We start from the raw sequence: 115,343 nt of genomic DNA on the forward strand, positions 1-115,343 counted from the left end.
GGACGCGGCGTCCGATTGGTAAAAAGCTATAAATTCCTGATGCAATTTGACGTATGTAACCAGCGCGAACGAGGAACTGATGACTCTTGATTTCTGCATCTGCTGGATTTTCTTTTAAAGTTGGGATTAACATATGACTTTGTCTCATAACATGCACCTCAGTTCAAAATTAATAAAAGAAGCTAGAAGCCTAGGAAACCTATCACCTTAGGACTTCCAGCTATAGATTTCATAAGAATAACCGTTGAATATCGTTCCATGTGACCACAAGCATCAATAACATCAATAACGCAAAACCGATAAAATGAACAATTCCCTCTTTCTGGGGATCGATCGGCTTACCTCTGACGCCTTCAAGACCGACGAATAACAGCCGTCCGCCATCAAGTGCAGGAAGAGGTAATAAGTTGACGATTCCTAAATTGATACTCAGAATGGATGTCCACATGACAAAATTCGTAAAACCAGTTTGGACCACCTGATCTGTTGCATCATAGATTCCTACAGGCCCTGATAACATATCAAGAGAGAACTGGCCTGTCACCAGCTTGCCTAAATTCGTTAATATCATTGCAGACCACTCGTAGGTTTGCGTGAATCCGAAAGTCAGCTTTTTAGTGAATGATTCTTCAAAAGCCCTCGCTACACCCACTTGACCTATTGTTCGATCGCGATCCTCAATAGCAGCTGGAGTAATATCCAATTGCTGTGTTTGTCCGGAGCGGCTGATCGTCAAAGTCACCTCTTCATCTGGGTGGTCCCGGATCACTGTCGTGAATTCTTCCCATGTGCTTACAGATTCACCATCAACGGCGATCACTTCGTCCCCAGCCATCAGTCCAGCTTGTTCCGCAGGGGTGCTCTCTTGTATTTCTCCCAGCTTAGCTTCATTAGACGGTACGCCCTGGATAAAGCCTAAAACCGTGAACAGCAGGATAGCCAGGACAAAATTCATCAATGGACCTGCGAATAGCTGCATCGCCCGCTGGGGAACTGATTTCGAAGCGAATTGGCGGTTATAAGGAGCGATCTGTGTTTCTTTTTCATCCATTACGAACATCGCTTTAGGATCGACTTCAAAAAACAGCTTTTCATCTTCATCCACTTCATATCCTTCAATGACGAGTCTGTGATCAAGATCGGCTCTTTCCACCTCAATCACTCGTGCATGAGGATGCTTGGATTTATTGTTAACGACAATACGATTCACTTTGCCTTCATCATTGAATTCAAGAGCAATATGATGACCTGCTTTCAACTCAACGATTTCAGGATCTTCCCCTGCGACACGTACGTAACCGCCGATAGGTAACAAACGGATCGTGTACAGGGTCTCATTTCTTGTGAAAGCAAAAATCTTCGGTCCAAATCCTATTGCAAATTCACGCGCCAGCATTCCTGCACGTTTGGCAAAAATAAGATGCCCCCACTCGTGTACGAACACCAAAAGTCCGAACATGAGTATAAACGCAATAACTGTAGTCAAATGAAGCACCTTCCTTTTAATTTAAATGGAAACGGACGCTCTTTCTAGTTTCCTCATCAATAGAAATTATGGTAGACAAGTCCGGGTTATGAATCCTATCATGATTTTCCAGCGCTTGTTCAATGTATTTTTCAATATCCAGGAAAGAAATTTTCCCTTCCAGGAACAATTGCACGGCTTCTTCGTTAGCAGCATTCAATACTGTAGGCATAGACCCACCGGCTTTCCCAGCCTCAAAAGCCATCCGCAGACAAGGGAAGCGCTCCATATCCATTCTCTCAAAGTTCAGTGTGGCAATATCTTCTAGGTTGAGATGTTCTGTAATCGGAAGATCCAGACGTTCAGGGTATGTCAGTGCATATTGTATCGGCACCTTCATATCAGGTGTACCCAGCTGGGCAATGATATTCCGATCCACATACTCCACCATCGAATGTATGACACTTTCTCTATGAAGAATAACATGAATTTGTTCGTAAGGCACATCAAAAAGCCAGTGTGCCTCTATGACCTCAAGACCTTTATTCATCATTGAAGCTGAATCCACAGTGATCTTTGCTCCCATACTCCAGTTGGGATGATTTAAAGCATCCTGGACAGAGACGCCTGCCAATTCTTCACGGCTTTTATCACGGAAGCTTCCACCTGAAGCCGTTATGATCAACTTCTGGATATCACTTTTCTTTTCTCCATTTAATGACTGGTAAATGGCTGAGTGCTCGCTGTCAACCGGTAAAAGCTCAACTTGATGCTTGCGAGCCTCCTCCATGACAAGGTGGCCGGCTGTCACTAATGTTTCTTTGTTTGCGATAGCAATGATTTTCTTTGCTTGAATAGCTTTCAATGTGGCAGGTAACCCCACACTCCCCATCACTGCATTAACGACCACATCAACAGAATCGGCAATACTGGCTTCAATTAAACCTTCTCCGCCGCAAAATACTTGTTGATGGTCGATTTCTTTATTTAATTTCACTTTAGTCGCTTCATCCTGGACGACAATGATAGTTGGTTTGAACTCACGGATCAAAGGCAGAGCTTTTTCTATATTTCTCCCGAAGGCCATAGCATAAAGAGAAAATTGCTCAGGGTGTAACCGAATGACCTCAAGAGTTTGAATCCCGATAGATCCTGTAGCTCCCAATAATGATACTTGTTTCATCTTAGATTCCCCTCTCGTTTACGCAGCAATGAAGTTGATGAGGTGAAGGATCGGCAGTATGAAAATAAGACTATCAAACCGATCTAGCACTCCTCCATGACCTGGTAAAATCTTACCTGAATCTTTGACGGCATAATGCCGTTTGAAAGCAGATTCGACTAAGTCTCCGATTTGACCGGCAATAGATACCAGAATCGTCACAAGCAAGACGACGATGAGAGAGTGATCGAGTGGATAGAAATATTGAAATAAAACCGCCACTATACAGGCAAGGACAATGCCGCCTACTGAACCTTCGATTGTTTTTTTAGGACTGATCTGCGGCCAAAGCTTGTGCTTTCCGAGTGAGCGGCCGAACAGGTATGCGCCGGTATCAGTGGCCCAGACAATAAATAATGCAAAGAAGATATACTCCAAGCCGCTTGACCTTGTTTCCATCAAATAATTGAAGCCCATGCCGATGTATATCGCAGACAGAAGGAGGAATCCTGCATCATCAAATGTGAAACGGTTTTTCACCAAAACGGTATAACTCAGTAATATCAAGACAGCAAGCAATGTGATCTCTGATTTTGTAATGATGTTACCGATTTCCACAGATCCGTCGAGGACTTCATAAGGGAACATTAAAGCCCACATCAAGACAAGACCAAGGCCGGACGCTACGGAATACCTTGCGATTTTTTTCATGCGTACTAATTCCAATAAGGCAATGCTCGCTATTAAGTAAACAAATATTTTAAAAGGCCATCCTCCGAGCATGACAATCGGTATAAAAATTAGTGCTGCAACAACTGCTGTAATTGTTCTTTGTTTCATAAATTTTATTTCACACCTTATACTCCGCCGTATCGACGTTTGCGATTTTGGAAATCATAGAGAGCCTTTTCAAAGTGACTCTCATTGAAGTCAGGCCAATATACTTCGGTAAACCAAAACTCTGCATAAGCCAACTGCCACAGTAAAAAGTTACTCAGCCTTTGTTCACCACTTGTACGAATCAATAAATCCGGTTCGATCAATTCAGAAGTATAGAGCTCTGAAGAGAAAAGTTCTTCATCTATGTCTGAAGTTTCCAATTCTCCATCTTTGACTTTTGATGCTATTTGCTTGACTGCATGGACCATCTCGAAGCGGCTTCCATAATTCAGAGCAAAATTAAGAATAAGCCCATCATTATGCTTTGTTTTCTCCATCGCTTCTTGGACCGCCTTTTGAGTATGAGACGGTAAAACTCCGAAGTCACCGATCGTGCGGACTTGAACATTCCTCTCAATCAGTTCAGGCAAATATGTATTTAAAAAATCTACAGGTAACTTCATTAAGAAGTCTACCTCATTTTTAGGACGTTTCCAATTTTCTGTAGAGAAAGCGTAAAGTGTAAGGACCTTCACCCCGGCATCTGAAGCATAACGTACAATACGCTTCACGACACTCATGCCCTCTTTGTGACCAGCAATCCGAGGCATCCCTCTATTCTTCGCCCAGCGTCCGTTCCCATCCATAATGATGGCAACGTGTTGAGGCAAATGGTTATAATCAAGTCCTAGAGGCTGTGATTGTGGTTGTTTTTTACTTTTGGTAAATGGAAACTTGATTGGCATGTTTAATCCTCCAGTCCGTTTCTTCCATCTTACTATTATATACTAAAATCGTACAATATGCCGAGCCCTTATGAAAGGTACAAAATTAAAACCGCGCTGCCAAACATCTACAGCGCGGCTCATACACCTTATGGCATATTCAGAAAGAAGAAACTTAAACTTCCATGATTTCTTCTTCTTTAGTTTTAGATAGTTGATCGATCTTATCTACGTTCTGATCTGTGACTTTCTGAACATCATCTTGGAAAGAACGAAGATCGTCTTCTGTCAAGTCTCCGTCTTTCTCCATTTTCTTCAAACGGTCATTGGATTCACGGCGAATGTTACGGACCTGTACTTTCGCTTCTTCGGAGTACTTCCCGACTACTTTCGCAAGATCTTTACGGCGTTCTTCTGTCAGTGCTGGGATATTAATGCGAACAACATTACCATCACTGGAAGGAGACAATCCTAGATCAGCTTTTTGAATCGCTTTTTCGATTTCAGCAATCGCTGACTTATCATATGGTGTAATGACAAGTAAACGAGGCTCCGGTGCGGATACTTGTGCGAGTTGCTTCATTGGAGTCGCAGCACCATAGTAATCCACATAAACGTTATCGAGAATAGCAGGATTTGCACGACCTGCTCTTACTGTAGCAAGCTGACGAGAGAAAGCTTGTACTGCTTGTTCCATTTGTTGTTTCGTTTCATTAATCACGGCTTCAGACATGATTATTTCCCCCTTACAATGGTTCCAATATTTTCGCCCATTACGGCCTTCTTGATATTTCCGTCTTCTGTAATAGAGAATACCAATAAATCGATATCGTTGTCCATACATAACGATGATGCTGTAGAATCCATAACTCCTAAACCTTCGTTAAGAACATCCATGTAGGAAAGTTCATCGTATTTCACTGCATCTTCATTAATTTTCGGGTCGTCCGTATAGACTCCGTCCACATTGTTTTTTGCCATCAGGATGACATCAGCTTCTACTTCAGCTGCTCTGAGAGCTGCGGTTGTGTCTGTCGAGAAGTACGGGTTACCTGTACCTGCGGCGAAAATCACCACCCGTTTCTTCTCTAAATGACGGATCGCTTTTCTCCGAATATATGGTTCCGCTACTTGTCTCATTTCGATAGAAGTTTGGACACGGGTTGGGATACCTACGTTTTCCAGGCTGTCTTGAAGGGCCAGAGAATTCATGACAGTCGCGAGCATTCCCATATAGTCAGCATTGGCACGGTCCATACCCATTTCGGCTCCGACCTTCCCACGCCATATGTTCCCGCCGCCAACTACGACTGCGACCTCTACCCCAAGTTCAGCTACTTCTTTGACTTGACGAGAGACTGATTTGATAATGCTGGGTTCCAATCCGAATCCAGCTTCCCCACTCAAAGCCTCTCCACTTAGTTTCAATACAATCCGACGATAGCGAGCAGTTGTCATAGTAACCTCCCGTGTGTTTTGCTATTCTTATATTCGCTTTTTTTGCTCATAGGGTGCTATGCAACTATGTAGCATTTTTGAAAATAGGGAACACCGACAGTGTCCCCTATTCTTTACTATCATTATTTTTTAACTTGGCTCATCACTTCATCAGCAAAGTTTTCTTCGCGTTTTTCCATACCTTCGCCAACTTCGAAACGTTCGAAACCAGTGATTTTACCACCGGCAGAAGCTACGAATTGCTTAACTTTCTGGTCTGGATCTTTAACGAAGCTTTGGTCTAACAAGCAAATCTCTTCGAAGAATTTATTCAAACGACCTTCTACCATTTTCTCTACGATGTTTTCTGGCTTGCCTTCATTCATCGCTTGAGTCTTCAGCATTTCGCGCTCACTGTTCGCCTCTTCTTCAGGAATCTCATCGCGAGAAACATAACGAGGGTTCACAGCCGCTACGTGCATGGCAATGTCTTTCGCAGCTGTTTCGTCAGTGGAACCTTCAAGGACAGTAAGAACACCAATGTTCCCACCCATGTGAAGGTAAGCACCAAACGCGTCATTATCCGTTTTCTCTTTGATGACAAAACGACGAAGAGAAAGTTTCTCACCGATTTTTGCTACACGATCAGTAATGTAGCTGCTAAGTACTTCTCCATCACCATGAAGTTTTTGTTCAAGAGCTTCTTCGACTGTTGCAGGCTTTTGAGATACCAGGTGTTGGCCTAGATCTTTCAGAAGTTGTTTGAACGTGTCGTTTTTCGTTACGAAGTCTGTTTCACAGTTCACTTCGAAAAGGACAGCCGTGTTACCGGAAATTTCAATAGCAGCGGAACCTTCAGCAGCAATACGATCTGCTTTTTTCTGTGCTTTAGAGATACCTTTTTCGCGCAACCATTCGATTGCTTTGTCCATGTCACCATCGTTTTCAGTCAGTGCTTTTTTACAGTCCATCATTCCAGCACCTGTTTTTCCACGAAGTTCTTTTACCATTTTTGCATTTATAGCCATTGTAATGCCTCCTTATTAATATACAAGTGAGAATAGCGCGAGCCTCCTACCGAATTTGGTTACGGCAGAGCTGAATGATAAAGGAAATACCCTTTAAAAAAGGTGATAAAGGTATACCCCCTTATCACCTTTAGACCCTTCTTACTCTTGAGCAGCTTCTACTGCAGCTTCTGTTTCTTCAGTTGTTTCTGTTTCTTCCCCTTGTTTAGCTTCAAGTACAGCATCAGCCATTTTTGAAGTCAACAATTTAACAGCACGGATTGCGTCATCGTTCGCTGGGATGACATAATCGATTTCATCTGGATCACAGTTTGTATCAACGATACCTACAACTGGAATATTCAATTTATGAGCTTCAGCAATTGCGATACGCTCTTTACGAGGATCGATGATGAACATTGCGTCCGGAAGTTTCTTCATTTCTTTAATACCGCCAAGGAATTTCTCAAGACGATCTTTTTCTTTAAGCATATCAACTACTTCTTTTTTAGGAAGTACGTCGAAAGTACCGTCTTCATCCATACGTTCGATATCTTTCAAACGATTGATACGTTTGCGGATAGTTTCAAAGTTAGTAAGCGTTCCACCCAACCAACGTTGGTTGATATAATACATGCCGCAACGAGTTGCTTCGTCACGCACTGTATCCTGCGCTTGTTTTTTTGTTCCTACGAAAAGAATGTTACCACCGTCAGCAGCGACATCTTTCACATAGTTGAATGCTTCATCCACCTTTTTGACTGTCTTTTGCAGGTCGATGATATAAATACCGTTACGCTCTGTGAAGATGTACTTCTTCATCTTCGGGTTCCAGCGACGGGTTTGGTGTCCAAAATGAACACCAGCTTCTAATAGCTGTTTCATAGAAATTACAGACATGATAATTCCTCCTGTTTGGTTTTTTTAGTATCCTCCGCCTCATTCATTTCCTTCTGTGAACTCTTTAATAAAAGAGCAACCTCACTGAAGAATCCAAAGGCGTGTGTATTGACACCGTCAGTAAATATACCATAAGAGTCAGGTGTGTTCAAGTTTTTTTGTTACTTTTTTGATGAAATTTGTAAAGAAGCTCAACCTCAGTTTTACCTTTATTGAGTTGCTTGGCGATCTCTTCTATAGTATAACCTTCTTTTTTTAATTCAAAAACTTGAGAATGAATCGATGGTTGATATACTTCTCCGTCTTCAACGGGTTCCGGCGGTGTATAATCTTTACTCTCAGAGACTTCCATTGTTTCATCCGTTTCCTTAGAGTTTGATTCCATCACATGCGCTTCAGCTTCCTGCTTATCTTTTTTCTGGGTGACCCATTCCCCCATACGCCTGTTTTCTTCTTTGATTTCCATTAGATAAGAAGTGAATAGATCCTCTATTTCAGAAGCCACTTGTTTCTGTCTAAGTTCCAGTTCTTCTGCTTGCCTTACTTTTTTCATCATGGCAAACAACGCCATAACTAATACACCATCTATTATGAAACTGACTACCAATAAAAAAACAGTCATTCAATCACCCTCTCTCCTTCATTTTCATAATTTATGTAATTGTGTTCTCTTCAGGATTTCTTAACAATTTCACGGTCAGCTGAGGAGGGGGCACCGCTTTTAAAGAATCCTAAGTGGGAAATCAGTTAGGGAGGGGCTTGTGGTGAATCATTCAGAGCGGGGAGTCTCCGTCGGGATGTGACTTAGTTCCCTGCCAACAACCATCCTATTGTAAAAAAATGCCCGGATAAGATTCAGGCCGTCTACTTATCTATTTGCTTTAATTACGATTTCACCACTATCCAAGATCATATGAACATCTGTATGATCTACATCGACACGAAGAACATACTTTCCGAATCCTACATTAGTGAAAGCATGTATATTTTTTACTGCTTTTAAATAAGCATCATCCAAATCCCCAATGGAAGAATTCATAGACTTCATTTGCTCAGCAAGTTCATAGATTTCTTCTTCATTATTCTCCAGAGAACTTCTCTGTCTTAAAGAAGTAATGCGTTCTTTAGCTGAAAGTTCACCTTGCTTGAGGCGCTTTCGTTCCAGGGATTTTCCTATTTGTACGAGCTTTTCCTTTTGCTCCATCTTTGCTTTTAATGTTTGATTGAGCTTCATTTGCTTCTCTTCTACTTTTTTGTTCACTCCAATGTAAATGCCGGTCGGGGTATGCATACGGTTGCCTATGGATTGAGCTTCTACACGATTCCCTGCTGAGGTTGTGCCTCCTATGATATTCCCCTTTTGGCAGTATACACTGCGGTGGGCAACACACTGGCTATGTAAAGCGGAATTTTCAACAAATAAATCTTGTCCGGCTTCTACAACCGCTTGATTGATGTAGCCGATACGAACATCCTCACCAGCGGTAATCCTTGCCTTCCCTAACCCTGAAACCCCGTCAGAAATATGAACAGAACCTCCAGCTGAAAGTTCAGCAGCTTCTACCATTCCATAAACGGTTATATCACCTGCAGCTTTCACTTTATATCCTGTCGGGACGTTGCCTCTGATTGCAATGGAGCCGATAAAATCAAGGTTGCCTGTATGTAAATCCAAGTCCCCTCGAACTTCAAATAGCGGCTGCACTTGAATCGCCCGATCCTTATAACTCAACTGACCATCTATTTCAGCGTAAAAGCCTGCTTCTTTCTCATCGTAGGTCGTGTTTTTTCCAGCACGTAGGTTCGGTGTTTTTCCTGGCTTCTGTTGAACGGCCTCGCCGAAAACATTTTTTCCTGGCACACCTGAGGTATGAGGTTCGATACGAGCAATTCGATCTCCTTTTGAAACTGACGGAATAGCAATAATGTCTCGGAAGCTGGCCTTCTCTTCTTGATCGACTTCCATTGTCATAGGTTTGTCAAATATGATGCGCCCATTTTCTCCATCTACCGGCTCTATCCCTTTGGCGACAAGGACTTCCACCTCTGTGAGTGGTGGTTCTTCCACTAACATCCGAATGACCTCTTCTTTGATACCAAAAGTGATGCCCTCACCCTTAAGGAGATCCGACAGCACTTGTTCTGTAACGGAGTCCACGGAGGAAAAATGAATGACAGCTTCCATCTTATCTGGTGAAACAATAACCTTATATTCTTCCTGCTGCATCAATCTTCCTCCCTTTTATACATCCATCATACCTTTCAATGCATGCTTAAGTTTGAAGATAGCTTTTGCATGGATTTGTGAAATTCGAGATGTTGTCAATTCCATAACATGACCGATTTCTGTAAGTGTTAACTCCTCATGATAAAACAAACTGATGACGAGTTTTTCCTTTTCATTCAATTGATCGATTTCTACTGCTAATTCCTTATAATTCTCTTGCTTAACGATTGATTCAGAGGGTGTATGTGACTGATCATCCGGGATGGAGTATCCGATCCCTTCTTTATGATCTTCACTTCCGTCTTTCGGTTTTTCTTCCATTGAAAGAACATTGGAAAATAAAGAATCTTTTACGGTTTCTTCTATTTCCTGCTGGCTCAAATTGAGCTCATCAGCGATTTCTTTGGATGTAGCCGGCCGCTGCAGCTGCTGCTCCAGTTGCTCAGCCATCTGCTCGATTTTTTTTGAGCGATCTCTTACCGATCTTGGCAGCCAATCCTCTTTTCTTAATCCATCCATGATTGAACCTCTGATCCGGAATGAAGCATAGGTGTCGAATTTCAAATCCCTTGTGCGGTCGAACTTCTTCAATGCATCATACAGGCCTAACATTCCCAGGCTTCTAACATCATCTTTACTCACACTTTTCGGAAGGTGCGCAGAAATTCTCTGCACATGATAACTCACTAAATAATCATATAGTTGAACTAAATGATTCGCAGCTTCTCCATCCTGTTCCGTTGTCCATAAATCCCACCAATGTTGTTCCTGAGGAGATAAACAGCTGGCCATTGTAATCATCCCCGCTCCTTTATTCATTGAATATTTTTAACTATCCTTATTGCTGATCTTCCTTCATTAAGTCTCGAATCATTTTTGAAGTTCCTTCTGCGTCGAACCCATCTGAAGATTCAGACGGCTCAGAAGAAAGAGAGTCCTCTGGATTCTCATTTAGACTGTGATCTTCTTTCCTTTTATCAACCGCAATTGCCGCCCAAACAAACCGAAACAGAAATGCTATTAAGAAAAACGAGAAAAAACATATGGTGCCTCTTATGATCGCTGTTTCAAAGGAAGTACTTTGAAAACTAATAAAAAACACAAAGATAAAACCCAAAATCGCCGCAATGAGATTCCACAATGCAGAACCTATCATTAAATCACACTTTCTCCACGATTTACTGTTCTGATATTTAGCTGAGTCGTCTCAGGATCGAACTCAATCGTCCTCCCACTCTTCCCACCGACTTCTTCTGCTACGATTGGAATGTTCAGTTGAGCTAGCTTTTGTTTCACTGCTTCCACATTCCTCGGGCCGATTCTCATCATGTCACTGGAAGATGTGAATTGGAACATTTGTGCCCCGCCAGCTATCTTTGCCTGTACGCGGTAAGGGAGCGCCCCTGTGTTGGTGATCTGGTCATAAAGATCAGCTATACCCGTGTCTGCATATTTCGCCCTGTTCATCGTTATTTTCTTTGCCATGGAAGAATCAGGCAGCATAATATGCAGCATCCCCCCGATCTTTTTCACCTCATCAAAAAGGATAATTCCCACACATGAGCCCAGACCGGAAGTGCGGATTCGATCAGGTGCTTTCACAATGTCCATATCCCCGATTCCAACTCTCACTAATCTTGCTACTTTACTCATGACCAGGGACTCCAAGGGAATGGAATATTTCACCATATGAATCCGGGTCAGGGAACAAGAAGAAATGGCCTTCCATCACGTCCGTCTGTGTATCTCCATCTGATAAAGATGTTTCTATGACGATTGCGTGATCACTCACTTGCGATGCTTCTATCAAACCCGTACTTAAAATCGCCCCCACCATATCTCTGGATAATGAAGGAACAGAAGGATAAAGATACAGATCGGTAAAATCACTGAGTGCCGTTAAATAGGAGCCTGAAAGGATATTCCCTAGTTCTTGCAGTGCTGAGGAAGCCAATTCAGCATCCTCTTCATGGTTTTCCCCGAAATTCGTCACACCCGTAAGAAGCGCTACAAAGCGATTCGCCTGCTGAGGAGGAAGAATAAAGAACATACTCCCAGGTGCATCTCCTTCTATTCTTAAGAAAATACTGACCATTTCCCTTTCCGCTCCGCCTGCTAATTCCATGACCTCATCAAAATCCACCACCTGGACGTCTGGAACATGCATATCAACCTTGCGCCCTAATAGCTTGGATAATGAAGTAGCTGCATGACCAGCACCGACATTACCGACTTCCTTCAATACATCCAAATGAAAAGAAGTCAATCTTCCATCAAACCTTTTTGTATTAAACATGAACCTTATTCAAAAGGTGGACATCTTCTTTGGAGAGTACCTTTTCCAAGTTTAATAGAATGAGAAGACGTTGATCCAATTTAGCTACCCCCTGGATGTATTCTGCTTCAACAGTCCCGATAACTTCAGGGGGAGGTTCAATAGTAGACTCATCAAGGTCAAGGACATCATTGGCAGCATCCACGATCAATCCGACGTTGAGGCCTTGAATAGTCACTGTTATGATTCGCGTCTGTTCAGTATTATCAGTACTTTCAATCTCAAACCTTTCTCGAAGGTCAATAATCGGAGTGACCACCCCGCGCAAATTCAACACACCTTTAACGAAAGGTTTTGTGCCGGGAACACGGGTGATCGGCATAATCCTTTCAATGGAGCCGACTTGCTCAACGGGTATGGTGTATTCTTCGTCTTTGATTTGAAAGACGATTACTTTCAACATTTGCTTGTCTTGTTCAGACATCTTTCATCCCTCCTACTATTTAATCAATGCATTGCTGTCTAGAATTAATGCGACTTGGCCATCACCTAAGATCGTTGCTCCTGAGATCGCGAATACTCCAGAGAGGTAATCGCCAAGTGATTTCAGAACTACTTCCTGTTGTCCTATGAAGGAATTTACAACGAGGGCTGCCATTTTATCTCCCTTACGGACTATGACTACAGAGTAATAATCATCTTCTTCTAAAGTCTCAGGTACTTCTAAAATATCTTTCAAAAAGACTAGTGGTACCACTTTCCCACGGAAATCTATCACTTTCTTATTATGGGCATGCATAATCTCTTCTTTTTTAACAATTGCTGTTTCGATAATCGATGATAACGGCACGGCATATTTTTCCTTTTGCACTTCTACGAGCATGACCGATATAATCGATAGTGTCAGTGGAAGCTGTATGGAAAACACACTGCCTTCACCCGGCACAGAGTCAATGGATATGTTGCCTCCAAGCGACTCAATCGTATTCTTAACTACATCGAGTCCCACTCCTCTTCCTGAAACATCAGAAATGATATCTGCTGTGGAAAAGCCGCTTTCCATGATTAGTTCAAAAACTTGGGAATCAGTCATATTGTACGCTTGTTCTTCTGTTACGACATTGTTAGCGATTGCTTTCTGCTCTACTTTATCCCGATTTATGCCACCGCCATCGTCCGAAATCTCTATAAAAACGTGGTTTCCACTATGATAGGCTTTCAATTCCAATTTCCCGGTAGGTGATTTCCCTTTGGATTCGCGCACATCAGGACTTTCAATTCCATGATCAAGAGCATTTCTTAACAAGTGGACGAGAGGGTCACCGATTTCATCGATAACTGTCCGGTCAAGTTCTGTTTCTGCACCCACAACGCTTAAGTCAATCTTCTTGTTCAAATCCCTTGAAAGCTGACGCACCATTCTCGGAAATCTGTTGAATACTTGTTCGACAGGCACCATGCGCATGTTCAAAATGATACTTTGCAAATCACCTGAGATTCTCGTCATACGTTCTACCGTTTCCTGCAATTCGCTATGTTTTAATTCATTTGAAATTTGCTCCAGACGCCCTCGATCAATTACCAATTCTTCGAATAAATTCATAAGCACATCTAAGCGATCAATATTAATTCGGATAGTCTTATTCGCTACTTGTTTGGTTTCCTTTTCTCCACTGTTTTGCTTCTGCATATCTGCCTTTGTTTCTGTTTTAGTGATTGCCGTTTGTTCAGCAGATTCCGTTTCTGCCTCCCTCCCGGTTTCGAGGCGGGAAGGAGCTTCAAAAACACCCGCCTGAACATGATCGATTTCTGATACTTTATTTATTCTATTTTGGATTTCTTCAGCAGACTCTCCCGTAATTAATAAAACGGTAAAGCTCGTTTCGAATTCCTCATTTTCCAATTGTTCAACAGTCGGCTGCGAGTGGATGACTTCACCGCATTGTTCCAGAATTTCAAAAACCATGTACACACGGGCCGCTTTCAGTAAACAATCTTCCCTTAGAGCGACTTCCACCCGAAAATTGTTTTGGCCCTGTTCAGAGGATTGCTCCAATACAGCAGAGGTGAATTCATCAATTTGAAGTTCATTTGAAGCCATATTATGAGCATCGATCGGCTCTTCGTGTGGGATAGTACTCGTTGTAGGTAACTCTCCATTTTCAATCGATTGAAGGAGATGGACCACCTTCTCTACATTTCTTTCCCCAGTCCCCCCTTCTGCAATATCAATGACCATTGCTTCAAGGTCATCGACAGAATCAAAAACGACATCAAGGATATTTTCATCCACTGACACTTTTTCATTTCGGACAGCATCCAGCACATTTTCCATCTTATGCGTCAAATTGGATAAATCCTGATATCCCATCGTCGCGGACATACCTTTCAGTGTATGTGCAGAGCGGAATATTTCATTTACAATCGTAATGTCTTGTGGATTTTTCTCTAAAACTAACAGATGATCATTAATGGCTTGTAAATGTTCTTTGCTTTCATCGATAAAAACTTCTAAATATTGATTTATTTCCATTACTTCTACCCCCTTTTTATTTGAAGCGACTCTATGATACTTCGGCTGATATCCCTAAGTTCTCTAACTTCATCAGCCAGACCTGATTTAACGATCGCTTTGGGCATGCCGTAAACGACACAAGAGGTTTCAGCTTCAGCAATACTGTGTGTCCCCCCTGCTCGTTGTTTAAGTTCAAATAACCCTTCAGCTCCATCCGCTCCCATTCCCGTCATAACAACCGATGTAGTCGAGATGCCTTTCAATTGGGAAAGGGAGGAAAATAACCGGTTCACCGAAGGTCTGTGACCATGGACTGGATCAGATTCATCCAATTCAATGACTAATTCATTCTGTTTCTGACGAACGTGCATATGATACCCGCCCGGGGCAATATAAGCCGTTCCATTTATCAACTTCTCTAAGTGCTCTGCCTCTTTCACCTGAATGCTGCAAAGTTTATCAAGCCGGTCAGCCAGTGACTTTGTAAATCCTTTAGGCATATGCTGGACGACTGCAATCGGCGCGGGAAGGTCACCTGGCAGTGAAGTCAATACTTGTTGAAGTGCTCTCGGACCACCTGTGGAAGTTCCGATAGCTACAAGATTACCTTTAAGTTGATAATCATCAGGCAACGGGACTTTTTTATGGAGGAGCGGCTGTTCACATGTGACGACATTCGCGTCACTTGCAACCAGAACTTTTTTGATGATATGACTGTCCACAGTTTCCATATCCAGTGAAATCGATCCTGATGGTTTTTGGATGAAATCAACAGCACCAAGACTCATAGCCTTAACCGTACTTTCGGCACCCTCTTTAGTCAGACTTGATACCATGACGACAGGCTTCGGATTTTTTTTCATAATATGATCCAAAGCTTCCAAACCATCCATTATGGGCATTTCAACATCCAGTGTGATGACATCAGGTTTCAGCATCTCCATCTTCTGAAGGCAATCTTTCCCATTACGGGCTGTCCCGACAACTTCGATCCGATAATCTTTATTCAAAATATCTGTCAGAATACGTCGCATGAATGCAGAGTCATCAACAATCAGTACATTAACTTTCTTCATATCGTTACCTCTCAAATACTAATCTTTTTAACTTTGCCATAAACGAGTCAGCTTGCCTCATCTGTACCTGCCCATTCAAATATTTTCGGACAATCTGATCCAGCGACTTACTCGCTTTGCTGCCAGGCTGGTCTATTACGAAGGGTAACTGTTGATTGACAGCCTTTAAAACCACCCGGTCATCAGGAATCGTTCCAAGTGATTCAATATCCACATTGAGAAAACGTTTGACTACCATTTGTAAACGATTGAAAGTCTGTTGACCATTTTCGTTACTCAAAGAACGGTTTACTAGGACCTTGATTGGCAATTTCGGATCTTTTTTCACTAAGTGTTTAATCATTGCATAGCCATCCGTGATGGAAGTTGGTTCAGGGGTTGTTACGACAAAGGCTTCATGCGCGGCACTGATGAAATTCAAACTATCATTGGTTGCTCCAGCTCCCATATCAAATAGAATATAATCATAAATGCCGGTTAAATCTGCAAATTGTCTTTGAAAATATGAAAATTTTTCATCATCCAGTTGGAAAATTTGCGACAATCCTGAGCCTCCTGCTATGTAAGATAGGGAATTTGGCCCTGATTCAATAATTTCACTAAATTCCAACTCCTCTTTGAATAAATCCACAAAAGAATATTTAGGTGTCAGACCTAAAAGAATATCAACGTTCCCCATACCGATATCCAAGTCGAATAAAAGAACGCGTTTCTTTTGTTCGATCAATTTCAGGGCAAAATTTATAGAAAAATTGGATTTGCCAACTCCCCCTTTACCACTTGCAATCGCTATCGTTTTAGCGGGGGGTGTATGTTCATTTTGCTTCATACGAGTGCGGAGCAGCTCAGCTTGATCCTTCATTCACGAATCCCTCCATGACGCTTCTCGCCATGTTCATTGCAGAAGCTTCCCTTATATCATCGGGGACGTTTTGTCCGTTTGTCAGATAAGCTGCACCGACTCCATGAGTAATCATCATATTGATGGCACTTCCGATACTCGCTGTTTCATCAGCCTTCGTGAAAATCATCTGGTGAATGGGAATATCGTGAAATTGCTCGAATATCTCCTTCATATCGCTATATTTACTCGTTAAACCTAACACAAGGAAGTTGTCGGAATCCTCTTCAAAGTCAATCATTTCCTTCAACTCATGAACATAAGAAGCATCTCTGAAGTTTCGGCCAGCCGTATCGACTAAGACGAGGTCATAATCTTTCAACTTTTCTTTCGCTTCTCTGTAATCTTCTGAACTATAAGCAACCTCAAGCGGAATATCCAAAATCTTTGCATACGTTTTCAACTGATCAATAGCTGCGATTCTGTAAGTATCTGTGGTTATGAAACCCACACGTAGGTTATGATTCAAAGCAGCGTCTGCGGCAAGCTTTGCTAAAGTTGTTGTTTTCCCGACTCCAGTAGGTCCGACTAAATGGACGAAAGGTTTCCTGAATGTAGGTCTTCCAAAGGGGGAACTTTTCAGTTGCTCGTATAATTCTTTTACCAGGAGACGGCCTATGGCATTCCGATCCTCATTTTCCTGGTACTTCTCTCTGACATTTTCTATGACAAGACGAGAAATCGCATCCTCAACTTCTTGATCCCGCATGTGTTGATAAGCTTCTTGAAAAAGTGGAGGATAATCGGGTTTTTGGCTGTTTAACATCGATTTCAATTGTTGCAGTTCTCTCATGATTTCCCGGTTATCCTGCACCCCTGACTCTTTCTCCGGTACTAAATCTGGAAGCTCGTCTTCCTTTTTCTCTCTTTTCACCATTTTAGGTTCTGGAGGATCTATGGCTGCAATCACTTCCGTTTGATTTTTTTTGAACATCCCGAGAAATCCACCAGTCTTGATGACCTTCGAGTTCAATATAACGGCGTCTGCCCCTAAGTCGTCCCTTACTTTCTTCATCACTTCAGGCATTGTCCCCGCTTGGAATTTTTTCACCTTCATGCTACATTCACCACCCCTATACTCTGAACTTCCACAGTTGGTTCTAATTCGTTATAAGATAAGACGACCACTTGTGGTAAAAAGCGATCCAGTAATTGTTTCACATACATGCGGACAGCTGGTGAGCATAGAAGAATCGCTGTCTCTTCCTGCAGTGACATTTGCTCGACTTGCTCAGCCACCGCCGTAATGATCGCTTGTTGATTATCAGGATCCAGTGCTAAGTAGCTGCCATGTTCGGTCTGTTGGATGTTTTCCGCAATGACTTTCTCCACTTTTCCGGACACAGTGATCACTTTCACGCGATGGTCTTCTTTCTTATATTGATTTGTGATCTGAGCAGATAGGGACTGCCGTGCATATTCACCTAATAACTCAGTATCGTTCGTCATCTTGGCGAAATCGGCAAGCGTTTCAAAAATAACGGGTAAATTTTTCACAGATATATTTTCACGGAGCAGCTTGGCTAAAACCTTTTGGATATCCCCTACACTGAGAGGTTCCGGTGTTACTTCTTCCACTAAAATCGGATAGGATTCTTTAAGGTGATCGATCAGTTGCTGGGTTTCTTGACGGCCTAACAGAGCGTGAGCCTGCTGCTTGATGATCTCAGTGATATGTGTCGAAACGACAGAGGGCGGATCAACAACTGTATAGCCGGATAATTCCGCTTCATCCTTTTGCTCTTCTGTAATCCATTTAGCTGGAAGACCGAATGCAGGTTCTTGTGTATCAATGCCTTCGATTCCACCATCATCATCTCCAGGGCTCATTGCTAAGTAATGATCAAGGAGAAGCTCACCCTGGGCGACTTGATTACCTTTAACCTTCAAACGGTATTCATTCGGGTTCAACTGGATATTATCTCTGATACGAACGACCGGGATAACGATTCCAAGCTCGATCGCTAACTGTCTTCTGATCATGACGATCCGGTCTAACAAGTCTCCACCTTGATTCGTGTCGGCAATCGGAATCAGCGCATAGCCGAACTCAAATTCAATCGGATCCATACTGATTAAGTTAACGACATTCTCCGGTGATTTCATTTGATCACTTTCTGCTTCATCCAGCTCTTCTGGTTCGTCAAGTTCAGGTTCTGGGTCTTCTCTGGACAGCCAATAACCCCCAAACCCTAGCACACCAGCAATCAATGTGGTAAGTAAAATCGGAATCGGTGTTAAACCGAGCAGGAATATCGTTATAGCTGCAATGTAAAGCATTTTTGGGTAACGTAACAACTGGCTCGTCACATCTGAACTCAAATTACCCTGTGACGCTACTCGGGTAACGACTATTCCTGTGGCTGTCGAAATGAGCAAGGCAGGTATCTGACTGACAAGCCCATCTCCAACTGTTAAACGCATATATGTATCAATCGCTTCAGTAAAGGACATGCCCATTTGGACCATCCCTATTATCAAACCGAAAATAATGTTGATCAAAACGATGATGATACCGGCGATGGCATCTCCTTTGACGAATTTACTCGCCCCATCCATCGCACCGTAAAAGTCAGCTTCATTTTCAATTTTTTCACGCCGGTCTTTAGCCTGGTGTTCATTGATCATTCCTGCATTCAAATCAGCATCGATACTCATTTGTTTACCAGGCATCGCATCAAGGGTGAATCTTGCTGCAACTTCGGATACCCTTTCCGCACCTTTAGTGATGACTAAAAACTGTATGATGACAAGGATAACGAAAACGACAAACCCGACAAGCGGATTCCCGCCAATGACAAAGGTTCCGAATGTGGCAATGACCCCACCAGCCTCAGCTTCCGAGAGGATGGAACGAGTAGTAGAGACATTCAATCCTAAACGGAATAATGTCAGTAATAACAAAAGGGTCGGGAATACGGCAAACTGGAGGGCTTCATCCATGTTCATAGATACCAAAATAACGATAAGCGCTAAGGTGATATTCACAAGGATAAAGAAACTAAGGAGCCACCCGGGCAAAGGTATGACAAGCATGATGATAATTAAAATCACACCGATAATTACTGATAAATCTCTCGCTGACATGAGGGCTACTCCTTTCTGTTACATTTTTTTCTCCAGTTGATAAACATAAGCCAAAACTTCAGCTACAGCTTTATAAAACTGTTCATCAATCGGTTGGTCGATTTCGGAATGCTGATAAAGAGAACGTGCCAATGGACGGTTTTCGACCGTTATTACATCATTGGATCTGGCAACCTCTTTAATCTTCAAAGCGAGAAAATCCACCCCTTTGGCTACGACAAAAGGAGCTTCCGACTTTGATTCCTCATATTTGATAGCAATCGCATAGTGAGTCGGATTGGTAATGACTACGTCGGCATCCGGGACTTCACTCATCATCCGGGAAGCGGACATCTGTCTTTGCTTCTCTTTGATTTTCGCTTTGATTTGAGGGTCCCCTTCCATGTTCTTATGTTCATCTTTGATGTCTTTCTTTGACATCCTTATGTTTTTTTCATGGTCATACCTTTGATATGTATAATCAAGAACCGATAGAATAAGTAAAGCCAGTGCAGAGGCTAACCCCATAATCGTCGTAATGGTTCCGAAAAAGGCAAGCGCCACCTCTACCGACTTTTGAGACATCATAAGCATTTGATCTTTGTTGACCCAGATGATGGCAAATGTAATGACACCCACCATACTTATTTTCAATAAAGATTTCAGCAGCTCAACGAGGGCCCGTGCCGAGAAAATTCTTTTAGCACCTTTGATCGGATCCAGCTTTTTCAAATCCACTTTCAATGGTTCACCTGTAAACATGATTCCGACCTGCAAAAGATTCGAAGCAAGCCCGGCCACAATCGCTACCCCCATGATCGGTGCAATCACTTTTGTAATTTCGATCGTCATTTCTACGAACATCGAATGGGTTTGTTTCTGTGTCAGGTCACGATGGATGTATTCGCTGAAGGCAAGCTCATACATTCCTGTCATCGTTCCCTTCATATATCCACCGAGTAAAAATAAAGCTCCGAAGACTAAGAGCAGCAGAAACCCAGTATTTACATCCTGACTTTTGGGAACTTGTCCTTTTTTCCTTGTGTCCTGCCTTTTCTTTGGTGTGGCTTCTTCCGTTTTCTCATCGGCAGCAAAATACTGAAGATCCAAGTTCAAATAAAGCATTGTCATCCACCTCCGAACAATTGCATGAGTCCGCGCATCGTCTCTAACATCGTTTCAAATAAATTCTGAATCAGCATGACATAAAACGTCATCGCAATGACTAAAAGAGAAAGAGCGACGAAGATTTTCAATGGCAGACCTACCACAAAAACATTCAATTGAGGAACCGTCCGGGCGATGATGCCAAGTGCAATATCGACTAAAAATAAACAGCCTACAATAGGAGTGGCCATCAAAAAAGCAATGATGAACATTTTATTGAAGGAATGAATCACATATTCAATCCAACCTTCATCTCTGAATGGGATGAATTGATCGATACCAACTAATTCATAACTGTAAAAAACACCGTCGATCATCAAATGGTGACCATCCACTGCCAGGATGAAAAGCAGTGTAATAATATACAAATATTGCCCGATCAACGGGCTTTGGGCACCCGTTTGCGGATCTATGACATTTGCAATGGCAAAGCCCATTTGAAAATCAATGAAGCCTCCAGCGATTTGTATGGCAGACAGGATGATGTAGGCCAATAAACCAACGGCTATCCCAACAGCAGCTTCCTTGAATAATAAAAGAAAATATTCTGCATCGATCACCAACTCTGGCGTCGGGACTGTAAAGTACATAATGCTGGCTAAGAAAAAACTGAAAGCAACCTTATGCCGTGTAGGCACAGTCTGATAAGAAAACAAAGGCAAAGTGACAAAAAAAGAAGTCACTCTCACTAATATAAGAAGAAAAGCAGGTAAATTCGCTAAATTGATCGAGTCGAGCATACGTTACCCCACCAATATATTCAGATTACTGAATATATTTTCTGCAAAATCTACCATATTGGTGAGCATCCATGGACCGAAAACGATCAACCCGATCATTACGGCAACGATTTTGGGAATGAAAGCTAACGTCTGTTCCTGGATTTGAGTGGTGGCTTGAAAAATACTGACAATCAGACCGACCGCCAAAGCCAAAATCAATAAAGGGCCAGATATGAGTAAAACAGTGTAAATTCCTTCTTTTGCGAATGATATGACCAAATTGCTGTTCATCTTGTTACCCCCTATCTAAAACCCTTCTAATAATGACTTGGAAATCAAGTACCAACCATCTACCAGCACAAAAAGTAATATTTTGAACGGGAGTGAAATCATCACTGGCGGAAGCATCATCATCCCCATAGACATGAGAACACTGGCGACAGCCATATCGATGACTAGAAACGGGACAAAGATCATGAATCCCATCTGAAAAGCAGTCTTCAATTCACTAATAGCAAAAGCAGGTACGAGTGTTGTCAGCGGAACATCCTGAATCGTTTCCGGGGCATCCATATCGGAATAATTCATAAATAAAGCTAAATCTTTCTGCCTCGTATGTTTCCCCATGAAGTCTTTCATCGGGATGCTTGCTTCTTCATAAGCTTCATCAAGGGTGATTTCCTCATTGAACAAAGGGGTCAACGCCTCGTCGTTAACTTCCTGGAATGTCGGTGCCATAATGAAAAAAGTAAGAAACAAAGCAATTCCGATCAGAACCTGGTTCGGAGGCATTGACTGTGTAGCCAATGACGTTCGAACAAAGGAAAGTACGATCAAAATCCTGGTGAAGCTTGTCATCAAAATCAAAATTCCAGGAGCTAACGAGAGGACGGTCAATAACAGCAGTAACTTTACTGAGGTAGCGACACTTTCGGGATCTGAACTTGAAAAAATATCAATGAACTCATTCATGATCTTGATCCCTCCTATCCTCATCGACCGCTTGCTTTCTCTTCTTCTTCATATCATTCAGTTGGTTTTCGAATAGCTGTTGGAACTGGATCGAGGAATCACTTGATTTCGGCTGGTCATTCTTCTGCTTCCATTTACCGATCCATTTGTCCATCGCAAACGGTGTTGAACCTTGAGTTTGTTCATCTTGTTGCATCAACGTGTTCTTTGTAGACTCGTCCGTGATTTCAGCAATCATTTCCACGGATTCTCCTACACCGAGGATGAATACTTGACCGCCTATCCTTACTGCCTGGATCGAACGGTTCGGCCCAAGGTTCATTCCACCGAGATTTTCCATAGTTTTGTTGCGATTAAACAATTTATTTTTTTGATTAAAAAATTTCAACAGGCCATAAATGAGTGCGACGACAAATATTAATGCGAAAATAAGCTTTATGATATTCCAAACTAACGAAGAGCTTGATGCATCCTCTTGGCTTTCTATCTCCTCCTCTACAGGCGGCTGTTCTTGGTCACCTGTAGATTCAGAAGATGGGCACCCTTCCAATTGAGGGTTCTCAAGGCATTCATAGGCAGATGGCTGGGCCGCCGCCACCATAGGTACCGATGCTATGAAGACACCGACCAGTGCTAGAATGATTGTCAATCTAGTTGTCTTAAACATGTACATTCCTACTTTAACTCAATGCTTTTTGGATAGCCTCAATTACGCGATCTGCTTGAAAAGGCTTGACTATGAAATCTTTAGCCCCAGCTTGAATCGCGTCCACGACCATTGCTTGCTGCCCCATTGCTGAACACATAATGACCTTCGCATTCGGATTATGCGCTTTGATTTCTTTCAAAGCTGTAATTCCATCCATTTCGGGCATCGTAATATCCATTGTCACAAGATCCGGCTGGGTATCTTTATATATTTCTACAGCTTTCTGTCCGTCTTCTGCTTCACCTGCAATTTCATATCCATTCTTAGTCAGAATATCTTTCACCATCATCCGCATAAATGCTGCATCATCTACAATCAAAATTCTTTCTGCCATTTTTATTTCCTCCTCTTATCAACTTGTGTATTATCGTAATTTTGTCAGTCGTTCTTTCGGACTGAGAATATCTGTTACCCGCACACCAAAGTTTTCATCTATGACGACGACTTCGCCCTTGGCCATTAATTTATCATTCACATGGATATCGACAGGCTCTCCAGCAAGTTTATCCAACTCCAGGACGGAGCCGGAAGACAATTCCAGGATTTCCTTAACCGTACGCTTCGTACGACCGAGTTCTACTGTCACCTTCAAAGGGATGTCCATTAACATATCCAGGTTCTTCTGTTCAGACCCATTCAGTTGAACATTGTCAAAGTTCTGGAACTCAGCACTTTGTATATTCGCTTCCTCTACACCTTGTCCAGCAGGGCCTCCGACATATTGCGGGGAACTTTGCTGCTGATGGGCCGGAGCTTCCTGCTGCATCTGTTCCTGGTGGTGTCCAGTGGGCTTTTGCTCAGGTGCTTGAGGGGCTGGTTCGGGTTCGGGTTGGGGAGGTCCCTCTTGCCCTTTGCTTGATACGACCTCTTCCTCTTCTTGTGGAGGGTTCATCAATTCTTCCACGAGTTCTTTAGCGAAACCTACTGGTATCAATTGCATAATGTTAGAATCTATCAATTCGCCGACTTGCAACTGGAACGATACTTTCACTAATACTTCATCATTGGGAATCGTTTCGGTTCCTTTATCTTCTTCCAGATCCAAGACATCGATAGCTGGTGGGGAGATGTCCACTTTTTTATTAAAAATCGTAGACATGCTCGTAGCCGCAGAACCCATCATTTGGTTCATCGCTTCCTGGACGGCGCTTAACGCAATCTCATTCAAATGTTCATCAGGATTCTCACCGTCCCCGCCTAACATTAAATCTGCGATAATTGCTGCATCTTTCGTATTGATAACAAGTACGTTTTCACCAGAAAATCCATCTGTATAAGTGACTCCGATAGTCACATAAGGCTTCGGAAATTCATTCGGTAAGTCGGCACGACCAACGACTGAAATCTCCGGTGTCGTAATTTCCACTTTTTGATTTAATAATGAAGACAAAGCTGTCGCAGAGCTTCCAAAAGAAATGTTCCCGATCTCCCCGAGAGCATCTTCTTCTAATGTCGATAAATGTTCCTCTTGCTTGATAGAAGCGGAGGGATCCTCTGTCTTGGCATCATCCCCCCCGCCGTTCAATAGCGCATCAATTTCGTCCTGGGATAACATATCATCACTCATCTTGTCCGGCACCCCCTCTATACTCCTCTATAACTTGGACAGCCAATTTGTTTTTCGATTTTCCTGGCTGTATATAAAACTTCTCTTCATCATCCACTTTCAGCCTCATCGGCTGGTCGATCGCCTGGTCGAGTCGAATGACATCCTCTTCCTTCATCTCCAGAAATTGCTGAATCGACATGTCAGCTTCTCCCAAGATGGCACGCATATCCAGCTCTGCCCCTTTAAGTGTCCTGCTCAAAGCTTCGATTTCTTCCGGGTCACGGTCTTTCGGTTGTTCTTTCTGCATCCAATAGTGGACAGATAATTTAGGTATGATCGGTTCAAGAACGACATGAGGAATACATATATTGATCATGCCGCTTGTTTCTCCGATCGTGGTATTCAAAGAGACTACGACGACCGTCTCGTTCGGTGACACCATCTGCAGGAATTGCGGGTTGACTTCGAATTCCTCTAACATCGGGTCAATATCAACGATAGACCCCCATGCCTCTTGATAGTTTTCCAGTGAACGTTCAAAGAGATGGGACATGATCGTTGTTTCAATTTCGGTCAGATTATCAACTTTGTTGACACTGCTTCCTTTTCCTCCCAGCACGCGGTCCATCATGGCATAAGCGATATTAGGGTTGGTTTCCATTAAAATGCGCCCTTCAAGGGGAGGTACGCTGAATATATTCAGGATCGTCATCGTCGGAATCGATCGAATAAACTCTTCATAAGGCAATTGATCGACGGATGCGACTTCGATGTTCACATACGTCCTAAGCTGTGCTGAAAAATAAGTCGTCAATAGTCTCGAGAAGTTTTCATGGATCCTTGATAAACTTCTGATCTGGTCTTTGGAAAAACGGAGAGCCCTTTTAAAATCATAAACTCTCACTTTCTTTTCTTTTTCTTCATTTCTTAATTCTTCCGCATTCATTTCCCCTGTTGATAATGCGGACAATAACGAATCGATTTCATTCTGCGAGAGAACCTCTTCTGCCAAAACCTCACCCCCCTTTCATCATGCATTCAATTATTGAAGGACTTTGTTGACGGTATATACATCAGTGATTTTTCCTTCTGTCATGACCTCATTAAGCTTCAGCTTAATTTTCTCTTCCAAATTGGATAGACCGGATTTGAAAGCCTTTGCCTCCATCGTGGCCAGTTCCTTGATCAGCAAATTTTTCAGTTGAAAGTCTCTTTTTTCTAATTCTTCCAATGAATCTTTACTATCCGTGACGATCCGGAAGCTGATTCTGACGTAATCGCCGCTTTGGAGGTCTGTGGTAATTTCTTCTGTTACAAGTGAAGACTCACGGATATCATCGATTGACCGCTCTCCACTAGCTTCCGAATCGTTGAAATTAAAAACAATTATAAGAGCTACAACACCTAAAATGGTCAGCGCACTCAATGTGATCATCATCGTTTTGAATATGTTCATCGATCCTTTTCACCTACCTTATCTACAACACGCAGCAGACCAATTTGCTGGTAAAATTTTTTCACCTGTCTTACGACCTCTTCTTCTGATTCTTTAACAAGAAAAGTTCTCCCTGACGTTGTTGTAATCGTTGTATCAGGGTTGGATTGGATGTGTTCTATGTAGATTGCATTGAATGTGAACGGTTGTCCGTTCAATTTAGATAAAGAAATCATAGATTGATAGGGAGGGCCTGAAAAGAAGCCCTCCTACTCCCTTCTGTTATCGCTTCAAGTTAACAAGTTCCTGTAAGATTTCATCAGAAGTTGTTATGATTCTCGTATTGGCTTGGAACCCCCGCTGTGCCGTAATCATCTCAGTGAAAGATTCAGCAAGGTCGACGTTGGACATTTCAAGAGCTCCTGACACCATCTGGCCTGTACCGTCCTGACCGGCTACAAGCAGGTCATCCAGACCCTCTATTGCCGCACCAGCATTCTCTGTATATTGGAATGAATTACCGCCTATCTTTTCCAATCCGCTAGGGTTTGAGAAGTTTGCGAGACGAACTTGGCCAGCCATTTGTGGATCGCCATTTTCATCTACGTAGTTGACCGATCCATCAGTTTGGATACTGAAGCTTTGAGCTGTATCAGGGATCGTAATGATTCCTGCTGATTCTTCTCCTTCAGGTTGACCGACAAGATATTTACCTTCGTTATTGACAATTGCGCCATCTGAATCAAGGTAGAAGTTCCCCGCTCTCGTAAAACTTGTGTTCACATTCTGCAAATTAATCGTTTGTACTTCAGGATCGATTTCCTCAGTCCCGCCTTCTGCGAGAATGAACATCCCATCTCCTTCAAGAGATAAATCCAATGGACGGTTCGTTGTTTGTCGGTTTCCCTGGGTATGGATGGTATCAATGGAACCTACTTGAGATCCTAACCCGACTTGGGAAGGGTTGAGTCCGCCACGCACGTTATCTCCACCAGCGCCTACCGTCGGACCTTGGGCTCCTGACATGGTTTGGCTCATCATATCCTGGAAGGTGACCCGACCTTTTTTAAAGCCATAAGTATTGACATTGGCGATATTATTACCAATTGTGTCTAATTTGGTTTGAAAACCTTTCATTCCGGAAATACCTGAATACATTGAACGTAACATAATAAAAACATTCCTTTCGGTTATGTGGAGTCCATCCGCTTCTGTCAGTCAGCAGATGGTAACAGGCCTCCCATTCTGGGTCCAGCCTAATCATTAATGAAAATCGTTCCGTTGATGTTCGTGAATATTTGAGAGGCGGATTCTTCTCGAGCGAGAGCGGTCACGACTGTACGGTTCTTCGTACTGACTACTAAAGTTGCTTCGTTTGTAATTACCAGTGAATCTGTGACTCCTTTTTGCTTTGCTTCATTCATCTTTGATGAAATCTTTTCCCAGGCGGAATCACTGATAGCTATGTCCCGGTCTTCCAACCTTTGTTTTGCATGTTTACTGACTTTAATACCCTGCGCTTCTTCTAAAACATTTCTGAATGAATGATCTACTTTAGGTTGAGAATTTTTTTTACTCGGAATATTCAGTGGCCGGTGCAATGCCTGTACACGAGGGTCCATCATCAATCGCCTGCCTTCTCGTCTCCTGCGCTTTCTGTAAGGTCACTGACCTTTGATATGCTTTCGACAGGGACCGTCTCACCAGATTTCATTTCCAAATAGGTGCTGCCTTCTTTCTGGTTGACAGCTTGTACAACCTCTGTTTCCATCTGATCGAACAACCCGGATTCTTCATCATAGACAGGATACGTCACTTCTTTACCAATCAGACCGCTATACTGGATCAATGGGGGCATACTTTGGCTATCCATGAAGCCTTGCAGCGACTGTGACATATTCGTCATCTGTTCCAGGCTTGAGAACTCTGTCATTTGAGAAATGAACTCCTTGTCTTTCATCGGATCAAGCGGATTTTGATTCTTTATTTGGGCCATCAATATTTTCAGGAAATCATCTTTCCCGAGGCTATTGCTTCCTGTTCCCCTAGTTTGCTGGTTTTGCAAATAGAGAGATGGATCTATTTTTGTCATAAAATCACCTATGCTTTCTCATTCATTAACAGTTCGTGAAAAGTAAGCTCATCTTCATCAGGTTCTTCTTTATGCTCGGAAGATTGATCAGCTTGGCCTCCGCTTTGCTCGTCAAACGCTTGCTCTTCATCCCAGCCAAACTCTTGCTGCAGATGCTGTGCATTCAAGGCATCACTTTTTTCTACTACCACCTGTTGTGGTGAGAACATATGTCTCAATTGACTCATATTTCCTTCAAGCATCTCTTTAGCTGCCTGGCTGCTGACTAAGATTTTCACAGCCATTTCCCCATTTATTTGAGCGAACTTGACTGTCAAATCACCAAGGTTTGCTGGACGGAGTTTGATTTGCAATTCCATACTGCCAGGTTTATTCGACAACATCCGACTTGAATTGAGAATGCGCTCAAATTGCTGAAGCAACTGTTTTTGTGAAGATGAGGCATCCTGGTTTTGGTTGACATGGATGACATGCTGCTCCACTTTCGTCATTGGAATCACTGACTGATTTGTAGGGTTGGTGTTTTTTATATTTGACGCTTGTTCTGTAGAGTTATTATTTTCCACAGCTTGCTGCACCCATTTTGCTATGTCTTTTCCAGTTACCGGCATTTGGCGATGATAGCTCTGCGGCATATTCATTCTGTTTTGAAATGTCGTCATCAACTGTTGAAAGATTTTTTGCTCCTGGGCGCTTCCATCCTTTGTCACTTTCGCAAGCAACTGCCCCCAATCACCTTTCCCTTGGACATGCAGCGACTCTGCCAGCTTACTGAATTGTTGCAGCAGATCTTTGATGGCAGTTCCTGTTTTTGCATCAAGTTCAGTTGAAGCCTCTGCCTGTAACAGAGGACTCACAAGTTGCTGGAATTTCTGCCAAAGTTTATGCAGGTTCTCTATGCTGTCTGTATTCTTTGCGGCAACATGTTGTGATTGTCCATTCATAGAGGGATGAGCAATAAATATAATGGGGTCATTACCAGTGGAGCCCTGTTTATTATCTCCTGTCATACTTTGCAAAAGTTTGAGTTGGTCAAAAACCCCAATCATGAGATCAGTCATCTGCTTACTCTCTTCAGCAGCTGTGTCCAGATCAAGTTCCTTCCACTGAGCTTTCAGTTTCTCTAACTCAGCTTTAATAGCTCCGAGTTTCTCAGTGTCCAAGTTCGCCAGGGAGCTCTCTGTATCATTCAGCAGTTCTTCACTTAATTTGATTAAGTTACCCAACGGGCCGACCTCTTCTGTGAGATTCTCCATTTTTTCCATCAATTGCTCGAGCTTCTTTTTCAATGCAGCTAGCTCATCTGAAAATTCTTTCTGTGACAATCCTTCAGTCAGATTTGCTGAATCCAGCGTTTTCAACTCTGAAAAAAGTTTCTGGAAGGGAGAATCTTTTCCTTGTTCCTTTACAGAAGCTATCCCTTTATCCAGATTAAGTTTCGGTGAGCTGAAAAGATTCGATAAAATCGGATTCATCCTTATTCACCTCCTTTCAATAAAATCCATTATTCTTCTAATAGAATACTTGCAATCTCTGCAGCAGCTTCTGGATCCATCTGACCTAATATTTCTCCTCTTTCCTCACTAGACACTTCTCTCATCACTTGCACCGCTAAGGTCTGACTCATACTCCCAATAATCGGAGCCGCCTCTTCAGGATCCATTTCTTGAAAAGAGGCCGCCAAATCCTTTGCTTTTTGATTTGGATCTTCACCATCTTCCGGCAAGCTATCCTCAAGCTCCTTTTCGAGTTTAAGAATCTGTTGATCCATTTCTTCTATGGTTGCTTGCTTTTGATCAGCATCCTGCTGCAATTGTTCAATTTCTACATCTTTATTGGCAACCATCGCCTGCAAACGATCCATTTCTTCCGGGTCCGATGCTGGCTCGTCGGTAGAAGTGACTTCTGAAACCCCAGGGATTTTTTTCGCATATTTTTCAGCTTCCTCGAACACATTGATTCCTGACAATGTCAGGACAATCAACGTCAAGGTAAGGAGAAATATGAAAGGAATGACGATCGCAAAAAAGACTTTCTGAATTTTGTTTCCTTTTGGTTTGTCGTTATGTACACCCTTCGCCATCCGATCACCTATTCTGAAAATTTAAGTACTGTTGCATGGACAACTCGTCCATATGCTTATTTTCTTCACTCTTAACCCAGTTTTGGTATTTTAGATATTTATTTTCAATTAACGTTTCGTACTTCTTCACTTCTACGTGAGCTTCCGTCAATTTTGATTGGGATTGTTGCATTTTAACTCTTGCTTGCTGGACAGCAGGCTGAAGAGAATCTATTTTCTTTTCAAGGCGGGCGATATAGTTTTGATGCTGGATGAATGAGCCTGCTTGCACAGTTTTCTCTGAAAGCTTGCGGTTAAATTCGTGGACTGCGGTTTCTTTCTTCTTCAATGCGTCATATAACTGCTCAGCTTTCCTTTCAAAAATATCTACAGCTTCTTGATGGAACAGCTGTTTTTCACGCTTTTCCTTGTCTCTTATATCTTTGATCTTTTCAAATGTTTGTATATCCGCCAAGATTCAATTCCCTCCTAAACGAACAATTCTTTCAAGTCTTCTACAGAACGTTCAAAACTCGATGGTTCATGAATACCCTGCTTAAGAAAACTTATGATAGAAGAATGATAATGGATGGCTTGATCTATATCCCTGCTGGAGCCTTTCTTATATGCTCCTATTTGAATAAGTTCACTGTTTTCCTCATATGTGGCCAACAATGCACGCAGTCTTTCCGCCGATTCCAAGTGTTCTTCCGAAGCGATTTGCTTCATTACACGACTGATGGACCTTAAAATGTTGATGGCTGGGAATTGTCCCTGTTCCGCAAGTTTACGATCCAAAACAAAGTGACCGTCAAGAATCCCCCGGACAGTGTCAGAAACAGGTTCATTCAAATCATCTCCATCTACCAGCACCGTGTAAAACGCTGTAATCGTCCCTTCCTTACTGGAACCCGTACGCTCAAGAAGTTTTGGTAACAATGCAAAAACGGAGGGAGTGTACCCTTTCGTCGTCGGAGGCTCTCCGGTTGCCAGCCCAATTTCACGTTGTGCCATTGCAAAGCGCGTCACTGAATCCATCATCAAGTTCACGTTATAGCCAAGATCCCGAAAATACTCACTGATCGCGGTTGCCGTGTAAGCACCTTTCACCCGCATCAAGGCAGGTTGATCTGAAGTAGCTACAACTAAGATGGAATGTTTCAGCCCTTCTTCTCCGAGATCGTTTTCAATGAACTCCCGAACTTCACGCCCGCGCTCACCGACCAGTGCGATCACATTCAAATCTGCAGAACTATTTCTGGCGATCATCCCCATCAGTGTACTTTTTCCGACTCCACTCCCGGCAAATATACCGACCCTCTGCCCTTTGCCGACAGATAAAAGTGAATCGATCGCCCGCACGCCTACTTGGATCGGTTCTTTGATTGGAGGCCGTGATAACGGGTTTGGCGGGTTCTGTTCGGTCGGATACATTTTCAAACCACTTGGAAGATCGCTTCCATCAAGAGGGTGTCCTGTCGCATCTAGAATATTACCAATCAGACCGATTCCTACTTTGACTTTCAGCGGCTCACCGGTCGCTTCTACAAGGCTGCCAGGGCTTACGTCTCTCACTTCTTTATAGGGCATGAGAAGAATGTTCTCATTATTGAATCCGACAACTTCAGCAGCAATCGGTTCGGAGTTACCTGTAGGCGGGTGAATGTAGCAAAGGTCTCCAATGGAAGCTTCAGGCCCTTTCGATTCAACCATTAAACCTACAACCCGGTGTATTTTCCCAAAGCGCTTGAACGTGTCCGCTTGGTCGATGGCATTCAAATATGCCTGTTTATTCATGTCCTATCTCTCCATTAGCAAAATCCAATACTTTCTTTCGCAACTCAGTTAATTGGCTGTCAATACCAGCATCGACCCTTCCAAATGGTGATTCAATGAGACAAGAAAATGGGACTAGATCTTCGTCGGCGTATAAGGTCAATTGGGTTTTATGGCCGACCAGCCTTTTCAGTTCTTCCGTCTGGGAATGAACCGTTCCATATTGATCGGGATGGACATAAACCACGATTTCAGGCTGGTCTTGAACATCTTGGACGACTTTCTTTACAAGAGGCAAAAACATTTCAGGTGAATCTTCAAGCTGTTGGTGCAAAATTTTCCCTGAGCATTGAAGAGCAATTTCAGCTATTGTTTCTTCGCTGCTCTTTACGATGTTGTCGTGCCTTTCTTTGGCTTGCTCGATGATTCCATTCGCTACTTTCAATTTATCAATGTAGGAATCATACCCATCTTTTTCCCCTTGCTGTACACCCTGGTCAAAACCATTTTGGTAAGCTTCATTTTGTAAATCCTGTTTTTCTGCTTCCCATGCCTGCTTCAATTCTTCAATTTCATTTTCTGCATTCTTTAAAAGTTGATCTCTTTTCAATTGAGCTGCTTCCAATGCTGCTTCCGCTTCTTTTCGCTTCTCTTCCGTTTTCAGAAGATGGTGTTGTTCATTATTTTCGGCAGGAGATTCATCATTTGTGCGGATAGGTTTGATTTGAATCACCCTGCCGGATGTGTGATTAGACAATGATGTCATCTCCTCCACCCCTTGCAATGACAATTTCACCAACATCTTCAAGCCTGCGAATCGTTGATACGACTCTAGTTTGAGCCTCTTCTACATCACGGAGACGTACAGGGCCCATAAATTCCATTTCCTCTTTGAACGTATCTGCCATCCGCTGCGACATATTATTGAACACGATGTCTTTCACTTCTTCACTTGAGACTTTCAATGATAGGCGCAAGTCATCATTGTCGACATCACGGATGACACGTTGGATGGCCCGATCATCAAGGGCGACGATGTCTTCAAAGACAAACATCCGTTTCTTGATTTCTTCTGCGAGCTCAGGATCCTGGATTTCAAGAGAATCCAGAATGGTTCTTTCCGTACTTCGGTCGACCCCGTTCAAGACTTCGACGACTGCTTGGATTCCGCCGGTTTCTGTATAATCCTGGGTAACGGTGGTCGATAATTTCTTTTCCAGTATTTGTTCTACTTGACTGATCACTTCAGGCGAAGTCGAATCCATTGTTGCGATCCTCCTGGCGATGTCTGCTTGTAATTCCTGAGGCAGTTCAGAGAGTATCTGCCCAGACTGTTCAGCATCTAAGTAGGAAAGCACAAGCGCTATCGTTTGCGGGTGTTCATTTTGAATGAAGTTCAAAATTTGGTTCGGATCTGCTTTACGAGCGAAATCAAACGGCTTCACCTGGAGTGAGGAAGTCAATCGGCCAATGATGTTGGAAGCCTCATCAGACCCTAATGCTTTCTCAAGGATGGTTTTGGCATAGCCGATACCCCCTTGGGAAATATAGTCCTGGGCTAAGGCTATTTGGTGAAATTCATCCAGTATTTCATCTTTCTCTTGCGCATCGACTTTTTGTACAGAAGAGATTTCTAATGTTAACTGTTCGATCTCTTCTTCATCTAAATGTTTGTAAACTTGAGCTGCCACATCCGGCCCAAGAGAGATCAACAAAGCGGCTGCTTTCTGTTTGCCTGTCAACCCCGGTTTCTTCAAGGGCATAATAGGACCCCCTCTAATCTTCCGCAATCCATGATCGCAGTAATTTTGCAAAATCTTCCGGTTTTTCTTTCGCCATTTTTTCCAGCTGTTTTCGTTTGTGAGTCGATTCATCTTCTTTCTCTTCTATCTCAGGTACTTCACGCGGTTCAGGCGTTTCCTGGATGCGTTCCTCGTACATGACATAGTCGTCTTCCTCATTGCCTCTCCTGCGGAACAACATCCAAACGAGAACAGCAATGATGAAGGCTAACAATCCCCCTACTATATACATCCATAACGGAATGCCCGGATCAGAGTCTGGGAAGTCAGCTTTCCCATTGAATTCCTGAAAAACTATGGAAGCTTTCTCTTCTGGATTGACTTCTCCATAATCTCCATTAATAGAAGTAGTGATCATGGAATCGACAATCGATTGAATGCTTTCTTCAACCGTTTGTTGTTCTGCCGCTGTTAAATATTCGACCTCACCATCTTCAGTCGTTCCTTTCGTATTATCCACAGCTACTTGAATACCTAAATCCCTCACCTTATAAGGGCTTTCCTCTATGTTCTTCTTAATCCGGTTGAATTCATTATTAATTGTTTCACGGTTCATCTCATAGTCGCCGTCGGAGCCGTTCTCACCTGCAGGGTAATTGGCGATATCTTCATCCCCAGCCCCCGGGACACCACCTTCCGGAATTCCGCCTTCATACGTTTCTTCAATACGTTCGACGCTGACAGGCAAACCTTCCATTGTGTCTGGATCGACAGGCTCGACTAGCTCTTCTACACGTTGTTCTTTCGTAAAATCAATATCAGCTGTCACGGTTGCAATGACTTTCTGCTGGCCGATCATCATGCCTAACATGCGTTGTAAACGCTGCTTGATATCTCTCTCAATATCCTGCTTTACATTTTGCTGGTATGTATAAGCATTCTCCCCGCCAGTGCTCGGAGAATCATTTATGTCAAAATAGTTGAAATTCTGGTCCATGATGACGATATTATCTTTAGAAAGATTTGGAACAGACTTAGAAGCTAGATTATAAAGAGCTTCGACTTGTTTATTTTCAATCTGATGCCCCGGTTGGACATCCAATACAACCGACGCAGAGGCTTCTTGACCTGACTCAGAAGCGAAAATCTGTTCTTCAGGCATATTGATCATCACTTTTGCATCTTGAATGCCGCCAATCCCCTTCATTAGGTCGGCAAGTTCAGTCTGCATGGCATCGAGTTTAATGACATCAAATTCGTTATCCGTCATCCCCCACGAGGTATTGTCACTGAAGAAGCCGTAATCAATAGAGCCACTGTTCGGAAGTCCGGCTGCAGCTAAATCTACAAGCAGCCCTTCCGCTTGTGTTTCAGGAACAAGAATCGTCGTCCCACCCTGGTCCAACTCGTAAGTAATCCCCTTGGCATCAAGTTCGGTTTTGATTTGACCGATTTCCTGTAACGTCAAATCCCGATATAACGGCACCATTTTAGACCCTGAAGCAAAAATCCCTGTCAATGAAATAATGAGAATGATAGCAAGGGCCGTCCCTATGATCAGTCCTTTTTGCGACTTTTTTCGTTCTTTCCAAAAGGTAATTATTTTTTCTTTATATAATGATATTTTTTCTTTCATAGTTGCCCCCAAAAAAAGCACGACCTATGCGAATAGTTTAGTGCGGATTATCCTTAGTTCAGTCAGACTTGCATACGCATGACTTCTTTATAGGCTTCGACCACTTTGCCTTGCATTTCTACTGCTGTCTGCATCGTAATACTAGCCTTTTGCGAAGTAATCATCACATCATGTAAATCATTGATTTCTCCACGCGCAAGAGCTTTCGTTTTGTCATTCGATGCTACCTGCGCATCGTTCACACCTTCTATGGCCTCTTTCAATTGTTTAGAAAAGGTAGCCTGGGCTTCTCCAGGTGTGACTTTCTGTTTCCACTGGGAACCGGAGGGCTGTACTGTTGCGGATTGGGAACCTGATACTGCGTTCAAATCTGGCATAACCATACTCTCCTAACCTTTAATTATCTTCCGATTTCTAATGCTTTCATAAGCATGCTTTTCGAAGCATTCACTGAGGTCACATTCGCTTCATAAGAACGTGTGGCGCTCATCATATCCACCATTTCCTGCAATGGGTCAACATTCGGCACTTGGACATATCCATCTTCCCCTGCATCAGGATGGTTCGGGTTGAAGACCACTTTGAATGGCTCCTCGTCTTCTCTGATTTGTGTTGCTTCCACCCCTGAACCAGAAGAACCCTGTTGAGCAGCTTTATGTAAGAAGTTTTGAAAGTTATTTTCAACCGGTTGGAACACGACCATTTTGCGACGGTATGGTTCCCACTCACCATTTTCATTCAAGGTGGCCCTTGTGGAGTTGGCATTGGCTATATTCGAAGATGCGACATCCATTCTTAAACGCTGACTTGTCAAGGCACTTGCACTTGTATTCATGGAATGGAAAATACTCATCGTCTAGTTCCCTCCTTTAATGACTGATTCCAAGCTGCGGAATTTACCGCTCATTCGATCGACAAGAGCCTGGTATTGGATTTGGTTTTGAGCTAATTCATTCATTTCTTTATCAATATCGACGTTGTTCCCATTGTGATTGTATGTAGTGTTGGATTTTGTGAAAGTTCGGTATGATTCAGAAGTATCAGGACCGAATTGAAAGTGGCGCTCGTTTGTTCTTTTCGTTTGGAACGATGAACGTTCCTGTGCGAGCACATCTTTGAATGCCACATCTTTCGCCTTATACCCAGGCGTGTCAACATTGGCAATATTATTCGAAATAGCTCTGTTTTTTGCAGAAGAATAGTTTAAAGCATTCTCCAAGGTGGTAAATGTATCACTGAAGAGTTTCATCGCCTTCACCTCGATTCGACATTATTCCATACTCACAGAGACAATTGTAAAAAAATTTGTATACTTGTGTCTATGTTTTATGACAGGTTTTTACGAGAGTATTGCAAACAGATCTAAAGGACCAGGACCATTAGAGCTATTTATTTGGCTTTTGTTGGAAATTGTCGTATTTTCAATTATAATAAACATTATTACACACTTTCATGTCGAATAGTATTAATTTTTAGTCAAATAAAAAAACCCCTACTTTAGTAATTTAGAATAGGTTATTTTTTCCTGTGGGTGAATATTTGTGCTACATAAGAAGTAGGATTAGACATAATGGGAGTTTTCACTAGAGGGTCATGTCCCCGGACATTTGGCCCCCTTTTTTTATTTTAAACCCTGCAGTGATTTGTGCTTCTCATCGGTGCTTCACAATCACAACGATTGGATCTATACAGCATAGTATTAAAACTGTTAAGGGTTTTGCAGACTATTTCTATTATTGATGTGTCAGTGAAACTATCTCATTCTTTTTTAAGACCCCTCCTTCTCCATCGCAGACTATTACCAAGAGATTCTCAAAAAAAATTTCGAATAAAAAAAGTAGTCCAGTCAGAGGGTACAAGGAAAATTCTTGTCCTCTGAAACTGAACTACTTTTCTTATATACGGTGCAGACTTTTTAGTTGGTCCGAAGCTTTTGCAACTCTACCAGGAAGTTGTTGTTAAGAACTTTAATATAAGTCCCTTTCATTCCTAGAGAACGGGATTCAATAACTCCTGCGCTTTCCAGCTTACGCAGTGCATTGACGATCACAGACCTTGTAATGCCTACACGGTCAGCGATTTTACTTGCTACAAGCAACCCTTCATTTCCTTCTAATTCTTCAAAGATATGCTCGATGGCTTCCAATTCACTGTAGGATAGAGAGCTGATCGCCATTTGTACGACAGCTTTACTGCGGGCTTCCTGCTCAATTTCTTCTGTTTTTTCATGAAGTATTTCCATCCCAACTACTGTTGCACCATATTCAGCAAGAAGCAGATCATCTTCATTGAAGGCACCGTTTAAACGGCTGAGAATCAATGTCCCCAAACGCTGTCCCCCGCCGATAATAGGAACGATGGTTGTCAGTCCACTTTCAAACAGTTCACGATTTTCAACAGGGAACGCTGTATATTCGCTATTAATATCGATATCAGGGGTTGTTTCCTGGATGTTGAAAAGGTTTTGGGTGTACTCTTGTGGAAATTGACGCTCAGACAGCATCTCTTTCATGCGTTCATTTTCAATCTCCTGGTTGATCGCGAATCCAAGCAGCTTACCACGACGGCTTAATACGAATGTATTAGCCTCAATGACGTCTCTTAAAGTAGCGGACATGTCATTGAAGTCGACGGATTTCCCTGTAGTCTTTTGTAGCATGGCGTTGATTTTACGTGCACGATCTAATAAATTCATGTGTATTTCCTCCTTGTTGGTAAATAAATTATAATATAAATCGACTTAAATCTTTGTTCTTGACAATAGATGATAGTTTGCTGTCTACGTATTGTGGTGTGATTTCTATTTTTTCCATCATCACGTCCGGAGCTTCAAATGAGAGGTCTTCTAACAATTTTTCTAAAATTGTATGCAACCTCCGCGCTCCGATATTATCCGTTTCCTGGTTCACTTCATGAGCGATTTCTGCAAGTCTAGTAATAGCATCGTCAGAAAATTCAACCTTTATACCTTCAATTTCAAGTAATGCCTTATATTGTTTCAAAAGAGCGTTGGATGGCTCTGTCAAAATGTTCCTGAAATCTTCAACACTCAATTTATTCAGCTCGACCCGGATCGGGAAGCGTCCTTGTAATTCTGGAATCAAATCAGATGGTTTTGCCATATGGAACGCACCCGCAGCAACGAATAAAATATGATTGGTAGAAACAGGACCATATTTCGTTACGACCGTCGATCCTTCTACGATTGGAAGGATATCACGCTGTACACCTTCCCTGGAAACGTTAGCCTGGTTATCGCCTTTTGCAGCTACTTTGTCGATTTCATCGATGAAGATCATTCCTGACTGTTCTACTTTTGTAACAGCTTCCTGACCGACTTCGTCCATATCGACAAGTTTCCCTGCTTCTTCCTGTGTTAAAACTTTCCGTGCTTCTGAAACAGGCATTTTCCGCGTTTTCTTCTTTTTAGGCATGAATTGACTGAAAGCATCTTGCATATTCATCCCCATCTGTTCCATTCCGGAACCTTGCATCATATCAAACATAGAAGACTGGGATTCTTCCACTTCTATCGTCACGATACGGTCTTCTAACTCACCTAAGTCCAACTGCTGACGGATCCTGCTCCGGTTCTTCTCAATCTCTGTTTCTTCCTGCTCTTGATCCGCCTCGTTCTCCTCTTCATCACTTTGGTTGAAAAGCATCCCGAATGGATTCTTGAAATTATTGTTCTCTTTTTTCTTAGATGGGACGAGAAGCTTTACTAAACGCTTATTCGCTTGTTCCTCTGCACGCTCTTTGACCGTCTCCATTTTTTCTTCTTTCACCATTCGGACGGCCATTTCTACAAGATCACGTACCATCGATTCTACGTCCCTGCCGACATAACCGACTTCTGTGAATTTCGTCGCTTCCACTTTAACGAAAGGAGCACCGACCAATTTGGCTAATCTCCGGGCGATTTCTGTCTTTCCAACCCCGGTCGGCCCCATCATCAGAATGTTTTTCGGAACGATTTCATCTTTCAGATCATCTGTCAGCTGCATCCTTCGGTAACGGTTCCTCAAAGCGATCGCAACAGACCGTTTAGCGTTATTCTGCCCTATAATGTATTGATCGAGCTTTTCAACGATTTGTTTAGGCGTCAAATTCAATGACATTCATTTATGCCCCCTTATTCGAGAACTTCCAATATGATTTGATCGTTTGTGAACACACATATTTCGCCAGCAATCTCTAAGGCAGCTTGTGCAATCTGAGATGCTGACTGCTCTGGGGAATAGCGTTTGAGAGCTCTTCCCGCACTCAATGCGAAATTTCCACCTGAACCGATAGCAAGAATACCATCGTCCGGTTCTATTACTTCCCCAGTACCGGATACAAGAAACATATTTTCTTTATCCATCACGATCAGCATTGCTTCCAGCTTTCGCAAAACACGATCACTGCGCCACTCTTTGGCAAGTTCAACAGACGCCCTGGCCAAGTTGCCGTCATAGCTTTCAAGCTTTCCTTCGAACTTTTCAAACAGTGTGAAAGCATCTGCTACTGAACCAGCAAACCCTGCCAGGACCTGATCGTTGTAAATTCTGCGCACTTTTCTCGCTTTATGCTTCATAACGACTTGATTTCCCAATGTCACTTGACCGTCCCCACTCATAGCACACTTTCCCTGGTGTTGGACAGCGAAAATCGTCGTAGCATGAAATTGTTGATTCATTACCTTCACCTCTTATTCGCTCTGGGATGGCTGTTCATATATACATTCCTCAACCGGTCTTTAGTTACATGAGTGTAAATTTGTGTTGAAGAAAGGTGTTCATGGCCGAGCAATTCCTGCACGGAACGCAGATCCGCTCCTTCATTCAATAAATGTGTCGCAAAAGAATGTCTCAGTTTATGTGGATGGATATTGACGGTCAACGACGCATCCTTGACCATTTTTTTCAAAACCAGCCTCACGCCATCTTCAGTCAATGGTCCTCCTTTAGCATTGAGGAATAAACGTTTAGTGTCCTCCTGTTTTTTTGAAGCAAGCTCATTTCTTCCCTCTTCAATATAGGATTTCAGTGCTTTTCCAGCAAACTGCCCGAAAGGTACATACCTTTCTTTCCTTCCCTTTCCTTGAACAAGTGCAGTGTCGAGCGAAAAATCAAGATCTCCCACTTCCATCTTGACACACTCACTGACTCGAATTCCTGTACCATACATCAACTCGATCAGCGCTTGATTGCGTTGGCCTAAAGGAGTAGTCAAATCACTGATTGTAAAAAGCTGGTCCAGCTCTTCCTCATAAAAAAACTCAGGAATAGGTACATCCTCACGCGGCAGTGATACATTCAAAAATGGGTTATATTTAACGCTTTCTTCCCGTTCTAAGAAACGAAAGAAACTTCTAAGGCTTGATATCTTCCGCGAAACGGACCTTCTGGAAAAGCGGGCTTCATGTTGTCTGGACAAAAACACACGGATGTCAGGGTAATCGCAGTCAAGTAAGGTGATGCTTTCAGAATTCATAAACTCGATAAATTCATCAATGTCTCTCCCGTAATGCTGTATTGTCAATGGAGATGCATTTTTTTCAATTTGGAGATACTCCATGAACTCTTTTTTGTACATATGGGCAGATTTCATATTTCACCTCACGAAGGCGTTTAAATTTTATCACAATTAGGAACAGCACCACAATGGCTTTAATAAAAATGTAACAAAATTCTGAATTGTTTCCAACTAAATTCATGTAAGTAAGCAATTTTATTTTCTATCTTCCCAATTCAATTTCCAATGTCTGTCAAGTATATAGCCTTACCAAACCGTAATTATAGCTCCCTATATTAGGAGTGTCAATCAAAAAGAAAAGAAAGAAGAGTCTATAACCATAAGGATAGTCATAGACTCTTCAAAATATAACATGATCAGGATTGTGGTTCTTCTTTGTAATCACAACTCGTACACTGGATTTGGGTGCCTTTTTTGGATTTCTTTTCGACAAGTAAAGACTCACATTTAGGGCAAGGGCGACTGATCGGCTTATCCCATGAGATGAAGTCACATTCGGGATAATTTTCACACCCGAAGAATTTGCGGTTCTTTTTACTTTTCCTCTCGACAACTTCTCCGTCTTTACATTTCGGACAAGTAACACCGACTTTTTTCAATATCGGCTTCGTATTGCGGCATTCTGGGAAATTGGAGCAGGCAAGGAACTTTCCGTACCGGCCCATTTTATAAACCATTTCGTGTCCGCATTTCTCACAGTCGATTCCTGCAGGTTCATCTTTGATCTCGATTTCTTCCATCTCTTTTTCAGCTTTCTCCAAACGGGGGTGGAAGCCTTGATAGAATTGGTCGATAATGTTTGCCCACTCTTCTGTCCCTTCTTCAATTGCATCAAGGTCATCTTCCATACCTTTTGTAAAGGTGACATCGATGATCTCAGGAAAGTATTCTCTCAGTTGCTCCAAAACAATCTCCCCAAGTTCTGTCGGCACAAAACGTTTGTTGTCCAAAGCAACGTAGCCTCTCCGTTGAATCGTGTCCAACGTTGGAGCATAAGTGGATGGTCGTCCGATCCCCAGCTCTTCCAGCGTCTTAACAAGGCGGGCTTCCGTATAACGCGGAGGTGGTTGGGTGAAGTGTTGATTCGGCTTGATTTCTTCAGCCTTCACTGTCATCCCTTCTTGTAAATGAGGAAGAAGTTTATCTTTTTCTTTCTTGTTGTCATCATTACCTTCCACATAAACCTTCATGAATCCTTTGAATTTAACCTCTGAACCAGTTGCCCTGAATTCAACACCTTCATTGTATAGATGGACAGTCATCGTATCCAGCACAGCAGGGGCCATCTGACTTGATATGAAACGGTCCCAAATCAGTTTATATAAGCGGTATTGGTCTCTCGATAATATTTTCTTCATCGCTTTAGGGTCATGGTCAGCGCCTGTCGGACGAATCGCTTCGTGAGCATCTTGTGCACCTTCTTGCTTTTTGGCCGCTTTATTATTGCCCAGGTATTCCTTACCGAAGTTGCTTACAACATATTGTTTCGCATCTTCTTTAGCTGTATTGGAAAGTCTGGTTGAATCTGTACGCATATACGTAATCAAACCAGTCGTGCCTTGCTTTCCACCTAGATCAATTCCTTCATACAACTGTTGCGCGATCATCATCGTTTTCTTCGCACGGAAATTCAGCTTTCTGGCTGCTTCTTGTTGCAAAGAAGAGGTTGTGAATGGAAGGGAAGGATTCCGTTTGCGCTCTCTTTTATTTACTTTTTCAACCGAGAAGTCTTTGCCTTTCATACGTTCCTGAACCTTTTTTACATCGTCTTCTGTTTTCAAGTCTTGCTTCTTTCCGTCGACTCCGTAAAAAGACCCTTCGAATTTTTCCTTTTCCTTCAAGAAATCCGCTTCGATGGTCCAGTATTCTTCGGGTTCGAATTTTTTGATTTCATTTTCACGGTCAATGATAATTTTGACAGCCACCGATTGAACCCGGCCTGCACTCAAGCCTTTTTTAACTTTTTTCCAAAGGATCGGGCTGATGTTATAACCGACAAGCCTGTCTAATATCCTCCGCGCTTGTTGGGCATCCACAAGGTGGGAGTCGATAGTGCGTGGATGTTTGAACGAATCTTTGATCGCTTCTTTCGTGATCTCGTTAAAAACAACGCGGCATTCTGATTTGTCATCAATGTCAAGACTATGCGCCAAGTGCCAGGCAATGGCTTCCCCTTCACGGTCGGGGTCGGCTGCGAGATATACTTTCTTAGCTTTTTTCGCAGCAGTTTTCAAGTCTTTCAGTACGGGGCCTTTCCCGCGTATGGTAATGTATTTAGGTTCAAATTCATTTTCAACGTCTACACCCATCTGACTTTTAGGTAAATCACGGATGTGACCTAGTGAAGCTTTCACTTTGTATTTTTTTCCTAGGTATCGTTCAATAGTTTTAGCCTTTGCAGGTGACTCAACGATTACAAGATAATCTGCCATATAGGTTCCTCCCATAGAGGTGTTGTCTCTTTTAATATTTTCATAAAATAAATCTTCCCTATTATTAAATACAATGAAACCGTTTGTCAAACATACTTTTATAAAAAAAGTTTAAAAATGGTACAATACTCCTCATGACTGTAACACCTTTCCAGCGTATTATTCAAATTTTTCTAACCAATCTTCAAGAATGTCATGGTACGTATGAACGAGCTTTGCACCTTCATTGATCATCTTATGACACCCTTCACTTGTAGGGCTGCCTGCAGGTCCTGGAAGTGCATACACATCCCTGCCCTGCTCCAGTGCTTGATCTACGGTTATTAAAGTACCACTCTTCACCCTTGCCTCGATAACAAAAGTGGCAGGCGTCAAACCAGATATGATCCGGTTGCGTTCCGGAAAGTGATATTTTTTCGGAGGGCGGTCTGGCGGGTATTCACTGATCACTAAATGTTCTCGAACAAGACGATCGTACAAAGTAAGGTCATTTGTCGGATAAATGTGCTGAAAACCCGACCCGAGAACAGCAATAGTTCTTCCCTGATGTTCCGATGCAAGTGTATGGGCATACTGATCAATACCTTTGGCCATACCACTTACGATCGTGCATCGACTTCGGATAATGGGGAGCAGTACAGCTTTCATAGCTGTAAAGGCGTAAGGGGAGGGCTTTCTTGTCCCTATAACACTCAGGGAAAGTGGTGCATTTAAAAGGGTATGATCTCCTTTAAAATACAGAACCAGAGGAGGATCGGGAATGGACCTCAATAAACTAGGATACCCATGATCGAACCAGGTTAATAAGGAGATATTTTGCTGATATTTGTCGAGTTTCTTCATTATATTAGGGTCGTTTATGTGCTGAATGATGGAAGTGGATCGGGCAACGGGGATTTGAAGAATGTGGGCCAATTCTTTAGATGAACAGGAAAAGGGGAGGAGTAATTGATCATCGAGACGAAGAAGTCTTTTTAAGAGTGGTCTGGATACGTGGGGAGAATCATGCAAACAAATCAAACGTTCTCTTCTGGTTACCACCGCGCACCTCATTTCATAAGTCAGAGACCGTACCTGGATCGATACGGCCTCTGCTGCATGTTATTAACTTTAATGTGTTTTACATTTTTCAAAAAGGTTTTGGTCTTTTAATACCTGGATGAGGGTTTCACCCATAACAGAAGGGGTTTCAGCCACTTCGATGCCACATTCATTCATGACACGAATCTTCTCATCAGCTGTACCTTTACCACCAGAGATGATGGCGCCGGCGTGCCCCATACGCTTCCCTGGAGGAGCTGTACGACCACCGATAAAGCCGACAACAGGCTTACTCATATTTGCTTTCACCCATTCAGCGGCTTCTTCTTCAGCTGTACCACCGATTTCACCGATCATGATGACCGCTTCAGTATCAGCATCCTCATTGAAAGCTTTTAGAACATCGATGAAGTCCGTGCCATTGACAGGGTCTCCGCCGATTCCTACTGCTGTAGATTGACCGAGTCCAGACTCAGAAAGCTGGTGGACCGCTTCATATGTCAATGTACCAGAACGAGACACAACACCTACGTGACCTTTTTTATGAATGTATCCAGGCATGATACCGATTTTACATTCATCCGGTGTAATGACACCAGGGCAGTTAGGACCGACAAGGCGAGTCTTCTTACCTTCCATGTAACGCTTCACTTTGATCATATCAAGCACTGGAATGTGTTCTGTAATACAAATAGCAAGATCCATGTCTGCATCTGTAGCTTCCATGATCGCATCTGCTGCGAATGGAGCAGGAACGTAAATGACCGAAGCATTTGCTCCAGTTTTTTCGACTGCTTCAGAGACAGTGTTATAGACAGGGATACCTTCTACTTCTGTCCCGCCTTTGCCTGGTGTGACTCCACCGACGATTTGTGTACCGTATTCAACCATTTGTTTTGTATGGAATAATGCAGTCGAGCCGGTGATACCTTGAACAATGACTTTTGTATTCTTATCAATATATACACTCATCTGATTTCCCCGCCTTTCTACTTGACTAGTTCAACGATTTTTTGTGCGCCTTCTGCCATAGAGTCAGCAGACGTGATATTCAATCCGGATTCTTCAAGGATTTTCTTCCCTGCATCCACATTCGTTCCTTCTAGACGTACGACAAGTGGTAATGTTAGACCGATTTGTTTCGTGGCCTCTACGACACCTTCTGCGATTACATCACACTTCATGATGCCACCGAAGATATTGACGAAAATCCCTTTGACATTGTCATCAGAAAGGATGATTTTAAATGCTTCTGTGACTTTTTCCGTAGTAGCTCCGCCACCTACATCAAGGAAGTTGGCAGGATCACCGCTATAGTGTTTGATTGTATCCATTGTCGCCATTGCTAAGCCAGCTCCATTGACCATACATCCGATGTTTCCATCAAGAGCGATGTAACTCAAGTCATATTTCGAAGCTTCAACTTCTTTCGGATCTTCTTCATCAAGATCACGCAATTCAGCAATGTCTTTTTGACGGAATAATGCATTATCGTCAAAGTTCAATTTTGAATCAAGTGCTAATACATCTCCGTCCCCTGTTGTTACAAGTGGATTGATTTCCGCAACAGAGCAATCTTTCTTCAAGAAAACATCATAAAGGCCCAACATGAATTTGACTGCTTTGCCTAATGCTTCTTTAGGAATATTGATGTTGAAAGCAAGACGGCGTGCTTGGAATGGTGTCAAGCCTGTAACTGGATCGATTACTTCTTTGAAGATCTTCTCCGGTGTTTCAGCGGCTACTTCTTCAATCTCTGTACCGCCTTCTTCTGATGCCATCATAGTCACCTTGCTAGTAGCACGGTCCAGGACAAGGCCTACATAGTACTCGCTTTGGATGTCGCATCCCTCTTCGATGAGTAAGCGCTTCACTTCTTTACCTTCTGGTCCTGTCTGATGGGTTACAAGTGTTTTACCTAGTATCTCATCAGCGTATGTACGCACCTCATCAAGATTCTTGGCGATCTTGACTCCACCGGCTTTTCCACGTCCACCTGCATGGATTTGTGCTTTGACTACAGTCACGTCACTACCTAATTTCTTAGCTGCTTCAACAGCTTCATCTACGGTATATGCTACGTGGCCGTTTGGCACTGAAACGCCAAAATCACGCATGATTTGTTTTCCTTGATACTCGTGAATGTTCATGTTTCATCCTCCCATCAATTTTCACTGCATGTTCATTGTATAAAAAAACGCTATCAATTGTCCACACTAAGCTAGATATCTGTCGAAAAATAAAATAGATTAACATGTAAATCATTATGTAAACCGTAGATTGATAAGTTTCCATTTACCCTTGAGAAAGTTGCTGTAAAAGGATTTTCTTAAGAAAAATCAGCTTTTTTATCCCTTGTCCGCCTTATAAATGAAGGCGAACACCTCTGCTACTACATGATATAATTCTTCAGGAATTTGCTCGTTGATGTTCAACTCTGATAAAAGTTCAACTAAAGTTGCATCCTCTTGGACGGGAATTTGGTTTTCTTCCGCTTTTGCTAATATGTTTTCAGCTACGTAACCTTTCCCTTTAGCTGTTACTTGGGGAGCAGATTCTTGTTCGGATTGATAACTAAGAGCAATGGCTTCTTTTCTCTCATGCTTCATACCCTAATATCCACCCCTTCTTCCCGTTCTTCCTCTTTGTTAGTCTTACATGAGGTTTGTCTCTCATGCGTTTGCCGGGTGACTAGTGAAGAAAGTTCATAACCAACATCACTCAAACCTTCCCTCACCGAATCTTTATACTGGTGTGCCAGCCATTCCATTTTAGGACTATTGTTAAAAACAGTGATCGCTATCCGGCGATCCACAATATTCAAGTCAATGACAGTTTCTTTCAAATTAGCCAGATCCAAGTAAAATATGATGTGACAAAAGTCAGGATCAATGGTCCCTTCTTGTGTTTTCCTTCCCTCTAAATTCATGTGGATATCATGAAGAGAACCAAGTAAGTCCCCTGGGATTTGAAGCGCCATTTGAAGCGTGTGCTGCTGGTCGACATGAGAAGTCAGTTGGATCCCGTTCAATAAGTGAAGCATTTGTTTGGCTGTTTCCGGACGAGGCGTTGTTCCATCGTTCAACCCTTGAAGCAATAGTGTTTTCAACGTGCTTTCATGGGCTTGATTCGTTCCTTGCTGCAAAGAAGATGAAAGTCTGCGCTCATCGCTGAATCCGCTGAAATCCATCACTGTTTTCAACTTCAGCAGCATCATGTCTTTTTCTTTGAGTGAGAGGAATTCACTTGAACGTGACATCCAGTCAATGAGGGCTGATTTCTGTTCTGATGGCAGTTGACTTCCCTCTATCTGTCGCCCCATTTGTATAACCTTCTCCAGTTGTCCACTGGCGAATTCCGGCCCTTTACTGACCGGATCAGCCATTTGTTTTACAAAGTCATTCAATATCACTTTTTCTTGTGGGGATAAAAAAGGGGTTAACTTTTCAAACACACGCCGTCGGGAAAGTTCATTGTATTGACTTGTCCATTGATTGCGGAGATTTGATGACAGATCCGCTTGGAGCACCCGTTCGGATGTTTGTAACCATTGACTCAATGTCTTCAAATCTTTATCAGTCACAGGTAACTGTTGGTCAAAAAGCTTTTTCAATTGTGTCGATATTGTTTCAAGCGGTTGAGGGAAAGGCGGATTTTGCACTGACTTCCCTTTAGTGCCTGGAAGTGTTTGACTTACAGCACTCACGCCTTCTCCTTTTCCTGCCCACTGATTCCATGTCTGTTGAAATTCAGTGAAGCTCATCCCTTCTCTGACGATGCCTGCCTGTTTGAATAATTGAAAGGAAGTGTCTTTTCCTGCTGAAACTTCTGTCGTTATTCTCTGCACAGCCAAATCCGCAGAAGATAATGAGGAACCTGACCCTTTCATTTGCGAAAGCAGCACTCGTACTTTCTCATTGCTTACACTTATTTGCTCATCATTGAATTGATTTTGAAGCTGAGTTAAAACGCTGGAAAATTCTGTTGTCTGTTTGGTTGCCAGGGCTTGAAAGATGGATGATCGGATTGGAAAACGTTTTTGGAACATTTGAACTAAAATCTGCCGGGCTAGAGGTTTGTCGCCGGCTCCTTCTAATAAAGCAAGAGCTTTTTTGACTTCCGCTTGCTGAAAAGGAATGTTTTGCTGTAAAATTTCTTTTAAAAAAAGACTATTATGCTTGGTCAACGTTACTCCCAGTTGTTTTAAAAGCTGTTGAATATCATTTCTTCCAGAACTGACAGGGGTACCTTTAATCGCTTTTAATAGAAGGAGAGGATCTGTCTTCTCAACTTGAAACAAATAAGCATTCCCCTTAGTCAAAGAGGTTTCCAGCTGTGCATGTACTTTTTGTTTTCCGAGTTGGACGATAGCCCTGTTGTCAGGCATGAGTTCCACTACTTTTCCACTCATCATTTGACCTTGTACGGGAGTTGTCTGCACAGCTTTCGCCTGTATTGCTTGCCCGATCCCACTCAACAAATTTCTCACGTTTTCCCTCTCCTTTATCTCTAAATCACTTCCTTCACTGGTGCAAAACTCAACCGGTGATATGGGGATGCTCCATACATTTCCAAAGCTCTCAAGTGATCTTTTGTGCCATAGCCTTGGTTAGAGCGGAATTGGTACATTGGATAGCGCTCATCCAGATCAGCCATCATGCGATCACGTGTCACTTTAGCAATAACACTAGCTGCAGCAATCGAAACACTTCTCTGATCCCCCTTTACTAGACTTGTTTGGGTACATGGAGCATGGTTCATCTCCATCGCATCTATCAATAAATGCTCAGGACGCACCGGCAGATTATCCACAGCCCGCTGCATAGCCAGCTTTGTGGCCTGGTAAATATTCAATCGATCGATCTCTTCATTGCAGACAATGCCTACACTCCAAAACGCGTCTGCTTTAATATGATCAAAATAATTCTCTCTCTGGCTCAAAGACAATTTTTTAGAGTCATTCAATCCTTCTAAATAATAGTTTTCTGGTAAAATGACAGCCCCGGCCACGACCGGGCCAGCTAATGGCCCTCTCCCTGCCTCATCAATACCTGCAACAACTCTTTTCCCTTTACGGTACTGTTCATATTCAAAAACCAACATATCCTCATACTGCTGCTGCAATTGAGCTTCTTTCCGCTTCTCAGCATCATATCGTTCGATAAGCTTTTGAACCCCTTTGCGTTCATCATTTCGAAAACCTTGGAGTTCTTCCTCCGTCAATAGGGGGTCATTCAGCATTTCTTTCACATGCATCACCGTTAACCGAGCCATTATTCATACACTCCATTTCTTCTTTTATCGGACGAAATTAAGCTTTATGTAATCATTCTATCTAAGTTCATATCTAGTTTTTCTCTTATTGATTTCAGTTCAGCCCCATCACCCTTAACACTCAGTTTCAAAACTTTTGTAAGTGGTGATGGTGGCGGGGAAAACGAATCGCTTTTCTGCGAAGATGACGGAGAGCTTCCTGAGGCTGTTGCCTTACAGAGTCTCGCCGTTTACCAGCCACCATACGAATGGAAGACACTCGAAACCACCTTTGGTTTGCAGGGAGCTTTTGCGATTAGACTACTACCATTATGACTTTCAGGTGGGGTTTATCCCACTCCATAAAGGGCAGGTCCTCCCTCAGGCGATTTCGAGAAATTCCTATCGCAAAAGGCGGAGGGAAGCGGTGAGACTCCTGTGATATACGCGGGTTAGATGAGACCCCGGAAGGCGTAGCCTAAGGAGGCTCAGCGCACGCCCACGGAAAGCGAACCGTTTCCCGAAGCCCCTTATTCACACTGAAGCTTCGAAATCATTTTTTCCAGACAACTGCTAACAAAATAAAAATTATACTTATAGTCTAGCTAAAGTCATAGAAAAAGCGCAAGGTGTAGGTACCACGCTGCGCTTCCGTAACATCTATTCAGGACGCTCAAAACTGATGAGGCCTAACTTGCCATCTCTTAAATCTTGCAAAATGATATCAGATACCTTTTCAAAATTGACATGACCGCCACTCTCCAGGCATCCGCGCTTCCTGCCAATGTGTTCAAAAGCTTCCATCATATCATCGAAGTCCTCGAAACCGAACCGTTCTTCAAGAAAAGCAGGGTAATAGGCTTTCAAATAATCCAATACATATGCTGCAACATCTTCTTTCGGCAGGATCTGATCCTTAATGGTTCCAATAGAAGCAAGGCGATAACCGACTTCCTCTTCTTCGAACTTCGGCCAAAGAATCCCAGGAGTATCCAATAGCTCAAACTCTTTCTTCACTTTAATCCACTGCTGTTTTTTCGTAACTCCCGGCTTATCGCCAGTTGTTGCCATTTTTTTGTTTGCCAGCCGATTGATCAGGGTCGATTTTCCGACATTAGGGATCCCTATTATCATTGCTCTGGATGCTCTAGGTCTTATACCTTTAGCTCTGAGCTTATCCAACTTTTCTTTACCAAGATCTTTCGCTTTTTGGATGACTTTCTGGACATCCTGCTTTCGGTTAGCTTCAATAGCTACAGAAGTGACCCCTCTGTTTTTGAAATGCTGGATCCACTTTTCTGTTATCTCAGGGTCTGCTAAATCTTTTTTCATAAGAACAACCATTTTTGGTTTTTCTTGCAAAATACCATGAAGCATAGGGTTTTGAGAAGATAAAGGAGCCCGTGCGTCTACTAGTTCGATGACAAAATCGACCAGCTTCAGCTTTTCCGCTACTTCTCTTTTCGCTTTGGCCATATGACCAGGGAACCATTGAATGGTCATGCTATTCCTCCTAATTGACTAAGCTGATGCGGGACAACGGCCAATACGATAGCACCGCTTGTCCGACAACTTGATCATCACTAATCATTCCGAGCATTCGGCTGTCTGTTGAATTATTCCTATTATCCCCGAGGACAAGCAGATGTCCTTGCGGGACGACTTCATGACCACCTGGGAGCTCTTCGATTTTAAAGTCATCTGTCAACAATTGGTCCTCCGCGATTTGTTTCTTACGCTCGTTTAAAAACGGCTCTTCCATTGCTTCACCATTGACAAATAATTGGTCATCTTCATATGTGATCCGGTCGCCAGGAAGGCCGATTACCCGTTTTATGTAGTCTTTACGTTCCGTAGCATGAAATACCACGACATCGAATCGTTCAGGAGACCCTAGAGAATAGTTAAGCTTACTTACAATCAAATGATCCCCGCTGTGCAGCGTCGTGAGCATCGAGGGCCCTTCGACGACCACCGGTGCGAGAAGAAAGACACGTACTACTATTGCTAGTACAGCTGCAATGACAAAGGCTTTGATCCAATCCAACCACTGTTGTTTCATATTCCATCCCCACTTCCTAGCCATGTGAAATATTCGAGCGGCAAAGTCGAGACGATCCATCATCTGAAAATCCGAGCTTCTTTTTTTCACTCTGATTCAAGGAACGTGGGACTTGCTGCTACCTCTATATATACAAGTCTCAGGGCAAGTATCCGGCCCGACCCATACCCAGAGCATGAACTGAGGAATTTCCTCTCTCTGTACCTTCGGCCAATAACTTCAGGAGGTATGGACACCGGAGTGATGTAGCGTAAGCACATTCATCACAGCACCTTGTCATAAAACTAAAACTATATCCATCTTGAGTAGAAAAAAGGAGCTTGGCATATGCAAGCTCCTTTTTACTGAAATTAGATAATTTCTTTGATACGTGCTGCTTTACCGCGTAGGTTACGCAAGTAGTAAAGCTTAGCTTGACGTACTTTACCACGACGGGAACGCTCAATTTTTGCGATACGTGGTGAATGGACTGGGAATGTACGCTCAACACCTACGCCGTAAGTAATCTTACGAACTGTAAATGTTTCGCTGATTCCGCCATTTTGACGTTTAATGACAACACCTTCGTAGACCTGGATACGCTCGCGAGTACCCTCGACAACCTTCACGTGTACTTTGACAGTATCACCAGGACGAAAGTTAGGATGATCTGTACGAAGCTGTTCTTTTGTAATGTCATGAATCAATTGCTGCATGATTTTCACTCCTTTTTAACTAATGCTCATGTCTTCTAAGAGGCAGCGGAACATCGTTTTCCACTTAAACCGAACGTTTAAGCACAAATCTCAATATATCACATTGGTGGGTAAACATCAATAGATACTAGCTATTTTTCAATTCTTCAAGCCAAGATTCTTCTTTTGCTGACAACTTCCTGTCAACTAACAGATCCGGCCGTCGTTCAAATGTACGCTTCAGTGATTGATAGTGTCTCCACTCGTCGATTTTGGCGTGGTTCCCGGATAAAAGCACATCGGGTACTCTACTGCCTCTGAAGTCTGCCGGCCTGGTATAATGAGGATGCTCTAATAAGCCGTTTGAAAAAGAATCCATAGGAGCCGATTGTTCATTACCAAGCACTCCCGGAAGTAAACGGACCACCGAGTCGATCACGACCATAGCCCCAAGCTCTCCTCCTGTCAGGACATAGTCACCAATCGAGATTTCATCTGTAACTAGTTCCTGGCGAATACGCTCATCATAGCCTTCGTAATGTCCGCAAATGAATACAAGGTGATCTTCACTTGAGAGTTCTTCCGCCTTTTGTTGGGTATGCGGCTCTCCTTGAGGACAGAGGAGGACAACGCGTGGAGGCTTAGCTGCTTTTTCTTTCACCTCATGAATGCTATCGAAAATTGGTTGAGGGGAAAGGACAAGACCTGCGCCTCCTCCATATGGATAGTCATCGACTTTGTTATGCTTATTCGCCGTATAATCCCGAAAATTCACATATTGGTAAGAAAAAGCCTTCTGTTCCTGGGCTCGCTTCATAATTGAATGATTCAAAACTCCCTCAAACATTTCAGGAAACAGCGTCAAAATATCAATATGCATTAATCTAGCAGCCCCTCTATTGGATCGATGATAATGACTTGCCGAGCCGGATCTACTTCTTTGACAACAGGTTCAATATAAGGGATGAGTACATCTGAATCTTGTTTCCTTTCGACAACCCATACATCATTCGCACCGGGAGTCAGTATTTCTTTCACTTCCCCCAGCTCTTCCCCTGATTCCAGGTAAACCTTACATCCAATGATTTCCCGAAAGTAAAACTCATGATCCTCAAGCTCATCCTGTGCATCTTCTGCTACCATTAGGCTTCCATTTTTGTAGCCTTCCACATCATTGATGGAGTAATGATCTTCAAAGCTCACCAAATCAAAACCTTTATGCATCCGATGACTGCGGACGACCAGTGGCTTCGGATCATCTTGATCATTCACCCAATACAAAAGCTGCCCAGGTGCGAAACGTTCATCGAAGTCTGTAATGCGATGAATTTTCACTTCTCCTTTAATTCCATGCGTATTAATGATTTTTCCTACATTGTACATCTGTTTTTCCATGTATTCGATTACCTCGCTCTTATGACTTTTCCATCTTTAATGAGAATCTGTTGTTCCTGGGTGACTTCAGCCCAGTGATCGCCTTCTTCTACGGTAACCAATGCTTCAACTTCATCTGTTTCTAATTCACTACCATCTGGAAGGGTGTCCAGCTGTTGGCGTTGATATTCCAACCAGCGAAGCTGATCTTTTCTACGATTGATTTCCTTTGAAAAACGGCGTTCCACATCTTGTTTAGCTATTCCGGGCTTGCGTTCCAGCTTCTTTTGTTCAAATGAGAGTTGCCTGCACTCTTGATCAAGCTGTTGTGTCCGCTGATCAAATTTATCTTTCAGTTGGGTACGACTGGATGCTGTCAATATTTCTTTCACAGGGATCGTTCTGATCATTTGCATCAACCGACCGCCTCTCGTCCTTTTTAAATAGTAAAAAAGGGAAAGGTTCTCCCTCTCCCTTCTTACATGATATCTAAATAGATTCTTTTATCAGAATCAGAGCCTGCCGCGTAAACGACAGTTCGAATCGCTTTCGCAATCCGCCCGTTTTTCCCGATCACTTTTCCGACGTCATCCGGGTGGACAGAAAGATGGTAAACCATTTTGTGATTTTCTTCTTTCACATCCACTTTGATGTCGTCTGGATGATCGACAAGCGGAGTGACGATCGTTTCGATTAAGGCTTGCATGATATCACCACTACTTTATTTTTGGTTTTTCTTTTCGTGGAACTGCTTCATGATGCCTTCGTTAGAGAATAGGTTACGGACCGTGTCGCTCGGCTTCGCACCGTTGGACATCCAGTCGATCGCTTTGTCAGCGTCAAGTTTAACCTCTACAGGGTTAGTGACTGGGTTATATGTTCCGATTTGCTCGATGATACGTCCATCACGAGGAGAACGAGAATCTGCAACTACTACACGGTAAAATGGGTTACGTTTAGATCCCATACGTTTTAGGCGAATTTTTACTGCCATTTTTAACAACCTCCAAATTTCTTTAATGTTTCACACAGATTTAGATTCTAGCAGAACTTCAATAGTGTGTAAAGGGTTTTTCCATTACATGAAAGGAAATTTCATTCCTTTGCCTTTTTTCCCTTTTGTATTGCTCATTTGTTTCATCATTTTCTTCATTTCTTCAAACTGTTTTAATAAACGGTTCACTTCCGAAACTGAGGTCCCGGAGCCTTTGGCTATCCGTTTTTTACGGCTTGCATTCATGACAGATGGGTCCTGGCGCTCGTTTTTGGTCATAGATTGGATGATCGCTTCCACATGGACGATTTGTTTATCATCAAACGATGCATTCTGCAATCCTTTCATCTTGCTGGCACCAGGAATCATATTGATTATTTCATCGAGCGGCCCCATACTCTTCACTTGTTCCATTTGTTCCAGGAAATCCTCGAACGTGAATGAAGCATTCCGCATTTTCGATTCAAGCTCTTTAGCCTGCTTATCATCGACTTGCGTCTGAGCTTTCTCGATGAGTGTCAACATATCCCCCATGCCGAGAATTCTTGAAGCCATCCGTTCAGGGTGAAATGTTTCCAACTGGTCTAACTTCTCGCCCGTACCGGCGAATTTTATCGGTTTACCAGTAACGGCTTTGATAGAAAGTGCCGCACCACCACGGGTGTCACCATCCAATTTAGTCAGAAGAACGCCACTGATATCCAGTTGTTCGTCAAAGCTCTCTGCAACATTAACTGCATCTTGACCTGTCATCGAATCCACGACAAGGAAGATTTCATCAGGGTTTACAGCTTCTTTGATCTGCTGCAGTTCACCCATCAAATCTCCATCGACATGCAGGCGGCCGGCAGTATCGATCAACACATAGTCATGGTGTTCTTCTTTCGCTTTGTCAATTGCATTTTTTGCGATATCGACAGGGTCAGCCTCTGTGCCCTCTGCGTGTACAGGCATAGTCAATTGTTTCCCGAGCGTCTCCAATTGCTGGATAGCTGCCGGACGGTAGACATCTGCTGCCACTAACAACGGCTTGCGGTTATAACTCTTACGCAATAAATTGGCAAGCTTACCGGTTGTGGTGGTTTTACCTGCACCCTGGAGGCCGACCATCATGATGACCGTCGGCGGGCGTTTGGCGACAGCAATTTTACTTTCATCTCCACCCATCAATTCCGTCAGTTCTTCTTTCACGACTTTGATTACCTGTTGACCTGGGGTCAGGCTCTCCATAACCTCCTGACCGATGGCGCGTTCACGTACACGCTTGACGAAATCTTTCACGACTTTAAAGTTGACATCGGCCTCGAGGAGGGCGAGACGTACTTCACGGGTCATCTCTTTTACGTCTTGTTCGGTTACCTTCCCTTTGCCTTTGATTTTCTTGATGGTTTCCTGCAAACGGTCGGATAAACCTTCAAATGCCATCGATGGAACCCTCCTATTCTAATTCTAGTAGTTGATCTAGCCATACGCGGAATTGCTCTGGAAGTTTTGTGTTTTCAATTTCTGCTTCCATTTCTTTGAACACCTGCTGGCGCTTTTGGAACTTTTCATATAATTGAAGCTTTTTTTCATATTCTTCAAGCATTGTCTCTGTTCGGCGAATATTATCATAAACCGCTTGACGCGAGACATCAAAGGTTTCTGATATTTCACCTAAAGAGTAATCTTCCAGATAATATAACTCCATGTAATTGCTTTGTTTAGGAGTCAACAACGATTGATAGAAATCAAAAAGATAATTAATCCGTGTTGTTTTTTCAAGCACGCTTGAAGCACCCCTTGTTAAGTGAAATACCTTTACACATAAATATTAACGGAGCATGTCCTTGAATGTCAAGGCTTATGATGTTTTTTCTTCGTCTTCATAATCTTCAATCATATCTGCAAACAATCCATAAACGAAAGCGTGGGCATCAAACGTCTCGAGATCAGTGACCTTCTCTCCAAGACCTACAAGCTTCACCGGTATATCCAGTTCATTTCGGATCGCTAATACGATTCCACCCTTGGCTGTTCCATCCAGCTTAGACAGAACGATTCCGGAGACGTCTGTTGCTTCAGAAAACGTTTTGGCTTGACTCATGGCATTTTGTCCAGTCGTGGCATCCAATACAAGAAGAACTTCATGGGGCGCCCCTGGTGCTTCTCTTTCAATGACTCTCTTCACTTTAGACAGCTCGTTCATTAAATTCACTTTGTTCTGCAGGCGGCCAGCCGTGTCACAGATGAGCACATCGGCCTGACGAGACTTAGCAGACTGGATACCGTCATAAATGACAGCTGCGGGGTCACTGCCTTCGCTATGCTTCGTGACATTGACACCTACACGCTTACCCCATTCCTCAAGCTGTTCAATAGCACCTGCACGGAAGGTATCACCTGCTGCTAATGTTACGTTCTTTCCTTCTGATTTAAGACGATGGGCTAGCTTACCGATGGTCGTCGTTTTCCCGACTCCGTTGACACCGACAAACAAGTAGATCGTCAATCCATCAGGGTTTTCCACAAGGCCTTCAATATCCCCTGCATCGTCATCTCCATAGTAAATTTCTACAAGTTTCTCTGAGATGACTTCTTTTACTTTTTGAGGATCCTGGATGTTTCTCCGCTTCACTTCCATCTCTAGTTCTTCAATCATTTCCATAACCGTCGTAACACCGACGTCAGCTGAAATCAAAACTTCCTCAAGTTCTTCGAAAAAGTCCTCATCTACTGTACGATACCTTGCTACAAGATCATTGATTTTACTGGAAAAGGAGTTGCGGGTTTTGGAAAGCCCCTTTTTAAACTTTGAAGCAATCGTTTCTTCTTCCTCTTCATCTTCAGTTACCTCTACACTAGAGCTTTCTTCAAATACTTGCACCTGTTCTTCTTCGTCCTCTGCAGGTGCTTCTTCCACCGGGGAACCCTTTGATTCAGCTTCATCAGACTCTCCGTCATCTATGACTTCTGTTTCGCCGTCAAGTGGTGGGTTTCCATCAGCCTCTGCTTCAACTTCCGTTTCTTCTTCTTCCGTGTTCTCGTCCCTTTTCTCTTCCTCTTCTTCTGGGCCTTTCACGAATTTCTCTTTCAACTTCTTAAAAAAGCTCATCAACTCATCCTTTCTACGCTTCCAATAACTCCGGTGTCTCTTCAAGCCTTACAGAAACAAGCTTGGATACACCTGACTCCTGCATTGTCACCCCATAAAGAACATCAGATTCTTCCATCGTCCCTTTACGGTGAGTGATAACAATGAATTGTGTGTCAGCACTGAATTCTTTCAAAAACTTGGCAAAACGATCGACGTTCGCTTCGTCCAACGCTGCCTCCACCTCATCAAGGACACAGAATGGAACAGGCCGTACTCTTAATATAGAGAAAAGCAGTGCAATTGCAGTCAATGCCCGTTCACCGCCGGAAAGCAAACTTAAATTCTGCAATTTCTTGCCGGGAGGCTGTGCCACAATATCCACTCCGGTTTCTAACATGTCATCAGGATCCGTCAATTGTAAATCTGCGCGACCGCCGCCGAACAGAGTACGGAAAACTTCACCGAATTCCCCGCGTATCCTCGTGAAGGTGTCCTCGAATTTCCGCTTCATCTCGCCATCCATTTCATTGATGACGTTATGGAGCGTCTGTTTAGCTTCTGAAAGGTCATCCTGCTGACCTTTCAGGAACTCATACCTTTCCAGAATCCGGTCGTATTCATCGATGGCGCCCAAATTGACAGTGCCTAATTCTTCAATGGACCTTTTAATGAGTTTCACTCTTGTAGAGGCCGCTTCAACGTCCTCGACTCGAGAATAATCACGTTTTGCTTTTTCAAAAGTGATGACATATTCCTCTTGCAAATAGGTCAACATGTTTTCAAGCTCCACATCAAGACGGTTTGCTTTCACTTCTTTCTGCTGGATGTCTTGAACATAGTTTTGATGACTGCGCTTCAGCTCTTTCAACCACTGCTCAGCCTCCTGTATTTGCTGCCCATTCTCATCCCGCGTTTTACGCCGTTCCAGAATCAGCGAGGAAGTGCTTTCTTTCTTTTGCTTCATTTGCTCTATTTGGTCAGTTACTTCTTCTTCAGTTTGGTTTGAGTCAACTACTTCCATCAGCTGCTGATAGGAGGCTCGGTTCCCGCGCAGTTCTTGTTCAATCATCGCTTTCTCTTCCTCGTACCGGTTTGTCTTTTCTTGTTGATTAGAAACCGCGGATTCTTGTTCAGCTAACTGAATTTGTAATTCCTGGCGACGTTTTTGCAAATTGGCTTCGTCGACTTTCTGCCGCTCTTTCGTAACCGATAAATCATCAATTTCACTCTGGATATCTGACAATTGTGCGTCAAGATTTGATAGAGTGGTTTCTAAATTTTTCACTTGCTGGTCAGCATGATGGTGATCCTGATCATATTGAGCTTGATCTTGATCGAACAGCTTCAATTGATCATTCAAGTGGTTCAACTTCACTTGCAGCTCGCGCTTATCGGACTGTTTTTCATATTCTGCTTTCTTCAGTTGAGAAAGGCGCTCATTCATTTGAGAGCTCTCTTTCTCTTGAGTGGTCAGCTTCTCTTTCAGCTGCTGGACCTTCTGCTCGACATCTTTTGCTTTTGTATCAAACTCACTGATTTTACTTACAAGCTCCTGCAGTTCTTTTTCTCTTGTAAATAAAGACTGGTTCGACTGTTTCTTCGCTCCCCCGGACATCGACCCTCCAGGATTGACCACATCCCCTTCAAGGGTGACAATCCGATATTTACGCTTCAAGAAGTTGGCAAGCGAGTTGGCATGTTCCAGGTCCTCCGCTACCACGATATGACCGAGCAGGTGTTGAATAGCTTTGGAATGCTGCTCCTCGTACCCGACTAAATCCCCAGCTACTCCCACAAAACCAGCTTGCTGGGCAAGGGAAGATGCCCCATAGACGGATCGAGGCTGAATGGTTGTCAATGGCAGCAAGGTAGCTCGTCCTTTGTTGTTACTCTTCAACCAATGGATCGCTTGCCTGCCTGTGCGTTCATCTTCTACAACAATATGCTGTGCTTGTGCGCCAAGCGCTGTTTCAATCGCTGTAATCAAATGCGCTGGAATGTCAATAAGCTCTAAAACAGCTCCTCTTATGCCGTTCAACTGCCCTTTCTGTCTCGCTTTCAGAACTTCACGGACCCCTTGGAAATAACCAGAGAAATCTTCTTTCATTTCTTCGAGCATTTCTTTTTTAGAACGAAGCTTCTCTAAATACTGATAACCTTTGTACAGTTTCTCCTGCCATTCTTGATAAGTCTGTTTATTTTTCCCGATCTGTTCATTCAATTCCTGCAATTCTTTTTCAAGGTTCTCACGTTTTTGCGTTATTTCTTCTGTCTCACCTGAAATTTCATTCAGTTGTGAATCTAACTGCTGCCTTTCTTCTCTCAAGTCTTTGAATTTATCGACTTGCACCCCTTTTTTCGAATGAATTTGCGTTACTTGTTTTTCTAACAGCTGTTTTTCATTACGCTTAGCCGCTTGTTCATTCAAAAGCTCGATATATTCACTCTTCAAATCCTCAATCTGTTCTTCAATCAGGTGAATATCTTTATTCAAAGCTTGATCCGTTTGATTCAACTCATTTTTGGTCTCTTGCTTTTTCTTTTTCGTTTCTTGCAGTTTTGCTGATTCTTCTTCTGAGACAGATTTCAAGCTTACCAGTTTCCCCGATAATTCTTCATAAGCCTCTTCTAACTTTGATTTGTTTTCTTCAAAATGCTTATGACGTTCTTTCATCAGCTGTTTTTTTCCCTCAAGGTTTTCCAGTTCCCTAGTCAATTCAAGTAAAGTTTCCTGTAAATCTTCAATCGATTCATCCAGAGCTTTCATATCCCTGCGTTGCTTTTCGACAGAGGACTCTTTTGTATCGATTTTCGTTTTCAATTCACTTTCTTCTTCCTTCACTTTGTCTAAATCTTTCAGGAGGTGCTGCCAATCCCCGTGCAGGCGTTCGATTTGAGTGATCAATAATGAAATTTCAATGTTTTTCAATTCGTCTTTTTTCTCTAAGTAATCTTTAGCAACTGCTGCCTGCTCTTTCAATGGCTCCAACTGACCATCAATTTCATGTATGATATCTTCAACACGATTCAAGTTTTCCTGGGTTTCTGTCAATTTATATTCCGCTTTTTTCTTACGCTGTTTATATTTCAATACACCGGCTGCTTCTTCGAAAATTGAACGGCGCTCTTCAGCTTTCGAACTTAATATTTCTTCAACTTTCCCCTGGCTGATGATTGAAAAAGCTTCACGTCCGAGTCCAGAGTCCATAAATAAATCAATGATATCTTTCAATCGGCAAGTTTGGTTGTTGATATAAAACTCACTTTCGCCTGAACGATAAACACGCCTTGTCACACTTACCTCCTGGTAGTCCAGAGGCAGGGCTTGATCTGTATTGTCCAAAGTCAAGGTCACTTCTGCCATATTCAATGATGCTCGTGTCTCACTGCCTGCAAAAATGATATCTTCCATTTTTGCACCGCGCAACGAGCGGGCAGACTGTTCACCAAGCACCCAACGAATCGCATCTGTAATATTACTTTTTCCGCTGCCGTTCGGGCCGACTACAGATGTAACGCCAGAAACGAAATCAACCGTCACCCGTTCAGCAAAAGATTTAAATCCAACAGTATCTAATTGTTTGAGGAACATAGTCATCCTCCTGTATTTTCGCAATCTTTCTTTCATTCAACTAATATATTTTATCATAAACTTACGCTCTACGGTAGGAAGGTTCGAACCTCTTTTCCTTCCTTTTAGGGTTTCAAAAATCGAAAAACTCCTTTATCATATGTACTAGCCCGAACACCAGCTTAAGGAGGATACAAATTGAGTTTAGAAGAAGCGAACCAAGAGAATCTAGAGATCATCATCAATGACATGGCCGAGAAGCTGCAGGTCGTCAACCGCTCTCTCATGGACCCGGAAGATTACGATTTGAATAAATATGAAGAAATCAAATCGTTACATGATATCATCGAAATGAAAGGGCAACTGAGCGTGTCTGAGATACAAGCTTTCGTCCAGGAGCTTGGCCATTACCGTAAGTGAATTCAATAAGTGCAGGCCGTACGCGGCTCCTCGCCATACTGAATGAGCCCATTGGTGTGACATACTCTGTCACAGAAAAGGACTTACTTAAAGCTTTATTGACCATGCATGTACTGGTCGGTTTTGTGATTACCTGAGACACATAAGCAACTTTGTCCCTTGCTTAAAAAAAGAAAAGACCGCACCCGGGTATGTATTTAAACCCCGGGACGGTCTTTTTTTATTTTCCTCATGATAAAGCTCCGTGATTTTGTAACGCTTGCTGGGCAGCTCTTTGCTCTGCCTCTTTTTTCGTGCGGCCTACACCGATGCCGCCAATATCATCCTGAATACGGACATGGGCGATGAATTCACGGCTGTGCGCCGGTCCTCTTTCTTCCACGATCTCATATTCGATTCTGCTGTTTTTGTCCCTTTGAATAAATTCCTGAAGTTGGCTTTTAAAATCCATCGCATGAGAAAAAGCACCTTTTTTAACTTTCGGATATACATAGGTTTTCAAGAATTGTATGACCGTATCATAGCCTTGATCCAAATAAAGAGCACCAATGAAAGCCTCGAAGACGTCAGCTAATAATGCTGGTCTGTTACGGCCTCCTGTCAGCTCTTCTCCTTTACCAAGCAAAATGAGATCTTGAAATCTCAATTCGTTGGCAAATTCGACCAAGGAAACTTCACATACGATGGAAGCCCGGAACTTTGTCAGTTCGCCTTCCGCCATATTCGGGAATTCCCTATATAAGTATTGAGATACACCAAGTTCGAGAACGGCATCTCCTAAAAATTCAAGACGCTCATTATCTTCTCGATCGGTTTTCCGATGCTCATTCACATAAGATGAATGTGTGAAAGCTTGTTCCAGTAACGAGACATCTTTGAATTGAATATTTACTTTGTTCTGGAAACTGGAAAAATCATCCATAAATCACCTTGTCCTTTGCTAAGAATTTCTGTAATACAGGAAAGGCTGCCCGTACGGAACGAGCAGCAATCTTCCTTTTACGATACGCTGCTTATGTAATTCACAGCGTCGCCTACTGTATTGATTTTTTCAGCTTCTTCATCAGAAATTTCCATATCAAACTCATCTTCAAGCTCCATTACAAGCTCTACTACGTCAAGAGAGTCTGCTTCTAGATCTTCTTTGAAGGAAGCTTCCATAGTAACTTTAGACTCATCAACGTCAAGACGATCGACGATGATCTGTTTTACACGATCAAATGTTTCTGCCATTGGAACCTCACCTCCCTTCAGTCATTATAGTAAATTTCGCAGAGAAAAACCATAACATTTTTACATTACCATTCCGCCGTCGATATGCAGCGTTTGGCCTGTCATGTAGGCAGCGTCTTCAGAAGCCAGGAATCTGACTACACGTGCGACATCCTGCCCTTCCCCTAAACGGTTCAAGGGAATGAGTGAAAGCATTTGTTCACGCTGCTCATCTGTCAGGGAATCCGTCATATCTGTCGCAATGTAACCAGGCGCTACGGCATTGACCTGGATGTTTCTTGCAGCAAGCTCTTTAGCGTTCGATTTAGTCATACCGATCACCCCTGCTTTAGCTGCTACATAGTTCGCCTGACCAGGGTTACCGGATACACCTACAATCGATGCGACGTTGATGATACGACCATACTTTTGCTTCATCATTTGTCTGGTGACGCCTTTCGTACAAAGGAAGACACCTTTAAGGTTCGTATCGATAACAGAATCGAACTCTTCTTCTTTCATTCTCATCAACAAATTGTCTTTTGTAATCCCTGCATTGTTGACGAGGATATCCAACCGACCGAACTCATCGATGATCGTTTTCACCATGCGTTTTACATCTTCATCACTGGAGACATTGGCCTGGATTTTAATGGCCACGCCGCCCTGTTCTTCAATTTCCTGGACAACGGCTTCTGCTTTATCTTCGCTGCCAGCATAATTGACAGCGACTTTCGCTCCTTTAGAAGCAAGTTCCAGAGCGATCGCTCTTCCAATTCCACGCGAAGCCCCCGTGACGAGAGCTACCTGATCTTGTAACATCAAGATTCCTCCTTATACCAATCAATGAAAGATTGCAATGAATCTGGATCCTGGACACTGAATGTTTTCATTCTGCGTTTCACTTTTCTTACCAGTCCACTCAATACTTTCCCTTGCCCCACCTCGACAATGGCATCCACATTTTCTTCAGCGAATGCTTCGAGGATCTGCTGAAACCTTACCGGTGAGTATAGCTGTTCGATAAGCAATGTTTCTATTTTTTCCGCTTCTGTTACAGGTGACGCTGTAACATTGGCATACACAGGTATGTCCGCATCCTGAATGGTAGTTTTTGATAAATAATCAGCGAAATCATCACTTGCCGACTTCATCAGCCGGGAATGGAACGGTCCACTCACATTGAGGGGAAGGACTCGTTTCGCTCCCTTTTCAGAGAGTTGCTGAGATGCTTGTTCCACTCCCTCTTTTGTGCCGGAAATGACGATTTGGCCAGGGCAATTGATATTGGCTAAATCAACGGCTGTTTCTCCATCGAAATTGCGGAGGACTTCTTCAATTTCTTCTTGGGATAAACCGAGAACGGCAGCCATCGTCCCTTTACCTGTAGGGTATGCCTCTTCCATGAGTTTCCCTCTTACATGTACCAATTGCAGAGCATCCATCGGGCTTAAAGACCCGGAAGCTACAAGAGCACTATACTCGCCCAAACTATGACCCGCAGTCATACCAGGTTCGACACCTTCCTCCTGAAGCACTTCTTGAATAGCAATACTGTTCAAAAGTAAAGCAGGCTGAGCATTTTCTGTTTTCGTCAGTTCTTCCGAAGGTCCTTCAAACATAAGGGTTGTCAGTGAGTAACCCAAAGCTTCATCCGCTTGGTCGAATAATTTTTTTACAGATGGGTAGCTTTCATACATTGCCTGCCCCATGCCCACTTCCTGAGAACCTTGTCCAGGAAAAACATATGCGATGTTTTTCATGATTCATCCTCCTTTTGTTCCATCTCCTCCAATGTGGTCGAGATGGTCATTGTTACATCCTGCTCGACCATTTGGCATGCTTGTCGAATGGCATTCAGCACAGCTCTTTCATTCGAAGACCCGTGCGCCTTGATTACAGGAGCAGATAATCCGAATAAACCCGCCCCTCCATACTCTGAGTAATCTAATTGATCTTTCAATTTCTTTAGATCGTTTTTAGCCAGGCCAGCAGCAATCTTTGTCTTGAAGTTGGTCATAAAGGTTTGTTTGATCATAGAAAACATCGTCATCGCTGTTCCTTCGATCGTTTTCAATGTCACATTTCCTGTAAACCCGTCAGTCACTACAACATCTGCCACACCGCTCATTAAGTCACGCGCCTCTACGTTGCCTACAAAATTAATCGGCGCCTCCTGCATCAATCGGAAAGCTTTTTTCGTTAAGTCATTGCCTTTTCCTTCTTCTGTCCCGACATTAAGCAGACCAACACGCGGCTCGTCGATATTTCTTACATTTTCAGCATAAATCGACCCGATGACTGCATATTGAAGCAAATGATCGGGTTTCGCATCGACATTCGCACCTACATCCAGCATCAGGAACCCTTTCCCATCTTCAGTCGGCAGGGTCGGGCTCAACGCCGGTCGCTCAACACCTTTCATGCGCCCGACTAAGAAAAGCCCAGCACTCATTAATGCTCCTGTGTTTCCCGCAGAAATACAACCATCCGCTCGCCCTTCTTTCACTTCGTTGGCCATCAGTACCATGGAGGCATTCTTTTTCCTTCTTACAGCACGTACAGGTTCATCATCGGCTGTAATAACTTCTGTCGTATGTATGATGGATAGGTTGGATTGTCCTTTCAAAAAAGGTTTGATACGGGACTCATCACCTATCAAAGTAATCTCCAATCCTTCTATTGAATCAGCAGCTTCTACTGCACCTTTAACTATCGCTTCCGGGGCATGATCGCCGCCCATGGCGTCAATGGCTAGCTTCATTTTCAGATCCATCTCCTTCTATTGGTGGGAACGGTACATTTCAAATGTTCCTCCAAATACTTCTTCATTTTCTACAAAGCTGTGGACACTTACAATCGTCCGACCCTTTTCATCTTCCCCTTTGACGGACGCTTTGGCCACAACCCGTTCTCCTAACTTCACCGGTCTTGAAAAATGAATGGTCGAGCGAGCCGTCAGGGCAATGTCATCATCTATCAATGCGACTGCTAAAGAATTGGCTTGCGCGAAAAGGTGATGTCCTCTTGCAATATGATTCCTTGAGAAAACGTGCTCTGGACGAATATCTAAAATCGATAATGCTCGATCATCAAGTTCAAGGTCTACGACTTCCCCGATGACTTCTTCGATCGGCAGTGCTTTGACAGTCTCATTCCACTCGTGTGTCGCGACAGACTTGATCCTCTCTCTGAGTTCCGGTATCCCCAGTTCCATTCTGTCGAGGCGGATGGTCTGAATACTGACTCCAAATGACTTTGCCAATTCTTCATCTGTAATAAAGGGAGTTTGATCGATTTTATTTTTCAATTCTTCCTGGCGCATTTTTTTAGTCTTTTTCACACTGATTCCACCGTTCATTTAATCATAAGCGATCACTTTATGACTAGGTACTAATAGTAATATATAATACCAGTAAGATTTACGCAAGGATTGACCTTTCGTATAAGGAAAATCTTTAAATCAGGCGGAAACAAAAAGACTGTCAGCAAGCAAATTCAGGCCGACAGTCTTTTTTTATGATGAAAATGATAAAATTCGAGCCAATGCTTCATGAGCCATGTCCAGCCGGATGTGCTTACGCTTGTCGCGGCTGACCAAGGTCGCTTGCGTTTTCGATCTTTAATCCAGGACATCTCCAAGAATGTGCTGATCGCTATAGACGAGCTCCTTCAGAGGTTGGTAACGTTCGTCCTGTTCAAGGACATCATCCATTATCATTTCTGCAGCATCTTTTCTTGCCGTTTCGAGAGCCCTGTAATCATGGACCATATCCCCCACCCTGAACTCAGGCAGTCCACTTTGTTTCTTACCAAAGAAATCCCCCGGGCCGCGTAGTTTCAAATCTTGTTCGGACAGCTCGAATCCATCGTTCGTTTCTGTCATGATCCTCATCCGCTCTTTCCCGACTTCTCCTTTAGGATCACCCATAAGGATGCAATAGCTTTGATCGGCCCCACGGCCGACCCGGCCCCGGAGTTGATGGAGTTGTGATAAACCGAACCTTTCTGCATCATAGATGACCATGACCGTAGCATTCGGTACGTTCACTCCCACTTCGACCACCGTTGTCGATACGAGGATTTTCAAGGTATTGTCCGCGAATTGCTGCATAACACCTTCTTTTTCATCATTGTGCAAACGCCCGTGCATCAAACCGACAGAAACATCAGGTTCGTACACAGCACTCAACTGATTGTACAATTCAATGGCGTTCTGAATATCAAGCTGATCGGATTCTTCTATCAAGGGGCAGATGACATAGGCCTGATGCCCTCTGTCGATTTCCTTTTGAATGAAATTGAGGACCCTGTTGGTCATTTCACCTTTGACCCAGTAAGTATCCACCGGTTTCCGACCTGCAGGCATCTCATCGATGACACTTACATCCATATCACCGAAAGCAGTGATTGCAAGAGTCCTTGGGATCGGGGTCGCTGTCATAAACAGCACATCCGGGTAAAGTCCTTTATCCCTTAAAGCCCTGCGCTGTTGCACACCGAATCTATGCTGTTCATCTACTATGACAAATCCAAGCTGTTTGAAAGCGACTTCCTCTTGGATAAGAGCATGCGTTCCGATCAGTATATCAATTTCCTTCTGATCCACAGCCTCAAGAATCTCTTTTCTTCTCTTCCCTTTTACCGATCCAGTAATCAATGCGACCATCGCTCTTCCCTTGAACATCTCTTGTAATGAATGGTAGTGCTGTTCTGCCAAAATTTCTGTCGGCACCATCAAAGCCCCTTGGTGCCCCGCAGTAATTGAAGCGTATAAAGCGATCGCAGCAACCGCTGTTTTACCCGAGCCAACATCCCCCTGTAAAAGGCGGTTCATCCGATGAGGACTTTTCATATCATTCAAAATTTCAGCTAACGAACGCTTCTGGGCAGAGGTGAGCTCAAAAGGCAGCGACTGCACAAAAGAAGTCAAACGATCATTGTCATATGTCTGCACCTGTCCTGTCGTTGATTCCCGATGATGTTTCCTCAACAGCTGCATCTTCAACTGAAAAACCAGGAACTCTTCGTAAATAAACCGTCTCTTCGCGTGCTTCAACATGATACGGCTTTCAGGGTAGTGCATTTGATTAAGGGCTTGCACACGCTCCGGCAGTTTGTAGGCGAGAGTCAAGTCTTCCGGCAAAATTTCAGGGAGAGAACTCCCGTTCTGATCCAGCGCTGTTTTAATCACTTTTCTTAAAGTGTTCAAGTTGACACCTTCTTTGAGAGTATAAACAGGCTGAATGGGTTCCTGGCTCTTTGATTCGCCTTTTTTGAATTGACTGACAGTGATCTGCAACCGCTGTTGATCCCACTTCCCCGTAACGGTCACCGTATCTCCCTGTTGGAGTTGTTTTTTTGCAAAGGCACGATTGAACATTACGGCTTTGACTGCAAACTGCTCCACTTGAAGAGTGAAGGTAAGCCGTGATTTCTTTCTTCCATAGAAGCTTAAAGCTGGTTCTGAGACGATTTCACCTTCAATCGTCGCTTTTTCATTATTTGTCAATTCTGTCAAGGGCTTCACTTCGTAGGAATCGTATCGATGAGGAAAATAAAACAACAAATCCTCAACTGTAAACAACCCCAATTCATTCAAGTGGGTTTCTAATTTCTCCCCGACTCCTTTGACTTCACTAATCGGATGTTGTAACACATTCTTCACTCTTTCTTCAACGAGATTCCATACACTTTCGCTTCTAATTCTCTTCCAGTAGGTGTAGCTGCCAGTCCTCCCTGGGCCGTTTCCCGGAAAGCGGACGGCATACGTTGGCCGACTTTGTACATCGCATCTATGACTTCATCGCAAGGAATACGGCTAGTGACTCCAGCCAGTGCCATATCCGCAGCGACAATCGCATTCGATGCTCCCATAGCATTCCGTTTCACACAAGGAACTTCTACAAGACCTGCCACAGGGTCGCAAATCAAACCAAGCATATTTTTTAATGTTATCGCCATCGCTTCTGCTGATTGAGACGGCGTTCCACCAGCCATTTCGACGATAGCGGCTGATGCCATTCCTGCCGCGGATCCAACTTCTGCCTGGCAGCCTCCTGCCGCACCCGAGATCGAAGCATTGTTAGCTACGACAAAACCAAATGCGCCTGAGGTGAATAAGTAATCGACCATTTGTTCCCGTGTCGGGTTCAACTGGTTTTTCACTGCGAAAAGTGTTCCAGGCACACAACCGGCACTCCCTGCCGTCGGTGTCGCACAAATGGTGCCCATAGCTGCGTTCACCTCATTGGTCGCCACAGCTTTACTGACAGCATCCATTAAAAGATTACCAGATAACGGCTTGTGGTTTTTCATATAATCCTGGATTAAAACTGCATCGCCACCAGTCAATCCACTATGGGATTTGACCCCTTTCAATCCATCCTCTACTGCTTTTTCCATTACATCAAGGTTTCTTTCCATATTTTGAAACACTTCTTCTCTCGTCAGTTGTTTGACCTCCATCTCTTGACGGATCATCACTTCTGAGATTTGAATATTTTCACTTTCTGCAAGCTCTACGAGTTCTGCTACATTTCGAAACATGTGCTCGCCCCTTTCTGTATCGTCAGTCTGAAATTTTTGCTACCTGGGTGATATGATCGGCACGTTCTAATTCATCCAAAACTGAATCATCGATGTTTTGATCGACCTCAATAACCATCAACGCCTGCTCTCCTTGAGCTTTTCTGGACACTTCCATCCGGCCGATATTAATTTCGTTTTTTGCTAAGATCGTAGTAGCTGAAGCAATCGCCCCATAACGGTCATTATGAATCAGTAAAATGGCTGGATGGCTGCCTGACAAACGGAGTTCAAATCCATTCAACTCGGTGATTTCCGCTTTCCCGCCACCGATGGAAATACCGACAAGTTCCAGCTCGCCATCATCATCGCCGATTTTAACTTTAGCTGTGTTCGGATGATCCGTATGTGCATCTTCTTCATGGAAACGGATTTTCATACCGTTTTTCCTGGCCGTAACAAGTGAGTCGCTGATTCTCTGATCATAGGTTTCATAATCCAGTAACCCACCGATGATAGCCACGTCTGTTCCATGACCTTTATATGTTTTCGCAAAAGAACCATACAAGTGTATATGTGCATACTTGGGTTCTCTACCGAAAAGATGACGGGCAGCCCTGCCTATCCGGGCTGCTCCGGCTGTATGTGAACTTGAAGGTCCGATCATGACTGGACCGATGATATCGAATACTGAACGATATTTCATTTCTTCCACCATCCCTTTGCAAACTATCTCTATCAAACAAAAGAAAACGCTTTCCATCGTTGAATAATCCTATCTTATCTTATCATAAAATTGCTGGTCTTAATATTTATATGAAAAAATCGGAGCTTCCTGATCGTTCTTACCCTCCTCCCCTCAGGCTTCGCCTTCCGGGATCTCACAGACCATGTTCATCCCACTGGAGGGAGTCTCGAAATTAAAGTCCTTTGTAGAAAGGAAGAAAAATTTTAACTTTACCTTGCCAGAATGACAGATAAAGAGTAAAATGAATGTTTGTGGGTTACTCGGTAACCGGGCGGGAGAGGGATAATTTCATAGAGGAGATTGAAATGCTCAATCAGCAAAATAAACAGGTGAGCTGGAAGAAAGAAGGATTGGCCGGATTGATCGGTTATTTCACGACGGTATATATCGTCGCCGTCAACAGCCAAATCCTCGAAAGTGCCGGATTGCCGCTTGAGAGCGGTATGGTGGCTACTATTCTTGCCAGTGCACTAGGCTGTTTGATCATGGCCATATACGCAAATGCGCCTATGGTTCTCATTCCCGGAATGGGTGTCAATGCTCTGTTTGCTTTTTCAATCGTTGAAGGGAGTGGCATGGGTTTTCAAGAAGGACTTGCTGTAGTGCTCGTCGCTTCATTGCTATTCTTAGCCACTGCCTTTACTAGACTTGGAGATTGGTTGAAACATGCGATACCGTCATCTTTGAAACATGCCATCACGGTCGGTCTCGGATTGTTCCTGACTTTAATCGGTCTGGAAAAAGGCGGTCTTGTCGTAAGAGGAGAACATTCTTTGATTACACTTGGCAACCCTTCGTCAGCTATCGTCATTACTAGTATCCTGACGTTATTCATAGGTATTTTCTTATTTACCAGGAATGTGCCGGGAAACTTTTTAGTAACGATGGTTGCAGGGACGATTATTGCTCATTTCACCGGCCTTCTAGGTGAACGTGGCGAAATGATTGAACTTCAAGAGCAAACATGGGTATTCATGCCCGACTTCAGCAGTATTGGACAATTCGGCTTTTGGATGGCTGTTTTCCCACTTGCGATCGTGCTTATTTTTGAAAACATGGGCTTGATCCACGGACAGTTGAACATGCTTGATCAGGAAGAAAAATTCAAACGTTCATATCAAGCGTCCGCTTTTTCTGCATTGACTACAGGATTCCTCGGCACTTCTCCCACGGTTTCTTCAGCAGAAAGTGCAGCGGTCATCGCATCAGGCGGAAAGTCAGGCAGAGCCGCTTTGACTATGAGTGTTCTATTTTTGGTTACGTTACTGTTCATCCCCTGGATTTCTATGGTCCCATCTACAGCAATTGCCCCGATTTTGATCATCGTCGGAGCGTTGATGGTCCAGAACATCAAGGAGATCCCATTGGACCAACTGTCTGAAGCAATGCCAGCGTTTTTGATCATCGTGATGATTCCTTTCACGTATTCTATTGCGGACGGGATGGCTTTCGGCTTCATCGCCTATCCGATCGTCAAATTCGCTATCGGGAAACAAAGAGAACTATCAACGCCTGTCGTTCTTATCGCCATGGTCTTTCTCATTGAATTTATCATGCGCTCGCTTGGACATTAATATTTTTACGAGGGGCCGGCAGACCTGAGGCGCCTTAGCAGATCATTCCGGTGAAGCGTTTTTTCTTCACCGTAACTGGTCAGCTTATGACTCGAAGGTCTACCCCCTCGAATAAACACGAAAAACCCGGCGTCCTCAATTAAAGGAAGCCGGGTTTTTCGTGTTTTTCATCATCGCCAACGTAAAGACAAGGTTAATTTACAACAATTCAATTGATTGACAGAAGAAGTCATATGCAACCTCAAACCATCTGGAGTGTATTCCGCTTTGAATGAGGCACCTACGCCTGTACTCTGAATCAAGGAATCAACTTTGGATTGATCAGATTCTTGTGCAGCACCCATCATTTCATTCGCAAATTCTTCAGAGCTGTGAATCCGTTCTACTACTGTACGTGCTTCATCCATCAATTGATCCATCTCTGATGCTGATTGTATGAACATACCAGCGTCTACATCTGGATAAATCCGCTCAGACCGGTAAGTGCTTTGCGGAAGATAACCATGATATCCAGGGTGAAGCAGGACCGGATAATAGCAAGGGACCCAAATGACATACAATGCCAACCCTCCCTGTTCAGAGTTCCTCTAATATTCTATGTAGGAAGCAGCAAAAGAGAAGGCGTAAATGAACACCTTCCCCTTCGTTGTTGGTATCAGTTATCTACATCAATCACTTTGATGGAAGAGTTATTTTTGGCAAACATGACCTTCAGCACATCATTTTTGAAGGAAGCACTACTGGAAGTTTCAGAGACTGCGAAAGGCAATGTAATGATTCGTTCCTTTTGACTCCACGCTTGCTTTTTATTATAAAAGGAGGAATCTTCACTTGTGACCTCCTTAGAAGCATGGTTCTCGACACGAATTCTTACTTGATTTCCGAAACGGTCGATTCTGATTTGTTCTTTCTGGACTCCCGGCAAATAGGCTTCGATAGTGACATCAGTTCCAGTTTCAATCACCTCTACGGGGATGCTTGACTGTTGGAAAAATTGATTGACTTGCTTGATGGACTCGTCAAAGAAGGAATCTACCGCCTTTACCATTTCGTGGAGCCGTTGATCGAACAAATCGGGAAGCTGCTTACGTTTATCATCCATTATTATGCACCTCTTTGCATTTGGTCTCCCTTAATACCATATTCCTATGGGCGATGTTAGTGACAGTCCAACCAAAAAAAGGTACATAACCTGATAACACGTGCAATAGCCTTAACTGTGGAAATCTTGCCCGTCATGAACAGCTTCAATGTAGCCCGCTCGAATCACAAAGTCTCCGAATTTCTCTTGATCTTCCCGATCCTGAGCATAGTGGAACAACATCGGCTTCAATTCCTTTAAGATCTCTTCTTCTCCGATGTTTTCACGATATAATTTATTCAGTCGCTCCCCAGCAAAGCCTGCCCCCAAGTACATATTATATTTACCTGGCGCTTTTCCAATAAAGCCGATCTCACCTAATGCAGGCCGTGAGCAGCCATTCGGACACCCTGACATCCGGATAATGATCTCATCCTCTACCAGCCCTGCTTCATCAAGAATTTCCTCCAATTTGTCGATTAATGATGGAAGGTACCTTTCTGATTCTGCCATCGCTAATCCGCAAGTCGGCAATGCCACACAAGCCATAGAGTTCCTTCTTATTGCTGAATTGTGTTCACCATCCATGAGTTCATATTCGTCTATGATGCCTTCGATTTCTGCTTTCTTCTCTTCTGGTATCATAGAAAGAGTTACATTTTGATTCGGAGTCAAACGGAATTCCCCTGTATTCGTTTCCGCTATTTTACGTAACCCCTCTTTCAAGCGATAATTCTCTGAGTCCTTGATCCGGCCATTTTGAATGAAAAAGGTATGATGCCAATGACCATCTTCTCCTTTCATCCATCCATAACGATCCCCATTACTCTCAAAGTGGTAGTCTTTCGCATCTTCCAGGCTCCAGCCAAGTCGGTCGTTCAACTCTTCGCGAATCCACTCCATCCCAAAACGGTCAATCGTGTATTTGAAACGCGCATTTTTGCGGTTAGAGCGATTTCCATAATCGCGTTGGATGGTCAGGATTTTTTCTGCGACATCCACTGTCCGCTCTACTGGACAAAAACCGATGACTCGTGCGAGTTGAGGGTATGTGGCAGTATCTCCATGGGTCATCCCCATGCCGCCTCCAACAGCCACATTAAACCCTAGTAATTCCCCACCTTTTACAATCGCAATGAACCCTAAATCTTGTGAAAAGACGTCCACATCGTTCGATGGGGGAACGGCTATGCCGATTTTGAATTTTCTCGGCAAATATACAGGACCATAGATCGGTTCATCTTCTTTTCCATCTACAAGCTTTTCTTCATCCAGCCAAATTTCGTGATAGGCATTTGTTCTTGGTAATAAATGGTCACTCACTTTTTTCGCCCAATCATAAACTTCTGCGTGAAGGGCGGACTGATTCGGATTTGAGTTGCACATGACATTCCGGTTCACATCACCACAAGCAGCAATCGTGTCCATCAAGGCAGCGTCCATCGCCTGAATGCTTTTTTTCATATTCCATTTCAAAATTCCGTGCATCTGGAAGGTTTGTCTTGTTGTTAATTTCAAGGTCTCATTCCCATACTGATCAGCCAATTCATCCATGGTCAACCACTGTTTCGGAGTAGCAACCCCTCCAGGCAAACGGACACGAATCATAAACTGATACGCTGGTTCCAGTTTTTTTTGTTTTCTCTCCTGTCGCAGATCCCTGTCGTCCTGCATATAGCTGCCGTGGAACTTTAAGAGCTTTGTATCTTCCTCTGGGATACTAGCCGTAATCGGATCTTGAAAACTCTCTACTAAATTCCCCCTCAAGTAGCGGCTTTCCTTTTTGATACGCTCCATTTCATCTGGAGGTCCTTGAGGCTGGATCGTTTTATTATCAGACATCGATTAGTCTCCTTCCTTCTTGGTGCTTGGCAAAGACTTCCATGTGTATCTTCTATTAATAAACATCTCTTTGGTAACGTTTCTGCTGCCTTAGTTCTGCCAAATAGGCTTCCGCTTCTTCCGTTGAAAGGTCACCTTCATTTTTAAATATTTCAAGCAGCGTATCCTGGACGTCTTTCGCCATATACTTCTCATCTCCACACACATAAATATATGCTCCGTCTTCGATCCATTCGTAAAGCTCTTTCCTTCTTTCATACATTTTGTGCTGTACATATACTTTTTCTGAAGAATCTCTGGAAAATGCGACATCCATCCTTGAAAGCACATCATCCTTCAACCACTTTTGCCATTCTACTTGATATAGAAAATCCGAAACGAAATGTTGTTCACCGAAGAACAACCAAGACTTACCCTCATTCCCTTGTTCTTCCCTTTCTTCAAGGAACGATCGGTAAGGTGCTATACCAGTACCGGCGCCGATCATAATGATAGGGGCATCTTTATTTTCCGGAAGCTTGAAGTTCTGGTTCTTTTGTACAAATACAGCTAACTGATCACCTTGGTCAGTCCGCTCGGCACATTGGCCAGAACATACACCAGTCCTCTTCCTCCCATGAGCGTCATATCGTAATGCCCCGATTGTGAGATGGACCTCATCAGGATTCGCATTCAAACTACTGGCAATTGAATAAAGGCGAAAAGGTATTTTCCGCAATACACTTATGAATTGTTTCTCATCTGCTTCCCACGGGCCATAATCTCTGACCACGTCAAGCAGATCCCTTCCATGCACATACTCATTCAGTCTTTCTCTTGATTCCAGAAGTTCAGGCAACTTTTGATTTGAAGTAAGGGTGGAAAGTTTTTCTAATAAGGGCTTGGATAGGACTGTAATTTCAAAATGAGAAGTAAGTGCTTCTCTTAACGCCCGGACTTCCCCTTGTTTTGTCACTGGAACTGAGAGCTCTAGCTCTGGATCCCAACCCATCTCATCGATCAACTCATCAACCAAAGTTTCTTCATTTTGCGGATAAATCCCTAAACTATCTCCGGGTTCATAAGTGAGTTGTGAACCTTCCAGATCAATTTCCAAGTGGCGGGTCTCCTTATTTGAACCCCTGCCGTTAAGATTGATATTTTCTAATACTTCCGCTTGAAATGGATGGGATTTAGAATAAACGGGTTTATCGGATATAGGTAAAGGAGGGGCGATCGGGTCCCCACTGTTTTCTTTATCGGTACTGCTGCCAAGCTGTTCCCATACTCCTTCCCACCATTCTTCAGCAGGTTCCTCAAAGTCCAAGTCACAGTCTACTCTCCCATAAATGCGCTCAGCTCCCAATTCTTCCAGTCTCGCATCAATTTCCTTCCCGGTCTGACAGAAGAACTCATAAGAGCTATCACCCAGGGCAAGCACAGAGTAACGCACCCCACCTAACTCAGGAGCTCGCTTGCTGTGTATATAATCATAGAAAGATAAGGCGTTATCAGGAGGGTCGCCATCTCCGTGAGTACTAGTCAAAATTAATAGATCTTCCACTTTTTTCAATGCTTTCGTTTTAAAATCGTCCATGGATGAAAGTTGGACGGTAAACCCATTCCCCTTAAGTTTCTCGGTATATTCCTCAGCTAAGGATTGGCAATTTCCCGTGTGAGAACCGTATAGGATAGTGATATGGCGTGTCGAAATCTGGTCAGCCACCCCGGTGTCTGTTGTTTCCTCCTGGGCAGGTAGTACAGCGGCCTGCCCGGCAGACAGGTAGCCACTTAACCAGATTTTTTGTTGTTCGTTCAAGGTGACCAGCAACTTATTCAAAAGGTCAGCCTGTTCTTTACTGAACGGACTATTCATTACCTGGAATTGCAATCATTCCACCTCCGTAATCATTTTCACTTTATCTTTATTTTTTAGCCTTTGCTAAAGGTTGTTGCTGATTTTTATCTGAGAGTTATTCAGTTATATGGCAGGATTCTTGAAGACACGATTTCGAGATAATCAGGGTTCGTTGCCATGTTGATCTTCAGGGTTGGTTGGGAAGCTACTCGCTTTCCTGTGGGGGACCTGACGAGCTTCCTCGGGCTACCGCCCTGTGGGATCTCGCCTATCTCCTTCTCCCACGGGAGTCTCGCAGCTTCCCCACCAACCCATTTGATGTATGGGAGAAACGAACTCCTTACTCAAGTGGGGTGCCTTCACTACCCCTGTGTTATAGTCATAAAACGCTCTATATCAAGCTCCCATGATCAGAATACCTTCCTTGGAATTGTCAATCCTCTACTTCCCTTAAACTCATAGATGCTTATTCCAGAAGTTGTTTCGAGGACCTAATATGGTAAAGGGGCGGAGGGAAACGGTGAGACTCCTATGGGATGTGCGGGACAGCTGAGACCCCACAGGACGAAGTCCGAGGAGGCTCAGCGCCCGCCCCATGGAACGCGAACATTTTCCCGCAGCCCCTAAACTCCTAATAAAGTCTCGAAACTGAGTCTTACACAATCGGGAGCTTATTCTGAAATTTAATAGAGCCTTATTTTAAATAAATCAAGAGTTAGAACGGTTTTTTAAGCCTGGGGATTAAAATATCGATCAAGCGTAACGACCATCGCCCCCATTTTCTGCCTTTTTGGTTGAAGCACATTATCGATACCCTGGCTTTCCAGCTCTTTTGCTGTCACTTTACCAACAGCCACAGCGAGAACATCAGTATTGAATGCTTCCACTAATCCCCCATGTTCTGCTGCATTTGAAAAAAGGTTGAGCACTTGAGTCTTACTTGTAAAAATCACTGCATCCATTTTTGAAGAGGTAATTTCTTCTTTAAGCTCCTGCAACACATCCGGAACTGGAGCCTCGAATACATAGGGCCGTGATAAGTAGACGGAATAACCCCGCTTCTCGAGAAACTGCTTAAGATATGCATCATCCTGGTTGTAGGCTTGGAGGAATACCCTCCCTTTAACATCTTTATCGACCATTATTAAACGCTCAAATAAGTTATTCATTGTTCCGTCATCTGCAATTACAGAGGGACTTAAACCATTTTCCTTTAACCAGTCCAAAGTTTTAGAACCTCTTATAGCAAGTGGTTCTCCACTTAATTTATTTATTAATGAATCATGGAATCCGTGTGTTTCAGCATTATCGGCTAACGTTCTTGCTCCGATTCCTGTCGTTAAAATGACCCAGTCGAATGTTTCCTTCAAGTAATCTCCCACATTTTGCTTACAAGTGTCTTCATTCAACCTCTTGGTGCCCTGGATAGGATAAACAGCGGGAATTCCACCCATGTTGACCACGAGGTTCGAAATAGAATCAGCACTTCGATCTGCTGCAATTCCGACCTTTTTACCTTTTAATCCTGTCAAATTCCTTCTCCTCTCCAGCCTTTTCTATCTCCTCTAACATTTGTCGTTGGATCGCAGGGTCCTGGTAGCTGTCCTCTAATATTTTTTCAAGGATGTCTTGCTTTACTTCTCTTGAGAAACCAGACCGTTTCAATAGTTGCCTGCATTCATATAAGAAATCTATATAATGTTCATAGTCAGGGGGAAAATGCACCTCTAAATTTCTTTTCAGGTGCGAAGCAAGCATGGGACTTGCCCCACCTGTAGATACGGCAATCGTTAATTTTCCTCTCGTGAAATGAGCGGGAAAATGAAGGTTTCCGCCTTCCCCGCCATCTGCTCTATTAAGAAGAGGCACGTCCTCCGCCGCCGCAGTGATTCTTTGATTTTCTGTCAGATCATTTGTAGCGATGACAGCAATAAAGGCTCCTTGAATATCGTCAGGTTCAAATTTTTTGTTTTCCCATTGAATTTCATTACGTTGGTATAAAGCTTGCAAACCCTCTATGATGTCAGGACTGATGATCGTCACCTTTGCTCCATGATCAATGAGCGTTTCCGCTCGCTTACAGGCTACTTTTCCACCGCCAATGATAACTGCAGAACGTTCGGCCAAATTTATCATCAGAGGTGTCATTATTGACTGACCCCCGAATCACTCTGCTCTCTTATATGCCCGAGCGCTTCATGGACTCGATCAGCAGCTGCCCGTACCATGTTCGGGTGAGTGTCGAGATAGGAAGCTTGATAGATTTCATACCCATCTGCTGTAAATTCATTTATTTTCTGCTTGATCGACTCTATTAATACCCCTGTAAACCATAAGTAAGGAACGACGATGGTTTTTTCATTGTGATTTACAGATTCTTTGAGACCTTCCTCAAAACTTGGCGACAGAGCTGCTAAATAACAGACCTCGACGCTAGGTGCTCCTGTTTTTTCCTTAAGTAAACGAGCAATCCTTTCAATTGACGTTTTCGTATCGGGGTGCCTGCTACCCCTTCCTACAAGAAGAACATTTGTCTCGGTATCGATCACTGCACCCGTTTGTTGGATACGATCCACCAGCACATCTACAATTCTTTCTTGGACACCGAGCGGCTCGCCGTAAGAGAATTCAATATGAGGAAACCGGGCTTCCGCTCTCTCTATTTTTTCAGGAATGTCTTTAAAATAGTGACCAGCGCTTAATAATAACACCGGTAAAACAGCTACCTTTGTCGCTCCTTTTCGCACTAACCGTTCAATTCCTTCATGAAAATCCGGGTGCGCAAGTTCTAAGAAACAAATGTGATGAAGCGGTACTCCTATCTGTTGATGGACGTTTTGAAGAAAGTGGAGAGCTTCATCTGTCGCTTCTTTTCTCCTGCTTCCATGGCTGACATATAACACAGCTTTCATCAGGCTACCCCTTTCTACCCTACAACGGACTCGATGGCTGCCGTTTCTTCTACAGCATAAGGTTCAAACCACTGCAGTTTTTCTCTGAGTTTTACTACATCTCCCACAACAATCATTGATGGATTCTCGATGTGCCGAGCTTTTTCCACGATCGTCGTCAGAGTTCCTGTAACCGTTTTTTGCTGCTCTGTCGTTCCCCATTGCACAAGGGCGATGGGTGTATCTGCTTCCCGACCATATTTCAGGAGGCGATCACAGATGTCGGGTAATTTCTTCACCCCCATATAAATACACAGGGTATCCATACTTTTAACGACGTGTTCCCAATATTCTTCTTCATCTTCTCCAAGCTTGCTGACACCTGAAATGAAAGCGACTGAAGAGCTGTACTCCCTGTGAGTCACAGGAATTCCTGCATAGGCGGGGGCGGCGACCCCGGACGAAATTCCAGGGACGATTTCAAAGGGAATGTTTTTGCGTGCCAATTCTTCCGCCTCTTCTCCTCCCCGTCCGAAGACAAAGGGATCACCGCCTTTTAAGCGTGTAACTGTTTTGCCTTGAAGAGCGTATTTGCATAATAGATGATTGATGGTCTTTTGGGATAATGCGTGATGATCCGGCCGCTTACCGCAAAAAACCATTTCGGTATTTTCTCCTGCTTCATTCAGTAGCTCTTCGTTTATCAAACGGTCATACAAAATGACATCTGCCTGTTGGATTGTTTTTAATCCTTTTAAAGTGATTAAATCGTAATCTCCAGGTCCTGCACCAACGATATAAACTTTAGACATCCTGTCACGCTCCTTTTTTAAATCCACCCTTTTTCTTCAAGCAAGACCAGCAGTTGATCGGCACAGCTTTTCACATCATAATCGAAGGAGTGTAACACCTGTTCAGGGTCGATCGGTGCTTCATAGGGAGAATCGATCCCCGTGAATCCTTTGATATGACCCTGTCTTGCTTTCTCATATAACCCTTTAGGATCTCTTGCTTCACATTCATCGATCGGACAATCAACATACACTTCTAAAAAATCTTCTTCTGGGAGAGAAGCACGTATACGGTCCCGATCTTTTTGGTAGGGGGAAATGAACGCCGTCAGAACAATTGCGCCGCTATCTGCGAACAGTTTAGCTACCTCCCCGATCCGGCGTATGTTTTCTTCCCGATCTTCTGCTGAGAACCCCAGGTCCGAATTTAGTCCGTGGCGGATGTTATCACCATCGAGCAGGTACGTATGAATCCCTCTCTCATGGAGGAGATGATTCAGCTGGTTCGCAATACTGGACTTACCAGATCCTGAGAGACCGGTGAACCAGATCACTCCGCTGTGATGGCCATTTTTATTTCTGTAATCCTTTTGGCTGACAGACGCTTGATGCCAGGTAATATTCCTTTCCAATTGAGTCACCCTTTCACTCCTGCGGTCTTTTCTTGTAATCCATCGATCAGAATTTCGACTACTTCAGGACGACTGAATGTTTTTGGCGGTTTTTCTCCATTTCGTAATAGTTCTCTCACTTTTGTGCCAGAAAGAATGACGTGATTTTCTTTTTCATGTGGACAAGTTTTATGCGATGCCATCGCTTCACAGGCTTTGCAATAAAAACTGTGTTCAAAGAATAATGGCGTTATATCCAATTCATCCTCTTCAAAATGGCTGAAGATTTTCTGTGCATCATAAGTCCCGTAATAGTCGCCCACACCTGCGTGATCCCTTCCGACAATGAAATGGGAACAGCCAAAGTTTTTCCGTACAATAGCGTGGAAAATAGCTTCTCTCGGACCAGCGTAGCGCATCGCTGCAGTGAAAACGGCTAACGTAACACGATCTTTCGGGTAATAGTTATCAATTAATACTTGATAGCTCTTCATTCGAACGTCACTTGGGATATCATCACTCTTTGTTTCCCCGACCAGAGGGTTCAGAAATAAGCCGTCTACTGTTTCAAGAGCCGCCTTTTGGATATATTCATGTGCTCTATGTACTGGATTTCTCGTTTGAAAGCCCACGACTTTTTCCCAACCCAACTGTTGGAACAACTCTCTCGATTCCGCAGGGTCCAGGTAGAATCGATCATCATGTTCTTTTGTTGAGCTTTGAAATACTTCAATTTCTCCAGCTACGTAATGATCTGGTCGGCCAAATAACTTTTTCACCCCGGGATGATCCAGATCAGTAGTCAAGTACACATTTTCGGCTTCCTTCTCTTTATCCGGTTGGTATATGTCAGATACTTCAATGGCTCCATAAACCTTTCCATCTTTCACTAATTTCACTCGATTTCCTTGCTGCAACTCAGCGGCTTTCGCTTCATCTACCGGAAGGGTGATCGGAATACTCCACGGTGTCCCATCTGCAAGTCTGAGATTCTCGACTACAGAATCGTAGTCTGCTTGATTTAAAAAACCTTCAAGCGGGCTGTAGGCACCATTCGCGATCAGCTCGACATCACTTAATGCCATCGCATCCAATTCAATACTCCCTGTAAAATCCTCCTGCTGATTATTACTCCATTTGTTAATTAATTTTCCTCCATGAGGTGTAATGATAGTCATTTATAATTCCTCCTTTTTTATTCAGCTATTGTTATTTCCAGCTGTATGAAGTCCGCATTCTGTTTTATTGAATCCTTTCCACCTGCCCGAACGGCTCTCGTCTGTACTTGGCGAGGTGCAAGGGATGCAGCCGACACTCGGATAGTTTTGATCATGCAATTCATTGTAATCCAAGCGATTTAGTCGGATATATTGCCAAACGTCTTCCCATGTCCAATGAATCAGGGGGCATACCTTGATTAACTTAAAACGCTCATCCTTATTTACGAAATCAGTTTTACTCCGACTTGGTGACTGTTCACGTCTGAGGCCAGAAAACCAGGCCGCCGCACCTGAGAGTGCATCTTCCAGAGGTTTGATTTTACGAATATAACAGCATTGATCCGGCTGGCGTTTCCACAAGGCTGACCCATGCTCCTCCGCTTGTTCCTCTACTGTCAGTTCAGGTTTTTTCATATGAATTCGTAATTCAGGGTATCTATTTTTCACTTTTTCAATCAATTCATAGGTTTCCTGGAAATGAAGGCCAGTATCTAGAAAGACTACTTCAGCATCCGGTTTCACCTTTGAAATAAGATCAATGAGAACGATTCCTTCTGCTCCAAAGCTGCAAGCATATACAACATCTGACCCGTATTGTCCATAAGCCCACTGAATGACATCAAGCGCACCCTTCGTTTCATCATCTGGTTGATGGTTTGCGAATGGATCCCCCGGAAAATGATCATAAGTGACAATATCGTTTTCCATAAGCTCCTCCTTTCATTGCTTCAAACAAAAATACCTTTCTTCGTGGATAAGAAGAAAGGTATTTACTCGGTAAAGTAAGAACCATTCTCCTTATCTTTCCAAGCGGTTCAACCACTTGCTGGAATTGGCACAGTGTCTGATCAACTAACATCAGACCCGTTGCCGAGGCTTCGAAGGGCCAGTCCCTCCACCTCTCATGATAAGAAAACAGGATAGGTTGATTAAGTTTTCTGAAAAACTAATTGATACAAATCTTAGGCTCCTTTTATAGATATGTCAATACCATTTTAAAAAATTACAATTTTTCTGTTAATTTCGGAATTAGTTCTTGACATAACATTCAGTCTCCATTAGTTTTGGATATATTATCATTTTAAAAATTGAATCCTTATGAAGAGTCGGGGGAGGAACCTGGTCTGACGATCCCGCAGCAACCACACTGAAAGGTGCTCATTCCAGCAGACAACTCGTCTGAGAAATAAGGAGAGGCTTTATTTGGACCTCTTCTCATTGGAGAGGTTTTACTTATGTCTTTTTCAGACCTCTTCAACCATAAAACCAAGTAAACTCATATGTTTAATCAAAGGAGAGGTTGTTTTTGAATAAATTATTAATTTTCGCATTGGTAGGATTTTTCACCCAGTTAATTGACGGTGCCCTTGGTATGGGATTCGGCCTGACATCTTCCTCAATCTTACTCACTTATGGCCTGGCACCTGCAGTTGCTTCTGCTTCTATTCATATGGCCCAGGTTGCCACAACAGCTGCTTCCGGGTTCTCTCATTTCAAGTTTGGCAATGTCGATAGGAGACTTGTCCTAAAACTGGCCCTGCCCGGCGCGGTCAGTGCATTTTTCGGTGCAGCTTTATTGAGTCGCATCCCTGGTGAAACAATTCGCCCGTACATATCCGTTTTTCTTCTGGGTTTAGGAATTTACATCGTGGTCCGATTTCTTTCACTTAATCGGAATAAAACGCTCAATAAAAGCGACAAGCCGCTGAACAAGCGATTTATCTACCCATTAGGTTTTGTCGGTGGGTTTCTCGATTCGATTGGCGGCGGAGGATGGGGGCCGGTTAATACGCCTGTCCTTCTTTCACGTGAAAAGATCGAGCCGCGTAAAGTGATTGGTACTGTGGACACAAGCGAATTCATCGTGACTATTTCAGCAACACTTGGATTTTTGACTTTTTTAGGATGGGAACAATTCAGTTGGCTGCTGGTGTTCGCGTTCATCATCGGCGGTGTGATAGCTGCACCTCTTGCAGCATGGCTTGTCCGTATTATGCCTCCGCTCGTCCTCGGAGTACTTGCCGGAGGGTTCATCATATTGACTAATGTAAGAACCATTATGATCACCGTACCTCTCAATAGCACAGGAACCATCCTGATTTATTCTCTATTGACAGCTGGTTATATTTTGGCAATCGTTCATTCTGTAAAAAAGTACGTCAAACTGAAACGTACGGACCTCCGCAGTCAAACTTGACTGCCTATCCCTTTTAACGAAAAGAAGGCTCAGAGCTAATACTCTGAGCCTTCGCGTTCGGCAAATCTGTTCACAGGTGAGGAACTTTTTTCTATTCAATTGAGAAAATATAAGAATAAATCGGTTGACCACCCACGTGGATCTCCACCTCTAAATCTTCATATGTTTCTTCAAGGTATTCTTCAAGCTCTGTGACATCCTCATCTTCGACGTCTTCTCCTGTCAGAATCGTCAGTATTTCATCTTCGTTCTCATCAATCATTTGTTTTAACAGCGTTTTAGCTGTTGTCAGGGCATTTTGATCAGTTGAGGAAATTTTGCCATCCGCAATCCCCATGAAATGGTCTTTCTCAATGTTCAGGCCATCGATTTGCGTATCTCTTACCGCATACGTAATTTGACCGGTTTTCACGACGGACATAAGACTGATCATTTCATCTTTATTCGTCATCAGGTCTGCTTCAGGATTAAATCCTAATAAAGCACTCATGCCTTGAGGTATGGTTTTAGTCGGAATGACCACAACTTCATCTTCTGCGATTTCTGCCGCTTGCTCAGCAGCCATCACGATATTCTTGTTATTCGGCAAAACTAACACACGTTTAGCGTGAGCTTCTTTGATCGCTTCAGATAAATCCTGAGTGCTTGGGTTCATCGTCTGACCACCTTGGATGACCACAGTGGCTCCGAGACTCTCAAATAATTTTTTGATGCCTTCCCCCATGCTCACTGTCACAATTCCGTACTCAGCTTTTTGATTTGACTTCGGCTTGTCTTTTTTCTTCTTACCGACAATAGAAGTATGCTGTTCACGCATATTTTCTATTTTCATGTTGATCAGACTTCCGTACTTTTGGCCTAGTGTCATGGCTTCACCGGGATATTCTGCATGGACATGGACTTTGATCAAATCTTCATCAGAAACAACGAGCAGGGAATCACCGATTTCGCTCAACTGATTACGAAATTCATCTTCATCGTAAGGTGTCTCTGCTAATTTGTCCTCTTCGAATTTGACCATGAACTCTGTACAGTAACCGAATTCAATGTCTTCTGTATTCATAAAGTCTTGGGCAAGCTTATGGTGTTCGGCACTTACCATATCATCCATGGAAACTGTATCATCGATATCAGGAAGTTCTTCCCCTTTCAAGTTGGCAAGAAAACCTTCATAAATGGTCACTAATCCTTGACCACCACTGTCTACGACTCCGACTTCTTTCAAAACAGGTAATAGATCAGGCGTCCGCTTCAACGATTCTTTTGCAGCAGCAACAACACCTTCTACGAAAGGGATGAAGTCGCTTTCCTGCTCAGCGAGATCGACAGAAGCTTCTGCAGCATCTTTTGCAACCGTCAAAATCGTACCTTCCACAGGTTTCATAACAGCTTTATAAGCAGTGGTAACGCCTCCTTGAAGCGCATCTGAGAAATCTTTCGTCGTTAAAGTTTCTTTCTCTTCGACCACTTTGGAAAATCCGCGGAAAATCTGGGAAAGTATGACGCCGGAGTTCCCGCGCGCACCCATTAATAACCCTTTGGATAGTGATTTAGAAACGATGCCTGCATGATTCTGATCGACCATTCTTACTTCCTCCGCCCCAGAAGTCATGGACAAGTTCATATTCGTCCCTGTATCCCCGTCCGGCACTGGAAAAACGTTCAATGCATCAATCATCTGTGAGTTCTGTTTTAAATGATGTGCCCCTTGCAAAATCATTTCGGCTAAGGTTTTGCCGTCTAACTTTTGTAACGTCACGCTTACTTCCTCCTTTGACTACAACTGCTGCCTATTCGCTTGTCACCCGGACTCCTTGTATGAAAATATTCACAGAGTCGATAGACAATCCGATTGTTTTGTTTAATGTGTATTTCACTTGTGATTGGACGTTATGGGCCACTTCAGAAATCTTTGTACCATAACTCACGATAATGTACATATCTATATGGAGGCGATCTTCGTCCTGTCTGACCACGACCCCTTTTGAAAAGTTCTCTTTGCGTAACATTTCAGATAGGCCGTCACGGATTTGATTTTTTGATGCCATACCGACGATTCCGTAGCATTCAACTGCTGCACCACCAGCAATCGTTGAGATGACTTCATTGCTTATTGTTATATGACCATATTTATTATTTAAATCAACGGACATATAGATCCTCCTTTATTTTCCTCTATTTCTTCACTTATTATAACATAAGTTGAACGCATGAATTGCTATTCATTTCTCAGAAAATAAGCTGTATATCCCTATTATACTTTGTAACAATCTATAGTATCTGTCAAGAAGAAATTCTTGATATAATTCGGTTCTGCTTATTGCAAACACCTATTCTATATGATAAAGTTACTAAGTATCTGATGATTTATGTATGTAACAGGAGGGATTTTCATATGGCAAGAAGAAGTGTTCTATCTGGTAAAGGTACACGCTCAGGTAACCACCGTTCACACGCGATGAACGCTAATAAACGTAAATTCAAAGCTAATGTTCAAAAAGTTCGCATCCTTGTGGATGGCAAGCCTCAAAAGGTTTACGTTACAGCGCGTGAACTTAAGTCCGGTAAAGTACAGCGCGTATAATCACTGGTCTTGGGCTTCATGAACTTTTAAAAAAGCACCCTTAAATGGGTGCTTTTTTTTATGGTATTTACCGAGCTTCCTCAATTGGTCAGCCCAATGCTTTTGGATACTTGTCTCGCTCACAGGATGTGGGATGCCCAGCATTTCTGAAGCTGAACATCCTTTCAAGAAACGTTTGCTTTTGTTCTAATCTTTTTTAAAAGTACTTATGACTGCGCGCACTATACCCCCGACGAACCGTGGGAGTTTGATGGTATAAAACTTCAAAGAGCCCCCTCCTCCTATGTGAACTAATGCGAAATCCCTCTTTACCCTCTATTAGTCAAGTCTTTACTTCTTACTACTAAGAGTATGCCTGATATGAAAGAAAAAGTACCCGTATCTGCAATCAATCGATTAGAGATGCACAAGGTGGACCCATAGGGCAGATAGGCTTTTTCCAATGGATAATAAAAGCCTCCTAGTGTAAGATCTTTCACTTCGAGCGTAATTGGTAAAAAAGAAACATAGGGATAATGCTCATCCGCTTCCATTGTATGCTCGCCTGCCCCGACTAATTCCACCTGATTCTGTCGATCGATGATCGTTCCTTTCACTTCTTTCTTCAGAAGCGGATAGAGGAGTTGCAGGTTAGCTTGTGAGTGATCGATTCTTCCGCCAGTCACTCCGAATAATAGAATATGCTCAGGTGACCTTTGGAGTGCCTCACTAATAGCTAATTCCAAATCCGTTTCATCTTTTTCATCCGGAAAGACTTTCACTTGTTTAGAAGTTTCTTGAATTCTCCGGAAAGATTCATCTGATACGGAATCAAAATCACCGATGGCCAAGTCTGGCGAAAGTCCATTTTCTACTAGGACCTCAGCACCTTGATCAGCCCCAATCCATAAACAGTCTTGAAAGGGGAATTTTCTCAAATCAGGGATATATGATTTAGGTCCACCACCGACCACCACAATCCTTTTCATTTATTATCATCCTTTCCTCATTCCGCAAGTCGCACAAGCTTTATCCGGGTTTATAGAAAAAGCTCAAAGGATCTGCTGAAGCAATCCTTTGAGCTTCCTATCTATCTTCACCATGATTTATAATGCGTTCCGTATATCCTCGATCGCCTTTTTGCGGTCGGTTTGGTTAAAGATCGCACTTCCCGCAACCAGCACGTCAGCTCCAGCTTCTGTGCATTGACGAGCAGTGTCAGCTTTCACTCCACCGTCGATTTCGATTTCGAATGAAAGACCTTCTTCTTTTCGCCATTCAGCTATTTGATTGATTTTAGGTACAACCGAAGAAATGAACGATTGACCGCCGAATCCTGGGTTAACCGTCATTAATAAAACAAGATCGACTTCATCCAGTACAGGACGGATCATTTCAGCAGGTGTAGCCGGGTTGATAACGACGCCAGCTTTGATGCCATAGCTCTTGATCAACTGCAATGTCCTGTGCAAATGCGGACACGCTTCCTGATGGACAGTGATGATATCTGCCCCTGCTTTGGCAAAGGATTCAATGAATTGGTCTGGATTTTCTATCATTAGATGAACATCCAAAGGAAGGTCTGTGACCGGACGAATGGCATCCACAATCAAAGGGCCGATCGTAATATTCGGAACAAATTGTCCATCCATCACATCAACATGGATATAATCGGCTCCTCCACGTTCAACATCCTTGATTTCTTCTCCTAGATTTGAAAAGTTGGAAGCTAGAATGGAAGGTGCTATTTTAGTCATGATTAATACCTCGGCTTTCTGTTCTGTATTTCATCCAAAAATTGCAAGTAATGCTGGTAGCGGTTGTCAGCAATTTCGTTTGCTTCAACCGCAGCTTTCACCCCACATTTGGGTTCTTTATGATGCAGGCACCCTCTGAATTTGCATTCGTTTTGTACAGCGACAAACTCCGGGAAACATTCTGGCAGCTGTTCAAGTTCAAGCTCACCAAATTCCAGGGAGCTGAAGCCTGGGGTATCTGCTACCAGCCCATTGGAAATTTCATAAAGTTCAACATGGCGCGTGGTATGTTTCCCACGTCCCAGACTTACGGAAATCTCATCTGTGTCAATAGAGAGTCGCGGGTCGATCGAATTCAGCAAGGAAGATTTCCCCACCCCTGATTGACCAGCAATCACTGTCGTCCGATTTGCTAAATGAGATTGAATCTGATCCATAGACTCTGTATCATCCACCGCTGATAGTACGACAGGGTAACCGATTTTCTCATACAACTGTTTATAAGACTCCATCAAATGGGTTTGATGGTCATCCAGCTGATCCATTTTCGATATTACGATAAAGGGCTCGATCCGCTTCTCTTCCACCAGCACAAGAAAGCGGTCCAGTAACAAAGCATTAAACTCCGGATGAATGGCAGAGGTGACAATCATCGCTTGGTCCACGTTGGCGATCGGAGGACGCACGAACTCGTTTTTCCGATTTTCTATAGATAAGATATAGCCTTCATCGTGGTTTTCTGCTTTGAATTCAACTATATCTCCTACTAAAGGAGAGACTTTTTTCTTGCGGAAATTACCCCGGCCTCTGCATTGATAGATTTCACCATCATGGAGCACATAGTAAAATCCGCTTAGCGCTTTGATTATTTTTCCACTTGGCATAATTTCACCTTCTTAATACGAGTAAGTGCCTTCATCAAAGACTTCCTCACCTCTCATCACTCTGTAGGTGGCCTCTTCACCCTCAGCTATGCTCAAGGTGAATTCGAATGTTTTTGTTTCTGTAATCGTTTCCTCTATGATCAATTCTTCTGATTCATTATCAGAATCATCGACATAGATGAGCACTTTTTGTTCGGCTTCTTCCGATTCTTCGTCAACTGGTATTTCAACAGAGACCTGCTCTTCCCTAGGTTGTGCTGGAGGTGGTGGCGGCTCTTCCTTCGGCCCCCGGGAAACGACAAGATCTACCGTCGACCCCACATTCACTTCCTCTGATGCACCAGGAGAATGCTCCATCACAAGACCTTCCCGGTATTGATCAGAATATTTTTCTGTCACTTCAGATTTCAATCCATTATTCTCTAAATACTCTTGCGTCTGTTTTAAGGTCCATCCATCAAACGATTGCAGACTGACTTTCGGCGGCCCGAGGCTTACACTGAATCGCACTTCTGTTTCATCAGGTATCACCTGTGCATTCGCTTGAGGTGTGAAATGTTCAATGATGACCCCTTTTTCGAATTCATCACTTGTGGTTTCATATTTCTTCACACTCTTAAATCCACGGCTCTCCAATTCTTTCTTCACTTCTTCAAAACTTTTGCCGCTGTAATCTTCGAATGTAGCCCGTTCTTTTCCTCTACTGGAGTAAACGGTGACTTCCGATCCTTCTTTGACGACCATACCTTCTTCAGGGTCCGTTCGGATGACTAAGCCCTCGTCCACTTCATCGGAGTATTCTGTCTCTCTTGTGACATCCAAGTTCAAATCACTCAGATCGCTATAGGCTTCCTCATATTCCTTCCCTTTCACGTCAATCATTTCGACGTTTGCCGGTTGAATGATACCGGGGATCGTAAACAATGCGATAAGACCGCCGATAATCAGCAAGGTCAATATTGTAAGGACCCATGGCCATACTTTCTTTTTCTTCTTCTTTTTTTCAACAGGTGGAACGGATTTTACATTTTGTTTCGTTTCCTGTTCCTGATAGGTGGGTTTGTGTTCATTCGTATGGATGATAGTGTTTTCTTCCGGCTGTTCTCCATAGGATTCTTTAGTGATCACTGGAATCGCCTTTGTTTTTTCATCTTCATCATCGGTAGGAAGAGTGAATTCCGGTTCATCCAATCTATAAGGTTCAAGCGATGTCTCGATGTCATATTCCATATCCAACACGGAATCATAACGGTGAAAAGGATCCTTAGCGGTTGATTTCAGAACAACATTTTCAACACTTTGCGGTAATTCAGCATTCCACCGTTTCAAAGATGGTGTTTCATGCTGTAAATGTTTAAGGGCAATAGCGACAGGTGATTCTCCTGAAAAAGGCAGACGCCCTGTCAAAAGTTCAAAAAAGACGATTCCGAGAGAATAAACATCGGATTTCTTTGTAGCCATTCCCCCACGCGCCTGTTCAGGCGAAAGGTAATGGACGGAACCAAGTACCGAATTCGTTTGAGTCAATGCCGTAGCACTAAGGGCCATCGCGATGCCAAAATCTGTTACTTTCACATGACCATAGTGATCGATCAGAATATTTTGAGGTTTTATGTCCCTGTGCACGATTCCGTTATCATGGGCATGGGCAATGGCTGATGTGACCTGACGCATAATATCTACAGCTTCAGCCACGTCTACCGGACTCTGCTGCTGGATGTATTGCTTCAATGTCATGCCGTCCACATATTCCATAACCATGAAATAAATATCATCTTCTTCACCGACATCATAAATATTGACAATATTCGGATGGGAAAGACTAGTAGCCGACTGTGCCTCTCTATGAAAGCGTGCAATGAATTCCTCATCGTTGCCATGCTCCAAACGGAGAACTTTTATAGCAACTTCCCGATCAAGAATTGTATCATGAGCTAAATAGACATTCGCCATCCCGCCGCCACCGATCATATCCTGTACGCGATAACGGTCATTAAGGAGACGGTCATTGAGCATTATTCCGCACCTTCTTTCTCATCAGAAGGAGAATCGTAATGGACGACAGTAAGTGTAATGTTGTCTTCCCCGCCCCGCTCATTCGCTAAATCGACAAGGGTTTGGCAGTAATCAGTCCAATCGCCATCAAAATTTTTCAACTCACTCAATTCATCTTCATTCACTTTGTTCGTCAATCCATCAGTACATAGAAGCAAACGGTCATTGACCTCAAATTCCAGGGTTTTCACATCGGCCGTCAAATCAAATTCTGTACCAAGTGCCTTAAGTAAAACATTTTTGCGCGGATGATTTTCTGCTTGTTCTTCGCTGATTTGACCAGACCTGACTAATTCATTGACAAGGGAATGATCTTCAGTTACAGACTTAAAACCATAAGCATTGGCAAAATAACAACGACTGTCTCCGATATGACCGATGGTAGCGAATTGCTCTGTACATATGGCTACAACTATTGTCGTTCCCATACCAGAACATTCTACATGCTCATCAGCATATGATTTGATTTCATTATTCGCGGTCCGAATAGCCTCTTTGAGCCAATTCTCCGCTTCATCTGGTGTGGATAGTCTTTCAATTTCCTGCCATTTCTTATGTAAATGAGAGGTTGCCATCTGGCTTGCGACATCTCCTGCTTGGTGTCCACCCATTCCATCAGCTACCACAGCCAGCGTTTGTCCTTCATCATTTTTGAAGACACCACCCGCATCTTCGTTATGGTTTCTCACTTGGCCCTGGTTTGTAAGATAATAACCTAACATGGACTCACCCGCCTCTTTTTTCTCTTGTACGCTCTCCCCCTGATGGAAATGGATCAGGAGGGTGTTCGAACTTTATCAATTTTACTGCTTCACCAATCTGGTAAGGAAGAAACCGTCTGTATCCCATTCTTGGGGAAATAACTGCAGACCAAATTCAGAGAGACCCAGCGCCCCTTCCAGTGAAGGAGGTAATTCGTTGAAAAATGTCTGATCTACACTGAACCCGGGATGATTGGACAAAAAGTTTTTGACAGCTTCTTCATTTTCATGACGGTCGACTGTACATGTACTATATACCATTTTCCCGCCAGACTTCAGAAGTGGCGCTATGGGTTCGAACAACTCGTCTTGAATCTTTCGAAGAGCAAAGATATCTTCTTCTTTTTTATGGTATTTGATATCAGGCTTTCCTCTCAATACACCTAAACCTGAACAAGGAGCATCAAGGAGTATGCGGTCGAAAGATTCTGCTTCGTGCATATCTTTCAGATTTCTTGAATCAGCTTGACCAGCGGTGATGGAAGTCAACTGGAGTTGTTCTGCTTTGTTATTGACCAGTTTAGCCTTTTTCTCATGCAGATCATACGCTATGACCTGACCCTTATCCGCCATTTTTTCAGCTATATGAGTTGTTTTTCCACCTGGAGCGCTGCATGCATCCAGCACGGTCATTCCTTCAGATAGATCCATCATCTCTGCAACCAGCATGGAGCTTTGATCTTGTATAGTCAAATAGCCTTCAAGGAAAAGCGGATGCTTTAACACAGCACCCTCTGTGATGACTAACCCCTGGGGCGATAGTACACTTTTTTCCACTTTGAATCCGTCCTCTTCCAGACGGTTGACGGCTTCTTGAAAGTCTATCCTCAACGTTTGTACGCGGACAGACATGGGAAGGTGATGATTGTTAGCAGCGCACATATCCTTCGTGGTCTCCAAACCGTATTGTTCGACCCACCGGTTTACGAGCCACCGGGGATGACTGGTCTCGATTGCGATCCGTTCGATCGGGTCTTCGATTTTCTCAATATCCTGAGTCCCTTTTCTTTGTACATTACGTAATACACCGTTCATGAAGGAAGAAATACCTTTATGGCCACGTTTTTTCGATATTTCTACTGCTTCATGGATGATGGCATGATCTGGTACTCTTTCAAGAAAAATCATTTGGTAGACAGACATATATAACAGCCACCGGACCCATGGCTTGATCTTCTTTTGTTTCGCAATATAAGGTTGGATGTAATAATCGATGAGGTCCCTGCGCTGTAGTGTTCCATAGACGATCTCTGTCAACAACCCCCCGTCCTGACGGGAAAGGTTCTGCTTTGTAATTTCCCTGTCGAGCAGGACATGACTGAAACCGCCTTGTTCTCCAATGCGGGTCAATAATTCGAGAGCTGTTTCTCTTATAGCATATTTAGTCATTTTTCTCCCCCAGACGGTCGCCAACTTGCAAGGACTGGCCTGCGCCATTGATGAAAGCCTGTCCATCCATTTTCTTCTTACCGGAAGGTTGTAAAGAAACGATTTTCAAGGCTTTACTATCACCTGTTGTAACCAGGAAGCCATCTTCTTCCAAGCTTACAACTGTGCCAGGTTCATCCTCATATTTCCCATCGACTTTTTCTGCCCACCAGATTTTCACTGGTTTCCCGCTCCAAAAGCTGTAAGCGACGGGCCATGGGTGAAGGCCACGGACATGATTATATACAGTTTGCTGATCCTTGGACCAATCGATCAACTCTTGTTCTCGCTTGATGTTGGAAGCGAACGTCACTTTCGATTCGTCCTGCTCTTCAGGTGTCACACGGCCCGCTAACAAGTCGGGGAGTACACTTGCCAGCAGGTCAGCACCAGCTGTCGAAAGTTTATCATGAAGTGTACCGACATGGTCATCATCTTCGATAGGGACCGTCACTTTCGCAAGCATATCCCCGGCATCAAGTCGTTTCACCATGTACATGATCGTTACACCTGTTTCTTTTTTCCCTTGAAGGATGCTGTAATGAATCGGTGCACCCCCGCGGAATTCAGGAAGAAGTGATGCGTGCACGTTGATACAGCCATGTTCCGGTTCCTGCAGCAATGCTTCCGGCAGAATCTGCCCGAATGCGGCGGTCACAATCAAGTCCGGCTCATACTTTAAGACTTCTTCATATTCGTCTTTGATTTTTTCTGGCTGGAACACAGGAATGCCGTGATTATCTGCAGCCACTTTCACAGGCGGGGGAGTCATCACTTTCTTTCTTCCTTTAGGGCGGTCCGGTTGTGTAATGACAAGGACAACCTCGTAACCCTGTTCTATGATGCGATCGAGGACAGGTACGGCAAAATCCGGTGTCCCCATAAATGCAATTCGTGTCATGGCTTGGTGCTCCCTTCTTACATCAACTGATACGGTTGGAAGTCAACCGTAATTTGTAATCCATTTTCTTGCTTCATTTCATCTTCATAATAATGCAATATCCGTTCAACGAATTTTCGCTGCTCTGGTTCTTTCTTGTATTTTACCATGCATTGGTAGCGATATCTATTGTTGATACGGGTCAAGGCAGAAGGTGTCGGGCCAAGAACATAAGCCTGGTCTGACAATTTCTGTTCCATGAACATCGTGATCTTCTGTGTCACTTCCTGCACTTTCAATTGATTCGGATGGGAGACAGTGAACAATGTCAAAAAGAAATAAGGAGGGTAACGAAACGCCTTTCTCAACTTCATTTCTTCATTGAAGAATTGTTCATAATCATACTGGCTGGCCAGTTCGATACTGTAATGTTCCGGTGTATATGTCTGTACAACGACTTCCCCTGGCTTTTCATGCCTTCCAGCTCTTCCACTCACTTGTGTAAGCAATTGAAAGGTTTTTTCCGAAGCACGAAAATCAGGCAAATTAAGTAACGCATCAGCTGCCAGCACTCCCACAAGAGTCACATTACCGAAATCAAGACCTTTGGCGATCATTTGCGTACCGAGGAGGATATCTGCCTTCCCTTCACCGAATTGGTTAAGCAAACGTTCATGAGCTCCTTTTCTTCGAGTCGTATCAACATCCATACGGATCGTCCTTGCTTCCGGGATAAGTTCTTGTAACGCTTCCTCCACCTTCTGGGTGCCCGTACCAAAGTAACGGATCGTTTTGCTTTCGCATTCGGGGCATTCTGTCGGCATTGGCTCTTCATGGGAACAATAGTGACATTTCAAACGATTTTGACGCTTATGGTAGGTCAAAGCAATATCACAATGCGGACATTCACTGACATGGCCGCAATCCCTGCACATAACGAACGTTGAATAACCACGGCGGTTCAAAAATAAGACGACTTGCTCCCCGCGGGCGATTCGTGCTTCAATTTTTTCTTTCAGAGTCCGCGAGAACATGGAACGGTTCCCCTCGTGCAGTTCATCACGCATATCGATCAGCTCGACTTCCGGCATGACCGCTTCGTTCATCCGTTTACCCATTGTAAGTAAATGGTAGTTACCTTTCACTGCCCGGGCGTAACTTTCTAATGATGGTGTCGCGCTTCCCAGGACGACGGGACACTTGTGAGTCCTGGCGCGTTCGACAGCGACATCCCTTGCGTGGTACCGGGTCCGGTCTTCCTGTTTATAGCTCGTCTCATGCTCTTCGTCAATAATGATGAGACCGATATTGGTAAAAGGAGCGAAAATCGCGGATCGGGCACCTACGACGACCTGCACTTCTTTACGCTGGATTTTTCGCCATTCATCATATTTTTCACCTGCAGACAACGCGCTGTGCAATACAGCCACTTTCGACCCGAATCTACCTTTGAAACGTTCAACCATCTGAGGAGTCAAAGCAATCTCCGGAACCAGCATAATCGCTTCTTCTCCTTTATCAATCACCTGTTGAATCGATTGGAGATAAATTTCAGTCTTTCCACTCCCTGTTACTCCATGTAATAAAAACACTTCATGCTGGTTTTCTTCTATCGTACTTAAAATCGGAGTGATGGCGGTTTCTTGTTCGGAGGTTAAGGGAAAAGGCTGTGTCCGCTCGAATTCCCTGTCCCCATATGGATCCCGGAAAACTTCCTGCTTATACTCGCGGAGAACCCCCCGTTCGATAAGAGGTTTTAAAGAAGCCGACGTCGTCGCAAGTTTTTCCAATAGTTGCTTTTTGGATATGGGTTCCGGGTGTTCGATCAAATATTCAAGTATCACCCGCTGTTTCTTAGCCTGTGAGGAGATGTCGACGAGTTTCTCTTCCAGTTCAACTGGCTGCAGTTGAGGCTCGATCATAGTAGTGACCTTTTTGGTTTCACGACTCTTCACTTCGTAATGGACATCTACTTCACCTTCATCCATGTGTTTCCTTAACACATGATAACTGACCCCTGATTGTTCAAAGTCCTCAAAATCAATAACAGCCCGACCATCGAATACACTGTCCAAGTCAGAAGCTAACGGCTCCTCTGATAATTTCCAAAGTTCTTTACGGTACTTAGCTTTCATAACTTGGGGAAGCATCACTTGCAGGCAGGAGATGTAAAAGCTGAGGGTCTTTTTAGACAACCACATCCCCAAATCGAGTAATTCTTCTGTCAGTGTCGGAATCACATCTAATACATCTGTGATCTTCTTTACTGAAGAGAAAGAACTGGTTTCGGCTAAAGAAATTACATAGCCCATGATTTTTCTTGGACCAAAAGGAACGATGACCCTGACTCCGGGCTGGACAATGCCCTCATATTTCTCTGGTATTTCATAATCAAACGGACGGTTCGTGTTTTGGGAAGGGACGTCCACAATCACATTTGCGATTGTCACGGGGATTCACTCTCCAACTCTTCCACTGTCCCTTTTAAGATATTCATTGCCAGCTCGTCTTTACTCATAAGTGGATAAGTCATTTCCTTCCCTTTCTGGGTGATGAAAAGAGAGGCGTTGGTATCTGTACCAAATCCTGATCCTTCTGAAGCCACGTTATTAATGACGACAGCATCCAGATGCTTCTTAGCGAGCTTTTCCCGTCCGTATCGTTCAGGCTCATCCGTTTCTGCGGCAAAGCCGATTAAATACTGATGTTCCTTCCGCTCACCTAGTTCCATCAAAATATCTTTCGTCCGTTCCATTTCGACAACATAATCTCCAGGTGATTTTTTCATTTTTTGTTCGTAGGTGTTTTTTGGCCGGTAATCCGCTACAGCTGCTGCTTTTATGACGATATCACAGTCAGCATAGCGGCTGACCACTTGTTCATACATCTCATCCGCAGTAGTTACATCAATGCGGTCAACACTTTTTGGAGTGTCGAGCGCGACTGGCCCGGAAATTAAGATGACCTCTGCTCCCATGGAAGCCGCCTGACGAGCCAAAGCATAACCCATTTTCCCTGTCGAAGGGTTTGTAAAGTAGCGGACCGGGTCGATCTTTTCCCTCGTCGGTCCAGCTGTGATGAGCACTTTTTTCCCTTTGAGGATTTTCTCTTGTTCATATTCCTTCTCAAGAACGCGCACGATGCTCTCCGGTTCTTCCAATCGTCCTTTGCCAACATACCCGCAAGCAAGGTACCCTTCACCTGGTTCTATGAAACGAAAGCCCCAATCATCGAGTTGTTTCAAATTGTTCATCACAGCTGGGTGACTGTACATATGGACATTCATGGCAGGTGCAATATACACAGGGGCTTCTGTTGCCAGCAAAGTCGTTGAAAGCATATCATCCGCCAATCCTCCGGCAATTTTCCCTATTACATTTGCCGTAGCTGGGGCAATCAACACAAGGTCCGCCCAATCAGCCACATCGATATGTTGAATTTGGGAGGGATCCTGTTCATCAAATGTATCCGTATATACTGGTTGTCTGGATAAAGCCTGGAAAGTGGTAGGAGCGACAAACTTCTTCGCGCTTTCAGTCATAATCACTTTCACAATAGCGCCTGACTGTACGAGTTTACTCGTTAATGCTGCTGCTTTATAAGCGGCTATTCCCCCTGAGACTCCCAAAACGATTTTTTTATTTTTCAGCATTTGAGGTACCCCTTTGTTCAAAAATGTGGTCTCTAAAACACGTAGGAAAAGCCGCGCTAGATCTCTCAAGAAAGCGCGGCTTTTCCTACATCTTAATCATATAACGAAAAATAATTTATGTTGTTTCAGTACGTTCCTGGATTTCATCCGCTTCAATATAGTGAAGTTTACCGCTTTGGATTTCTTCTAAAGCTACACCGACTTGCTGGTGGGACGTCGGTTTGTCAATCATTGGTGCACTTCCTTGTTTCAGTTCACGAGCTCTTCTCGCCGATAGGGTGACAAGTGTGTACTTCGATTTGATCTTTTCTTGTAATGAATCAATGGATGGCTCTAACATCATGATTATTCATCCTCCAATGCTTTTTTATATTGCTGTGCTACCCGTTCGCGCTTGCAGTGTTCACTGGCAACGATAGACTCCACTTTGGTCACAGCATTGTCAATTTGATCGTTGACCACTACGTAATCATAAGCATCCATCATTTCGATTTCTTCTTTTGCGGCCAACAGACGGTTTTTAACCTTATCTTCCGTCTCTGTTCCACGATTGACAATCCTGTCTTTCAACTCTTCCAGAGAAGGCGGAATCAAAAAGACGAAGACTCCCTGTGGAAAATTCTCCCGCACTTTCAGAGCACCCTGTACTTCAATTTCAAGAAATACATCTTTTCCTTTTTCTAAGGTCTGTTCCACATATTGCCTTGGAGTGCCGTAATAATTCCCGACATATTCGGCATGCTCAATCAACTGACCTTCACTGATCAACTTCTCGAATTCATCTCTTGATTTAAAGAAATAATCGACCCCATCCACTTCCCCTTCCCGGGGTGCGCGGGTCGTCATGCTGATCGAATAGCGTAAATCTGTAGACTGGTCGAACAAAGCTTTACGGACCGTACCTTTCCCTACCCCGGAAGGGCCGGAAAGGATGAATAAAATTCCTTTCTGATCTATCACTGCAGCAAGTCCTCCTAATTTTCGTCTGAAATCTCATCATTATTAATGACACGCTGACCGACTGTTTCCGGTTGTACCGCGGAAAGGACAACATGGTCACTATCAGTTACGATGACCGCACGAGTACGACGGCCATATGTAGCATCTACTAGTTTATTATTGTCACGAGCGACTGTAATGATACGTTTGATCGGAGCGGACTCCGGTGAAACGATCGATATGATACGGTTGGCAGATACAACGTTACCAAAACCTATATTGATTAACTTTAAACTCAAAGCTGACTCCTCCTTCTTCTGGCCAAGTACAATAATCACTAATTCTATTATATGAAAAAACTAGGGATAAACACAATTGTTATTCAACATTTTGCACTTGTTCTTTCATTTTTTCTATTTCACTCTTCAAGTTGACGACCGCTTCCATCACTTCTCCATCATTGGATTTCGACCCGATGGTATTCACTTCCCGATGCATTTCCTGGACGATGAAGTCGAGGCGGCGACCAATCGGCTCGTTCCAATCCAGGGTAGATGCAAATTGGATAAGATGAGATTCCAAACGAGTAAGCTCTTCGGTCACATCCCCTTTTTCCGCTAACAGGGCTACTTCCTGGAGAACTTTCGTCTCGTCAGGATGAATTTGCTCCTTCATGTATTCCTCTACTCTTGACCGTATTCTTTCCTTGAATTCTTCAATTACGATCGGTCTGCGTTCTTCTAATTCCCGGAGCAAATGACGTATATTCGTAACACGCAATCGGAGGTCTTTATGCAGTTGTTCACCTTCAATAGAACGCATTTGCATTACTTGCTTAACTGCTTCATCAACAGCCTCCAACAATGTATTTTGCAAGGTTCCTGTATCCTCTTCCACTTCTTGCACAGAAAAAACTTCTTCTAACTTGGATACCATATCAATAGTTATTTCACCCGTCAAATCATAGCGGCTCTTCAATTCATCTAATTCTCTTATGTATTGATCGACGATCGGCCAGTCGACAGTAATTTTCTTTCCGAACAAACTTTCTCCTTCAATCGTCACGAAAAGATCGACACGGCCTCTTGATAACCTGTTTTTCACTAGTCTCTTCATCTGATCTTCCAGAAATAACAGTGTACGCGGAATTTTCACAGCTATATCAAGAAAACGGTGGTTGACCGAGCGCACTTCCACGTGCAGCCGCGATTCCCCTACTTCTATTGTTTGTTTCCCATAACCTGTCATACTCTTTGTCATAATCCATCACACCCATATGTAAAATATGTACTGGATTCTATTTTATCAAATTCCTCGGCGATTAAGCGAATCATTGAGCATTTTAATGGATTCTCTTAGAACTCAAGCTTTGAATCATGCTATACTTGCAACATTAGAGAGGTGAAGACGATGTCTTTTGACGGAATTGTAACCCGGGCGATCACACATGAACTCAATGAAACGATCCAGTCCGGCCGAATTATGAAAATATACCAACCAACAGAAACGGAACTTGTCTTTACAGTCCGTTCCCAACGAAAGAATCATACACTGCTGCTATCCGCTCACCCGAGCTATGCACGCTTCCATTTAACAGAAGATCAATACAACAACCCGAAGGAACCACCAATGTTATGTATGCTGTTACGAAAACATTTGATCGGTGGTTTTATTGAGAGCATAGAGCAAGTAAGTATGGAACGAATCGTCAAATTCCAAGTAAGGACCCGGAATGAAGTCGGTGATGAAACACTGAAAACACTTGTCATCGAAGTGATGGGGAAACACTCGAACATCCTTCTCATCGAAGAGGGTCATATGTTAGACAGCATCAAACATTTACCACCTTCTCAAAACCGGCATAGGACGATAATGCCCGGTCAGCCATACAAACTGCCTCCAGAACAAGGCAAAATTAATCCTGTGGAGCTTGAGCCGGAAACCTTCATTAAAAAATTGGATTTCAATTCTGGGAAAATGGACAAACAAATCTTGAATATCGTAATGGGATTCTCCCCGATGATGACTAAGGAAATTGTCCATCAAGCAGGTCTCGGTGGTGCGAATGCATATATGGAAGCTTATCGAAACATCCGCAACCGGATATTGGAGCATGATTATGAACCACAAGTCCATCTAGCAGATCGCGAACAATTTTATGTGGTACCTCTACAGGCTTTCACAGAAAAAGTCGAAAACTATGCTACTGTCAGTCAGATGCTCGATGATTATTACTCAGGAAAAGCAGAACGGGATCGTGTGAAACAACAGGCCGGCGACCTTCACCGTTTCTTGAAAAATGAGCGGGATAAGAATTTACGAAAAATCAAAAAGCACCAGGGAACGCTTAAGAAATCCGAATCTGCTGCTGAATACCAGCGACTGGGCGAGCTGTTGACCGCACACATGCACCTGGTAAAAACGGGGGATGCTGAAGTAACAGTCATCGATTACTATGATCCGGACCAATCCGAAATGACAATCGAATTGAACCCGAATAAGTCTCCTAGTGACAATGCTCAGAACTACTTCCAAACTTATCAGAAAATGAAAAAATCGAAGGAAGTCGTTCAAAAAGAAATTACTAAAGCGGAAGATGAAATCCTCTACTTCGAGCGCTTGATTCAGCAAGTGGAATCCGCTCGTGAGGAGGACATCGAAGAAATACGTGAAGAACTTCGCGAGCAAGGTTATTTAAAGAAAAAGCCCGCCTCGAAAGGGAATAAGAAAAACAAACCATCCAAGCCTTCACCAGAAAGCTTTGAATCAAGTGATGGAACTCTTATTTATGTCGGTCGAAATAATAAGCAAAACGAATACCTGACCAACCGCCTGGCGAATAAAACGGATATTTGGCTGCACGCGAAAGACATTCCAGGTTCGCACGTGGTGATACGTGATGAAGATCCTAGTGAAGATACGCTCTTTGAAGCTGCTCAACTTGCTGCCAACTTCAGTAAATCGAGCCGTTCCTCTACAGTCCCTGTCGACTATACGAAAATCCGTCATGTTAAAAAACCGTCAGGAGCGAAACCGGGTTATGTCACTTACGATCATCAGCAAACCCTATTCGTAACACCCGATGCTTCTTTCGTTAAAAAGCTGAAAAGCCGAACTTAAAGAATTACCCTCATGCTCTTGACTGGCATGAGGGTTTTTTACATAATCACCCCTGTATATTTGCACACTAATCATGCCGTTCACTTTTTTCGAGAGGAGGAATGAAGCGATGAGCAAGAATTCAAAGTCTAAACGCAATCCACAAAAAAGCAAAGACGCAGTTCAGCCGAGCACGGGAGAAGAAAGAATCACCATCTCAAAATCCGGGAAGACTTTCAACGACCCGCAAAGATAGTCAAGTACAGGATTTTTCACAATAAAAACACGAACCCAGCATGGATAGGTTCGTGTTTTTTTCTTAGCTATGTTTATCGTAACGAATGTTTTGTATCAGGTGACTCCCGTTTTATAAAAGGAGCAACTAAATTCATCCCACGAACAAGTTAGATAGAGGAAGACTTGATTCTGCTATAGTTTGGCTGTTCCGTCTTCAGGTGAGGAGAAGGTGGTCGGGGAAATAACTGAGGCTGGTGAAAAAACTCTTCAATCTAGAGGAGCAGTTAAAGTTTGTTGTTGCTTCTCACGAATCGCTTGTCGGTGGATGCTTGCCGCGGGCACGGCCTCAGCTAACTTGGTCAAGAAGATCACTTGACCAAGTGGATCTTCGGCTCGCGCTGTTCCCGCAGGCGTCACCACCGAACGCTCATCGTGGAATCAACGAGGCCCATCCAAAAAGAATACCCTGCGTGTACAAGGGTCTTTGGCGATATTTACCGTCAATATCAAACGAATACTAAAGCTCATGGAAAATGTCTCGTCATAATAAAGAAACCGAGTTGAACGATAAACCGTCCTACTCGGCTTTTTCTTTGATGCATAACTCAGAAAGTTGGAGGTCTTCAGTAGCCACGAAATAACTCGCTTTCCATGGGGAGTACGGTGAGCCGCCTCGAACTTCGTCCTGCGGGGTCTCACCATGTCTCTGACCCCACAGGAGTCTCGTCATTTCCCCGGCCACCTTTCCCTAAATAGGAGGAACGGAACATTAACGAATCATAGAATTCGCCACGCTGCCCTTGGTAATTCATTCTGTTCACATTATGTAGGGAGCCCCTACTATAGTCCGTTCGTAAAAATAAAGCAGGGAGGGCAGGGAAAACAGGGAGACTCCTGCGGGAAAAGCGGACTAGACGAGACCCCGCAGAGCGAATAGCTCGAGGAGGCTCGGCGTCTGCCCGCGGAAAGCGAGCTGTTTTTCCCTGCCCTCCCAGACACCATACGGCAAACGGACCTTATGTAAAAATTATAACAGGTTACAGCTACTTCTTTGTGTATAGAATGATTGCAACAAGCATCAGGACCATCCCAGCTATCCGCTGACCATCTAATGGAATTTGTCTCATGCCCAGCCACCCATAATGGTCGATCAAAGAACTGGCAATCAACTGCGCTGAGATAAGGGTGAAAATCGCAGCACCTACCCCGATACGCGGCACAGATAAGACCATGACCGACACAAAAAAAGCTCCCAGCAATCCTCCGGTGAGCTGCCACTTCGGAACCTGAAAAACCTGTATGATGTTCCCTCTTCCAAAGAAAAGCATAACGATGAATAAGACGACTGTACCTACTAAAAAGGATACAAACGCACCTTCAAACACTCCGATTTTCTGACCTAAGCCACCATTCACCGATGATTGTATAGCCATACCAACCCCACCGATAAAAACAAGCAGCATCAATATCCATTGCATACCGTTGCACCTCTCTCCTGCTGTATTTCTTTCAATCGATTCTTTCCATCCACCAGGAAACTTCTTTTGCAATAAGTACTAGTATTTCAAACCTGGATAATTTTCTCAATCATTACGACTCTCAATTGCTTCAAAAATGAACCTGCCCCTTATGAGGGGCAGGGAAGTGATTCCAGCTAACTCTCTTTATTTTTTTCATCCAAACCAAGCTCCTCTCCGATCAATAGCAAGGCTTGATTGATTTTCCATATATAATATAAATGATGGACAAGATCCCCTTGATTTTCTTGATGACCAGGGGCACGTCGTTCAATTTCTTCCCGTTCCGACTGCAAATTATAGAAGGATCCGGAAATTTCCTTCGTTTCAATCAGCGCTTTAAGGACTTGGATGTTATGACTCAATTTTTCTTCCATCGATTGGAATAGCAAACCGACTTCATCAGGGTATTGGAAGTTCTTTTGATAGGAAGATGCCACTAAGTGCTTAGCGTAATAGTTGATCGCTGTGAATAGTGTGATCAATCTCGGCAGCCCTGAATACTTCCTCCCCCCGGGCCCCTGTAATATAGGCTTTGACTCGTCCTCGATCGTTTGAATTTTTTCATCCATATCGAAGGCGAGATCGGCCAGGCCTTTGACACTCGCCATTTTTTGAAAGCTTTTCACATACTCTGTGACATATGCATCGAGGTCCACTAAGTAATCGATGAATACTTCTGATACTTTATCCATCGTTCTCGTAGGATAAATCAATGCAGAAACACCAAGAGCGATCGCTGCACCCGCAATCGTATCCACCACTCTTGCTTCAAGCAGCTCATAGCTGATACCTCCAAGAATCAAATCATACATGAAAGCAATCAACATCGTAATGAACATAGTCATCAATGTATAGGATACCGAGAGTAAATAAAAGGCAAGAAAGATGACGGTAAACAGTAACACGACTTCTAATTCTGAATGCCCCGACACCAACTTCGCTAAAATGAAACCGATTCCTGCCCCGATGACCGTACCAATTGACCGTTCCAAACCTTTCAGATATGTGCGGCCTACGGTTTCTGTTCCTAATTGCACAATGAACGTGGTCAATAAAACCCAATATGGTTGAATGGGTGAAATCAAATAACCGACTATGATTGCTATCGTACCAGCGATCAGCGACTGTATCGCTTTTTTGGTGGTCGGTTTCATTCCTTCTTCCTCTTCTTCCTCTTCCTCCTCAGCAGGTTCTTCCTCGATAGTATCAAAGGCAGATAGGTCCCTGATATAATATTGGACATCGATGGCGCCTTTCGTTACATGGGTCGCGATCGCCTCGATCCGACGCAATAAATAAAGCCACCCTTCTGGTTGATCCATACTTTGTTCAAAAAGATCATCAATCGTCTGTCGAAGCGAATGGACGACCTTTTCTGCTTCCAGTAAATTCTGTTCTTGGTGTGCTTCATCAAGGACGTCGGCGTTTTTCAAAGTTGATATGACTTCGATCAATATTGTGCGTAGCTCCACCGTTTCCAGTGCGTCATCTTTTTTCAATTTCTGTAAACTATCTGACAGGGTCATTATGAACATTGCTGCATCGAAGACATAGAGGCGCAGTTGGTTCGGCTTCAGTCCCGGCCATAGCTTACGAATGTCCTGGGCATTCAATTCGGTGGCTACATTGCTTGCATATTTGCGAAGCTTGCCGATGTTATAGTCCAATTTCTTCTTTCTTGACTCTTTGATTTCTGGATCCTCTATGATTTCAATTAGAAGTTGAAAGGTGAGATTCGCTTGTCTATGAAAAGACTGCATACTTCTTTTCAACATTTGAACAGAATCCTTGAACAAAATGAAATTATAAAGAAAGGCGTAGCTTACACCTATAACGATCGCCACATAAAACCAGGGAAACTGGGCTGGAGAAAGTTGTAAAAAAGACGAAAAATAAACAGTGAAAAAACCGATCATCCCAAGGGAAAAATAACGGCTACCGAACCTGGAGAAATAAAAGCTGCTGAATATGATGACTATCATAAGGGTGGAAACCAAGAAAGCATTCCATGCTAGCAAAGATCCGAGCGTAACCCCTATTCCAGCTGATAAGGCAAGTAACCCTGTCGTCACTTGCTTTTTTTCTTTCGTTTCATCCATCACTATCATAATTCCCATTAAGCCGGCAATCCCTGAAATGATTGAAGGAAGTAAAGTTTGCTGGTCCAACAAGTTGAGAATCATCATCGTTGTAAATACAGATGAAATGAGACTGACTGTGGCTTTTCCTGCCTGATTAAGCCTTTTCCGTCCCGGATCCGAAGCAAGCAGCCGGCGCAGCCAGTAAGATTGAACGAATGGTACCTTCATGGTGCCCCCCTTCCTGTATGTAGTATGTTCGGTTACTTTATCTATCGTAATTCGTTTTCCATTCAAGGACAACTGATACACTCCTGTTTTTCTTACAGAATCAGTATTCATTGACTGTTATTTTCAACGATAAAAAAGCCACGAGGGATTTCGTGGCTTCATGTCAAGAAATAGGCAAAAATCGCAATGGATCCAAGATAGGAAAAGATCGCCTGTGCCCAGTACCGCTTCTGTTCCCTTTTCAACATATAAACATTCCATATGATGAAAATGGCTATTGAACCAGCAAGGCTGAGCAATGGTTCCCAGGACCACATCGATTCCATAAAAGAGAACGCCACCCATGTATATAAATAAACGAAACATGTCAATAAACCGAGGGAGGCATTCATGAGAATGAAAAAGGAATGTTTGTTTGATTTCATCATCATCACCAATACTCTTTGATGTCTTCATCCTACTAGGAGCTACCTTAAATAGCAACTCCTGGTTTTTTAAGATTGTGTAAAAACATAAGGGTCCTGGCGCCATTTTTCCATCAGTTTACGCTCATCTGCTTTCATGACGTTCTCTTCTACAAGTTGATCAAGAAGGTTCTCATAGCTTGCGATGGCACTATAGGTGTAACCCTTTTCAGTAAATGCTTCCTCAGCACTTTTCAACCCGTAGGTGAAGATCGATAAAACTTCCACGATCTCTACTCCCGCTTTTTCCAATGCATCTGCTGCTGCAATGGAAGACTTCCCTGTGGAAATCAGATCTTCTATTACTACAGCTCTCTGACCAGGTTCAATCTGGCCTTCAATTTGGTTGCCTTTGCCGTGTTTCTTAGCAGAAGAACGCACATATACCATCGGCAAGTCCATCTGTTCTGCTACCCAGGCAGCATGAGGGATACCAGCTGTGGCACAGCCAGCTATCACATCGATAGCAGGTTCGTGCCTGTTGATTTTTTTTACGAACGTTTCTGCAATCTGCCTTCGTATCTTCGGGTAAGACATTGTCAACCGGTTATCACAATAAACCGGTGACTTAATACCAGAGGTCCAAGTGAAAAAATCTTCCGTTTCTATTCTGACCGCCCCGATCGCTAGTAAATCACTGATGAGTTGTTGGTTCTTCATTATGGAAAGCCTCCTTGATCTGTTCATATGCAGCTGCCGGATCGTCCGCTTCTCTGATCGCCCGTCCGACGACGATGGCGTCACTCCCTTTTTCATTTGCGACTTCTGGTGTTGCTACACGTTTTTGATCATGTGTCTCCCCACCATTCAGTCGGATGCCAGGAGTCAATGTTAAAAGATTGGTGTGTGTTTTTACCAGTTCTGCTTCTTCAACCGAACAAACGACTCCGTCCATTCCGCTCTTTTCCGCAATCTCGGCAAAATGACGGACCACTTCTGGGAGCTTATGTGAAAGCAGCAATTCCTCTTCCACCATCGTTTGATCGGAGGATGTCAACATTGTCACAGCAAGTAGTACTGGGCGCTTTCCTTGTGCACCTTCTTCCAGTCCTTCTTTTGCAGCTCTCATCATCGTTTTTCCGCCCTGGGCATGCACGTTGACAACATCAACCTCCAGCTTTGCTATATTACGCATCGACCGTCTGACAGTTTCCGGGATGTCATGTAACTTCAAGTCGAGGAAAATATCATGTCCCTGCTGTTTCAATTGATTGATCACTTCAGCTCCTTCTCGATAAAAAAGTTCCATTCCCACTTTGACAGGAATTCCTTCCAGACGGTGTTTTTTCAAAAATTGAACAGCTTCAATTCCTGTTTCAAAGTCAAGAGCGAAATACACGGTTTTCAGTTGACTCATCATGTGCACCTCCTATAACTTCTTCCACCGACGTGAAGCCATATTTTTGCAGCGTATTTGGTAACTCATCAATGATCTCTTTACATATTAAAGGGTTTTTGAAGTTGGCACTGCCCACTGCTACGGCGCTTGCCCCAGCGAGAAGGTATTCAATGACATCTTCAGCACTTTCAATACCACCCATACCGATAATCGGCAAGTTGACAGCTTCATATACTTGATGGATCATCCGGATGCTCACAGGTTTGATGGCGGCCCCTGAGAGCCCTCCTGTCTTATTTGACAGGATCGGTTTTCTTGTTTTCGGATCGATTCGCATTGCCGTCAATGTATTGATCATGGACAAACCGCTTGCTCCCGCCACTTCTACAGCCTTTGCCATAGTGATGATGTCCGTTACATTCGGTGAGAGCTTCACATAGACAGGCACATGGCTTGCTTCAACGACACGTCTAGTCACATCTTCGGCCAGACCTGCGTCTGTACCGAACTGGACACCACCCTCTTTTACATTTGGACAGGAAATGTTCAGTTCTAGTGCATCTACATGTTCTGATATTTTTTCAGCGACCTCTACATATTCATCCACCGTTCCTCCAGCGACATTAGCAATGATCGGCATGCCGTGTTCTTTCAAAAATGGAATTTCTTCTTTAATGATTCCTTCCACTCCTGGATTTTGCAGACCGATCGCATTCAGCATACCGCTGGAGGCTTCAGCAACCCTTGGTGTATCATTTCCGAAACGCTTTTCTGCGGTTGCCGCTTTCATGATGACGGCTCCCAGATCGGACAACTCGTAAAATTGTGCGAACTCTTTCCCGAACCCGAAACACCCGGAGGCAGGCATGATTGGATTCTTCAAAGTTAAGCCTGGCAGTGCTACATTCATATTCATTTTAAAACAACCTCCCTGGAATCAAAGACAGGACCATCACAGCAAATCCTCCTGTAGCCTTTCTCATCATGCGATTCAACTACACAAGCAAAACAAGCCCCTATGCCGCAGCCCATCCGTTCTTCCATCGAAATATATCCCGGAACATCTGGAAGCTCATCAGATACTGCTTTCAACATAACTGTCGGACCGCAGGTGAAGTACATATCGAATGTTCCTTGCAGATCAGCAAGCAGATCTGTGACTCTTCCTTGATGACCAAGCGTTCCATCATCCGTTGTCACGAACACGTCGCCCAGTGCACCGAATTCTTTTATCAAAAAGGCATCAGATAGGGATTGGAATCCTAAAATACTTGTGACGTGGATATCTTTATCTCTCAGCTGTCTTGCCAGGTTATAGAGTGGCGGTACACCGATGCCTCCGCCGATGAGGAGCGCATGTTTACATTCGACCTCATCGACCGGAAACCCTTTCCCTCCTGGACCAAGCACATCCAATTGGCCGCCTGCCTTTTTTTCTGTCAAAGCTTCTGTCCCCTTACCCAACACTTTATATAGAAGAGTCATTGTGCCATTTTGCGGGTCGATGTCACATATAGAAACCGGTCTTCTCAAATAGTGATCACTGCTGATTCGGATATGGACAAACTGACCAGGTTGCACTGCCTCATCAGCCATAGCCCCTTTAAGGATCATCCGATACGTATCTTTCGCAACCAAATGATGTTCAGTGATCTCCATCAGTTCACGTTTCATATGGTCACTCCTTCCATCGGGCTGATGGCTCGAGCACTGAAGGACATAGCGTTGATGACATCAACAATCGACTTAGCTGTATCCAGGCTTGTCAGACAAGCGATGCCATGCTCGACCGCTTCCCGACGAATTCTGAAGCCGTCCGACCTTGCACGCATCCCCTTGTTCAGTGTGTTCACGACGACTTGTACCTCGCCTGTCTGGATCAAATCGATGACGTCGCGCTGATCTGAGCCTACTTTCCCGACGGCCTCCACTGGAATATCCGCTTGCTGAATGATTGTCGCAGTTCCTTCTGTAGCAAACAGCCGGAAACCAAGTTCGTAAAAGGTGCGCGCAATCTCAAGCATCTCTCCTTTATCTTTATCTGCTACTGTCAAGAGTACAGAGCCTTGAGTGGGAATTTTCAATCCTGCTGATGTCATTCCTTTGTAAAGGGCTTTTTCAAGTGTCTGATCATACCCGATGACTTCCCCGGTCGATTTCATTTCAGGTCCCAGGGTTGTATCGACACTACGCAGTTTTTCAAATGAGAACACAGGGACTTTCACATAGACGCCGTCCGGTTTGCGGGCTACCCCTGAACTATATCCGTGTGCCTGTAAAGAATCACCAAGGATGACTTGAGTAGCCAGTCTCGCCATAGGCACCCCTGTAATCTTACTTAAGAAAGGTACTGTTCTGCTCGCCCGAGGGTTGACCTCAAGCACATAAGCTGTCCCTTTGAAAACGACGAACTGAATGTTGATCAATCCCTTCATATTCAGTTCGCGGGCGATTTTCGTTGTCGCATCCACACATTGGTTTTCAAGTTCTTGTGTGAGGCGCTGGGTCGGATAAACAGCCATGGAATCCCCTGAATGGACCCCTGCGCGTTCAATATGTTCCATAATCCCAGGAATGAAAACATCTTTTCCATCTGAAATCGCATCGACTTCTATTTCCATCCCTGTCATATATTTATCAATCAATATCGGATGACCATTATGAACAGTTACATTGTTTTCTAAATAAGATACTAATTCCTCATCTGAATAGACGATTGCCATTGCGCGTCCACCAAGTACGTAGGATGGCCGCACAACTATAGGATAACCGATTTTCTCAGCTGCCTTGTAAGCTTCTTCTTCACTTGTGACGCTTTCTCCTCCTGGCTTAGGGATTTCAAGTTTGTTCAGCAACTGTTCGAATAAATCGCGGTCTTCTGTTTGGTCGATCGACTCCATTGTTGTTCCGAGAATCCTGACTCCTTCACGGGTTAATTCATCCACAAGGTTGATAGCGGTCTGACCACCGAATTGTACGATGACCCCTTCTGGCTGCTCTAAATCGATGACATTCATGACATCCTCAAGTGTCAGTGGTTCAAAATACAATTTATCTGAGACACTGAAGTCTGTGGAAACCGTCTCTGGGTTATTGTTCATAATGATAGCTTCATAACCCATTTCTTTCAGTGCCAGCACTGAGTGGACAGTCGCATAGTCGAACTCGACTCCTTGACCGATCCGAATGGGTCCGGAGCCGATAACGAGCACTTTTTTGTTCGATGAAGCAATGGATTCATTTTCATCTTCATAACTGCTATAAAAATAAGGAGTTTCCGAAACGAATTCCCCTGCACAAGTGTCGACCATTTTATAAACCGGACGGATGCCTCTCTCTCTTCTCACTTGTAAAACTTCTGCTGCCGTCGTTCCTGTTAACCTTGCAATTTGCTGATCTGAGAAGCCAGTCTTTTTCACTGATTCCAGTACCCCTGAAGTGAGTCCATGTTGACTTATTTCTCTTTCCAAATCTATGATTCGCTTCAGTTTGTGTAAGAAGAAGTAATCAATGCCTGTCATATCATGGATTTCATCTAAACGATACCCTCTTCTTAACGCCTCTGCCAATAGGAAGATTCTCTCGTCGTCCGCACGTTTCATACGTGAGCAAAGTTCTTCCTCTGATAGTTTCAATGCTGAATTCAAGTAAAGCTCTTCTGTCTCTCCTTCCAGGGAACGGACTCCTTTCAAAAGAGATTCTTCCAGCGTACGCCCGATGCTCATCACTTCACCCGTCGCCTTCATCTGTGTACCGAGACTCCTGTTTCCTTTGGCGAATTTATCAAATGGCCACCGGGGAATTTTTGTGACTACATAATCAAGTGCTGGTTCAAAACAGGCGTAAGTTGTCCCGGTGATCGGATTCTTGATTTCATCCAGAGTCATGCCGACAGCGATCTTTGCTGCCAGCTTAGCAATCGGATAGCCGGTCGCTTTCGAGGCGAGTGCGGAAGAACGACTGACCCTTGGATTGACTTCTATGACGTAGTACTGGAAACTGTGCGGGTCTAAAGCAAGCTGGACGTTGCAGCCTCCTTCGATTTCTAATGCCTGAATGATCTCCAGTGAAGCATTTCTCAACATTTGGTATTCACGATCACTGAGCGTTTGTGAAGGAGCGACGACTATAGAATCTCCTGTATGAATACCGACGGGATCGAAATTCTCCATGTTACAAACGACGATTTTATTATCAAGGTGATCACGCATCACTTCATATTCAACTTCTTTAAATCCAGCGATATTCTTTTCAATTAAGCACTGATTGACAGGTGATAATGCCAATCCGTTCCTCGCTGTTTCTTTCAGCTGTGCTTCGTCATCACACATCCCGCCGCCGGCTCCTCCCATCGTATAAGCAGGTCTTACAATGACCGGGTAGCCGATCTCTTCTGCAAATGTCAACGCTCCTTCTACTGAACTGACAATCTCACTTTCCGGTACTGGCTGGTCCATTTCATGCATCAACGAACGGAACTTCTCCCTGTCCTCTGCTCGTTGAATGGCATCCAGTGGTGTTCCTAACAGCTCTACGTCATATTGATCAAGGATTCCTGATTCACTCAGCTCTACAGCAAGATTCAGACCTGTCTGGCCTCCAAGGGTCGGCAGAATTGCCTCAGGTTTCTCTTTACGGATGATCTTTTGTAAAAATTCCAAGGTGAGCGGCTCCATATAAACTTGGTCTGCAAACGTATGATCTGTCATGATCGTTGCCGGATTCGAGTTTGCTAGAATGACTTCATACCCTTCTTCTTTCAAAGATTGACAAGCTTGTGTCCCTGAGTAATCGAACTCTGCTGCCTGACCAATGACGATCGGTCCAGAACCGATGACAAGAATTTTTGTTAAATCTGTACGCTTAGGCATGAGGCATCCTCCTTTAATGTCGTTTGGTCATTCTTAATTCTGGTCAAAAATTCATCGAACAAGTGGGCGGTATCCTCTGGCCCTGGTGAGCTTTCGGGATGATACTGGACACTGAAGACCGGATGATGGTTATGATTCAATCCTTCTACCGACTCGTCGTTTAAAGAAAATTGTGTAACAGTCAAATTTGTCTGCTCCAAAGAGTGCCGATCTACGGCATAGCCGTGGTTTTGTGAAGTCATATATGTCCTTCCTGTACCTGGATCCTTAACTGGCTGATTGGCACCCCGGTGGCCGAATTTCATCTTGGAAGTATCTCCCCCACAAGCAAGAGCGATCAATTGATGACCTAAACATATACCGAACACAGGCATGCGGGTGATCAGCTGGCGGATCGTCTGAATCGCTTCCGGTACGTCTTTCGGGTCCCCAGGTCCATTAGATAACATCACCCCATCCGGTTTCAGGCGTTCAATTTCCTCTGCTGAGGTATGGTAAGGGACGACAGTGACATGACAGTGACGCTTTGTGAATTCACGTAAGATTCCATGCTTCATTCCAAAATCCATCAGTACGATTCGTTTTCCTCTACCTGGAACGACATATGGTTTGACCGTAGACACTTGCTTGACCTGGTCTCTTTGTAAAGGAGTACTTTCGAGAATTTTCAAAGTTTCTTCAAGTGAGCGGTCGGTTGTTGTGAGCATCGCTTTCATCGTGCCGTGCTGGCGGATGATTTTGGTCAATTTCCTCGTATCGATCCCGCTGATTCCGGGAATGTTTTTAGCTTTCAGAAAAGCATCAAGAGTTTCTTCACTTCTGAAATTAGAAGGATGCTCACAATGTTCTTTAACGATCACACCGAGTATAGCCGGGTTGACCGTTTCAAAATCATCCCGGTTGATTCCATAATTTCCGACCAGTGGATAAGTGAAGGTAACAAGCTGTCCACAGTAGGAAGGGTCAGAAATCACTTCCTGATATCCAGTCATTCCAGTGTTGAAAACGACTTCCCCGATACTTTCTCTATCACTTCCGAATCCCTCACCTGCGAATACTGTTCCATCTTCAAGCACGAGTTGTCTCATATGAAGTCTCCTCCCACACTATATTTCCGTTGACAATAGTAAGTACCGGCCACCCTTTCACTGTCCATCCATGAAAAGGTGTGTTCTTTCCTTTTGACAAAAACCTGTGTCTGTCAATCGCTTCCTTTTTATCTAAATCAACAATCGTCAAGTCAGCGGGCGCTCCTGTCTTTAATGTTCCATAAGGTAAACCGAACGTTTCTGCAGGCTTGATGGTCAGCCAGTCAATCAACTGTTCCATCGGTGCAAGTCCCTTCTCGACCACATGGGTATATAAAAGTGGAAATGCTGTTTCCAATCCAGTAATTCCGAAAGGGGAAGATAAAAAACCCTGTCGCTTATCTTCTTCTGTATGTGGCGCATGATCTGTCGCGATAAAGTCGATCGTTCCGTCCAACAACCCTTGAATCAATGCTTGTTGATCCTCTTTTGAACGGAGAGGCGGGTTCATTTTGTAAAAACCATCATCTTCAGGAATGTCACTTTCATTCAGAAGTAAGTGGTGTGGTGTAACTTCTGCAGTCACCTTTATTCCTGCCTTCTTTGCATCGCGGATGACGCGGACGGATTCTTTCGTTGATACGTGGCATACATGATAATGACAGCCTGTTGCTTCTGCTAACAAAACATCTCTGGCGATCTGCACAGACTCTGCTATGTTCGCAATTCCAGGCAAATTCAAGCGTTCACTCACTTCTCCGAGGTGGGAGACCCCTTTATAGAGGAGGGAATTATCTTCACAGTGAGCAACAATCGCTTTGTTCAAACGGCTTGCTTCTTTCATGGCTTCATACATCTTACCCGCGGACTGAACCCCTACACCATCATCAGTGAAGGCGAACGCTCCTCTCTCACTTAACGCATCCATATCAACAAGATCACTTCCGATTTGACGGGTTGTGATGGAAGCATAAGGGAGCACTCTCACACGTGCGTCCTTATCAATTCTTTCAAGCACATCATCCATGACAGCTGCTGAATCCGGAACAGGTGTTGTGTTCGGCATCGCGCATACAGTCGTAAAACCACCTTTGGCTGCTGATTTTGTCCC

Annotated in this window: 119 protein-coding genes and 2 riboswitches (2 of these 121 cut by a window edge); of the genes, 6 read left to right on the top strand and 113 right to left on the bottom strand. The window is 43.5% G+C overall.

The window, feature by feature from the left end; translation table 11 throughout:
- From HLI_RS01470 to smc, 66 genes are all read right to left on the bottom strand, one after another.
- Positions 1-148, bottom strand: partial view of a proline--tRNA ligase gene (locus tag HLI_RS01470; protein WP_128522729.1) — the 5' portion only. The gene continues 1,559 nt to the left of window position 1, outside the view; 148 of the gene's 1,707 nt are visible here — the first part of the coding sequence; its start codon is at positions 146-148; its stop codon lies off the left edge, out of view.
- 81 nt (positions 149-229) lie between these two features.
- Positions 230-1,486 (bottom strand): RIP metalloprotease RseP, encoded by a 1,257-nt coding sequence (rseP, locus tag HLI_RS01475; RefSeq protein WP_128522730.1) that lies wholly within the window; start codon positions 1,484-1,486, stop codon positions 230-232.
- A 16-nt stretch (positions 1,487-1,502) separates the two neighbouring features.
- The gene (dxr, locus tag HLI_RS01480; RefSeq protein WP_128522731.1) at positions 1,503-2,648 is read right to left on the bottom strand and encodes a 1-deoxy-D-xylulose-5-phosphate reductoisomerase; all 1,146 of its coding nucleotides are present in this window, start codon (positions 2,646-2,648) and stop codon (positions 1,503-1,505) included.
- 18 nt (positions 2,649-2,666) lie between these two features.
- Positions 2,667-3,467, bottom strand: coding sequence for a phosphatidate cytidylyltransferase (locus tag HLI_RS01485; protein ID WP_128522732.1), 801 nt, complete (start codon positions 3,465-3,467; stop codon positions 2,667-2,669).
- Between the two features lie 17 nt (positions 3,468-3,484).
- Positions 3,485-4,252, bottom strand: a complete 768-nt coding sequence (locus HLI_RS01490) for an undecaprenyl pyrophosphate synthase (RefSeq protein WP_128522733.1) — start codon at positions 4,250-4,252, stop codon at positions 3,485-3,487.
- 154 nt (positions 4,253-4,406) lie between these two features.
- Positions 4,407-4,964, bottom strand: coding sequence for a ribosome recycling factor (gene frr / locus HLI_RS01495; RefSeq protein WP_128522734.1), 558 nt, complete (start codon positions 4,962-4,964; stop codon positions 4,407-4,409).
- 2 nt (positions 4,965-4,966) lie between these two features.
- Positions 4,967-5,689: a UMP kinase gene (pyrH, locus tag HLI_RS01500; RefSeq protein ID WP_128522735.1), complete on the bottom strand. Its 723-nt coding sequence runs from the start codon at positions 5,687-5,689 to the stop codon at positions 4,967-4,969.
- A gap of 122 nt (positions 5,690-5,811) precedes the next feature.
- On the bottom strand, positions 5,812-6,696 hold the full coding sequence (gene tsf, locus HLI_RS01505) for a translation elongation factor Ts (protein WP_128522736.1): 885 nt from the start codon (positions 6,694-6,696) through the stop codon (positions 5,812-5,814).
- A gap of 141 nt (positions 6,697-6,837) precedes the next feature.
- Positions 6,838-7,575, bottom strand: a complete 738-nt coding sequence (gene rpsB / locus HLI_RS01510) for a 30S ribosomal protein S2 (RefSeq protein WP_128522737.1) — start codon at positions 7,573-7,575, stop codon at positions 6,838-6,840.
- A gap of 148 nt (positions 7,576-7,723) precedes the next feature.
- Positions 7,724-8,197: a DUF6115 domain-containing protein gene (locus HLI_RS01515; protein WP_128522738.1), complete on the bottom strand. Its 474-nt coding sequence runs from the start codon at positions 8,195-8,197 to the stop codon at positions 7,724-7,726.
- 246 nt (positions 8,198-8,443) lie between these two features.
- Positions 8,444-9,802: a flagellar assembly protein A gene (locus HLI_RS01520; RefSeq protein WP_128522739.1), complete on the bottom strand. Its 1,359-nt coding sequence runs from the start codon at positions 9,800-9,802 to the stop codon at positions 8,444-8,446.
- 15 nt (positions 9,803-9,817) lie between these two features.
- Complete coding sequence (locus HLI_RS01525; protein ID WP_128526785.1) at positions 9,818-10,594, bottom strand: FliA/WhiG family RNA polymerase sigma factor; 777 nt, start codon at positions 10,592-10,594, stop codon at positions 9,818-9,820.
- 363 nt (positions 10,595-10,957) lie between these two features.
- On the bottom strand, positions 10,958-11,455 hold the full coding sequence (locus tag HLI_RS01530) for a chemotaxis protein CheD (protein ID WP_206659633.1): 498 nt from the start codon (positions 11,453-11,455) through the stop codon (positions 10,958-10,960).
- Positions 11,448-12,098, bottom strand: coding sequence for a chemotaxis protein CheC (locus HLI_RS01535; protein WP_128522740.1), 651 nt, complete (start codon positions 12,096-12,098; stop codon positions 11,448-11,450). The genes HLI_RS01530 and HLI_RS01535 overlap by 8 nt, the downstream gene beginning before the upstream one ends.
- Positions 12,091-12,561 (bottom strand): chemotaxis protein CheW, encoded by a 471-nt coding sequence (locus HLI_RS01540; RefSeq protein ID WP_128522741.1) that lies wholly within the window; start codon positions 12,559-12,561, stop codon positions 12,091-12,093. Before HLI_RS01540 ends, HLI_RS01535 begins: the two co-directional genes overlap by 8 nt.
- A gap of 15 nt (positions 12,562-12,576) precedes the next feature.
- Positions 12,577-14,610, bottom strand: coding sequence for a chemotaxis protein CheA (locus HLI_RS01545; RefSeq protein WP_128522742.1), 2,034 nt, complete (start codon positions 14,608-14,610; stop codon positions 12,577-12,579).
- A 5-nt stretch (positions 14,611-14,615) separates the two neighbouring features.
- The gene (locus HLI_RS01550; RefSeq protein WP_128522743.1) at positions 14,616-15,668 is read right to left on the bottom strand and encodes a protein-glutamate methylesterase/protein-glutamine glutaminase; all 1,053 of its coding nucleotides are present in this window, start codon (positions 15,666-15,668) and stop codon (positions 14,616-14,618) included.
- A 4-nt stretch (positions 15,669-15,672) separates the two neighbouring features.
- On the bottom strand, positions 15,673-16,530 hold the full coding sequence (locus tag HLI_RS01555) for a MinD/ParA family protein (protein ID WP_128522744.1): 858 nt from the start codon (positions 16,528-16,530) through the stop codon (positions 15,673-15,675).
- Positions 16,514-17,626, bottom strand: coding sequence for a flagellar biosynthesis GTPase FlhF (gene flhF, locus HLI_RS01560; RefSeq protein ID WP_128522745.1), 1,113 nt, complete (start codon positions 17,624-17,626; stop codon positions 16,514-16,516). Before flhF ends, HLI_RS01555 begins: the two co-directional genes overlap by 17 nt.
- Complete coding sequence (flhA, locus tag HLI_RS01565) at positions 17,623-19,656, bottom strand: flagellar biosynthesis protein FlhA (protein ID WP_128522746.1); 2,034 nt, start codon at positions 19,654-19,656, stop codon at positions 17,623-17,625. The genes flhF and flhA overlap by 4 nt, the downstream gene beginning before the upstream one ends.
- An 18-nt stretch (positions 19,657-19,674) precedes the next feature.
- Positions 19,675-20,760 (bottom strand): flagellar biosynthesis protein FlhB, encoded by a 1,086-nt coding sequence (gene flhB / locus HLI_RS01570; RefSeq protein ID WP_128522747.1) that lies wholly within the window; start codon positions 20,758-20,760, stop codon positions 19,675-19,677.
- A gap of 2 nt (positions 20,761-20,762) precedes the next feature.
- Positions 20,763-21,542: a flagellar biosynthetic protein FliR gene (gene fliR, locus HLI_RS01575; protein WP_128522748.1), complete on the bottom strand. Its 780-nt coding sequence runs from the start codon at positions 21,540-21,542 to the stop codon at positions 20,763-20,765.
- Positions 21,543-21,545: 3 nt separating this feature from the next.
- Positions 21,546-21,815: a flagellar biosynthesis protein FliQ gene (gene fliQ, locus HLI_RS01580; protein WP_128522749.1), complete on the bottom strand. Its 270-nt coding sequence runs from the start codon at positions 21,813-21,815 to the stop codon at positions 21,546-21,548.
- 15 nt (positions 21,816-21,830) lie between these two features.
- Positions 21,831-22,496, bottom strand: coding sequence for a flagellar type III secretion system pore protein FliP (gene fliP, locus HLI_RS01585; RefSeq protein WP_128522750.1), 666 nt, complete (start codon positions 22,494-22,496; stop codon positions 21,831-21,833).
- Positions 22,489-23,163, bottom strand: coding sequence for a flagellar biosynthetic protein FliO (locus HLI_RS01590; protein ID WP_164908443.1), 675 nt, complete (start codon positions 23,161-23,163; stop codon positions 22,489-22,491). Before HLI_RS01590 ends, fliP begins: the two co-directional genes overlap by 8 nt.
- Before the next feature lie 13 nt (positions 23,164-23,176).
- The gene (locus HLI_RS01595; RefSeq protein ID WP_128522752.1) at positions 23,177-23,539 is read right to left on the bottom strand and encodes a response regulator; all 363 of its coding nucleotides are present in this window, start codon (positions 23,537-23,539) and stop codon (positions 23,177-23,179) included.
- A gap of 30 nt (positions 23,540-23,569) precedes the next feature.
- On the bottom strand, positions 23,570-24,772 hold the full coding sequence (gene fliY, locus HLI_RS01600) for a flagellar motor switch phosphatase FliY (protein ID WP_128522753.1): 1,203 nt from the start codon (positions 24,770-24,772) through the stop codon (positions 23,570-23,572).
- Positions 24,765-25,766: a flagellar motor switch protein FliM gene (gene fliM / locus HLI_RS01605; RefSeq protein ID WP_128522754.1), complete on the bottom strand. Its 1,002-nt coding sequence runs from the start codon at positions 25,764-25,766 to the stop codon at positions 24,765-24,767. Before fliM ends, fliY begins: the two co-directional genes overlap by 8 nt.
- 30 nt (positions 25,767-25,796) lie before the next feature.
- The gene (gene fliL / locus HLI_RS01610; RefSeq protein WP_128522755.1) at positions 25,797-26,210 is read right to left on the bottom strand and encodes a flagellar basal body-associated protein FliL; all 414 of its coding nucleotides are present in this window, start codon (positions 26,208-26,210) and stop codon (positions 25,797-25,799) included.
- Positions 26,207-26,407, bottom strand: coding sequence for a flagellar FlbD family protein (locus tag HLI_RS01615; RefSeq protein WP_347232255.1), 201 nt, complete (start codon positions 26,405-26,407; stop codon positions 26,207-26,209). Before HLI_RS01615 ends, fliL begins: the two co-directional genes overlap by 4 nt.
- 64 nt (positions 26,408-26,471) lie before the next feature.
- The gene (gene flgG, locus HLI_RS01620) at positions 26,472-27,359 is read right to left on the bottom strand and encodes a flagellar basal body rod protein FlgG (RefSeq protein ID WP_128522757.1); all 888 of its coding nucleotides are present in this window, start codon (positions 27,357-27,359) and stop codon (positions 26,472-26,474) included.
- 86 nt (positions 27,360-27,445) lie between these two features.
- Complete coding sequence (locus HLI_RS01625; protein WP_128526787.1) at positions 27,446-27,811, bottom strand: TIGR02530 family flagellar biosynthesis protein; 366 nt, start codon at positions 27,809-27,811, stop codon at positions 27,446-27,448.
- A 2-nt stretch (positions 27,812-27,813) separates the two neighbouring features.
- Entirely contained in the window at positions 27,814-28,281 is a 468-nt protein-coding gene (gene flgD / locus HLI_RS01630) for a flagellar hook assembly protein FlgD (RefSeq protein ID WP_128522758.1), read from the bottom strand.
- 8 nt (positions 28,282-28,289) lie between these two features.
- Entirely contained in the window at positions 28,290-29,756 is a 1,467-nt protein-coding gene (locus HLI_RS01635) for a flagellar hook-length control protein FliK (protein ID WP_128522759.1), read from the bottom strand.
- A gap of 29 nt (positions 29,757-29,785) precedes the next feature.
- On the bottom strand, positions 29,786-30,364 hold the full coding sequence (locus HLI_RS01640) for a MotE family protein (protein ID WP_128522760.1): 579 nt from the start codon (positions 30,362-30,364) through the stop codon (positions 29,786-29,788).
- Positions 30,365-30,368: 4 nt separating this feature from the next.
- Positions 30,369-30,818 carry a flagellar export protein FliJ gene (gene fliJ / locus HLI_RS01645; protein WP_128522761.1) on the bottom strand — a complete coding sequence of 150 codons (450 nt, stop codon included), beginning with the start codon at positions 30,816-30,818 and terminating at the stop codon, positions 30,369-30,371.
- Between the two features lie 14 nt (positions 30,819-30,832).
- The gene (gene fliI, locus HLI_RS01650) at positions 30,833-32,140 is read right to left on the bottom strand and encodes a flagellar protein export ATPase FliI (RefSeq protein ID WP_128522762.1); all 1,308 of its coding nucleotides are present in this window, start codon (positions 32,138-32,140) and stop codon (positions 30,833-30,835) included.
- Positions 32,133-32,885 (bottom strand): flagellar assembly protein FliH, encoded by a 753-nt coding sequence (gene fliH / locus HLI_RS01655; RefSeq protein WP_164908444.1) that lies wholly within the window; start codon positions 32,883-32,885, stop codon positions 32,133-32,135. The genes fliI and fliH overlap by 8 nt, the downstream gene beginning before the upstream one ends.
- On the bottom strand, positions 32,869-33,882 hold the full coding sequence (fliG, locus tag HLI_RS01660; RefSeq protein WP_128522764.1) for a flagellar motor switch protein FliG: 1,014 nt from the start codon (positions 33,880-33,882) through the stop codon (positions 32,869-32,871). Before fliG ends, fliH begins: the two co-directional genes overlap by 17 nt.
- Positions 33,883-33,895: 13 nt before the next feature.
- A complete protein-coding gene (fliF, locus tag HLI_RS01665) occupies positions 33,896-35,497 on the bottom strand; it encodes a flagellar basal-body MS-ring/collar protein FliF (RefSeq protein WP_128522765.1) in 1,602 nt (533 codons plus the stop codon).
- 62 nt (positions 35,498-35,559) lie between these two features.
- Positions 35,560-35,874, bottom strand: a complete 315-nt coding sequence (gene fliE / locus HLI_RS01670) for a flagellar hook-basal body complex protein FliE (protein ID WP_128522766.1) — start codon at positions 35,872-35,874, stop codon at positions 35,560-35,562.
- A 23-nt stretch (positions 35,875-35,897) separates the two neighbouring features.
- On the bottom strand, positions 35,898-36,350 hold the full coding sequence (flgC, locus tag HLI_RS01675; protein WP_128522767.1) for a flagellar basal body rod protein FlgC: 453 nt from the start codon (positions 36,348-36,350) through the stop codon (positions 35,898-35,900).
- 3 nt (positions 36,351-36,353) lie between these two features.
- A complete protein-coding gene (gene flgB / locus HLI_RS01680; protein WP_128522768.1) occupies positions 36,354-36,746 on the bottom strand; it encodes a flagellar basal body rod protein FlgB in 393 nt (130 codons plus the stop codon).
- A 666-nt stretch (positions 36,747-37,412) separates the two neighbouring features.
- Positions 37,413-38,192, bottom strand: coding sequence for a GTP-sensing pleiotropic transcriptional regulator CodY (codY, locus tag HLI_RS01685; protein WP_128522769.1), 780 nt, complete (start codon positions 38,190-38,192; stop codon positions 37,413-37,415).
- Positions 38,193-38,220: 28 nt separating this feature from the next.
- A complete protein-coding gene (hslU, locus tag HLI_RS01690) occupies positions 38,221-39,618 on the bottom strand; it encodes an ATP-dependent protease ATPase subunit HslU (RefSeq protein WP_128522770.1) in 1,398 nt (465 codons plus the stop codon).
- 14 nt (positions 39,619-39,632) lie between these two features.
- Positions 39,633-40,178, bottom strand: a complete 546-nt coding sequence (hslV, locus tag HLI_RS01695) for an ATP-dependent protease subunit HslV (protein ID WP_128522771.1) — start codon at positions 40,176-40,178, stop codon at positions 39,633-39,635.
- A gap of 5 nt (positions 40,179-40,183) precedes the next feature.
- Positions 40,184-41,092, bottom strand: a complete 909-nt coding sequence (gene xerC / locus HLI_RS01700) for a tyrosine recombinase XerC (protein ID WP_128522772.1) — start codon at positions 41,090-41,092, stop codon at positions 40,184-40,186.
- 281 nt (positions 41,093-41,373) lie between these two features.
- The gene (gene topA, locus HLI_RS01705) at positions 41,374-43,449 is read right to left on the bottom strand and encodes a type I DNA topoisomerase (RefSeq protein ID WP_128522773.1); all 2,076 of its coding nucleotides are present in this window, start codon (positions 43,447-43,449) and stop codon (positions 41,374-41,376) included.
- A gap of 159 nt (positions 43,450-43,608) precedes the next feature.
- A complete protein-coding gene (gene dprA / locus HLI_RS01710; RefSeq protein WP_241655916.1) occupies positions 43,609-44,490 on the bottom strand; it encodes a DNA-processing protein DprA in 882 nt (293 codons plus the stop codon).
- A gap of 69 nt (positions 44,491-44,559) precedes the next feature.
- The gene (gene sucD / locus HLI_RS01715; protein ID WP_128522774.1) at positions 44,560-45,462 is read right to left on the bottom strand and encodes a succinate--CoA ligase subunit alpha; all 903 of its coding nucleotides are present in this window, start codon (positions 45,460-45,462) and stop codon (positions 44,560-44,562) included.
- A 17-nt stretch (positions 45,463-45,479) separates the two neighbouring features.
- A complete protein-coding gene (gene sucC, locus HLI_RS01720) occupies positions 45,480-46,640 on the bottom strand; it encodes an ADP-forming succinate--CoA ligase subunit beta (protein ID WP_128522775.1) in 1,161 nt (386 codons plus the stop codon).
- Between the two features lie 198 nt (positions 46,641-46,838).
- The gene (locus HLI_RS01725; RefSeq protein WP_128522776.1) at positions 46,839-47,099 is read right to left on the bottom strand and encodes an EscU/YscU/HrcU family type III secretion system export apparatus switch protein; all 261 of its coding nucleotides are present in this window, start codon (positions 47,097-47,099) and stop codon (positions 46,839-46,841) included.
- The gene (locus HLI_RS01730) at positions 47,096-48,979 is read right to left on the bottom strand and encodes a hypothetical protein (protein WP_128522777.1); all 1,884 of its coding nucleotides are present in this window, start codon (positions 48,977-48,979) and stop codon (positions 47,096-47,098) included. The genes HLI_RS01725 and HLI_RS01730 overlap by 4 nt, the downstream gene beginning before the upstream one ends.
- Before the next feature lie 20 nt (positions 48,980-48,999).
- Entirely contained in the window at positions 49,000-49,764 is a 765-nt protein-coding gene (locus HLI_RS01735) for a ribonuclease HII (protein ID WP_128522778.1), read from the bottom strand.
- Between the two features lie 639 nt (positions 49,765-50,403).
- Positions 50,404-51,246 (bottom strand): ribosome biogenesis GTPase YlqF, encoded by an 843-nt coding sequence (gene ylqF / locus HLI_RS01740; RefSeq protein WP_128522779.1) that lies wholly within the window; start codon positions 51,244-51,246, stop codon positions 50,404-50,406.
- A 10-nt stretch (positions 51,247-51,256) separates the two neighbouring features.
- Positions 51,257-51,805 carry a signal peptidase I gene (lepB, locus tag HLI_RS01745; RefSeq protein WP_128522780.1) on the bottom strand — a complete coding sequence of 183 codons (549 nt, stop codon included), beginning with the start codon at positions 51,803-51,805 and terminating at the stop codon, positions 51,257-51,259.
- Between the two features lie 350 nt (positions 51,806-52,155).
- On the bottom strand, positions 52,156-52,500 hold the full coding sequence (gene rplS / locus HLI_RS01750) for a 50S ribosomal protein L19 (RefSeq protein WP_128522781.1): 345 nt from the start codon (positions 52,498-52,500) through the stop codon (positions 52,156-52,158).
- A gap of 127 nt (positions 52,501-52,627) precedes the next feature.
- Positions 52,628-53,359, bottom strand: a complete 732-nt coding sequence (gene trmD / locus HLI_RS01755) for a tRNA (guanosine(37)-N1)-methyltransferase TrmD (RefSeq protein ID WP_128522782.1) — start codon at positions 53,357-53,359, stop codon at positions 52,628-52,630.
- Positions 53,359-53,874, bottom strand: coding sequence for a ribosome maturation factor RimM (gene rimM / locus HLI_RS01760; RefSeq protein ID WP_128522783.1), 516 nt, complete (start codon positions 53,872-53,874; stop codon positions 53,359-53,361). The genes trmD and rimM overlap by 1 nt, the downstream gene beginning before the upstream one ends.
- Positions 53,875-53,882: 8 nt before the next feature.
- Positions 53,883-54,269: a YlqD family protein gene (locus HLI_RS01765; protein WP_128522784.1), complete on the bottom strand. Its 387-nt coding sequence runs from the start codon at positions 54,267-54,269 to the stop codon at positions 53,883-53,885.
- 62 nt (positions 54,270-54,331) lie between these two features.
- Positions 54,332-54,559 carry a KH domain-containing protein gene (locus HLI_RS01770; RefSeq protein WP_128522785.1) on the bottom strand — a complete coding sequence of 76 codons (228 nt, stop codon included), beginning with the start codon at positions 54,557-54,559 and terminating at the stop codon, positions 54,332-54,334.
- A gap of 15 nt (positions 54,560-54,574) precedes the next feature.
- A complete protein-coding gene (gene rpsP / locus HLI_RS01775; protein ID WP_128522786.1) occupies positions 54,575-54,847 on the bottom strand; it encodes a 30S ribosomal protein S16 in 273 nt (90 codons plus the stop codon).
- Between the two features lie 84 nt (positions 54,848-54,931).
- A complete protein-coding gene (ffh, locus tag HLI_RS01780) occupies positions 54,932-56,272 on the bottom strand; it encodes a signal recognition particle protein (RefSeq protein WP_128522787.1) in 1,341 nt (446 codons plus the stop codon).
- A gap of 13 nt (positions 56,273-56,285) precedes the next feature.
- Positions 56,286-56,615 carry a putative DNA-binding protein gene (locus HLI_RS01785; protein WP_128522788.1) on the bottom strand — a complete coding sequence of 110 codons (330 nt, stop codon included), beginning with the start codon at positions 56,613-56,615 and terminating at the stop codon, positions 56,286-56,288.
- Between the two features lie 75 nt (positions 56,616-56,690).
- Positions 56,691-57,941 carry a signal recognition particle-docking protein FtsY gene (gene ftsY, locus HLI_RS01790; protein WP_128522789.1) on the bottom strand — a complete coding sequence of 417 codons (1,251 nt, stop codon included), beginning with the start codon at positions 57,939-57,941 and terminating at the stop codon, positions 56,691-56,693.
- A 13-nt stretch (positions 57,942-57,954) separates the two neighbouring features.
- Positions 57,955-61,515, bottom strand: coding sequence for a chromosome segregation protein SMC (gene smc / locus HLI_RS01795; RefSeq protein WP_128522790.1), 3,561 nt, complete (start codon positions 61,513-61,515; stop codon positions 57,955-57,957).
- A 177-nt stretch (positions 61,516-61,692) separates the two neighbouring features.
- Between smc and HLI_RS01800 the strand changes: the two genes are divergently transcribed.
- Entirely contained in the window at positions 61,693-61,914 is a 222-nt protein-coding gene (locus tag HLI_RS01800; protein WP_128522791.1) for a DUF1128 domain-containing protein, read from the top strand.
- Between the two features lie 229 nt (positions 61,915-62,143).
- Here the strand turns inward: HLI_RS01800 and rnc are convergent, their stop codons facing one another.
- From rnc to sdaAB, 9 genes are all read right to left on the bottom strand, one after another.
- On the bottom strand, positions 62,144-62,836 hold the full coding sequence (gene rnc / locus HLI_RS01805) for a ribonuclease III (protein ID WP_128522792.1): 693 nt from the start codon (positions 62,834-62,836) through the stop codon (positions 62,144-62,146).
- A gap of 77 nt (positions 62,837-62,913) precedes the next feature.
- Positions 62,914-63,147 (bottom strand): acyl carrier protein, encoded by a 234-nt coding sequence (gene acpP, locus HLI_RS01810; RefSeq protein WP_128522793.1) that lies wholly within the window; start codon positions 63,145-63,147, stop codon positions 62,914-62,916.
- A 60-nt stretch (positions 63,148-63,207) separates the two neighbouring features.
- A complete protein-coding gene (fabG, locus tag HLI_RS01815; protein ID WP_128522794.1) occupies positions 63,208-63,948 on the bottom strand; it encodes a 3-oxoacyl-[acyl-carrier-protein] reductase in 741 nt (246 codons plus the stop codon).
- Complete coding sequence (fabD, locus tag HLI_RS01820; protein WP_128522795.1) at positions 63,948-64,889, bottom strand: ACP S-malonyltransferase; 942 nt, start codon at positions 64,887-64,889, stop codon at positions 63,948-63,950. Before fabD ends, fabG begins: the two co-directional genes overlap by 1 nt.
- Positions 64,886-65,890 (bottom strand): phosphate acyltransferase PlsX, encoded by a 1,005-nt coding sequence (gene plsX / locus HLI_RS01825; RefSeq protein WP_128522796.1) that lies wholly within the window; start codon positions 65,888-65,890, stop codon positions 64,886-64,888. Before plsX ends, fabD begins: the two co-directional genes overlap by 4 nt.
- Before the next feature lie 18 nt (positions 65,891-65,908).
- On the bottom strand, positions 65,909-66,469 hold the full coding sequence (gene fapR / locus HLI_RS01830; protein ID WP_128522797.1) for a transcription factor FapR: 561 nt from the start codon (positions 66,467-66,469) through the stop codon (positions 65,909-65,911).
- A gap of 279 nt (positions 66,470-66,748) precedes the next feature.
- Complete coding sequence (gene recG / locus HLI_RS01835; RefSeq protein WP_431357384.1) at positions 66,749-68,794, bottom strand: ATP-dependent DNA helicase RecG; 2,046 nt, start codon at positions 68,792-68,794, stop codon at positions 66,749-66,751.
- Positions 68,791-69,675 (bottom strand): L-serine ammonia-lyase, iron-sulfur-dependent, subunit alpha, encoded by an 885-nt coding sequence (gene sdaAA, locus HLI_RS01840; RefSeq protein WP_128522799.1) that lies wholly within the window; start codon positions 69,673-69,675, stop codon positions 68,791-68,793. Before sdaAA ends, recG begins: the two co-directional genes overlap by 4 nt.
- Positions 69,676-69,697: 22 nt before the next feature.
- A complete protein-coding gene (gene sdaAB, locus HLI_RS01845; protein ID WP_128522800.1) occupies positions 69,698-70,360 on the bottom strand; it encodes an L-serine ammonia-lyase, iron-sulfur-dependent subunit beta in 663 nt (220 codons plus the stop codon).
- 347 nt (positions 70,361-70,707) lie between these two features.
- Between sdaAB and HLI_RS01850 the strand changes: the two genes are divergently transcribed.
- Entirely contained in the window at positions 70,708-71,976 is a 1,269-nt protein-coding gene (locus HLI_RS01850; protein ID WP_128526789.1) for an NCS2 family permease, read from the top strand.
- Between the two features lie 170 nt (positions 71,977-72,146).
- Here the strand turns inward: HLI_RS01850 and HLI_RS01855 are convergent, their stop codons facing one another.
- The 11 genes from HLI_RS01855 to HLI_RS01905 form a co-directional block, all read right to left on the bottom strand.
- Positions 72,147-72,536 carry a YuzC family spore coat inner layer protein gene (locus tag HLI_RS01855; RefSeq protein ID WP_128522801.1) on the bottom strand — a complete coding sequence of 130 codons (390 nt, stop codon included), beginning with the start codon at positions 72,534-72,536 and terminating at the stop codon, positions 72,147-72,149.
- A gap of 95 nt (positions 72,537-72,631) precedes the next feature.
- Positions 72,632-73,078, bottom strand: coding sequence for an Hsp20/alpha crystallin family protein (locus HLI_RS01860; RefSeq protein WP_128522802.1), 447 nt, complete (start codon positions 73,076-73,078; stop codon positions 72,632-72,634).
- Positions 73,079-73,189: 111 nt separating this feature from the next.
- Positions 73,190-74,899: an assimilatory sulfite reductase (NADPH) hemoprotein subunit gene (gene cysI, locus HLI_RS01865; protein ID WP_128522803.1), complete on the bottom strand. Its 1,710-nt coding sequence runs from the start codon at positions 74,897-74,899 to the stop codon at positions 73,190-73,192.
- Positions 74,900-74,954: 55 nt separating this feature from the next.
- The gene (locus HLI_RS01870; protein ID WP_128522804.1) at positions 74,955-76,769 is read right to left on the bottom strand and encodes an assimilatory sulfite reductase (NADPH) flavoprotein subunit; all 1,815 of its coding nucleotides are present in this window, start codon (positions 76,767-76,769) and stop codon (positions 74,955-74,957) included.
- Positions 76,770-77,464: 695 nt separating this feature from the next.
- Positions 77,465-78,268 (bottom strand): uroporphyrinogen-III synthase, encoded by an 804-nt coding sequence (locus HLI_RS01875; RefSeq protein ID WP_128522805.1) that lies wholly within the window; start codon positions 78,266-78,268, stop codon positions 77,465-77,467.
- Positions 78,249-78,884 carry an NAD(P)-binding protein gene (locus HLI_RS01880; RefSeq protein ID WP_128522806.1) on the bottom strand — a complete coding sequence of 212 codons (636 nt, stop codon included), beginning with the start codon at positions 78,882-78,884 and terminating at the stop codon, positions 78,249-78,251. Before HLI_RS01880 ends, HLI_RS01875 begins: the two co-directional genes overlap by 20 nt.
- A complete protein-coding gene (locus HLI_RS01885; RefSeq protein WP_128522807.1) occupies positions 78,884-79,648 on the bottom strand; it encodes a sirohydrochlorin chelatase in 765 nt (254 codons plus the stop codon). Before HLI_RS01885 ends, HLI_RS01880 begins: the two co-directional genes overlap by 1 nt.
- 14 nt (positions 79,649-79,662) lie before the next feature.
- Positions 79,663-80,439, bottom strand: coding sequence for a uroporphyrinogen-III C-methyltransferase (gene cobA / locus HLI_RS01890; protein ID WP_128522808.1), 777 nt, complete (start codon positions 80,437-80,439; stop codon positions 79,663-79,665).
- Between the two features lie 17 nt (positions 80,440-80,456).
- On the bottom strand, positions 80,457-81,050 hold the full coding sequence (gene cysC / locus HLI_RS01895; protein ID WP_128526790.1) for an adenylyl-sulfate kinase: 594 nt from the start codon (positions 81,048-81,050) through the stop codon (positions 80,457-80,459).
- Positions 81,051-81,055: 5 nt separating this feature from the next.
- Positions 81,056-82,207, bottom strand: a complete 1,152-nt coding sequence (sat, locus tag HLI_RS01900) for a sulfate adenylyltransferase (RefSeq protein ID WP_128522809.1) — start codon at positions 82,205-82,207, stop codon at positions 81,056-81,058.
- A gap of 21 nt (positions 82,208-82,228) precedes the next feature.
- Complete coding sequence (locus HLI_RS01905) at positions 82,229-82,957, bottom strand: phosphoadenylyl-sulfate reductase (RefSeq protein WP_128522810.1); 729 nt, start codon at positions 82,955-82,957, stop codon at positions 82,229-82,231.
- Positions 82,958-83,044: 87 nt separating this feature from the next.
- Positions 83,045-83,163: riboswitch (SAM riboswitch) on the bottom strand.
- A 179-nt stretch (positions 83,164-83,342) separates the two neighbouring features.
- A riboswitch (SAM riboswitch) is annotated at positions 83,343-83,442 on the top strand.
- A 113-nt stretch (positions 83,443-83,555) separates the two neighbouring features.
- Between HLI_RS01905 and HLI_RS01910 the strand changes: the two genes are divergently transcribed.
- Positions 83,556-84,446, top strand: coding sequence for a sulfite exporter TauE/SafE family protein (locus tag HLI_RS01910; RefSeq protein ID WP_128522811.1), 891 nt, complete (start codon positions 83,556-83,558; stop codon positions 84,444-84,446).
- Positions 84,447-84,537: 91 nt separating this feature from the next.
- On the opposite strand, the gene HLI_RS01915 is transcribed toward HLI_RS01910, so the two are convergent.
- Entirely contained in the window at positions 84,538-86,205 is a 1,668-nt protein-coding gene (locus HLI_RS01915) for a DAK2 domain-containing protein (RefSeq protein WP_128522812.1), read from the bottom strand.
- A gap of 31 nt (positions 86,206-86,236) precedes the next feature.
- Positions 86,237-86,599, bottom strand: coding sequence for an Asp23/Gls24 family envelope stress response protein (locus HLI_RS01920; protein WP_128522813.1), 363 nt, complete (start codon positions 86,597-86,599; stop codon positions 86,237-86,239).
- A gap of 242 nt (positions 86,600-86,841) precedes the next feature.
- Between HLI_RS01920 and rpmB the strand changes: the two genes are divergently transcribed.
- A complete protein-coding gene (rpmB, locus tag HLI_RS01925; RefSeq protein ID WP_035505437.1) occupies positions 86,842-87,030 on the top strand; it encodes a 50S ribosomal protein L28 in 189 nt (62 codons plus the stop codon).
- Between the two features lie 186 nt (positions 87,031-87,216).
- Here rpmB and spoVM read toward each other — a convergent pair whose 3' ends face one another.
- The 14 genes from spoVM to HLI_RS01995 all read right to left on the bottom strand — a co-directional run bounded on the left by spoVM (position 87,217) and on the right by HLI_RS01995 (position 100,625).
- Positions 87,217-87,297: a stage V sporulation protein SpoVM gene (gene spoVM, locus HLI_RS01930; RefSeq protein WP_035531293.1), complete on the bottom strand. Its 81-nt coding sequence runs from the start codon at positions 87,295-87,297 to the stop codon at positions 87,217-87,219.
- A gap of 41 nt (positions 87,298-87,338) precedes the next feature.
- The gene (locus tag HLI_RS01935) at positions 87,339-87,998 is read right to left on the bottom strand and encodes a thiamine diphosphokinase (RefSeq protein WP_128522814.1); all 660 of its coding nucleotides are present in this window, start codon (positions 87,996-87,998) and stop codon (positions 87,339-87,341) included.
- 117 nt (positions 87,999-88,115) lie between these two features.
- Complete coding sequence (rpe, locus tag HLI_RS01940) at positions 88,116-88,766, bottom strand: ribulose-phosphate 3-epimerase (protein ID WP_128522815.1); 651 nt, start codon at positions 88,764-88,766, stop codon at positions 88,116-88,118.
- 2 nt (positions 88,767-88,768) lie between these two features.
- Positions 88,769-89,650, bottom strand: coding sequence for a ribosome small subunit-dependent GTPase A (gene rsgA / locus HLI_RS01945; protein WP_128522816.1), 882 nt, complete (start codon positions 89,648-89,650; stop codon positions 88,769-88,771).
- Positions 89,651-89,662: 12 nt separating this feature from the next.
- A complete protein-coding gene (gene pknB / locus HLI_RS01950; protein WP_128522817.1) occupies positions 89,663-91,666 on the bottom strand; it encodes a Stk1 family PASTA domain-containing Ser/Thr kinase in 2,004 nt (667 codons plus the stop codon).
- On the bottom strand, positions 91,666-92,427 hold the full coding sequence (locus tag HLI_RS01955; protein WP_128522818.1) for a Stp1/IreP family PP2C-type Ser/Thr phosphatase: 762 nt from the start codon (positions 92,425-92,427) through the stop codon (positions 91,666-91,668). Before HLI_RS01955 ends, pknB begins: the two co-directional genes overlap by 1 nt.
- 81 nt (positions 92,428-92,508) lie before the next feature.
- The gene (gene rsmB, locus HLI_RS01960; RefSeq protein ID WP_128522819.1) at positions 92,509-93,855 is read right to left on the bottom strand and encodes a 16S rRNA (cytosine(967)-C(5))-methyltransferase RsmB; all 1,347 of its coding nucleotides are present in this window, start codon (positions 93,853-93,855) and stop codon (positions 92,509-92,511) included.
- Positions 93,848-94,795: a methionyl-tRNA formyltransferase gene (fmt, locus tag HLI_RS01965; protein ID WP_128522820.1), complete on the bottom strand. Its 948-nt coding sequence runs from the start codon at positions 94,793-94,795 to the stop codon at positions 93,848-93,850. Before fmt ends, rsmB begins: the two co-directional genes overlap by 8 nt.
- Before the next feature lie 17 nt (positions 94,796-94,812).
- Positions 94,813-97,224, bottom strand: coding sequence for a primosomal protein N' (gene priA, locus HLI_RS01970; RefSeq protein ID WP_128522821.1), 2,412 nt, complete (start codon positions 97,222-97,224; stop codon positions 94,813-94,815).
- Positions 97,221-98,426: a bifunctional phosphopantothenoylcysteine decarboxylase/phosphopantothenate--cysteine ligase CoaBC gene (gene coaBC / locus HLI_RS01975; protein WP_128522822.1), complete on the bottom strand. Its 1,206-nt coding sequence runs from the start codon at positions 98,424-98,426 to the stop codon at positions 97,221-97,223. The genes priA and coaBC overlap by 4 nt, the downstream gene beginning before the upstream one ends.
- A 115-nt stretch (positions 98,427-98,541) precedes the next feature.
- Entirely contained in the window at positions 98,542-98,769 is a 228-nt protein-coding gene (gene rpoZ / locus HLI_RS01980) for a DNA-directed RNA polymerase subunit omega (RefSeq protein ID WP_128522823.1), read from the bottom strand.
- A gap of 2 nt (positions 98,770-98,771) precedes the next feature.
- Positions 98,772-99,386 carry a guanylate kinase gene (gene gmk, locus HLI_RS01985; RefSeq protein ID WP_128522824.1) on the bottom strand — a complete coding sequence of 205 codons (615 nt, stop codon included), beginning with the start codon at positions 99,384-99,386 and terminating at the stop codon, positions 98,772-98,774.
- Between the two features lie 14 nt (positions 99,387-99,400).
- The gene (remA, locus tag HLI_RS01990) at positions 99,401-99,664 is read right to left on the bottom strand and encodes an extracellular matrix/biofilm regulator RemA (protein WP_035545527.1); all 264 of its coding nucleotides are present in this window, start codon (positions 99,662-99,664) and stop codon (positions 99,401-99,403) included.
- Between the two features lie 79 nt (positions 99,665-99,743).
- Positions 99,744-100,625 (bottom strand): YicC/YloC family endoribonuclease, encoded by an 882-nt coding sequence (locus HLI_RS01995; protein ID WP_128522825.1) that lies wholly within the window; start codon positions 100,623-100,625, stop codon positions 99,744-99,746.
- Positions 100,626-100,775: 150 nt separating this feature from the next.
- Here HLI_RS01995 and HLI_RS02000 point away from each other — a divergent pair, with 150 nt between their 5' ends.
- Positions 100,776-102,485, top strand: a complete 1,710-nt coding sequence (locus HLI_RS02000) for an Rqc2 family fibronectin-binding protein (protein ID WP_128522826.1) — start codon at positions 100,776-100,778, stop codon at positions 102,483-102,485.
- Between the two features lie 109 nt (positions 102,486-102,594).
- Entirely contained in the window at positions 102,595-102,720 is a 126-nt protein-coding gene (locus HLI_RS22085; protein ID WP_277750300.1) for a hypothetical protein, read from the top strand.
- A 248-nt stretch (positions 102,721-102,968) separates the two neighbouring features.
- Here HLI_RS22085 and HLI_RS21370 read toward each other — a convergent pair whose 3' ends face one another.
- The 11 genes from HLI_RS21370 to HLI_RS02050 form a co-directional block, all read right to left on the bottom strand.
- Positions 102,969-103,121 carry a hypothetical protein gene (locus HLI_RS21370; RefSeq protein WP_164908446.1) on the bottom strand — a complete coding sequence of 51 codons (153 nt, stop codon included), beginning with the start codon at positions 103,119-103,121 and terminating at the stop codon, positions 102,969-102,971.
- 623 nt (positions 103,122-103,744) lie between these two features.
- Complete coding sequence (locus tag HLI_RS02005; protein ID WP_128522827.1) at positions 103,745-104,179, bottom strand: DMT family transporter; 435 nt, start codon at positions 104,177-104,179, stop codon at positions 103,745-103,747.
- Positions 104,180-104,355: 176 nt separating this feature from the next.
- The gene (locus tag HLI_RS02010; protein ID WP_128522828.1) at positions 104,356-106,530 is read right to left on the bottom strand and encodes an FUSC family protein; all 2,175 of its coding nucleotides are present in this window, start codon (positions 106,528-106,530) and stop codon (positions 104,356-104,358) included.
- A 158-nt stretch (positions 106,531-106,688) separates the two neighbouring features.
- Complete coding sequence (locus HLI_RS02015; protein WP_241655917.1) at positions 106,689-106,961, bottom strand: hypothetical protein; 273 nt, start codon at positions 106,959-106,961, stop codon at positions 106,689-106,691.
- A 63-nt stretch (positions 106,962-107,024) separates the two neighbouring features.
- Positions 107,025-107,654, bottom strand: a complete 630-nt coding sequence (pyrE, locus tag HLI_RS02020) for an orotate phosphoribosyltransferase (RefSeq protein WP_128522830.1) — start codon at positions 107,652-107,654, stop codon at positions 107,025-107,027.
- On the bottom strand, positions 107,629-108,351 hold the full coding sequence (gene pyrF / locus HLI_RS02025) for an orotidine-5'-phosphate decarboxylase (protein WP_128522831.1): 723 nt from the start codon (positions 108,349-108,351) through the stop codon (positions 107,629-107,631). Before pyrF ends, pyrE begins: the two co-directional genes overlap by 26 nt.
- Positions 108,317-109,249, bottom strand: coding sequence for a dihydroorotate dehydrogenase (locus HLI_RS02030; RefSeq protein ID WP_128522832.1), 933 nt, complete (start codon positions 109,247-109,249; stop codon positions 108,317-108,319). The genes pyrF and HLI_RS02030 overlap by 35 nt, the downstream gene beginning before the upstream one ends.
- Complete coding sequence (locus HLI_RS02035; protein WP_128522833.1) at positions 109,246-110,007, bottom strand: dihydroorotate dehydrogenase electron transfer subunit; 762 nt, start codon at positions 110,005-110,007, stop codon at positions 109,246-109,248. The genes HLI_RS02030 and HLI_RS02035 overlap by 4 nt, the downstream gene beginning before the upstream one ends.
- The gene (carB, locus tag HLI_RS02040) at positions 110,004-113,204 is read right to left on the bottom strand and encodes a carbamoyl-phosphate synthase large subunit (RefSeq protein WP_128522834.1); all 3,201 of its coding nucleotides are present in this window, start codon (positions 113,202-113,204) and stop codon (positions 110,004-110,006) included. Before carB ends, HLI_RS02035 begins: the two co-directional genes overlap by 4 nt.
- A complete protein-coding gene (locus HLI_RS02045; protein WP_128522835.1) occupies positions 113,183-114,292 on the bottom strand; it encodes a carbamoyl phosphate synthase small subunit in 1,110 nt (369 codons plus the stop codon). The genes carB and HLI_RS02045 overlap by 22 nt, the downstream gene beginning before the upstream one ends.
- Positions 114,273-115,343, bottom strand: the 3' portion of a protein-coding gene (locus HLI_RS02050; protein WP_128522836.1) for a dihydroorotase. Its footprint extends 219 nt past the window's final position; the window shows 1,071 of its 1,290 coding nt (coding positions 220-1,290); its start codon lies beyond the right edge, outside the window; it ends in the stop codon at positions 114,273-114,275. Before HLI_RS02050 ends, HLI_RS02045 begins: the two co-directional genes overlap by 20 nt.

The sequence above is a fragment of the Halobacillus litoralis genome, assembly GCF_004101865.1.
In the GTDB taxonomy this organism is placed as follows: Bacteria; Bacillota; Bacilli; order Bacillales; family Halobacillaceae; genus Halobacillus; species Halobacillus litoralis_A.

Coding starts and splice junctions, on each gene's coding strand:
- dxr (WP_128522731.1), bottom strand. CDS start 2,648: ATGAAACAAGTATCATTATTGGGAGCTACAGGATCTATCGGGATTCAA.
- HLI_RS01485 (WP_128522732.1), bottom strand. CDS start 3,467: ATGAAACAAAGAACAATTACAGCAGTTGTTGCAGCACTAATTTTTATA.
- HLI_RS01490 (WP_128522733.1), bottom strand. CDS start 4,252: ATGCCAATCAAGTTTCCATTTACCAAAAGTAAAAAACAACCACAATCA.
- frr (WP_128522734.1), bottom strand. CDS start 4,964: ATGTCTGAAGCCGTGATTAATGAAACGAAACAACAAATGGAACAAGCA.
- pyrH (WP_128522735.1), bottom strand. CDS start 5,689: ATGACAACTGCTCGCTATCGTCGGATTGTATTGAAACTAAGTGGAGAG.
- tsf (WP_128522736.1), bottom strand. CDS start 6,696: ATGGCTATAAATGCAAAAATGGTAAAAGAACTTCGTGGAAAAACAGGT.
- rpsB (WP_128522737.1), bottom strand. CDS start 7,575: ATGTCTGTAATTTCTATGAAACAGCTATTAGAAGCTGGTGTTCATTTT.
- HLI_RS01515 (WP_128522738.1), bottom strand. CDS start 8,197: ATGACTGTTTTTTTATTGGTAGTCAGTTTCATAATAGATGGTGTATTA.
- HLI_RS01520 (WP_128522739.1), bottom strand. CDS start 9,802: ATGCAGCAGGAAGAATATAAGGTTATTGTTTCACCAGATAAGATGGAA.
- HLI_RS01525 (WP_128526785.1), bottom strand. CDS start 10,594: ATGGCCAGCTGTTTATCTCCTCAGGAACAACATTGGTGGGATTTATGG.
- HLI_RS01530 (WP_206659633.1), bottom strand. CDS start 11,455: ATGAGTAAAGTAGCAAGATTAGTGAGAGTTGGAATCGGGGATATGGAC.
- HLI_RS01535 (WP_128522740.1), bottom strand. CDS start 12,098: ATGTTTAATACAAAAAGGTTTGATGGAAGATTGACTTCTTTTCATTTG.
- HLI_RS01540 (WP_128522741.1), bottom strand. CDS start 12,561: ATGTCTGAACAAGACAAGCAAATGTTGAAAGTAATCGTCTTTCAAATC.
- HLI_RS01545 (WP_128522742.1), bottom strand. CDS start 14,610: ATGGAAATAAATCAATATTTAGAAGTTTTTATCGATGAAAGCAAAGAA.
- HLI_RS01550 (WP_128522743.1), bottom strand. CDS start 15,668: ATGAAGAAAGTTAATGTACTGATTGTTGATGACTCTGCATTCATGCGA.
- HLI_RS01555 (WP_128522744.1), bottom strand. CDS start 16,530: ATGAAGGATCAAGCTGAGCTGCTCCGCACTCGTATGAAGCAAAATGAA.
- flhF (WP_128522745.1), bottom strand. CDS start 17,626: ATGAAGGTGAAAAAATTCCAAGCGGGGACAATGCCTGAAGTGATGAAG.
- flhA (WP_128522746.1), bottom strand. CDS start 19,656: ATGTCAGCGAGAGATTTATCAGTAATTATCGGTGTGATTTTAATTATC.
- flhB (WP_128522747.1), bottom strand. CDS start 20,760: ATGCTTTATTTGAACTTGGATCTTCAGTATTTTGCTGCCGATGAGAAA.
- fliR (WP_128522748.1), bottom strand. CDS start 21,542: ATGCTCGACTCGATCAATTTAGCGAATTTACCTGCTTTTCTTCTTATA.
- fliQ (WP_128522749.1), bottom strand. CDS start 21,815: ATGAACAGCAATTTGGTCATATCATTCGCAAAAGAAGGAATTTACACT.
- fliP (WP_128522750.1), bottom strand. CDS start 22,496: ATGAATGAGTTCATTGATATTTTTTCAAGTTCAGATCCCGAAAGTGTC.
- HLI_RS01590 (WP_164908443.1), bottom strand. CDS start 23,163: ATGTTTAAGACAACTAGATTGACAATCATTCTAGCACTGGTCGGTGTC.
- HLI_RS01595 (WP_128522752.1), bottom strand. CDS start 23,539: ATGGCAGAAAGAATTTTGATTGTAGATGATGCAGCATTTATGCGGATG.
- fliY (WP_128522753.1), bottom strand. CDS start 24,772: ATGAGTGATGATATGTTATCCCAGGACGAAATTGATGCGCTATTGAAC.
- fliL (WP_128522755.1), bottom strand. CDS start 26,210: ATGAACATATTCAAAACGATGATGATCACATTGAGTGCGCTGACCATT.
- flgG (WP_128522757.1), bottom strand. CDS start 27,359: ATGTTACGTTCAATGTATTCAGGTATTTCCGGAATGAAAGGTTTTCAA.
- HLI_RS01625 (WP_128526787.1), bottom strand. CDS start 27,811: ATGGACCCTCGTGTACAGGCATTGCACCGGCCACTGAATATTCCGAGT.
- flgD (WP_128522758.1), bottom strand. CDS start 28,281: ATGACAAAAATAGATCCATCTCTCTATTTGCAAAACCAGCAAACTAGG.
- HLI_RS01635 (WP_128522759.1), bottom strand. CDS start 29,756: ATGAATCCGATTTTATCGAATCTTTTCAGCTCACCGAAACTTAATCTG.
- HLI_RS01640 (WP_128522760.1), bottom strand. CDS start 30,364: ATGGCGAAGGGTGTACATAACGACAAACCAAAAGGAAACAAAATTCAG.
- fliI (WP_128522762.1), bottom strand. CDS start 32,140: ATGAATAAACAGGCATATTTGAATGCCATCGACCAAGCGGACACGTTC.
- fliH (WP_164908444.1), bottom strand. CDS start 32,885: ATGACATCATTGTCTAATCACACATCCGGCAGGGTGATTCAAATCAAA.
- fliG (WP_128522764.1), bottom strand. CDS start 33,882: ATGCCCTTGAAGAAACCGGGGTTGACAGGCAAACAGAAAGCAGCCGCT.
- fliF (WP_128522765.1), bottom strand. CDS start 35,497: ATGAAAGAAAAAATATCATTATATAAAGAAAAAATAATTACCTTTTGG.
- fliE (WP_128522766.1), bottom strand. CDS start 35,874: ATGCCAGATTTGAACGCAGTATCAGGTTCCCAATCCGCAACAGTACAG.
- flgC (WP_128522767.1), bottom strand. CDS start 36,350: ATGAGTATTTTCCATTCCATGAATACAAGTGCAAGTGCCTTGACAAGT.
- flgB (WP_128522768.1), bottom strand. CDS start 36,746: ATGAAACTCTTCAGTGATACATTTACCACCTTGGAGAATGCTTTAAAC.
- codY (WP_128522769.1), bottom strand. CDS start 38,192: ATGAATTTATTAGATCGTGCACGTAAAATCAACGCCATGCTACAAAAG.
- hslU (WP_128522770.1), bottom strand. CDS start 39,618: ATGTCATTGAATTTGACGCCTAAACAAATCGTTGAAAAGCTCGATCAA.
- hslV (WP_128522771.1), bottom strand. CDS start 40,178: ATGAATCAACAATTTCATGCTACGACGATTTTCGCTGTCCAACACCAG.
- xerC (WP_128522772.1), bottom strand. CDS start 41,092: ATGAAATCTGCCCATATGTACAAAAAAGAGTTCATGGAGTATCTCCAA.
- topA (WP_128522773.1), bottom strand. CDS start 43,449: ATGGCAGATTATCTTGTAATCGTTGAGTCACCTGCAAAGGCTAAAACT.
- sucD (WP_128522774.1), bottom strand. CDS start 45,462: ATGAGTGTATATATTGATAAGAATACAAAAGTCATTGTTCAAGGTATC.
- sucC (WP_128522775.1), bottom strand. CDS start 46,640: ATGAACATTCACGAGTATCAAGGAAAACAAATCATGCGTGATTTTGGC.
- HLI_RS01725 (WP_128522776.1), bottom strand. CDS start 47,099: ATGAAGCATGAGAGAAAAGAAGCCATTGCTCTTAGTTATCAATCCGAA.
- HLI_RS01735 (WP_128522778.1), bottom strand. CDS start 49,764: ATGGCTCGGTTAACGGTGATGCATGTGAAAGAAATGCTGAATGACCCC.
- ylqF (WP_128522779.1), bottom strand. CDS start 51,246: ATGACCATTCAATGGTTCCCTGGTCATATGGCCAAAGCGAAAAGAGAA.
- lepB (WP_128522780.1), bottom strand. CDS start 51,805: ATGAAACAACAGTGGTTGGATTGGATCAAAGCCTTTGTCATTGCAGCT.
- rplS (WP_128522781.1), bottom strand. CDS start 52,500: ATGCAGCAATTGATTCATGACATTACAAAAGAACAGCTTCGTACAGAT.
- trmD (WP_128522782.1), bottom strand. CDS start 53,359: ATGCATATTGATATTTTGACGCTGTTTCCTGAAATGTTTGAGGGAGTT.
- rimM (WP_128522783.1), bottom strand. CDS start 53,874: ATGGAAAAACAGATGTACAATGTAGGAAAAATCATTAATACGCATGGA.
- HLI_RS01765 (WP_128522784.1), bottom strand. CDS start 54,269: ATGCAAATGATCAGAACGATCCCTGTGAAAGAAATATTGACAGCATCC.
- HLI_RS01770 (WP_128522785.1), bottom strand. CDS start 54,559: ATGCAAGCCTTAATCGAAACGATCGTCACTCCGCTTGTCGATCATCCA.
- rpsP (WP_128522786.1), bottom strand. CDS start 54,847: ATGGCAGTAAAAATTCGCCTAAAACGTATGGGATCTAAACGTAACCCA.
- ffh (WP_128522787.1), bottom strand. CDS start 56,272: ATGGCATTTGAAGGTTTATCCGACCGTTTGCAGGAAACCATCAAGAAA.
- ftsY (WP_128522789.1), bottom strand. CDS start 57,941: ATGAGCTTTTTTAAGAAGTTGAAAGAGAAATTCGTGAAAGGCCCAGAA.
- smc (WP_128522790.1), bottom strand. CDS start 61,515: ATGTTCCTCAAACAATTAGATACTGTTGGATTTAAATCTTTTGCTGAA.
- rnc (WP_128522792.1), bottom strand. CDS start 62,836: ATGGATGATTTTTCCAGTTTCCAGAACAAAGTAAATATTCAATTCAAA.
- acpP (WP_128522793.1), bottom strand. CDS start 63,147: ATGGCAGAAACATTTGATCGTGTAAAACAGATCATCGTCGATCGTCTT.
- fabG (WP_128522794.1), bottom strand. CDS start 63,948: ATGTTACAAGATCAGGTAGCTCTCGTCACGGGGGCTTCGCGTGGAATT.
- fabD (WP_128522795.1), bottom strand. CDS start 64,889: ATGAAAAACATCGCATATGTTTTTCCTGGACAAGGTTCTCAGGAAGTG.
- plsX (WP_128522796.1), bottom strand. CDS start 65,890: ATGAAGCTAGCCATTGACGCCATGGGCGGCGATCATGCCCCGGAAGCG.
- sdaAA (WP_128522799.1), bottom strand. CDS start 69,675: ATGTTTCGAAATGTAGCAGAACTCGTAGAGCTTGCAGAAAGTGAAAAT.
- sdaAB (WP_128522800.1), bottom strand. CDS start 70,360: ATGAAATATCGTTCAGTATTCGATATCATCGGTCCAGTCATGATCGGA.
- HLI_RS01850 (WP_128526789.1), top strand. CDS start 70,708: ATGCTCAATCAGCAAAATAAACAGGTGAGCTGGAAGAAAGAAGGATTG.
- HLI_RS01860 (WP_128522802.1), bottom strand. CDS start 73,078: ATGGATGATAAACGTAAGCAGCTTCCCGATTTGTTCGATCAACGGCTC.
- cysI (WP_128522803.1), bottom strand. CDS start 74,899: ATGTCTGATAATAAAACGATCCAGCCTCAAGGACCTCCAGATGAAATG.
- HLI_RS01880 (WP_128522806.1), bottom strand. CDS start 78,884: ATGACACCTCTGATGATAAATTTGGCCGAACGTTCTGCAGTTATCATT.
- HLI_RS01885 (WP_128522807.1), bottom strand. CDS start 79,648: ATGAAAGCTGTGTTATATGTCAGCCATGGAAGCAGGAGAAAAGAAGCG.
- cobA (WP_128522808.1), bottom strand. CDS start 80,439: ATGTCTAAAGTTTATATCGTTGGTGCAGGACCTGGAGATTACGATTTA.
- sat (WP_128522809.1), bottom strand. CDS start 82,207: ATGACTATCATTACACCTCATGGAGGAAAATTAATTAACAAATGGAGT.
- HLI_RS01905 (WP_128522810.1), bottom strand. CDS start 82,957: ATGGAAAACGATATTGTCACTTATGATCATTTTCCGGGGGATCCATTC.
- HLI_RS01920 (WP_128522813.1), bottom strand. CDS start 86,599: ATGTCCGTTGATTTAAATAATAAATATGGTCATATAACAATAAGCAAT.
- rpmB (WP_035505437.1), top strand. CDS start 86,842: ATGGCAAGAAGAAGTGTTCTATCTGGTAAAGGTACACGCTCAGGTAAC.
- HLI_RS01935 (WP_128522814.1), bottom strand. CDS start 87,998: ATGAAAAGGATTGTGGTGGTCGGTGGTGGACCTAAATCATATATCCCT.
- rpe (WP_128522815.1), bottom strand. CDS start 88,766: ATGACTAAAATAGCACCTTCCATTCTAGCTTCCAACTTTTCAAATCTA.
- rsgA (WP_128522816.1), bottom strand. CDS start 89,650: ATGCCAAGTGGAAAAATAATCAAAGCGCTAAGCGGATTTTACTATGTG.
- pknB (WP_128522817.1), bottom strand. CDS start 91,666: ATGCTCAATGACCGTCTCCTTAATGACCGTTATCGCGTACAGGATATG.
- HLI_RS01955 (WP_128522818.1), bottom strand. CDS start 92,427: ATGTTAGGTTATTATCTTACAAACCAGGGCCAAGTGAGAAACCATAAC.
- rsmB (WP_128522819.1), bottom strand. CDS start 93,855: ATGACTAAATATGCTATAAGAGAAACAGCTCTCGAATTATTGACCCGC.
- fmt (WP_128522820.1), bottom strand. CDS start 94,795: ATGACACGAATTGCATTTATGGGGACACCGGATTTTGCCGTACCTGTC.
- coaBC (WP_128522822.1), bottom strand. CDS start 98,426: ATGCTGAAAAATAAAAAAATCGTTTTGGGAGTCTCAGGGGGAATAGCC.
- rpoZ (WP_128522823.1), bottom strand. CDS start 98,769: ATGATGTTAGAGCCATCCATTGATTCATTACAAGAAAAGATCAAATCG.
- HLI_RS01995 (WP_128522825.1), bottom strand. CDS start 100,625: ATGACAAAGAGTATGACAGGTTATGGGAAACAAACAATAGAAGTAGGG.
- HLI_RS02000 (WP_128522826.1), top strand. CDS start 100,776: ATGTCTTTTGACGGAATTGTAACCCGGGCGATCACACATGAACTCAAT.
- HLI_RS22085 (WP_277750300.1), top strand. CDS start 102,595: ATGAGCAAGAATTCAAAGTCTAAACGCAATCCACAAAAAAGCAAAGAC.
- HLI_RS02005 (WP_128522827.1), bottom strand. CDS start 104,179: ATGCAATGGATATTGATGCTGCTTGTTTTTATCGGTGGGGTTGGTATG.
- HLI_RS02010 (WP_128522828.1), bottom strand. CDS start 106,530: ATGAAGGTACCATTCGTTCAATCTTACTGGCTGCGCCGGCTGCTTGCT.
- HLI_RS02015 (WP_241655917.1), bottom strand. CDS start 106,961: ATGATGATGAAATCAAACAAACATTCCTTTTTCATTCTCATGAATGCC.
- pyrE (WP_128522830.1), bottom strand. CDS start 107,654: ATGAAGAACCAACAACTCATCAGTGATTTACTAGCGATCGGGGCGGTC.
- pyrF (WP_128522831.1), bottom strand. CDS start 108,351: ATGAGTCAACTGAAAACCGTGTATTTCGCTCTTGACTTTGAAACAGGA.
- HLI_RS02030 (WP_128522832.1), bottom strand. CDS start 109,249: ATGAATATGAATGTAGCACTGCCAGGCTTAACTTTGAAGAATCCAATC.
- HLI_RS02035 (WP_128522833.1), bottom strand. CDS start 110,007: ATGAAACGTGAACTGATGGAGATCACTGAACATCATTTGGTTGCGAAA.
- carB (WP_128522834.1), bottom strand. CDS start 113,204: ATGCCTAAGCGTACAGATTTAACAAAAATTCTTGTCATCGGTTCTGGA.
- HLI_RS02045 (WP_128522835.1), bottom strand. CDS start 114,292: ATGAGACAACTCGTGCTTGAAGATGGAACAGTATTCGCAGGTGAGGGA.